This window comes from Pseudomonas sp. WAC2 (assembly GCF_030403525.1).
GTDB classification, from domain to species: Bacteria; Pseudomonadota; Gammaproteobacteria; order Pseudomonadales; family Pseudomonadaceae; genus Chryseomonas; species Chryseomonas luteola.
Window position 1 is genome coordinate 171646 of the sequence record NZ_JAUEPD010000004.1, and the last position, 115343, is coordinate 286988.

96 protein-coding genes (1 of these 96 running past the window's edge) are annotated in these 115343 nt (G+C 53.0%); 41 read left to right on the plus strand and 55 right to left on the minus strand.

Features of this window, described 5'->3' with window-relative positions; translation table 11 throughout:
- Nucleotides 1–645: 645 nt before the first annotated feature.
- The gene (locus tag QWJ10_RS10385) at nt 646–1785 is read left to right on the plus strand and encodes a hypothetical protein (RefSeq protein WP_289926134.1); all 1140 of its coding nucleotides are present in this window, start codon (nt 646–648) and stop codon (nt 1783–1785) included.
- A gap of 213 nt (nt 1786–1998) precedes the next feature.
- Here QWJ10_RS10385 and QWJ10_RS10390 read toward each other — a convergent pair whose 3' ends face one another.
- The 6 genes from QWJ10_RS10390 to QWJ10_RS10415 all read right to left on the minus strand — a co-directional run bounded on the left by QWJ10_RS10390 (nt 1999) and on the right by QWJ10_RS10415 (nt 8531).
- On the minus strand, nt 1999–2991 hold the full coding sequence (locus tag QWJ10_RS10390) for a DctP family TRAP transporter solute-binding subunit (RefSeq protein ID WP_289926136.1): 993 nt from the start codon (nt 2989–2991) through the stop codon (nt 1999–2001).
- Between the two features lie 98 nt (nt 2992–3089).
- Complete coding sequence (locus QWJ10_RS10395) at nt 3090–3923, minus strand: CoA ester lyase (RefSeq protein ID WP_289926138.1); 834 nt, start codon at nt 3921–3923, stop codon at nt 3090–3092.
- On the minus strand, nt 3920–5122 hold the full coding sequence (locus tag QWJ10_RS10400; RefSeq protein WP_289926514.1) for a CaiB/BaiF CoA-transferase family protein: 1203 nt from the start codon (nt 5120–5122) through the stop codon (nt 3920–3922). Before QWJ10_RS10400 ends, QWJ10_RS10395 begins: the two co-directional genes overlap by 4 nt.
- A complete protein-coding gene (locus QWJ10_RS10405) occupies nt 5122–6477 on the minus strand; it encodes an MmgE/PrpD family protein (RefSeq protein ID WP_289926140.1) in 1356 nt (451 codons plus the stop codon). Before QWJ10_RS10405 ends, QWJ10_RS10400 begins: the two co-directional genes overlap by 1 nt.
- Before the next feature lie 10 nt (nt 6478–6487).
- Nucleotides 6488–7651 (minus strand): acyl-CoA dehydrogenase family protein, encoded by a 1164-nt coding sequence (locus QWJ10_RS10410; RefSeq protein WP_289926141.1) that lies wholly within the window; start codon nt 7649–7651, stop codon nt 6488–6490.
- A gap of 49 nt (nt 7652–7700) precedes the next feature.
- Nucleotides 7701–8531, minus strand: a complete 831-nt coding sequence (locus QWJ10_RS10415; RefSeq protein ID WP_289926143.1) for a MaoC family dehydratase N-terminal domain-containing protein — start codon at nt 8529–8531, stop codon at nt 7701–7703.
- Between the two features lie 155 nt (nt 8532–8686).
- Here QWJ10_RS10415 and QWJ10_RS10420 point away from each other — a divergent pair, with 155 nt between their 5' ends.
- The gene (locus QWJ10_RS10420) at nt 8687–9577 is read left to right on the plus strand and encodes a LysR substrate-binding domain-containing protein (RefSeq protein ID WP_289926145.1); all 891 of its coding nucleotides are present in this window, start codon (nt 8687–8689) and stop codon (nt 9575–9577) included.
- Nucleotides 9578–10348: 771 nt separating this feature from the next.
- On the plus strand, nt 10349–11917 hold the full coding sequence (locus tag QWJ10_RS10425) for a RopAA-2 (RefSeq protein ID WP_289926147.1): 1569 nt from the start codon (nt 10349–10351) through the stop codon (nt 11915–11917).
- 244 nt (nt 11918–12161) lie between these two features.
- On the opposite strand, the gene QWJ10_RS10430 is transcribed toward QWJ10_RS10425, so the two are convergent.
- A complete protein-coding gene (locus QWJ10_RS10430) occupies nt 12162–12695 on the minus strand; it encodes an RNA polymerase sigma factor (RefSeq protein WP_289926150.1) in 534 nt (177 codons plus the stop codon).
- 258 nt (nt 12696–12953) lie between these two features.
- Here QWJ10_RS10430 and QWJ10_RS10435 point away from each other — a divergent pair, with 258 nt between their 5' ends.
- The 12 genes from QWJ10_RS10435 to sctU are packed head-to-tail and all read left to right on the plus strand — an operon-like array spanning nt 12954 to nt 23337.
- Nucleotides 12954–14114, plus strand: coding sequence for a hypothetical protein (locus QWJ10_RS10435; RefSeq protein ID WP_289926152.1), 1161 nt, complete (start codon nt 12954–12956; stop codon nt 14112–14114).
- Complete coding sequence (sctV, locus tag QWJ10_RS10440) at nt 14102–16195, plus strand: type III secretion system export apparatus subunit SctV (protein ID WP_289926153.1); 2094 nt, start codon at nt 14102–14104, stop codon at nt 16193–16195. Before QWJ10_RS10435 ends, sctV begins: the two co-directional genes overlap by 13 nt.
- A 16-nt stretch (nt 16196–16211) precedes the next feature.
- Entirely contained in the window at nt 16212–17162 is a 951-nt protein-coding gene (locus QWJ10_RS10445) for an FHA domain-containing protein (protein ID WP_289926155.1), read from the plus strand.
- Nucleotides 17159–18508, plus strand: coding sequence for a FliI/YscN family ATPase (locus QWJ10_RS10450; protein WP_289926156.1), 1350 nt, complete (start codon nt 17159–17161; stop codon nt 18506–18508). Before QWJ10_RS10445 ends, QWJ10_RS10450 begins: the two co-directional genes overlap by 4 nt.
- A gap of 2 nt (nt 18509–18510) precedes the next feature.
- Nucleotides 18511–18957, plus strand: coding sequence for a type III secretion protein (locus QWJ10_RS10455; RefSeq protein ID WP_289926159.1), 447 nt, complete (start codon nt 18511–18513; stop codon nt 18955–18957).
- Nucleotides 18947–19483 (plus strand): type III secretion system HrpP C-terminal domain-containing protein, encoded by a 537-nt coding sequence (locus QWJ10_RS10460; protein ID WP_289926161.1) that lies wholly within the window; start codon nt 18947–18949, stop codon nt 19481–19483. Before QWJ10_RS10455 ends, QWJ10_RS10460 begins: the two co-directional genes overlap by 11 nt.
- Entirely contained in the window at nt 19480–20193 is a 714-nt protein-coding gene (locus tag QWJ10_RS10465) for a type III secretion protein (protein ID WP_289926163.1), read from the plus strand. Before QWJ10_RS10460 ends, QWJ10_RS10465 begins: the two co-directional genes overlap by 4 nt.
- Nucleotides 20186–20539: a FliM/FliN family flagellar motor switch protein gene (locus tag QWJ10_RS10470; RefSeq protein WP_289926167.1), complete on the plus strand. Its 354-nt coding sequence runs from the start codon at nt 20186–20188 to the stop codon at nt 20537–20539. The genes QWJ10_RS10465 and QWJ10_RS10470 overlap by 8 nt, the downstream gene beginning before the upstream one ends.
- Nucleotides 20536–21189 carry a type III secretion system export apparatus subunit SctR gene (sctR, locus tag QWJ10_RS10475; RefSeq protein WP_074825803.1) on the plus strand — a complete coding sequence of 218 codons (654 nt, stop codon included), beginning with the start codon at nt 20536–20538 and terminating at the stop codon, nt 21187–21189. The genes QWJ10_RS10470 and sctR overlap by 4 nt, the downstream gene beginning before the upstream one ends.
- 7 nt (nt 21190–21196) lie before the next feature.
- Nucleotides 21197–21463: a type III secretion system export apparatus subunit SctS gene (gene sctS / locus QWJ10_RS10480; protein WP_289926171.1), complete on the plus strand. Its 267-nt coding sequence runs from the start codon at nt 21197–21199 to the stop codon at nt 21461–21463.
- Complete coding sequence (sctT, locus tag QWJ10_RS10485; protein ID WP_289926172.1) at nt 21463–22254, plus strand: type III secretion system export apparatus subunit SctT; 792 nt, start codon at nt 21463–21465, stop codon at nt 22252–22254. Before sctS ends, sctT begins: the two co-directional genes overlap by 1 nt.
- 3 nt (nt 22255–22257) lie before the next feature.
- Nucleotides 22258–23337: a type III secretion system export apparatus subunit SctU gene (sctU, locus tag QWJ10_RS10490; RefSeq protein WP_112298010.1), complete on the plus strand. Its 1080-nt coding sequence runs from the start codon at nt 22258–22260 to the stop codon at nt 23335–23337.
- Nucleotides 23338–25159: 1822 nt separating this feature from the next.
- Here sctU and QWJ10_RS10495 read toward each other — a convergent pair.
- From QWJ10_RS10495 to QWJ10_RS10550, 12 genes are all read right to left on the minus strand, one after another.
- Nucleotides 25160–27358 carry a hypothetical protein gene (locus tag QWJ10_RS10495; RefSeq protein WP_289926176.1) on the minus strand — a complete coding sequence of 733 codons (2199 nt, stop codon included), beginning with the start codon at nt 27356–27358 and terminating at the stop codon, nt 25160–25162.
- Nucleotides 27359–27372: 14 nt separating this feature from the next.
- The gene (locus QWJ10_RS10500) at nt 27373–27852 is read right to left on the minus strand and encodes a CesT family type III secretion system chaperone (RefSeq protein WP_289926178.1); all 480 of its coding nucleotides are present in this window, start codon (nt 27850–27852) and stop codon (nt 27373–27375) included.
- 230 nt (nt 27853–28082) lie between these two features.
- Entirely contained in the window at nt 28083–28421 is a 339-nt protein-coding gene (locus QWJ10_RS10505) for a type III secretion protein HrpV (protein ID WP_289926181.1), read from the minus strand.
- A gap of 18 nt (nt 28422–28439) precedes the next feature.
- Nucleotides 28440–28646: an HrpT family type III secretion system protein gene (hrpT, locus tag QWJ10_RS10510; protein ID WP_258019806.1), complete on the minus strand. Its 207-nt coding sequence runs from the start codon at nt 28644–28646 to the stop codon at nt 28440–28442.
- On the minus strand, nt 28643–30742 hold the full coding sequence (sctC, locus tag QWJ10_RS10515) for a type III secretion system outer membrane ring subunit SctC (protein ID WP_289926184.1): 2100 nt from the start codon (nt 30740–30742) through the stop codon (nt 28643–28645). The genes hrpT and sctC overlap by 4 nt, the downstream gene beginning before the upstream one ends.
- A gap of 59 nt (nt 30743–30801) precedes the next feature.
- Complete coding sequence (locus tag QWJ10_RS10520) at nt 30802–31026, minus strand: type III secretion protein (protein WP_074825831.1); 225 nt, start codon at nt 31024–31026, stop codon at nt 30802–30804.
- A gap of 75 nt (nt 31027–31101) precedes the next feature.
- Entirely contained in the window at nt 31102–31665 is a 564-nt protein-coding gene (gene sctL / locus QWJ10_RS10525) for a type III secretion system stator protein SctL (RefSeq protein ID WP_289926189.1), read from the minus strand.
- Nucleotides 31655–32230: a type III secretion protein gene (locus QWJ10_RS10530; RefSeq protein ID WP_289926191.1), complete on the minus strand. Its 576-nt coding sequence runs from the start codon at nt 32228–32230 to the stop codon at nt 31655–31657. The genes sctL and QWJ10_RS10530 overlap by 11 nt, the downstream gene beginning before the upstream one ends.
- Nucleotides 32230–33036 carry a type III secretion system inner membrane ring lipoprotein SctJ gene (sctJ, locus tag QWJ10_RS10535; protein ID WP_289926193.1) on the minus strand — a complete coding sequence of 269 codons (807 nt, stop codon included), beginning with the start codon at nt 33034–33036 and terminating at the stop codon, nt 32230–32232. Before sctJ ends, QWJ10_RS10530 begins: the two co-directional genes overlap by 1 nt.
- 10 nt (nt 33037–33046) lie before the next feature.
- Nucleotides 33047–33412, minus strand: a complete 366-nt coding sequence (sctI, locus tag QWJ10_RS10540; RefSeq protein ID WP_074825839.1) for a type III secretion system inner rod subunit SctI — start codon at nt 33410–33412, stop codon at nt 33047–33049.
- A 37-nt stretch (nt 33413–33449) separates the two neighbouring features.
- Nucleotides 33450–34331 carry a type III secretion protein HrpZ gene (locus QWJ10_RS10545; protein WP_289926197.1) on the minus strand — a complete coding sequence of 294 codons (882 nt, stop codon included), beginning with the start codon at nt 34329–34331 and terminating at the stop codon, nt 33450–33452.
- Between the two features lie 62 nt (nt 34332–34393).
- Nucleotides 34394–34738, minus strand: a complete 345-nt coding sequence (locus QWJ10_RS10550) for a hypothetical protein (RefSeq protein ID WP_159435100.1) — start codon at nt 34736–34738, stop codon at nt 34394–34396.
- A 241-nt stretch (nt 34739–34979) separates the two neighbouring features.
- On the opposite strand from QWJ10_RS10550, the gene QWJ10_RS10555 reads away from it, so the two are divergent.
- Nucleotides 34980–37433 carry a type III effector HrpK domain-containing protein gene (locus tag QWJ10_RS10555; protein WP_289926203.1) on the plus strand — a complete coding sequence of 818 codons (2454 nt, stop codon included), beginning with the start codon at nt 34980–34982 and terminating at the stop codon, nt 37431–37433.
- A 68-nt stretch (nt 37434–37501) separates the two neighbouring features.
- Here the strand turns inward: QWJ10_RS10555 and QWJ10_RS10560 are convergent, their stop codons facing one another.
- The 6 genes from QWJ10_RS10560 to QWJ10_RS10585 all read right to left on the minus strand — a co-directional run bounded on the left by QWJ10_RS10560 (nt 37502) and on the right by QWJ10_RS10585 (nt 46119).
- A complete protein-coding gene (locus tag QWJ10_RS10560; RefSeq protein WP_289926205.1) occupies nt 37502–38413 on the minus strand; it encodes a sigma 54-interacting transcriptional regulator in 912 nt (303 codons plus the stop codon).
- A gap of 71 nt (nt 38414–38484) precedes the next feature.
- Nucleotides 38485–39309 carry a sigma-54 dependent transcriptional regulator gene (locus QWJ10_RS10565; protein ID WP_289926516.1) on the minus strand — a complete coding sequence of 275 codons (825 nt, stop codon included), beginning with the start codon at nt 39307–39309 and terminating at the stop codon, nt 38485–38487.
- Nucleotides 39310–40042: 733 nt separating this feature from the next.
- Nucleotides 40043–41128 carry a transglycosylase SLT domain-containing protein gene (locus tag QWJ10_RS10570; RefSeq protein ID WP_289926206.1) on the minus strand — a complete coding sequence of 362 codons (1086 nt, stop codon included), beginning with the start codon at nt 41126–41128 and terminating at the stop codon, nt 40043–40045.
- Nucleotides 41129–41735: 607 nt separating this feature from the next.
- A complete protein-coding gene (locus QWJ10_RS10575) occupies nt 41736–42752 on the minus strand; it encodes a hypothetical protein (RefSeq protein WP_289926208.1) in 1017 nt (338 codons plus the stop codon).
- Nucleotides 42753–43384: 632 nt separating this feature from the next.
- Nucleotides 43385–44428 carry a formylglycine-generating enzyme family protein gene (locus QWJ10_RS10580; RefSeq protein ID WP_289926210.1) on the minus strand — a complete coding sequence of 348 codons (1044 nt, stop codon included), beginning with the start codon at nt 44426–44428 and terminating at the stop codon, nt 43385–43387.
- Nucleotides 44425–46119 (minus strand): arylsulfatase, encoded by a 1695-nt coding sequence (locus QWJ10_RS10585; protein WP_289926212.1) that lies wholly within the window; start codon nt 46117–46119, stop codon nt 44425–44427. The genes QWJ10_RS10580 and QWJ10_RS10585 overlap by 4 nt, the downstream gene beginning before the upstream one ends.
- Before the next feature lie 645 nt (nt 46120–46764).
- Between QWJ10_RS10585 and QWJ10_RS10590 the strand changes: the two genes are divergently transcribed.
- A complete protein-coding gene (locus QWJ10_RS10590) occupies nt 46765–47892 on the plus strand; it encodes a hypothetical protein (RefSeq protein ID WP_289926214.1) in 1128 nt (375 codons plus the stop codon).
- Between the two features lie 762 nt (nt 47893–48654).
- Here QWJ10_RS10590 and QWJ10_RS10595 read toward each other — a convergent pair.
- Entirely contained in the window at nt 48655–49809 is a 1155-nt protein-coding gene (locus tag QWJ10_RS10595) for a hypothetical protein (RefSeq protein WP_289926216.1), read from the minus strand.
- A gap of 954 nt (nt 49810–50763) precedes the next feature.
- On the opposite strand from QWJ10_RS10595, the gene QWJ10_RS10600 reads away from it, so the two are divergent.
- Nucleotides 50764–51663, plus strand: coding sequence for a LysR family transcriptional regulator (locus QWJ10_RS10600; protein WP_019364079.1), 900 nt, complete (start codon nt 50764–50766; stop codon nt 51661–51663).
- Nucleotides 51664–51674: 11 nt separating this feature from the next.
- On the opposite strand, the gene QWJ10_RS10605 is transcribed toward QWJ10_RS10600, so the two are convergent.
- The 4 genes from QWJ10_RS10605 to QWJ10_RS10620 all read right to left on the minus strand — a co-directional run bounded on the left by QWJ10_RS10605 (nt 51675) and on the right by QWJ10_RS10620 (nt 55798).
- Nucleotides 51675–52451: a substrate-binding domain-containing protein gene (locus QWJ10_RS10605; RefSeq protein WP_019364080.1), complete on the minus strand. Its 777-nt coding sequence runs from the start codon at nt 52449–52451 to the stop codon at nt 51675–51677.
- Nucleotides 52452–52485: 34 nt separating this feature from the next.
- Entirely contained in the window at nt 52486–53781 is a 1296-nt protein-coding gene (locus QWJ10_RS10610; protein WP_289926223.1) for an MFS transporter, read from the minus strand.
- Nucleotides 53782–54077: 296 nt separating this feature from the next.
- Nucleotides 54078–55373 carry a sorbosone dehydrogenase family protein gene (locus tag QWJ10_RS10615; RefSeq protein ID WP_289926225.1) on the minus strand — a complete coding sequence of 432 codons (1296 nt, stop codon included), beginning with the start codon at nt 55371–55373 and terminating at the stop codon, nt 54078–54080.
- Nucleotides 55370–55798, minus strand: a complete 429-nt coding sequence (locus QWJ10_RS10620; RefSeq protein ID WP_289926226.1) for a DUF2231 domain-containing protein — start codon at nt 55796–55798, stop codon at nt 55370–55372. The genes QWJ10_RS10615 and QWJ10_RS10620 overlap by 4 nt, the downstream gene beginning before the upstream one ends.
- A 525-nt stretch (nt 55799–56323) precedes the next feature.
- On the opposite strand from QWJ10_RS10620, the gene QWJ10_RS10625 reads away from it, so the two are divergent.
- The 4 genes from QWJ10_RS10625 (at nt 56324) to QWJ10_RS10640 (ending at nt 61143) form a co-directional block, all read left to right on the plus strand.
- Complete coding sequence (locus QWJ10_RS10625; protein WP_289926228.1) at nt 56324–56950, plus strand: (2Fe-2S)-binding protein; 627 nt, start codon at nt 56324–56326, stop codon at nt 56948–56950.
- Entirely contained in the window at nt 56943–57932 is a 990-nt protein-coding gene (locus QWJ10_RS10630; protein ID WP_289926229.1) for a xanthine dehydrogenase family protein subunit M, read from the plus strand. Before QWJ10_RS10625 ends, QWJ10_RS10630 begins: the two co-directional genes overlap by 8 nt.
- Nucleotides 57929–60154: a xanthine dehydrogenase family protein molybdopterin-binding subunit gene (locus QWJ10_RS10635; protein ID WP_289926231.1), complete on the plus strand. Its 2226-nt coding sequence runs from the start codon at nt 57929–57931 to the stop codon at nt 60152–60154. The genes QWJ10_RS10630 and QWJ10_RS10635 overlap by 4 nt, the downstream gene beginning before the upstream one ends.
- Nucleotides 60155–60774: 620 nt before the next feature.
- Nucleotides 60775–61143, plus strand: a complete 369-nt coding sequence (locus QWJ10_RS10640; protein WP_010799111.1) for a histone-like nucleoid-structuring protein, MvaT/MvaU family — start codon at nt 60775–60777, stop codon at nt 61141–61143.
- Nucleotides 61144–61220: 77 nt separating this feature from the next.
- Here the strand turns inward: QWJ10_RS10640 and QWJ10_RS10645 are convergent, their stop codons facing one another.
- The 3 genes from QWJ10_RS10645 to QWJ10_RS10655 form a co-directional block, all read right to left on the minus strand.
- Nucleotides 61221–61847, minus strand: coding sequence for a pyridoxamine 5'-phosphate oxidase family protein (locus QWJ10_RS10645; protein ID WP_289926233.1), 627 nt, complete (start codon nt 61845–61847; stop codon nt 61221–61223).
- Between the two features lie 145 nt (nt 61848–61992).
- A complete protein-coding gene (locus QWJ10_RS10650; protein WP_289926234.1) occupies nt 61993–62598 on the minus strand; it encodes a DJ-1/PfpI family protein in 606 nt (201 codons plus the stop codon).
- Between the two features lie 531 nt (nt 62599–63129).
- A complete protein-coding gene (locus QWJ10_RS10655; protein ID WP_162997661.1) occupies nt 63130–63270 on the minus strand; it encodes a hypothetical protein in 141 nt (46 codons plus the stop codon).
- A 619-nt stretch (nt 63271–63889) separates the two neighbouring features.
- Between QWJ10_RS10655 and QWJ10_RS10660 the strand changes: the two genes are divergently transcribed.
- Nucleotides 63890–65047 carry an SDR family oxidoreductase gene (locus QWJ10_RS10660; protein ID WP_289926235.1) on the plus strand — a complete coding sequence of 386 codons (1158 nt, stop codon included), beginning with the start codon at nt 63890–63892 and terminating at the stop codon, nt 65045–65047.
- 288 nt (nt 65048–65335) lie between these two features.
- The gene (locus QWJ10_RS10665) at nt 65336–65782 is read left to right on the plus strand and encodes a PA2169 family four-helix-bundle protein (protein ID WP_289926236.1); all 447 of its coding nucleotides are present in this window, start codon (nt 65336–65338) and stop codon (nt 65780–65782) included.
- A 155-nt stretch (nt 65783–65937) separates the two neighbouring features.
- On the opposite strand, the gene QWJ10_RS10670 is transcribed toward QWJ10_RS10665, so the two are convergent.
- From QWJ10_RS10670 to QWJ10_RS10680, 3 genes are all read right to left on the minus strand, one after another.
- Nucleotides 65938–66201 (minus strand): PapB/FocB family fimbrial expression transcriptional regulator, encoded by a 264-nt coding sequence (locus QWJ10_RS10670; protein ID WP_010799106.1) that lies wholly within the window; start codon nt 66199–66201, stop codon nt 65938–65940.
- A 407-nt stretch (nt 66202–66608) separates the two neighbouring features.
- Nucleotides 66609–68318: a YbaL family putative K(+) efflux transporter gene (gene ybaL / locus QWJ10_RS10675; protein ID WP_289926237.1), complete on the minus strand. Its 1710-nt coding sequence runs from the start codon at nt 68316–68318 to the stop codon at nt 66609–66611.
- Nucleotides 68319–68727: 409 nt separating this feature from the next.
- The gene (locus QWJ10_RS10680) at nt 68728–69951 is read right to left on the minus strand and encodes an MFS transporter (RefSeq protein ID WP_289926238.1); all 1224 of its coding nucleotides are present in this window, start codon (nt 69949–69951) and stop codon (nt 68728–68730) included.
- Nucleotides 69952–71346: 1395 nt separating this feature from the next.
- Between QWJ10_RS10680 and QWJ10_RS10685 the strand changes: the two genes are divergently transcribed.
- Nucleotides 71347–71583 carry a hypothetical protein gene (locus tag QWJ10_RS10685; RefSeq protein ID WP_010799101.1) on the plus strand — a complete coding sequence of 79 codons (237 nt, stop codon included), beginning with the start codon at nt 71347–71349 and terminating at the stop codon, nt 71581–71583.
- A gap of 88 nt (nt 71584–71671) precedes the next feature.
- Here the strand turns inward: QWJ10_RS10685 and QWJ10_RS10690 are convergent, their stop codons facing one another.
- Nucleotides 71672–72091, minus strand: coding sequence for a hypothetical protein (locus QWJ10_RS10690; RefSeq protein WP_289926239.1), 420 nt, complete (start codon nt 72089–72091; stop codon nt 71672–71674).
- A gap of 410 nt (nt 72092–72501) precedes the next feature.
- Between QWJ10_RS10690 and QWJ10_RS10695 the strand changes: the two genes are divergently transcribed.
- Nucleotides 72502–72684, plus strand: a complete 183-nt coding sequence (locus tag QWJ10_RS10695) for a hypothetical protein (RefSeq protein ID WP_289926240.1) — start codon at nt 72502–72504, stop codon at nt 72682–72684.
- 155 nt (nt 72685–72839) lie between these two features.
- Here QWJ10_RS10695 and QWJ10_RS10700 read toward each other — a convergent pair whose 3' ends face one another.
- The 3 genes from QWJ10_RS10700 to QWJ10_RS10710 all read right to left on the minus strand — a co-directional run bounded on the left by QWJ10_RS10700 (nt 72840) and on the right by QWJ10_RS10710 (nt 75623).
- The gene (locus QWJ10_RS10700; protein ID WP_289926241.1) at nt 72840–74225 is read right to left on the minus strand and encodes a PepSY-associated TM helix domain-containing protein; all 1386 of its coding nucleotides are present in this window, start codon (nt 74223–74225) and stop codon (nt 72840–72842) included.
- Between the two features lie 82 nt (nt 74226–74307).
- A complete protein-coding gene (locus QWJ10_RS10705) occupies nt 74308–74727 on the minus strand; it encodes a hypothetical protein (protein WP_289926242.1) in 420 nt (139 codons plus the stop codon).
- 131 nt (nt 74728–74858) lie between these two features.
- Entirely contained in the window at nt 74859–75623 is a 765-nt protein-coding gene (locus QWJ10_RS10710; protein WP_289926243.1) for an SDR family oxidoreductase, read from the minus strand.
- 688 nt (nt 75624–76311) lie between these two features.
- On the opposite strand from QWJ10_RS10710, the gene QWJ10_RS10715 reads away from it, so the two are divergent.
- The 3 genes from QWJ10_RS10715 to QWJ10_RS10725 all read left to right on the plus strand — a co-directional run bounded on the left by QWJ10_RS10715 (nt 76312) and on the right by QWJ10_RS10725 (nt 81208).
- Nucleotides 76312–77457, plus strand: a complete 1146-nt coding sequence (locus QWJ10_RS10715; protein WP_289926244.1) for an aldose epimerase family protein — start codon at nt 76312–76314, stop codon at nt 77455–77457.
- A gap of 56 nt (nt 77458–77513) precedes the next feature.
- Nucleotides 77514–79916, plus strand: a complete 2403-nt coding sequence (locus QWJ10_RS10720; RefSeq protein WP_219652198.1) for a glucose/quinate/shikimate family membrane-bound PQQ-dependent dehydrogenase — start codon at nt 77514–77516, stop codon at nt 79914–79916.
- A 212-nt stretch (nt 79917–80128) separates the two neighbouring features.
- Nucleotides 80129–81208 carry a nucleoside hydrolase gene (locus QWJ10_RS10725; protein ID WP_289926246.1) on the plus strand — a complete coding sequence of 360 codons (1080 nt, stop codon included), beginning with the start codon at nt 80129–80131 and terminating at the stop codon, nt 81206–81208.
- A gap of 185 nt (nt 81209–81393) precedes the next feature.
- On the opposite strand, the gene QWJ10_RS10730 is transcribed toward QWJ10_RS10725, so the two are convergent.
- On the minus strand, nt 81394–84669 hold the full coding sequence (locus tag QWJ10_RS10730) for an EAL domain-containing protein (protein WP_197871726.1): 3276 nt from the start codon (nt 84667–84669) through the stop codon (nt 81394–81396).
- A 175-nt stretch (nt 84670–84844) separates the two neighbouring features.
- Between QWJ10_RS10730 and QWJ10_RS10735 the strand changes: the two genes are divergently transcribed.
- The 3 genes from QWJ10_RS10735 to QWJ10_RS10745 all read left to right on the plus strand — a co-directional run bounded on the left by QWJ10_RS10735 (nt 84845) and on the right by QWJ10_RS10745 (nt 87930).
- Nucleotides 84845–85579, plus strand: a complete 735-nt coding sequence (locus QWJ10_RS10735) for an SDR family oxidoreductase (protein ID WP_125889865.1) — start codon at nt 84845–84847, stop codon at nt 85577–85579.
- Nucleotides 85580–85825: 246 nt separating this feature from the next.
- Nucleotides 85826–86359, plus strand: a complete 534-nt coding sequence (locus QWJ10_RS10740) for a gluconokinase (protein WP_122043707.1) — start codon at nt 85826–85828, stop codon at nt 86357–86359.
- 197 nt (nt 86360–86556) lie between these two features.
- Entirely contained in the window at nt 86557–87930 is a 1374-nt protein-coding gene (locus QWJ10_RS10745; RefSeq protein ID WP_074825918.1) for a GntP family permease, read from the plus strand.
- A 68-nt stretch (nt 87931–87998) separates the two neighbouring features.
- On the opposite strand, the gene QWJ10_RS10750 is transcribed toward QWJ10_RS10745, so the two are convergent.
- From QWJ10_RS10750 to QWJ10_RS10780, 7 genes are all read right to left on the minus strand, one after another.
- Complete coding sequence (locus QWJ10_RS10750) at nt 87999–89063, minus strand: serine hydrolase (RefSeq protein ID WP_289926247.1); 1065 nt, start codon at nt 89061–89063, stop codon at nt 87999–88001.
- Nucleotides 89064–89164: 101 nt separating this feature from the next.
- Nucleotides 89165–89890, minus strand: a complete 726-nt coding sequence (locus QWJ10_RS10755; protein WP_354669626.1) for a methyl-accepting chemotaxis protein — start codon at nt 89888–89890, stop codon at nt 89165–89167.
- Nucleotides 89891–90093: 203 nt separating this feature from the next.
- Nucleotides 90094–91041: an alpha/beta hydrolase gene (locus QWJ10_RS10760; protein ID WP_289926248.1), complete on the minus strand. Its 948-nt coding sequence runs from the start codon at nt 91039–91041 to the stop codon at nt 90094–90096.
- 79 nt (nt 91042–91120) lie between these two features.
- Complete coding sequence (locus QWJ10_RS10765) at nt 91121–92140, minus strand: transketolase family protein (RefSeq protein WP_125889861.1); 1020 nt, start codon at nt 92138–92140, stop codon at nt 91121–91123.
- Nucleotides 92140–92985: a transketolase gene (locus QWJ10_RS10770; protein ID WP_019364258.1), complete on the minus strand. Its 846-nt coding sequence runs from the start codon at nt 92983–92985 to the stop codon at nt 92140–92142. The genes QWJ10_RS10765 and QWJ10_RS10770 overlap by 1 nt, the downstream gene beginning before the upstream one ends.
- Nucleotides 92986–93006: 21 nt before the next feature.
- Nucleotides 93007–94305 (minus strand): MFS transporter, encoded by a 1299-nt coding sequence (locus QWJ10_RS10775; RefSeq protein ID WP_010799083.1) that lies wholly within the window; start codon nt 94303–94305, stop codon nt 93007–93009.
- A gap of 108 nt (nt 94306–94413) precedes the next feature.
- A complete protein-coding gene (locus tag QWJ10_RS10780) occupies nt 94414–95163 on the minus strand; it encodes an SDR family NAD(P)-dependent oxidoreductase (RefSeq protein ID WP_197871722.1) in 750 nt (249 codons plus the stop codon).
- Nucleotides 95164–95330: 167 nt separating this feature from the next.
- Here QWJ10_RS10780 and QWJ10_RS10785 point away from each other — a divergent pair, with 167 nt between their 5' ends.
- Nucleotides 95331–96248, plus strand: a complete 918-nt coding sequence (locus tag QWJ10_RS10785) for a LysR substrate-binding domain-containing protein (protein WP_026003744.1) — start codon at nt 95331–95333, stop codon at nt 96246–96248.
- 92 nt (nt 96249–96340) lie between these two features.
- Here the strand turns inward: QWJ10_RS10785 and QWJ10_RS10790 are convergent, their stop codons facing one another.
- The gene (locus tag QWJ10_RS10790) at nt 96341–97171 is read right to left on the minus strand and encodes a formyltransferase family protein (RefSeq protein WP_162997664.1); all 831 of its coding nucleotides are present in this window, start codon (nt 97169–97171) and stop codon (nt 96341–96343) included.
- A gap of 605 nt (nt 97172–97776) precedes the next feature.
- On the opposite strand from QWJ10_RS10790, the gene QWJ10_RS10795 reads away from it, so the two are divergent.
- From QWJ10_RS10795 to QWJ10_RS10810, 4 genes are all read left to right on the plus strand, one after another.
- The gene (locus QWJ10_RS10795; RefSeq protein WP_197871718.1) at nt 97777–98967 is read left to right on the plus strand and encodes a DegT/DnrJ/EryC1/StrS family aminotransferase; all 1191 of its coding nucleotides are present in this window, start codon (nt 97777–97779) and stop codon (nt 98965–98967) included.
- A 20-nt stretch (nt 98968–98987) separates the two neighbouring features.
- On the plus strand, nt 98988–100487 hold the full coding sequence (locus QWJ10_RS10800; protein ID WP_289926519.1) for an oligosaccharide flippase family protein: 1500 nt from the start codon (nt 98988–98990) through the stop codon (nt 100485–100487).
- Nucleotides 100488–100489: 2 nt separating this feature from the next.
- Entirely contained in the window at nt 100490–101422 is a 933-nt protein-coding gene (locus QWJ10_RS10805; protein WP_010799077.1) for a glycosyltransferase, read from the plus strand.
- A 111-nt stretch (nt 101423–101533) separates the two neighbouring features.
- Nucleotides 101534–102310, plus strand: a complete 777-nt coding sequence (locus QWJ10_RS10810; RefSeq protein WP_019366277.1) for a WbqC family protein — start codon at nt 101534–101536, stop codon at nt 102308–102310.
- A 127-nt stretch (nt 102311–102437) separates the two neighbouring features.
- Here QWJ10_RS10810 and QWJ10_RS10815 read toward each other — a convergent pair whose 3' ends face one another.
- Complete coding sequence (locus QWJ10_RS10815) at nt 102438–102677, minus strand: TIGR02647 family protein (RefSeq protein WP_019366276.1); 240 nt, start codon at nt 102675–102677, stop codon at nt 102438–102440.
- Nucleotides 102678–102931: 254 nt separating this feature from the next.
- On the opposite strand from QWJ10_RS10815, the gene QWJ10_RS10820 reads away from it, so the two are divergent.
- Entirely contained in the window at nt 102932–103840 is a 909-nt protein-coding gene (locus tag QWJ10_RS10820; protein ID WP_197871714.1) for a LysR family transcriptional regulator, read from the plus strand.
- Between the two features lie 24 nt (nt 103841–103864).
- On the opposite strand, the gene QWJ10_RS10825 is transcribed toward QWJ10_RS10820, so the two are convergent.
- Together QWJ10_RS10825 and fusA are read right to left on the minus strand one after the other, a co-directional pair.
- Nucleotides 103865–104347, minus strand: a complete 483-nt coding sequence (locus tag QWJ10_RS10825; protein WP_289926249.1) for a helix-turn-helix transcriptional regulator — start codon at nt 104345–104347, stop codon at nt 103865–103867.
- A 320-nt stretch (nt 104348–104667) separates the two neighbouring features.
- Entirely contained in the window at nt 104668–106767 is a 2100-nt protein-coding gene (gene fusA, locus QWJ10_RS10830) for an elongation factor G (protein ID WP_019366274.1), read from the minus strand.
- Between the two features lie 281 nt (nt 106768–107048).
- On the opposite strand from fusA, the gene QWJ10_RS10835 reads away from it, so the two are divergent.
- Nucleotides 107049–107771: a pirin family protein gene (locus tag QWJ10_RS10835; protein ID WP_289926250.1), complete on the plus strand. Its 723-nt coding sequence runs from the start codon at nt 107049–107051 to the stop codon at nt 107769–107771.
- Between the two features lie 324 nt (nt 107772–108095).
- On the opposite strand, the gene QWJ10_RS10840 is transcribed toward QWJ10_RS10835, so the two are convergent.
- From QWJ10_RS10840 to QWJ10_RS10850, 3 genes are read right to left on the minus strand one after another with little or no spacing between them, the layout of a single operon-like run.
- On the minus strand, nt 108096–109523 hold the full coding sequence (locus tag QWJ10_RS10840; RefSeq protein WP_289926251.1) for an efflux transporter outer membrane subunit: 1428 nt from the start codon (nt 109521–109523) through the stop codon (nt 108096–108098).
- The gene (locus tag QWJ10_RS10845) at nt 109516–112638 is read right to left on the minus strand and encodes an efflux RND transporter permease subunit (protein WP_289926252.1); all 3123 of its coding nucleotides are present in this window, start codon (nt 112636–112638) and stop codon (nt 109516–109518) included. The genes QWJ10_RS10840 and QWJ10_RS10845 overlap by 8 nt, the downstream gene beginning before the upstream one ends.
- Nucleotides 112638–113810 carry an efflux RND transporter periplasmic adaptor subunit gene (locus QWJ10_RS10850; protein WP_289926253.1) on the minus strand — a complete coding sequence of 391 codons (1173 nt, stop codon included), beginning with the start codon at nt 113808–113810 and terminating at the stop codon, nt 112638–112640. Before QWJ10_RS10850 ends, QWJ10_RS10845 begins: the two co-directional genes overlap by 1 nt.
- 151 nt (nt 113811–113961) lie before the next feature.
- Here QWJ10_RS10850 and QWJ10_RS10855 point away from each other — a divergent pair, with 151 nt between their 5' ends.
- A complete protein-coding gene (locus QWJ10_RS10855; RefSeq protein ID WP_289926254.1) occupies nt 113962–114663 on the plus strand; it encodes a response regulator transcription factor in 702 nt (233 codons plus the stop codon).
- 12 nt (nt 114664–114675) lie between these two features.
- Nucleotides 114676–115343, plus strand: partial view of an ATP-binding protein gene (locus QWJ10_RS10860; protein ID WP_289926255.1) — the 5' portion only. It continues 637 nt past the right edge of the window; the window shows 668 of its 1305 coding nt (coding positions 1–668); it begins with the start codon at nt 114676–114678; the stop codon falls past the right edge of the window.

Consider the following 115343-nt stretch of genomic DNA (forward strand, 5'->3'; position numbering starts at 1 on the left):
ATGAAGATAAGTCTGGCCGGGTCAGACATTGCCGAGATCTAGTTGCCTGATCACCGAGGCATTAAATCCTCATACATGGGGGTAACCAGAATAGCTGCAAGAAGTGACGAGGTTTTATTTCATCTCCCGGGCTGGATAGGTATTTGTGACGGCGGTAAAGCTGACCGCACCCAGCATGCTGCCCCAGGGAATAAAAAACCTTATAGCCACCAATCAGGCAGCTCGTGGCGTTCGATCCCGCCAGGATGATGCTCTGGTTTGTGAATGTACAGCCTGAACGGCAAAGTCCAGCACAATGATGCTCCATACAGCCACAGGGTCGGTGCTCCAAGGCAGGCCATCGGTCTCCATGACAGCAGAAGCTGTGCTATCACCGCTCCGGTTATCTACTGTCCCCTTGCTCCCTTTTGATCTGCTCGCCTACTGGCTTGCGATGTAGGAAGCGCTGCTGTGATACCAGGTCCGGTGACAACCGCGATCTATGCAGAAACGCAGCATTGAACCCATACGGAGATTGAAATCAGCTTGCAGTAACAAATCTTTACGCTCTGCTCTGTTCGTCTATCGGAGATTGGCTAGTCTCTACTGGACTCCAAAATTGATTTCTTATTGTTGAGGCTTATGTATATGGTAAGGAAAAGTTTTTTGGTTGTACCGCTTTTAATGATGACGGCGATGAGCTACGCCTCTGTCAACACATCTGAAATTGAGCAAAGCGGTAAGTTAAATACCCTTGAGATGACTCAGGAAGGTTTTAATAACTTTGCTTCAGCCAATCAGAGTGGCAACGGCAACCAGGCGGCTATAAGTATTCAGAGTGATGGCTCCTATAACGGAACGGGCCAGCTAGGTAAGGGTAACGATGTGGTCGTGCACCTCACCCAGGGAGCAGACCAAAAGGTTGTCACCTATCAGGAGGGGGACGACAACCGGGTGATTATGGAGCAGTGGAACAGTGTGTCAGTGAGCGCTACGGCCTATCAGGTAGGCCATGGAAACGAGCTTGGATTTAGCCTTCCGCAAAACCAATCTGTTGCCTTGTGGGCGGATCAGTTAGGCAACAACAACTATGCATTTCTTTATCAATTTAACTCTGACGGTTCTGGCGTTGTTTTAAATCAGGGAGGCTACTCCAATAGCGGCACGGTAGAAAACTTCAGCAGTGCTTCAAGTGCCAATAATATCTGGCAAAGTGGTAACGAGAATCGAACAAGTACCTATCAAGATCAGTCTGCTTCATCCATAACCGTGTCCTTCCAGGAAGGAGATGAGAACGAAGCTGATATCCGTCAGGTTAATACGGTTGATTCGCTTGGGTCTGTCTATCAGACGGGAGCCCGAAATTATGTTTCAACTGATCAGAATGATGGCAGTCAGAACACCTTGACTGCTACCCAGGTGGATACTGATAACTCTATCTATGCTAGGCAAGCCGGCACTTCCAATGACGCGGTTATCTATCAGAACGGAAGTGATAATAAGTTTGGAGCTGATCCGGACAGTGCTTTTACAATTCAGCAAGGAGACGCCAATGTAATTGCCTCTTCACAAGAAGGCGCTTCGAATGACATAACCATCATTCAGGCCGGTAACGATAATAGACTTGATGCACGTCAGGATGGCACTGATATGTCCCTTGCGAGTGTAAGCCAGGGCAACAGCAATATCATGCAAGCAATTCAAACCGGTGGGCAGCACTCCGCGACGATCACCCAAAGAGGCAATATAAACAGCCTGACCCTAACACAGGTAGGTTCAAGCAATCTTGCATCTGTTAACCAATAAGGTCACTTGCTGCCTAAATCCTAGCGAATTAATGGATCATTGCCGTTCAGGCGCTCGTATTTTACTAGCGGGGCACTTGTCGCCACTCATGGCAGCTGCTGTTATGGCCTTTATGCACCTGCTTCTAAGTATTTTGAGAACTGCCCTCTAGCCTACCGGTGTAAGCGCTCAGTTAGAAGGACACCGTCCGGCAGAGCCGGACATGCGTCAGGGTTATTGAGCCTGTTCGTTTGAGGCCTGGGCAGCATCAATCAGGTCTGTACCAATTTCGCCTTCAAACTTCTTCCAGACCGGCTTCATGGTTTCACGCCATTTTTCGCGCTGCTCACGCGTTAATGAGACCACCTGGCTGGTTTTGGAGTCGATGATTTTCTGCTTGGCACTCTGGTTTAACGCTTCGGCCTGCCGGTTTACCTCAAGCGTAACTTCAGCCACAATCTTTTCCAGCTCATTGCGCACCTCCGGCGTCAGCCCCTTCCAAAATGAGGTGTTGGTGATGACCATGTAGTCGATCAAACCATGGTTTGATTCTGTAAAGAATGGCTGGACCTCATTGACCTTTTGGCTCTCATAGTTGGACCAGGTGTTTTCAGTGCCATTGACCACACCGGTCTGAAGTCCCTGATACACCTCGGCAAAGCTCATCTTTCGGGGGTTGGCGCGCAACACCTTGAATTGCTCTTCAAGCACACTGGAGGCCTGCACACGAAATTTAAGGCCACGCGCATCTTTAGGTTCAACCATCTTCTTATTGGCCGAGAGCTGCTTAAGTCCATTATGCCAATAGGCTAGCCCCAGGATATTCTTGTCCTGCATCGCTAAAAGCAACTCCTTCCCCTTTCCGGCCTGGAAGTGATCGACAGCCTCCAAATTGTCGAACAGAAAAGGTAAGTCGTAGATCTGGATCTTCTTGTTGTATTGCTCGAACTTGGCAAGCGACGGCGCAAGCATCTGTACGTCCCCCAGCAGTAACGCCTCCATCTCCTTGCCATCGCCAAACAGGGAGGAATTCGGATAAACATCCACTCGTACCTTGCCGGCCAGACGCTCCTCGGCCAGCTTCTTGAACAGCAAGGCGCCCTGTCCCTTCGGCGTATTGTCAGCAACTACGTGGGCAAACTTGATCGTGATGGGCTCGGCGGCCTGAGCCAGACCAGCCGTTGCAAGCAGAGTGGCGCAGAGAAGTACCCGGGTAAATGTGAGCATAGCCATTTTCCTTTTGTTGTTGTCATAGGTCCGCAGAATGCGAACGGCCTTTTTTCAGGAGAATCTGCTTGTCGCCAGGCGCATTGGAGAGTTGAACGCTAATCTGCCTGTCGGAGGCCTTGAAGCAGACGTCGAGCTTTCTTGATTACAGGCGCATCAATCATCTTGCCCTCCAGGCGTATGGCGCCTTCGCCGGAACGCGCCGCTTCCATTACCCGTCTTGCCCATTCGATCTCATCGGCACTGGGCTGAAATATCTGATGCACAGTGTCCACCTGGGTGGGATGGATACACAGCAAACCGCCAAACCCCATGTCCCGGGCGTTTATTGCAGCACTCGCAAGCCCCTCGGTATTGCCAATATCAGCAAATACCGTATCCAACGGAGGCGCCAGCGCCCTGCCTACTGAATGAACCAGCAGCGAGTAACGGACCTGATCAAACACCTTTTCCATGCCTTTCCCCGCCTCCCTTAACCCCAGATCAACGGCCAGGTCCAGAGCACCAAACGTCAATCGTTCAACGCCTGCGCTTGCGGCAATTTCAGGGAGCGCCAGAAGGCCACGGGCAGTCTCAATAAGGGGCCAGACGGGTTTACCGGTGGTGGCCAGTGCCTGGACCTGGGCTGCGCTTTCGGTCTTGGGAAGAACAATTGCTGCCACTGCAGCGTGAGCAGAGCAAAACCTGATATCCGCTTCCTGTTCAATATGACCCGGTGCATTGATGCGCACCGCTATCCTGACGTCCTGGTTTTCGAGCAGAAATATTTCCAGGTTGTGGCGAGCCTGGACCTTGTGGTGCTCCTCTACCGCATCCTCGAAATCGACGATTACGCAATCTGCACCCGCTGCCAAGGCCTTGCTATAGCGCTCAGGACGGCTGCCAGGAACAAACAGGGCGCTTCTTACCGGACCTGTCGAGAAGGGATTCATAGTGTCCCTGCCTGCTTGAGCTGGTCGATGGCCTGGCTCGTGAAGCCAAGTTCGGCAAGAATCGCCTCGCTGTGCTCTCCCAGGGCCGGTATGGGATCCATACGTGCGGTGAATGCGCTGTTGGTAGCAGGAGGCAATAGTGCAGGCAGTTTCCCTCTGGGGCTGTCTACCTCCACCCAGCGATGGCGTGCACGCAACTGTGGGTGAGCCCATACACCATGCATGTCATTAACCTTGGCATTGGCAATCTGCGCATCTTCCAGGCGCTCAAGAATCTGCTCAGCACTAAGCTGTGCAAAGGTCCCAACAATAATGTCTCGTAGCGATTGCCGATTGGCTGTGCGCCGGTAGTTGGCGGAAAATCGCTCGTCGGCCTGAAGCTCTGGCTGGCGCAGTACCTTTTCACAAAACGCCGCCCATTCTCGCTCGTTTTGTAGACCCAGCATAACGGTCCCACCGTCTGCGCAGGGAAAAGGGCCATAGGGGTAAATGGTGGAGTGAGACGCGCCCGCGCGTGGCGGTGGTTCGGCGCCCTTGTACGCGTAGTACATGGGGTACCCCATCCACTCCACGAGACTTTCCAGCATGCTGACATCCACCTGGCTGCCTTTGCCTGTACGCCCACGGAGCAGCAGCGCCGAGAGAATCCCGCTGAACGCATACATGCCAGCCGCGATATCAGCGATGGAACAGCCTGCCTTGGCAATTTCGTCCTCTCCAGGTCCGCCTGTTACCGACAGAAAGCCGCCTTCGCCCTGGATCAAAAGATCATAGGCCTTCTTGCTCTCATAAGGCCCGCCGGCGCCATAGCCAGAGATATCGCACACGATGAGCCGTGGATATTGCTCATGCAGCGCCTCAAAACTTAATCCAGCACGCGCCGCTGCGCCTGGCGCAAGGTTTTGTACCAGTATGTCTGCCCTTGCCAGTAGAGCCTCGAGCACCTGACTTGCGCCCTCCGCCTTGAGGTCAAGACTCAAGCTCTCCTTGGAGCGATTGGTCCATACAAAGTGCGAGGCAAGACCATTAGTACGGGTGTCATAGCCGCGGGCAAAATCTCCTACACCGGGCCGCTCGACCTTTATTACGCGTGCGCCCATGTCCGCGAGTTGCCGGGTGCAGAAGGGGGCTGCGATGGCGTGCTCCAGACTCACCACAGTAACGCCATCCAGGGGACGCTCTTGGTTGGTAGCCATGATCAGTACCTCGTCAGCACAGAGAGATCGGAGCGGTCGCGTATCGACCATACGGCCTGGATCAAAGCCTCCGCCTGATCTGGCGTCCGTGCGCCAGAGAACCTGACCAGGCGACGAAACTTCTCCTCAAGCTCTGGACGTGAAAGCGTATTGCCGGGATCCCCCTTGGGATCATCGACAGCCGCGTGCAAGACGCGCCCATCGGTCGTGCTAACCGTTACCCTTCCCAACCAACGCGCAGGATAGGCATCGTCGACCTCGGGGCTTAAAACCATGTCTACCTTTTCACCAAAGGCTTTTACGGCGGGGTCTGCCAGGGCATAGGAGTGAAACTCGGTAAGTCCGGCCTTGCCATGCACGGCAATCAACCCTAATACCGTACCCATATGGAATTTCGCCTGGTGCACTGTTTGCGGTCTTACGACACGTCCCAGGACATCGATAGCCCCCTGATGAACATGTGCTACCACCCCGGATATGTGGTTATGAGCAAGGCTTTCGCGCTGCATTAACGCCAGCAGGGCATCCGCGGCAGGATGCGTATGACGGCAAGAGGCGTGGAACTTGAAGGAAGTTTCTGCAATAGCCCAACGGCTGCCGAGCCGGTCTGACAGCCTGGCTGGGCTGGCATCCGTAGACATTCCGGCTGCCAGACCTTGTGGCCCCTCAAGAATGTTACGCGCCCCCGTCAGGCCTTCGCGGGTCATATAGGCAGCCAGTAGCCCATCAGCGGCCGCCTTGGCCGTATGAAGCTGCTTGGAATCGGCAGCGTCCCGCAAGAATTCCCACAAACCGGCTGCCTGTGTGCCAGCATTACCGAGCAGGTGGAGGAACTGCTCCTGATCGAACCTAAACAGCTTGCCTACCGCAATGGCTGCAGCCAAGGTGCCTACCGTTGCAGTAGTGTGAAAAATCCTATAATGCGAACGACCCAGGAATTCTCCGATCCGAATACCGGCCTCATACCCAGCAATCGACGCCAGCAGCAGTTCACGCCCCGTATATCCACCCTCTTGGGCAGCTGCCAGTGCGGCCGGAAACACGACGGTAGCAGGATGCAGTACCGAGCTGTTGTGCAAGTCGTCCTGCTCCACCAGATGGGAAGACGCGGCGTTGACCAGAGCGGCAAAATAAGCCGATGTGCCCTTACCGTTAACCAGTATTCTCGCTGCTCCTTCGCCTGGGCCCATCATTTCAGCATATCGCTCAAACAGCGGAATCGGGTGAGCCCCCTGGCTTGCCAGGGCGGAACCCAGCCAGTCCAGCAGTAACTCCTCGGTGCGCTCAAGGACTGGCTCAGGAATGTGCTCATAGGCAAGGTCGGCAAGAAAACTGGCCAGTGCTTGGGTATGGCTCATGGTCAGTTCCTCAAAAACTACGCGGTAGCTCAAGCAAGTGCTCGGCTACGTAGGAAAGAATGAGGTTTGTCGAGATAGGTGCAACCTGATAGAGCCGTGTCTCGCGAAATTTACGCTCTATATCGTACTCAGAGGCAAACCCGAAACCGCCATGGGTTTGCAGGCAGGCATTGGCTGCCTCCCAGGAAGCCTTGGCTGCCAGATATTTGGCCATATTGGCGCTTGCACCGGCATTAAGGCCGCGGTCATATTGCTTGCAGGCACGCCAGCGCATCAGGTCGGCTGCTTCGATTTCGATATGCGCCTCTGCAATAGGAAACTGCACACCCTGGTTTTGGCCGATAGGCCGGCCAAATACCACCCGATCCCGGGCGTAAGCGCATGCTTTCTCGATAAACCAGCGACCATCACCAATGCATTCCGCAGCAATAAATGTACGTTCGGCGTTGAGCCCATCAAGGATGTACCTGAACCCCTTGCCCTCCTCGCCGATAAGGTTTTCAGCGGGTATCTCAAGATTGTCGAAAAACAGCTCGTTGGTCTCATGGTTAACCATGTTGGGAATTGGCCGGACAGTCAGGCCTCTGCCAATGGCCTCTCGCAGGTCAACGATGAAAATGGACATCCCTTCTGACTTCTTCGTGACGTCAGCCAACGCGGTGGTACGTGCCAGCAGGATCATGAGATCCGAGTGCTGGATGCGGGAGATCCAGACCTTCTGGCCATTGATCACATATTTATCGCCCCGCCTGACGGCGGTGGTCTTGATCTTGGTGGTATCCGTACCTGTAGTGGGCTCGGTCACGCCCATGGACTGAAGGCGCAGCTCACCACTGGCAAGCTTGGGCAGGTATCGTTGCTTTTGCTCTTCACTGCCATGCTTAAGCAAGGTAAACATGTTGTACATCTGCCCATGTACAGTCCCGGAGTTACCACCGCAGTGATTGACCTCCTCAAGAATCACAGAAGCCTCTGAAAGCCCAAGGCCAGAGCCCCCGTATTCAACTGGAATCATCGCTGCCAGCCAGCCAGCCTCCGTCAGGGTTCTGACAAAGGCCTCGGGAAACCCCTTTTCCGCGTCGATTCTGCGCCAGTACGCAGCGTCGAACTTAGCACATAGCGTGCGAACGCCCTCGCGAATGGCATTGAGTTCTTCATTTCGGTTCGGGTTCATGACCTCACCTTGTTCTAATGGGACGGGTGTGTTTGCATGCCCAATCAACTCAGTCGTCGAATTCGACCTCGGCCTGTTGGACTACGCCTTGTTCATTACCTGCCCAGAGCTGCGCCTTGCCGGCAGTCTGAATGCAACCTGTCAACTCAAGAGGAGATGGCGAAACCAACGGCCTCACCCCCCGGTAAGCAAAGCGGCGAATACGCGCCTCGGGATGGGCTCGAGCAAAGGCGCGCAATGTGAGGGTGGCTATCAAGGGGCCGTGAACCACCAGGCCTGCGTAGCCTTCCGTCTCGGTAGCATAGGGATGATCATAGTGAATTCGATGACCGTTAAAGGTTACTGCTGAATAACGAAAGAGTAGGGTTGGTGTAGGGGTAACCGTCTCGCCCCACTGTCCCTTGGGTGACGGCTCGGAGCCACCTGCCTTTGGAGGATTTGGTTCGCGATACACAATGTCCTGTTCCTCGCAAATACATACCTGGCCGTTCTGAACGTACTTATGTTGCACGGTCACAAACAACAATTTGCCAGTACGCCCTGCCTTCTCCTCTATTTGCTTGATCGTGGAAATTCGGGACGCCTCACCGCCTACCCTAAGTGGCTCACGAAACTCTAGCCGTCCGCCCGCCCACATTCGATTGCGATTATCGGCAGGAGGGAGAAATCCACCTCGTGCGGGATGGCCGTCTTTTCCCAGGGCTGGCTCAGGAAGCGGTTCCTGGAAAAAGCACCACTGCCAGAGAAGCGGGAGGGCCTCACCATGAGCAGGAGTTTCTTCGCCAAAAGTCGCGGCGATTCGCTTGAGAAGGTTAGAGCTGAGCTGGTCACAGGTCTCTTCTACCCTGCCTACCCATCGGTTTAAATCTAGATCGCCCATGGCAACTCTCTCCCGCTCCGACTATGAGGTCATCATCGGAGGAGGTCTGCCGTTCTGGGAATCTACTTTTACAGAACCCTGCGTTAAGGCAGGATGAACGCTTCATGACAGCAGCGCTACTAGGGTCTCCCGTTCCGCCACATGAGTAGAAAGATATGCACTTTGATCTTACTGATTTGCGCCTGTTTATCCATATTGCCGAAGCGCCCAGCCTGACCCAGGGTGCCCGTAAGGCCTTTATTTCGCCTGCAGCCGCCAGCATGCGAATCAAGGCGTTAGAAGCTCAACTCAACAGTCACTTATTCTACAGGGACAGCAAAGGCGTAGAGCTTACTGAGGCAGGGCAGCGGCTGCTCAAGCATGCGCGCCTGATCATGCGTCAGGTCGGCTATCTAAAAGCTGAATTCACCGAGTACGGTACAGACTCGGCGGGTCATATCAGGATCTTTGCTAACACCACAGCCGTCACCGAGTTCCTACCGGAAGTGCTGGCCGGTTTTCTGGCGCAAAGACCGGGCGTAACCATTGATCTGCAAGAGAGGCTTTCCCGCGATATCGTACGAGGTGTTCTGGATGGCTCAAGTGATATGGGGATCATTGCCGGGCCGGTAACGGCTACTGGATTGGAAGTTTTACATTTCAGTACGGATAAGCTAGTGCTTGTATCACCTAAGGACCACGAGCTGTCCCAGTATACCTCGCTTACACTTCGTCAAACCTTGGGTTTTCATCATGTCGGTTTACATGAAGGCAGTACACTACAGGCCTTCATGCGTGAACAGGCCGAGAAGCTAGGTGTAAATCTGCTCTGGCGCATTCAGCTCTCAAGCTTTGAATCAATCTGCCGGATGGTGGAGGCAGGAGTTGGAATCGGCGTTATCCCCGAGTCGGCTGCATTGCGTCATAGTCGCACGATGAATCTTACGATTATCCCATTGGATGAGCCCTGGGCCATACGCGAGCGCAGCATTCTAATTCGGCAACTGGATGCATTGCCTGGGTGTATACGCGCTCTTATTGCAGCCATGACCCAGAGTGGCTTCTGACGCGCATTAGAAACCCTGCAGTACTCGGTTTGAGCCGGTGTTCTGTTTTGGCGTCTAGCCTAATGGTTCCAGGTATATGTTGTTCTTTGAACGAACCCCATAAAAGACAAGACGCGGCTCCCCTTTTTTAGATAAGGGATAGGCAAACGGGTAGCTCATGGCTGACACCAACCTTAGGGCCGCCTATCCCAAGGCTACGGCTTTTCCTCCGAGCAATACGGTGTTGCCGTCTTGGATGTGTGCAGCTACCGCTCTAGTAATAGCTTTTAGAAAGCTTTCGTATGGTCCCTCTTTACATTAGTGAGGGCGTGTCACGCTGATAGTGGGTGCATACATGTATGCCTTTTCTGATACCCACCAACTTGGGCAGCTTGCTAGAGATCTCTGCCATCCAGAGAATTCCTTAGAGGCGTAAAACAGATGAGCCTTTTTGTGACCGCTGGAATGCAAGCTCCTTCTTGCACTTAACTTGTATTGGTCAGTTGTGTTCGGCATACGACTTAGGGAGTCGCCGAGATCAGTAGCTTTACCCCTTTACAGGTCTCTTCCCAGGTTTGGAAATCACCTCTTCCCACCACTTAGCTCATCTAAAAGTATCTTCAAAGTTATGGAACACTTAAGGCGCAGCGTTCACTAAGGTCGCAGGGTGCTACCGCTTAAAGTATCCGGATCGAGACACAATAGCGGTGGCAGCGATTGGCGGGAGTTTCTATAAGACCACCCGATTCACCCCTATTAAAACCTGCCGATCACGATGAGGATACTTCCCCTATGGATACTCAGCGTATCGCCACGACGCACCAAATTATTCACCATGCCGATGAGATCGAACTCACTACACCTGTTGGTTCTGCACGAAGCGCTCGGAATATGGATCGCTTCCATCAGGAAATATATGACAGGCTTGATGCCCATTTCCTTCCCTATCGCCGCAACGTCCCTGACGTTCAGCAGACCGCCGCTGCCACAGCACAGGGGCATAACGATGAACTGTATGCTATTCGAGATGATCGGGCTCAACGATTATTTAACGCAGGCTATACCGTAAGCGATATGGACATAGTTGAAAGAAACGCAAATATCGCCGATAGAATCTTTGCCACTTTCAAGTCTGGTATTGGGGGATCTCCATTTGCCGCCGTCACGATGGCGACCAATACCTGGCCATCCATGCTTGAGGTTTTTAACCGTCGAGATACGCCCGAAGGCGAGGCGGCCCTCCAAAATGCCTTGGCCTCCTGGTACGCCGGAGCTGCGGATGCAAGTGTTAACGATATGCTGTCTGGATTAAAGCCTGAGTATTATCAAAAACCACCAGATGAGAAATTGCACGGATCGTTTCAAGCATCGCTGTCAAAGAAGCGCGAGAAACATGACAAAAACTCATTCGGCAATGCCATGGATGAATGCAACAAATGGCTAGTCGGGTTTGCCATTCGCAATGCCGCTCTGTATCCGATTCGCGTAGGTCTAGAGAGCCAAGGGAAACAAGAGCTGGCTGCAGCCCTTGAAGCTTATATGCGGCCAATCACTGCCGTTATCGTAGGCATGGCTATCGAGCATTATAACCTTAGCCGTGATAAAAGCCGCAGCCTGCTAGGTCCCGCCATGCTCTATGGCCGCCGCGATACCGTCCCGGAAGGCCAAGCACCAACGCCGATTGCCGAGGAGCACGAATGGTTAGATGAATTTATTGTACTGAGGAACCTGGATTCTACTGCGCTGTTGAAAATGGTTCCTGCACGGCTCGGCGCAGGTACCGCCTCGGCAATCAAATCGATTGTATCCGGTAATGCCGTCAAAACCGTGTTCTCCCCCACAAGTATCGTAGGCAACATGAGCCTGGCCGGCGGATTTGCTGCCATGGGAGGCGCTACGACGGCAACAAGGACGCTGGCTACAGAGCATGGTCTTAGCGATGGCAAAGTAGCCGCTGCTGCCGAGGCGGTAAAAAATATCCTAGGCGCAGTTGCGTTTGGCTTATGGGCAGCAGGCGCAAGCCTGGGGGAGTCAGAGTCTAAAAAAGCGGTTGAGGCAACGGACGCACATGTGGCCAAAGGCGTGGAAGGCGCTATTAATTCCGTAGCGAGAGGTATAGTCGACGGAGCGGCATATACGAAGGACAAGGCTGTCGGAATAGGCAACTCGACAGTCAGTACATTCTCTAGTGGAGTTCAAAGGTCTCAAGATCTCTATCATCGTGGTCAACGTGGCTTAAGTCAGAGATATGCAAACCTGATGAATTCCCCCTTACCAACTGCCGCAACATCCACCCCAGCACCAGTAGCTACCTCGACGTTGGCACCACCTGCTCCTCCGAGGACAGAGGACATGGTGTGACACAACTCGGTGGTTCGCCACCCGGTGGTTCGCTGAGCGCCGCTAGCGGTCATGAGTAGCGCATGGAGTTTGAGCGCAGGCTGGATACTTTCGTACAACAGTATCTGCCTGCGCTCATTTTTCAGGGTCGTGTTAGGGCCTTAAAGGGTAACACTTCTGAATGAGCGAAACGGTACAACAGTTTCAGCCTCTTCTAATCTGGCATATCAATATAGAAGCGTCTTACAGCGTTACCACATCTAGATCAGGTGGCTGACTCAACGTGCCGTTTTAGTTGTTCTCGCGCTCTGGATAACCGCGACCGAACCGTACCGATTGGCACCCCCAGCGACAAGGCGGTGTCTTGATAATTACCATCCATTTCCAGACTAACTTTGATTACACGTTGCATATTGATAGGCAATCGGTCGATCGCATGGACGACTCTGACCAGTTGGCGATGTCCGTCTACCTGATGACCGATATCGCTCCCCTGTCCAACTTCAGAATGCAAATGGTCCTCCCAGCTCTCTTGATAAGGCTGCTTGTAAAGCCGACGGAAATGGTTACGGATAAGATTCAATGCAATACCGCAAAGCCAGGTTTGCGGCTTACTGGTTCCCTGGAACTTGTGTTCACTACGCAGGGCCTCGAGAAAAGTGCATTGAAGAATATCGTCGACATCGTCCTGATTCATAACCCGCTTCTGAATAAAGGCTCTCAGCATCTGGATCTGATCACTTGAAAGCTGGCGAATACCGGTAGATGCGCAAGGGACGGTGGAGGTTCTTGTATGCATTGGACTTACCTTCCATTGGATTTGGCAAGTTCTCTATTGCGATACCCGTGCCACGCGAAGAATTCTCTTTAAGCTACTGATTTATTTATATTTTTTAAATTTTAAAATTATCACCTAACGCAACTTCTTGCATAACTCACCGCTAGGCATTGCGAAATATTGCACAACGCCAGCATGCAGAAGAACCTCTTCTGTAACGTTGGAACTGTTCCTTTCGGCATACCACTCATGGCCCATGACTCTACCCAGAAGTACGCCATGAAAATTGCCCAGCCGATTCTGCCTACCCCTTCTCATGTGCACCCCGAGGTGCAGACACCGCCGCATGCTCCTCATTCCGGACCTACTCAGACACGCCCGGGTGTTGCTTCATCCGACGAGAAAGGTACGCATGCACTGGCCAAAGAAGACGCTGCGCTGGCCCAGGAGGGTCAGACAGCAAGCCGACGCGATCAGAGTGCGTTGTCTACGGGCCTGCAGTCACAGGCATATAGACTCCAATTGTCTGCTCAACAGCTACACGCCACCTACCTCAAGGGGCTGGATAAAGCACTGGGCGAGGCGGCGCAGTCGTTGCGAAAGCAGCTCAAAGATCGCCAACTGCAGAACTCGAAGGAGACGCTCAAGCATATTCTTGAAAGCTGTGGTGGCAATGCCGTCCTGGCTCACCAGATGTTGCGAGTGGCCGCAAGACAGGCCAGGAACGAAGGTGAAGATAGCGAACAGCTCCTGTTCAGACGTCAGTTCAAGCTCTTGTATAAGGAATATGGCAAACCGGCTCGGCCCTCTACCAGTGCTCTGACAAAAGCACGCGGTCGCTTTCGTGCCGAGACGCAGCGGCGTACCCGATCCCGGACACTCCATAGCGTAACGGCTAATGGCCCTCTTAATGTCATCGCTCTGGTGGACGCGCTCCTGAATGAGCTGCGAGAGCAAGGTCAATACGAATTATCGCTCAGTGAAATACGCTCCGAGATGGCTGAGGACATTGCAAACGCAGCCTCAACTCATGCGCTTCATCAGGCACGCCCCCTGATAAGCAATCTCACCATCGCAAAGCATGTAGCCGCCCTGCTACATGAGTGTGAACATGTACTGGGTCGTATGCGCGAAAAAAATCCGCAGATTCAGGTTGAAGCGATTGCCCTGCTCAGGCATCTCCTCACGTTGATGAACAAGCTCATGGAGCCTGAGCAGACACTAACCCTGGTACAGCTTATTGGCGGTGAGCAGCTCAAACACCAACTGTCCTTTCTCAATGAGCTGATGCGTATCCTGACTCAGCGACTCTCGTTTCTATTCTGGCGTAACAAGAGTGACTTCCATAACGTCAAGGAGAACCTTCTTATTCTCAGTACGAAACTGACCGATGAAGAGCAACAACGCGCCCAGGAGACCGATATCGTATGGAACCTTTGATTAATGTTCTGAATGCTATCGCTCTGGCCGCGATGCGCCGCTCAGAGGTAGTCGGTGCCTTTGTTGTCATAGCCATCGTATTCATGATGATTACCCCAATGCCTACGGTATTGGTAGACGTCCTGATCGCAATCAATATTTGTATTTCCTGCCTACTGATCATGCTGGCCATGCACTTGCCGCGCCCCTTGGCGTTCTCCACTTTTCCTGCCGTATTACTGCTTACAACGATGTTCCGCCTGGCCCTCTCGATCTCGACCACCCGCCTGATCCTGCTGAATCAGGATGCCGGTCATATCGTGGAGGCGTTCGGACAATTTGTGGTAGGCGGTAACCTTGCGGTGGGCATGGTGATTTTCCTCATTCTTACCGTCGTAAACTTTCTGGTGATCACCAAAGGATCGGAGCGGGTGGCTGAAGTGGGTGCCCGCTTTACTCTGGATGCGATGCCAGGCAAGCAGATGTCCATTGACAGTGACCTACGAGCCAACCTGATCACTGTTCAGGAAGCCCGTAACCGCCGGGCCGAGCTAGGTAAGGAAAGCCAGCTGTTCGGTGCCATGGACGGTGCGATGAAGTTCGTGAACGGCGATGCTATCGCAAGCCTGATCATCGTCGCCATCAACATGATTGGGGGGATCGCGATCGGGGTAGTACAACATGGCATGACAGCCGGTGATGCGCTGCAGCTGTACACGGTACTGACCATCGGTGACGGACTGATTGCGCAAATACCGGCACTACTGATTTCGGTCACTTGCGGGATCGTCATTACGCGTGTACCCAACGGTGATCCAGGAGCCCAGAGCAATATCGGTCGTGAAATTGCAGAGCAGATTACCAGCCAACCCAAAGCATGGGTCATTGCCTCTGTAGCAATGCTTGGGTTCGCCGCGCTTCCCGGCATGCCTACGACCGTATTCATTGTTATCGCCATCGTTTGCGGCTGTGGCGGCTTCCTGCAACTGAGGCGGGCCCGTCCGGTTGCCCAGGATCAGTCTGAAGCGCTAGCACCGGAGCTGAACGGTAACGAAGACCTGCGTACGTTCTTGCCGAGTCGCCAGTTTGTCCTGCAGTTCCATCCCGCGCAGGATGTTGCCCTGATCGAGTCCCTGGTGAGTGAAATTCGCCAGCGACGTAACCGGCTCGTAGTGCATTATGGGCTGACCCTACCCTCGTTCATCATTGAGCTATCGCCTCTGCTGGCACCTGATGAGTTCAGGTTTACCGTTTATGAAGTGCCCGTTCTGAGGGCCACTTTTACACATAGCCATGTGGCAGTAGAGGCGCGTCTCTTTGATCAGGCGCCTCAACAGGCAGTTCAAGGCAGTACGGATCGACAGGAGGCCGAATGGGTCTGGCTGCCGGCTGATACGCCTGACCTGCAACATGAGGAGGTTGAGAGAGTCACGGCCAGCACGCTTATTGTAGAACGCATGGAGCGTGCATTACAGGCGTGCGGGCCTCAGTTTATTGGCCTACAAGAGGCCAAGGCCATCCTGGGCTGGTTGGAGTCGGAACAGCCGGAGCTGGCTCAGGAGATGCAGCGGGCAGTGCCGCTGGCACGTTTCGCTGCGGTCCTTCAGCGTCTGGCATCCGAATGCGTGCCATTGCGTTCTATTCGCGTGATTGCCGAAACGCTGATCGAATACGGGCAGTACGAGCGTGAGCCTACAGCCCTGACGGACTACGTCAGGATCGCCCTGAAATCTCAGCTCTACCACCAATATGCCGGTGCGGAAGGCCTGCTGGTCTGGCTGTTGACGCCTGAAAGCGAAGGCATTTTGAGAGATGGCCTGCGCCAGACCCAAACCGAAACCTTTTTTGTTTTGAGCAATGAGACCAGTCAGTTACTGGTGCAGCAACTTCACCTCGCGTTCCCCCTTCGAGTACGCGAACAGGCTGTTCTGCTGGTGGCTCAGGACCTGCGAAGCCCGTTACGGACGTTGTTACAGGAGGAGTTCTACCACGTGCCTGTCATGTCATTCGCGGAAATCGGAACCACCGCTCAGGTAAAGGTCATGGGTCGCTTCGAACTCGAAGACGATACCGCGGCCATGGATAACGATTACGCTGCCTGAACCAAGGAGAGCAGATATGTTCGAGTTGCGTGTGCTGAATGGCCTTCACCAGGGAGCCGCCCTCCCCCTGATAGGTGAGCAATGGCTGATCGGTGCGAACGATGAGCTTGATCTCGCGCTGCATGACGCTGGGGTCGAGCAAAGACATGGCTGCCTGAAACGAGAAGGCGAGCGATGGGTTCTGAACGCTGAAGAAGGTGTGGTACTTGATGAGGAGGGCCATCCCCTATCACCGGACGCTCTTTATCCTAATCGACTCTTTGTCATAGGCTCGGTTTGGCTGACCATTTCCGCCGCACAGGATGCCTGGCCCGTTGTGGCAACTTCTATTCCAGATTCTGGCCGCTCGCAAACCAGTAACCAGCCTACAGAGCCAACGTCAAACGGATCCAGTTCAAAACCTAAAACGTTTCTGTTCAACCGTATGACCACCATAGCCCTGGGTATTTTACTGGGTGTGGTAGGAAGCGCCTGGAGTATTTCCTCCAGTGGTCCGGCATCTGCCGTGGCCGATAACCAAGCGATTAAGCAGAACAGCTCTGCTCAAGCTACGTCTTCACATGCCGCACCTCAGCGCCTTCAATTGAGTAATGAGGAGGCCATGTCAAAGCTCAAGACGATGCTAAGTGATCGGTTGCTAACTGACATCGCAATCGAGTCGACACCTGACGGATTAGTGCTGCGTGGCAGCCTTGAGCAGGAAGCCCATCTGGTCTACGCGCGGATGTTGCAACGTTTCAAAGACCGTTATGAAACCAAGGCAGCGCTGGTCGACGAGGTATCGGTAGGCGGCGCTTCCCTTCCCTTCGCTATTGTCCAGATCATGTCGGGCCCCCACGCCCATATCGTGACGGCAGAAGGAAAGCGTTTGTACGTGGGCGATGAGCTCGATGGCATTCGGCTGACCCGGATTGACGATGGCCGACTGGAGTTCCAGGGGGAGCGGCGCTACGAGGTGGTCTGGTGAATAGTGCTTTACAGGGCTGGGTATCCAGCCAAACGTCGCGGCTTGCCTGTTACTCTGCCGTGCGTGTGAGCGGCTGGGTGAGTGCCGTGAGCGGAATTCTATTGGAATGTCAGATTCCTGCAGCCAAGGTAGGTGATCTGTGCGAGGTAAGCAAAGCAGACGGCAGCGCGATTCTGGCTGAAATTGTCGGCTTTACCGATGACCGGACCCTGCTTAGCGCGTTGGGCTCACCAGAGGGTATTCAGGTTGGAGCTCCCATCTGGCCGTTGGGTATGGCCCATCGAATAGGTGTCGACGAGCAATTGCTGGGCAGCGTCCTCGATGGCTTCGGTCGCCCTTTGTTAGAGGGCCACAGAGGAGCCTTTGCAGGGCCTCATGATAATCGCCAGACGCTACCGGTCATTGCTGACGCCCTGCCCCCGACCCAGCGACCACGCATTACCAACGCCTTGCCTACAGGCGTGCGCGCAATCGACAGCGCCATACTGCTAGGGGAAGGTCAGCGAGTTGGCTTATTTGCTGGCGCCGGCTGTGGCAAGACGACATTGCTCGCGGAGCTGGCGCGCAATATGGCCTGCGATGTCATCGTCTTTGGCCTGATTGGAGAACGAGGTCGGGAACTGCGCGAGTTTCTCGACCACGAATTGGACGATGACCTACGGCAGCGCTCGGTACTGGTCTGTGCCACCTCGGATCGCTCGAGCATGGAACGCGCCCGCGCCGCCTTTACTGCCACGGCTATTGCCGAGGCTTATCGCGCCAGAGGGCTGAAAGTATTGTTGCTCATCGATTCCTTGACCCGATTCGCCCGTGCTCAGCGCGAAATCGGCATTGCCTCTGGCGAGCCATTAGGCCGTGGTGGCTTACCACCCTCGGTGTACACCTTGCTTCCCAAGCTCGTAGAGCGTGCCGGGATGAGCGAGGTGGGCTCTATCACTGCGCTGTACACGGTACTCATCGAGCAGGACTCTATGAATGATCCTGTTGCGGATGAGGTCAGGTCACTACTGGATGGCCATATCGTGCTGTCTCGCAAACTGGCCGAGCGAGGGCATTATCCAGCCATCGACGTTCAGGCCAGCATCAGCCGAATCCTGACCAATGTCACCGACCGTGAGCATCAGCAGGCCAACAACCGGTTGCGCCAGCTCCTGGCCGCATACCGGCAGGTTGAAATGTTGCTGCGTCTGGGCGAGTACCAACCCGGGAGTGATCCGGTTACCGATTGCGCGGTGAGATTGCACGGAACGATCAATAGCTTTTTACAGCAAGACTTGCGCGAGCCTGTGCCTTTGAACGAGACCCTTGCAGGTCTACTGCAAATCACTGAGCAGCTGCCGGAGTAATCATGGACGACGAGCCGGAGATCGACCCACAACGCGCTGCACTAGAGGAGGTGATTCGTATTTTGGCCCCCTTGCGCCAACATCGACAAGCCAAAGCCGAACGCTTGCGCCTGCAGGCTGAAAAAGACCTACAGAATAGCCGTGATCACCTGAGCGAATTGCGTAGCAGCTTTACGACCGAACAAGCCCAGCAGCGTGAACAACGTCAGGCGTTATCGGCGGAGCATCTTAATCAGCGGCATACGTTAAACGAAGTGGATCGCTGGCATGAACAGGAGCGCAGCATGCTTGATCACCTCTCACGGCTCCGCCAGGGCATTCAGCTTCAGACTCAGGCCGTCGAACAACAGCAAGAGACACTGGAACACGCGCAAGACGAGGCGCGCAATGCTCAGCGTGCCGTTGAAAAGCTGTTCTGCCTGACGGAGGCCATGCACGATGAAAACTGAAGCGCGACCCCCCGTCCCGTCCCGGCCGGTTTCCTCTCCAGTGGGTGCGCCTAGCAAGGAGAGTTCTACGCCGTTACTGATCGGCCGCCGAGGTGAAAATGAGCGGCTGCGAAGCTTGAGGCCTGAGCATGAGACAGACCATGTTCTAAATGCAGATGGGTTGTTTTTCTCTCAGCTCATTCAGCCAGTCAGCAGCGATGCCGGACAGCAGGATCTCGGTGGCAGCGCAGGCGTGGCGCTGCCTATCCACACAGAAGAGGCTCCTGCAGCGCTAATTGATGAATTGGTACAGCAACTGACCCGAAATTCAGTCGCTCCGCTAGCCGTCACCGTATTGATGCCCAACCTTGGGAAGGTTCAAGTCAAGGTCACCAGACACAACGACCATTGGGGGATCGAGTTGGGTTTTAGTCGTCGTGAAATGTTAAGTCGGCTAAGACCTCATCAACGCGCCTGCGAATCGGCTCTGACCAACGCACTTGGTGACCCAGTAGAGCTGTCAATGCTAGAAGAGGCGTATACATGAAAATGCTTGCGCTGCGTTCCATCCAGAGTGAGTTCGCCACTGCCACAAGAGCCCTGGGGGCCGGTGTTTCTCTGCACTTTAGTGCCCGCGGCATAACGGGCGAACTCGCGTTAGAGTTCATTTCCCAGTATGAGCCGCTCGACTCGGGAAGCTGGTTCAATACCGCCGCCGGGCCCGTTTACCTGGATGATGCCAGCGCAGTGTTAAATCTGGTTGGCGAGATGCCTGTATCCACTAGTGGTGAGCTTCAATCCTGGTACTGGCAGCTGATCAGCCAGCACCTGAGTTCAGCGGTCGCGCAGGGCCTGGCGCCTATCAGTCCTCTGGGTGAATACGTACCTGAAGGGCTGCTTGTACATTGCCGTCTGAGCATAAGACATGGAGACGAAGCGCTTTATACCTTCCTCAGTGGTACGCCCAAAACTTTTTTACGTTGGCTCGATACCCCCGGCTGGACCTCTCACCGGGCAGCGCTTCCCGAGACCTTGCAAATTCCGTTTCCCCTGATACTTGGGCAAGTGATGCTTTCTGCCAGTCAGCTCGACTCGCTGCGTATCGGCGACGTACTGCTGCCCTCCCTCTGCCTGTTCAACAGTGAAGGTTATGGTCGCCTGGAGCTGGCGGATCGTCGCTGGATTGGACATGCCGAGCATCACGAACAGCAGCTTTTCCTGACTTTGATTGACGAGGACAACGGCGCTCATGAGTAGCATTGACCATTACCCAGAAGCAGAACTGGACACGCAAGCAGACCCTGCTATTCAAGAAGACTACGGCCAGGAGCATTATGAAGACCGGGATGAGCCCCTGGCTGACACCAACGCGCTTCAACCTAGCGCATACTTGCCGCTGGCGCTTACCGTACGCTGCGGGCACCTCACGTTGAGCCTGGATGAATTGCATCGGCTGGGCCACGGTACCGTGCTGGAAGTTCAGGGTATCGCTCCCGGCTACGCTACCCTTTGTCATGGCGACCATATAGTAGCTGAAGGTGAGTTGGTCGATGTTGATGGACGCCTGGGTCTGCAACTTATCCGTATGGCGTCGCGCTCATGATCATGGAGGGGATGAACCCCGTTCTGCTGGCCCTATTCCTTGGTGGGCTGTCGCTGATTCCCTTTTTGCTGATTGTCTGTACGGCTTTTCTTAAGATTGCCATGACCCTACTGATTACCCGCAATGCTATTGGTGTACAGCAGGTTCCACCCAATATGGCCATGTATGGAATCGCACTCGCGGCAACGATGTTTGTCATGGCACCGGTGGCACATGAAATTCAGCAAAGGGTCAAGGCCCAGCCACTGGACATGTCATCCATTGAGAAGCTACAAGCCAGCGCTAGCGGTGTGATTGATCCGCTCCAACGCTTCATGACACGCAATACTGACCCGGACGTCTCCGCTCACCTCCTTGAGAATACCCAACGGATGTGGCCCAAGGAGATGGCTGATCAGGCCACGAAAAATGACCTTTTACTGGCTATCCCGGCGTTTGTTCTGTCCGAGCTTCAGGCAGGGTTTCAGATCGGGTTTCTTATCTATCTCCCCTTCATCGTCATCGATCTGATCGTCTCTAACTTGCTCTTGGCGTTGGGCATGCAGATGGTTTCTCCCATGACCATTTCTCTGCCGCTCAAGCTCTTGCTGTTTGTACTGGTCAACGGCTGGACCCGCTTGCTCGACAGTCTCTTTTATTCCTACATGTGAGGCAGCCATGGAAGCGTTGGCATTGTTCAAACAGGGCATGATCCTAGTCGTTATCCTCACGGCCCCGCCCCTAGCGGTGGCGGTACTTGTAGGGGTCATCATCTCACTACTCCAAGCCCTTATGCAGATCCAGGACCAGACGCTGCCCTTCGGTATCAAGCTGGCCTCAGTGGGTCTGACACTGGCGATGACCGGCCGCTGGATCGGTGTGGAGCTGATCCAGTTCATGAACATGGCGTTCGACCTGATCTCCCGCTCCGGCGGCGCACACTGATGCCGTTCGATGCCCAACATGTCTTCGACCTTATGCTCGGCCTCGGCTTAGGTATGGCGCGGCTCTTGCCCTGCATGATCCTAGTGCCCGCCTTTTGCTTCAAATACCTCAAGGGCCCCCTGCGCTATGCCGTAGTCATTGTGGTAGCCATGATTCCGGCGCCCTCCATCAGTCAGGCGCTAAGTGGGCAAGAGGACCTTATTGCAATGTCAGGACTACTGATCAAGGAAGCAGTCCTCGGTACGCTGCTTGGCATTTTGCTCTATATGCCGTTCTGGTTATTCGCGTCGGTAGGCGCTCTGCTCGACAGTCAGCGAGGCGCGCTCAGTGGCGGCCAGATCAACCCGGCGCTAGGCCCGGATGCGACCCCGCTTGGAGAGCTGTTTCAGGAAGCGCTGATCCTGCTGGTGATCCTTTCGGGAGGCTTATCACTGATCACACAAGTGATTTGGGACAGCTATCTGGTATGGCCTCCAACCGCCTGGCTGCCTGGCATGACGGCGGATGGGCTAAACATCTTTCTCGAACAGCTCAATCAAACCTTACAGCACATGATGTTGTATGCCGCCCCGTTTATCGGCCTTCTACTGCTTATCGAGGCGGCGCTCGCCATTATTGGTTTATACGCTCAGCAGCTGAATGTCTCCATCCTTTCCATGCCCGCCAAAAGCATGGCGGGTATCGCCTTTCTGATCATTTACCTGCCTACCTTGCTGGAGCTGGGTAACGGGCAGATTCAACACTTCAAAGACCTTAAATTCCTGTTCAATCACCTCATACAGGTCCCCTGAGTCATGGGCGAGAAAACAGAAAAAGCCACGCCTAAACAGTTACGTGACGCACGCGAAAAAGGTCAGGTTGCCCAAAGCCAGGATCTCGGTAAATTACTGGTCCTGATGGTAGTGAGCGAAATCACCTTGGGGCTGGCCGATGACAGCATGGGCCGTTTGCAGCACCTGTTGGACCTTGCGCTTGTGGCGACAGGTCGCCCCTTTCTTGCCACAGTAGGTCAGGTGGCCAGCGAAGGTGCCACGGTACTGATTGGCTTTATCCTCTGTAGTGTCGGGGCGGCGATGCTGATGCGGCTGGCAAGCAGCTGGATGCAGATTGGTTTTCTATTTGCACCAAAGGCGCTCGAATTCGATATAAAGAAAATTGATCCCTTCTCCCATGCCAAGCAGATGTTTTCAGGCCAGAATCTGACTAATCTGCTCTTGAGCATACTCAAGGCAGCCGCTATTGCGATAACGCTGTATATGGTTGTAAAGCCCGAATTAGGCGCTCTGATACTGCTTGCGAACTCAGACCTGACGACCTATTGGCATGCACTACTGGACCTGTTTCGCCACATCCTTCGGACCACGCTGGGTTTATTGTTGGTCATTGGTGCTTTGGATTTCGCTCTACAAAAATACTTTCATGCCAAGAAACTGCGTATGAGCCATGAAGACATCAAGAATGAGTACAAGCAGTCCGAGGGCGACCCACACGTTAAGGGACATCGTAAGCAGTTGGCTCATGAGCTCTTGAACAAAGCGCCTTCTGCGCCACCCAAACCGGTTGAGGATGCTGACATGCTGGTCGTCAATCCAACCCACTATGCGGTTGCGCTGTTCTACCGCCCCGGTGAAACGCCGCTGCCACGCATCCTTTGCAAGGGAGAGGATGATGGCGCACTGGATCTTATTGCCCGTGCCAAGCACGCACGGGTTCCAGTCGTACAAAGCATCTGGCTTGCCCGAACGCTTTACAAGGTGAACACAGGGCACTACATCCCACGACCTACCTTAACGGCGGTGGCTCATCTTTATCAGGTCATAAAACAGCTGGATGAGGTAACGGACGAAGTCATTCGTGTGGAGGATGAACTGTAGGGGCGCACCACGCTCATCCGCATCTACCTGTTGCTATAGAAACCGCAGAGCCTTAAGTATCCTTTTACGGCTACTAAAATCTTAATGCGGATTGGCATCATAATCATGACGGCTTAGTGCCTAGAATCATGAGCTGGCGGCTACAGTCACTGAAATAGGCTCACATACGTATAAAGGCTTGCACCGCAGAATGATATGCCTGAACGACTGAAACGCTGACACTCCTTTGATTAAAAGGATACTGCTTTCAGAGAGAGATGTTATCGGGATTCCATAAACGGCTTCAGTCTATGGCCTATCTCACTATGCTCACTAGGCTCTCATCAAGCACCGGGTAGCTAATATCTGGATGAGACATTGGCAGCCTACCACTGTGCATCATGATCAGCGATTTCCAGTCGCCCAGCCTAGTATGGTTGGCTGATAAGTATTCTGCTTAATAGATCGGCCTAAGAGATCTCACTCCTAAAGTGTACTCCTGGTCGCAAGCATTCGATCAGGAGTACTACTTGCCTATCTTAACGCTTTAGCGACGCTCTCATTTATTAAAGTTCTGCACATTCGCAACATAGGCGTTAGTCAACGCCTGTGCAGGATTCCGTGAGCCGCCCGTAACGATACCCTCTACACTAGTCGCTGCAGTTTTCGTAACTCCTCCAAGCCCACCGAATAGTGTGTTGAGAGCCCCTTCGTCACTATTCCCAATACCCTCTAAAACGTTACCAAGCCCCGGGACATACTTTAGGTGTTCTCCAGCATTGGCCATAGCGTCCTTAACTGTTCGATTACCCTTGGGCTCCTTCCCAAAGGTAACAGGCTCCTGCGTCTGCGTGCAGTTAAAGGCGATGACATCCTCCTTGTTTATCTCTGATTGGGAAGCCCTGGAAGAGCCGGGAGATTCTGGTGATACGCTATCAGATGGTCCTGTTGAATCTATACGCATAAACGGTGCCTCGATCAAATCGACAGGGAGTGCTTCTCAAATGGTTGCCGAACTAAGTGGCAGCAGGACATTGTTGGTTCCAAACGAGGTGTTTGATATCACCTGGAAAAAGCTCGTGCCATACATACCGGTCTGCTCCCATAGACTGCTCCAGTAGCCCCTTGGCCTAGAGTCTGGATTAATCTTCCTAAGAAACTGATACGCAGAAAAACTCATGCCATTAAGAGAGCGTTCATTATCCAATCAGATAAACAAAGGCGGCCATCTTTCATCTAGAGCTAATACTTGATGCTTGTAATTTATCATGCCCCTATAGCTCTTTGCTATGTCTCACACCCTTATTAGGGACACAGCCAAACTGAGATATAGCGATATTTTTTGGATAAGACAGAACTCTAGCAATTATAATGGCTTCTTTATATCTGTATTGCTATTGCCTTAGTTAAGCTGATTTCGCTATCACTGCACTTTAGGGGTTCGTGTATGGCAGTATCGCTCGAGTGATTAGCGACTTCTGACTATTCGCAGTTTACTACGCCGTAATGCTTACAGATACGGAAAATTATCCATAGGTTTGTAGAGCATAATCTTATGATTGTCTGGTAGGGTCGTACATAATAATGATTGGCTCCCGGCAAAGCGTAGGCCAATTGTTGGCGGAGCTGGTACAAAGCCATCCGTGGGTCGCTCTGCTAACTTCAAGATGCATGTTTAACGTCGGCAATATATGCAACCGTCATATGTCGAGGAAGTGCTGAATCTGCATGTAGATTAGGCACTCACTGAGTACCGGGCATTGATGTCAATGCCCGGCCTCTTGCTTGCTACTAAAGAGAAAAATTCACAGCCAAATGGAGCGTTTAACTCAAGCGTCCGTGTCTAACGTTGTGGTTGCTGATTTGACTCACCACGTTCAAGATCAGGCTCACGACTAGAGCTAAGATTCTGTAACTCGTGTTCGCCAGCGGTAGTGCTGCCTTGCGCCGCGGCGTTAGTTTGTGCTGGCCGGCGGCGAAGCGTGGGAGTTGGCATATTATTAACAGCGCTACTTATACCGCTTGCGGTTGAACTTATACCGCTAGCAACATGCCTCGCTGCATTTCTTGGCTCAACAAATGCCTGGGGAATAACCTGAGATAAGCCTCGAGTACGGTCAAATGTGTTTTCTAGTACACGTCTTTTGGTTCCTGCTGGGGTACCATGTGGCAGAGATGAACGTCCCGGATTAGTCGTATTTTCCAAGCCGATTTGCGTGCGGTCCATTTTGGCTTTGGTAGCCTCTGCACCGGCCTGATTATTAGCGAAAAAGGGCTGTAACACGGCGGGTGATTGAAGGAAGGTAATTATAGCCTTGCCAATACGATCCCCTATCTCCTTACTACTAAGCTCTTGAAGAGAAATTTGTTTTTCTAAATCATCCTTTCCAGGAATGGCATCTGAAGCTAAACCAAGAAGATTACTCAGTAAAATACCTTCGGTAGCACCACCAATTTTGCTGATCAGATCGTCCCTTGAGGCTCCCTTCCAAAACTTTGCAGATTCCAACATTTTTGCACCCATAGCTTTAACTTGCTCATCTAAAGGTTGCTGAACCCGAAAGGTTCTATGCGTTGGGATTTTCTCTGCCCCGTAAGTGGCTGTCGCCTGAGCTACTGCCTGACCGCCAGCCATCGCCATACCCGCTACAGCTGAGGCTACAGCTTTTGCATGGATACTTTGCAAATTTGCCTGCCCAAACTCGTGCGCGATTACACGCAGCATATGAGTCGTACCAAACGAAAGGAAACCCGAGAAGTCTCCCGACAATGTCCCAAACTTGCTTGCTGATTGAACATCAGTAAAGCCTTGGCGATGCTGCTTGGCAACGTTATTCAAGGCATCAAGTTCGTCTGAAGAGCGCTGATACATTTCGCCGTTACGGCTTATTACGGCTGGCGCATTAGGAAACACCTCCATTGCCGAAACCGGCTTCAACCCTAAACCTATTGTATTATCCATAGCAAGTTGAGCCAGGGCACGAGGGAAGTCAGTAACAGCTTTGTGGGCTACACCAAGTGCGGCGCCTGTCCCGAAGCTTTGAGCTGCAAAGTTTTGGTCTTCAAGGCCATTTTCGGCTGCATTACGTGCGTATCCAAAATGAAGGAGCGAGGCTAATCCCTGGGGGATTCCATAATCGGCAAAAATACGAGCCAACTCTAAAACACCAGGCTTTTGCTCATTCAGCTCTGCTACAAAGTTATCACGTCGGATATGTGCTAATCCATTCTTCCAGTTCGCTTTGTCTTCCGGAATAGAGCTATTTTCGGTTTTTTTATTAAAATTATTTTTTACACCTGTCCATTCAGCCAACTGAGCTTCTAAACCGGCTTTCGCTTCTTTAGCAAGCCCAGGAGCTGCTAAGTCAGCGTTCAGCTTATCAACCCTGCTGCCAATTACTTCTTCGCACAGGCTGATACGGCTGTTGAAATCAGATTCAGCATTTTTATATACAGAATCTGCAAAGAGAGAAAATGCTTTCTTTGCAGATTCCACATGACGCCGTTCTTCCGTAGAAAGGGTGCCGCTTAAAACCTCGTCATAAAGAGAATGATAAGCAGTCATCTGATTGACCACTTTAGTCATGCAGCCATTATGCAATTGCTGCAGATCTTCAGCGCTGAATTTTCCTTTAGACAGCTCATTGAATCCCTTTTGAAAATCTTCTTGGTTTACCTTAAAATCAGTCCATGCATGTCGATGTTTTCCCATCGTCTCCAATGTGTTTTGGGCAGAAATAAAATCGTGATCGGTATTACTATTTAGTAGCCGACCCTCCATAATCATATGATGTTTAGCTAAGGCAACTTTATCCTCTTGCGAGACCTTACCTAATCTCGCCATATCGCTTTGCAATTTGCTTGTTAATTCCTGTCCAAGCGCTTTTGGCTGCTTATTATGCGTTTTCAGCAATATCGGCGGATTTGAGGATAGCGAAACGTCTGCAACCGCTTGGTGACTATCTCGGGAATGACTTTCAATAGGTTGAATGTCAAGACTGGAGACTGAGTGTGAGCGCCCAATGCCTGAAGGACCGGCCATATCGATTTCACTCCTTAGCGAATAGTAGTTCTAGAAAAAGAAGCAGAGCGGTGTGTTTTTTCAGCGCTACGCTGTGTAGGCTTTTTTTCCTCATCTAAAAAATAGGTTTCCTGCCACTTCTGGGCCATGGCAGCAAGATATCCGAGCATATCGAGTAACCGCCGAGCAGTGAGTGCATCTAGTAGAAGAACACTCACCAATACAACCTGACCTGTTTCCGGGTTATATGAGAGGGAGGGGCTATTTTGACCATTGAAAAGATAAAGGTTAGTTTCCAGCAAACGCTGCATTATAGTTTCACGCTGCTGTTGTGGGAGCGGGCCAAACCCGCAATAAATCAATACTTCTCCAGCGCTTGGGCCATCCTTATAAAGCAATGAGAAGTCGATTCCTCTTATTCTTAGGCTAGCCATTTCATAAAGCGTTTCCGGATTAGGAATAACTGTGAGTTCACATAGATCATTGATCAGCGCCTGATAATTTTCAATGGACATGATGAGCCTATAATCACAAGTGGATGGATGGCCTTTAAAGCAGCCATGTGACTATGTGGGCGTTAAGGGAATACGGTTCCAAGACTTTATATCTAAAAATTAATCTGCTCTTTCAACTAGTCCCTATAGGGTCCTGATGCACCACCAGGCTAGTTATTTGAGCGCAGGCCTTTCAGTATTAAGGGTAGGCTGACTATAGATTCGAGTGTTGGGCTGTCTATATAGTTAACTTATAGTGACAGATGCTCCAGTCCTGCAAGAAAAAGCTGCATGTCCCTAATTTTATCTAAAATTAAATATTCCTGTATGGCCCTAGGAAGCGCGTACCAAATAGTAAGTTTGCTTTGTGAGTTTAGAGACAATAGATATCCGTGGTAACGTTTAGCATCGCTGAAGCGGCGAGCGAATGTCTGCTTTAATTGCTCAGATGTTAATACGCCACGTTCCACATTTAACGCCACTCCCCATGCATGATGTTCGCGGCAACTGGCGAAGCAGACCCCCTCTGCTATCGACCAGGTTGCCGCCTGCCCTGCCAACAGCTGGGTGTAAAAGGCATGCTTTTCCATTACCCGAATCATCCATCTTCAATCTCTTAGCGGCACTACCGTGAAGTCCACGTCAGGGTCCCGGTCATTCAAACCCTGCCGCATATCCTGAGGCCACCAGATGACCAGTTGGCGATCTGTCGAATCGGGACGCTCACACGCATAGCCCACACAGCCGGAGCGGCTTGCGCAACCGCCTAATAAGGCGAGTGCGATAAGAGTAATTGCATACCGGCCACGCATCATGGGATAGCTCTCCGTAGCAGTGAGGGACGGCTTTGGGCGGCATTTTTCAAGGACTGCTGAGGCTGGCGTAAGGCAATGAATATTTCGCTCTCCTCACCGGGCTCCAGCCATGCATGAGGCCAGGCCGCTACCGCCATGACCCACCGGCCACCACAGCGGCTTTCATCAATACGCAAGGGCTTTTCGGTCTGATTACGGGCTACCACGACTGCTACGCCCCACTCCTTTCGGGTAAACCATTGGGAGCGCTGCCGATCCAGAACCAGACCATTGGCCGGATCGCACAGGCTGTCAGGCTCAAAAGGCAAGGCGGAGGACAAGGAAAGCCCGGTGGGCGAAACACCGTCTACCAATTGCGTAAAGACCCGTTCGATGTCCCCACGCGTAGGCTGGACAAAGCCATCCCGCCGGGTATCAATTCGTTTCATCTGATCATCCACATCATGAGGGTTACCATTTTGCACATAGCGCGCCGGGTCTACCTGATCGCCTATAAGCCGAGGCGTGAGAATAAACAGTCGCTCACGTTGGCTTAGTTCGCGGCTGCGTGATTGGAAAAGCAGCTTACCAAGGACCGGTATATCTCCCAGAAGCGGTACCTTTCTGACCCGATCATTGGCTTCCAGCCCGTGAAATCCTCCGATGACCAGCGACCCATGCTCCGCAATCACTGCTTGAGTACTGACGTTTCCCTTGCGAACAGCCGGTTGCTCATCATTGATCTGAGAAACATCGATCTGCCCGTCCTCTATATCAACAATAAGCTGCACTTGGGATTTATCTCCATGATCAAGCGAACGTGGAATCACCTGCAGACTGGTTCCGGCGGTAATAGGCTGGATGTTGGCGACCCGCTCGGCTAACGCGGTGAGGTATTCCGTTCGGCTGAAGTCGATAACGGCAGGCTGGTTTTCCAATGTCAGAATCGACGGGTTGCCGATAATAGAGGCCGCCCCATTACCTTCCAGCGCGCGCAGATCAGCAGAAAATTTGCCGGCGTCCTGAATAAACAACGTGGATGTCGTTCCAGGCTCAAACAGGTTTGCACCTCCGCTTACACTACCGGCGTTAAAGTTCCAGCGGCTGGACAGCTGCGCTAGCTCGTTACGGTCAATATCAAGAATTACTGCATCAATTTCGATAACATTCCGTGGAACATCCAGCTGCTTGACGACCTGTTCATACATTGCCTTGCGCTTGGGCAAGTCATAGATAAGGACGGCGTTGTTACGAACATCTGCGCTTACACGGATTCGACTACGAGACGAGCTTTCTTCGCCCTTTGATTTGCGCCCTGATCGACCCAGGACTTGATCCAGTCCCTGCTCTATCGCACCAAAATCCATGTCGTTTCCCATGCCGCTATAGCTCAACCCAAGAGGGTTCGCGGCCCCTAATCCACTCGAGGTACCGCTTGGGCGTTGCGCGAGGTTAATGCCATTGATCGACTCGCCTCGAGAGCGACTCTCCAACAGTTCTTGAAGAATGCTGGCTACCCCCGCCACGTTCAGCTGCTGATCGCGGTAGCGAATGGTTCGGTCAGCGGCATTGGCATACTTCAGCGGCAACACCACGATATCCTGTTTCTCTGCCTTTTCCGGTGCCTCGACTTTCTGGCTGTAGTCACGAATGAATTGCACGTACTTAGCCGGGCCACGAACCAATACCACCCCCTCATCCGGCAGGATGCCCCACCCAAAGCGTGGATCCAAAAGGCCTACATCCGTAAGCGCCTGCTGCAGATCATCAACTGCATCTGGAGACACCTCGATACGTGTGGAGGTCTGCTCCCGTGTCGGGCTGACATACAGCGTTTCGTTGTAAACAAACCATTGAAAATGGTTTTCCTGCCCCAGACGATCTAGAAAAGCCTGGGGGCTGGCGGCTCGAATACGTCCATCCAGGACAGCATCCATTGAAGGCATGTCCAGACTCATGCCGAACTCTTTGGCAAAATCAACAAGCGCCCTATTGAGATCCGTTTGCCGGGCGTCATAGGCATAGGCCGTATGTTTCCAGCTTTCAGGTACTGCAGCCCATCCAAGAGGGCTGATGACACACAACAACCAAGGCAACCACATCAAGGCCTTTCGCATTTCACGCTCCCTGGTCAAAAAAGAAGGCGGCGCGGTGCAGGAGCCGCGCCGTCGAACGGTCACTGGATTCCGTCGATGATCGCTTTGGTCATGCTGTGCTTGGCCCGTAGCGACTCACCCAGGACCGTGCTGGCAACCGCGCTTTTCCGGCTAGCTTCGTTAAACAGGCGCATGTCTTCAACATCGCACGTATCGGTGGCGATCATGCTGGCCTCATCCATCTCGGACTGTGCGCTCTTGTAGGCATGATCGAGACGGTTCTGCAGGGTTTTCAAATTGAGCATGATGGGACTCCATCTTAGGGGTTCGGCCCTGAGTGGATCCTGTATGGTAGGTGGTTCCATCTCGTTTGGAGATGGCTACAGCAGTAGGCCGTTGCGCAGGCTTTCCCAGTCGACGTCAAACGAGCCATTTGTATGAGTAAGTCTCAACGACCCCACAGGCAAAGCACTGTTACTTTCCAGCCGCCACAGCTTGGCAAAGCGGCTGTGTGACAGCCACTCGCCTACTATTTCGGTAAGATCAGGATGACAGCTCAGGGTTGCAGCGACCGCAACGGGTTGGCTGTCAGCCAGGTTGCGTAATAGTGCCCGGATTCGCTCCGGAAGCTGGGTCTCATCCAGCAATCTGGATAGACTCAGATTAAGCAGCTCCTCTACCGAAATCAGTGCCTCTCGCCGAAAGGCCTCCCGCTCTTCGTAGAGCTCCTGAAGAAAGTCATTGGCAACCGACCAGAACTCGCCAACGGCCTGATCGATCAGCTGTTGTCCTTCTACCAGAGCCTGCGTTCGAATCGCTTCAGCCTGCTGTTGGGCATGCTCGAGAATGTCCTGTGCACGTAATGCATCAACAAGATCTTCTCTGCGTAGCACAGGCTCGCTAATGACAGCCGCACCGAGGGACAGAGAGCGCCTAGCCAGCATGTTGCATCTCCATACCTTCTGTTACCTGCCAAAAGACAGCGGGCCAGAGTGTCTGTAGTCTGGAGCAGGCCATGGTGTTGGCGGCTATCACCTTTAGAGGGCTCTCTTCCACGGCGTTTGGCGACCAGTAGAGGCGAACCCTCGACCAGTAACTGACGCCCAACCAGACACCTAGCAATAGGCGCGGATCCAGTGACTTGCTATCTAGCCAAAGACCCGGGCGCAGCGCCTTTGCTACGCTACGACACCACGGCGTGTACTCGTCGTTTACCGATGAATCAGGATGTTCAGGTGAGCAGATGCGGCCTACCAACGATAAGGCGAGTTGACTCTGTGAGTCATCCAGCGACAGCCACTTCAGCGTGTGGGACTCAGGCTCAGGAGGCTGCAGGAAAACAACACCTGCAAATTTTAGGAAGACATCAACACGCTGTATGGCCAGTGTCTCGCAAATAGCTGGCGGAAGCCCTGACTGGTCAATGAAACGGGCCCTCCACTCAGGGTGCGCGTCGCGCCAGGCGCAACACCACCATTGGACCCAGCGTTCGCTGACGTTTGTAGACATCAGATCCGGCTCGGCAAATTAGAGCCGCCTCCGTGCCGCGAGGTGACACGTTGCAACAAGGCCGATCGCCAGTCGGATCGAACCAGCAACATCAGTACGAGTACAAGTAGAACCATTCCTGCCGGGGCTACCCACACCATGCGACTCCAGAAAGCCGCCTTTTCGCTATCCACGAGGAACGGGCCGAGGCTGACCAGCTGCTGAGTATCGCGAAACTCGGCGGCCGGGACGAACACAATGGAAAACTTTTTTGAATCCATCGTCGTAGTACCTGACATTCCCGGAATACTGCTTGCAACCATTTGCTGTATACGGCCCCGTACACTGTCTGGATCAAGGGTTACAGCGTGCTTGATAAACACCGCCGCCGAGGCGGGTTGCACAGGCTCGCCAGGGGCAACACGCTCTGGCAGTACCACATGGACGCGGGCCACGATCACGCCGTCAATTTGGGACAACGTAGCTTCCAGCTCTTGTGACAATGCGTAGATATAGCGGGCGCGCTCCTCCAGGGGGGTGGATATGACACCTTCTTTCTTGAAGATCTCACCCAGACTGGCATGAGTACGCCGCGGTAACCCTGCCGCATCAAGTATCCTTACCGCGCGGTTAATATGGGCGCTGTCCACGGAGACGACGATACCTGTCTTCTCCGTGCGTTTATGCGCCTCGATGTGCTGGTCAGCCAGCGACGCAATGACATCATTGGAGTCCTGCTCGGAAAGTCCGCTGAACAGATCGGTTTCCTGACTGCATCCTGCAAGCAGCAGAATACTTAGCAATAGCGTCGCGACAGACCCTTTCACAATGGCTTACCTACTGCAGGTTGGTCAGTTTATCGAGCGTTTGTGCAGTCTTGTTGACCACCTTGGTAGTGACGGCCATCTGCAAGGAATATGCTGACAGCGCGCGGCTCATCATGGTCATGTCCATAGGGTCATCAGCGCTTGCAGCCGCTTTCATATTGCGCATGGCCTGCTGTGAGAGCTTGTCCGTGCTCTGGACGCGATCCACCAGTGCTCCAGCTACCAGGGCAGGTAATTGCCCTGGCACCGCGGCGGCGGCCCCAGCACTCATCGCTGCGGAAAACAGATCGACGTCCGCCTGTGAAGGCTCCTGAATCAGCCCCTGGTCTATATCAGCGCTTGGCTGCTTTGCTTTGCTAACGGATGTAATCGTCATTTGAAGACTCCAACAGACGGTGTCGATAAAAGGTGGGTCAGCTCGATGCCTGTGTTTGTAAGCCGCCGCCCTGTAACAAGGCCTGCACCAACGCATTCGCAGTTTCCGCTGCACTGCTATTCAAGGTGTGTTGACCAGCGCCCTGTCGCTGACCACCACCGTTTCCACCTTCGGCGAGGGTCGCCTCTAGCCCTTTCTCGATCAATGCACTTAAGAGTTTGGCAAGCTCATCGACGCTGCCGCCTTGTACGCCACCAGGTGAGCTCTGGTTGCCCAAACCTGCCGGATCACCCAGGCCACCCCCTTGCCCTAGCCCCTGGCTACCTTCCGAAGCATTAGCCTGCAACTGCGAGCCAAGCTTATCGAGCGCTGCACGAAAATCGCCCGTTTCTTTCTCGCTCAGGTAATTATCTTCCTTGAGCTCATTTTTCCATGAGCCTGAATCTGGGGGTGGAAAGTCTTTGGGAAACTTGTCCATGAACTCGGCAATCTTTTCCAGCATGGGCATATCGCTTTGGGAAAAGGTAGTGCCCTCTCCTTGCTTGGAAAGCAGATCATCCAGGTAAGACTTGCCCAATCCGTTGAGCACTTTGGACATGAGGTCTTGCTGGCTGCCACCGTTAAGGCCTGCGGAATCTGCAGCGCCGAAGTTCGGGCCCAGCTTGTCGCTGATCAGACTCTCCAGACCTTTTTTAAGATCCTCCGGCCCTGATCCCTGTATTCCTTTTTCTTGCATGTGCTGGGCGAGCATTTTTCCCAATGGGGATGACTCATCCAGCGAGCCGCTTTTGGTCAATTCCTGCAAGAGCTGCTTGATCACATCTTCCAGTGACGGCTTACTCTGGGTTTCCTTGGATCCGGTCAGCATTAGCGACTCAATATCCATCCTTGGCAGTTGATTGGGGATCATACTGTTCATTACGGTTGACATAGTTCCTGCTCCTTAAGGCCTGCGCCCCTCAAACCGAGGGGCAGCACGTGTTAGTAGCTGATGCCCTTGGCGTTTTGCGCTGCGGAACTGATCTTCTTGTTAGAGGCATCATCTCGCGCCGACTGGATGGAGTTGAGCGTGTTCTGGATAGCGATCTGGCGGTTTTCCTGGCCTTGCAAGCCAATTAATGCTGCGTTGTTTTCATCGTTTTTCTTCATCTCAGCACGTTGGGCCTCAACCGAGCTGCTAGTACCCGTCATTTCATTCATGGCTTGTTGAGTACTGAAATTAGCCTCGGCCTGATTAGCGCCTTGTACAAACTGGCCACCGGCATTGGTCACGTCACCAACGAAACCCGTAAAACCGGTATTAGGATTATTGACAGGATTAACCATGGCATATGCACCTTTGTAGTGATTCGAGGAATACCAGCATCGTTGCTTGGTGCACATGCGTGGCACCGCCTTGGGGATCGGTTCCATGTCACTTCAAGAAATTCTTCTGGCTGCTCTTACTACCGGCCCCGTATTCACTCTGGCGCTCATGTATAGGAACACAGCGCTACCTGAATGGAACTGCGCAGCGATACCTGCCACTCAGCCCCCACACTCCGGCTTCCTACACAGGTAAGTATCCATGCGCGTATCCAACCCCACGCCAGGAATGGGAACTATTGCCAATCCAGACGTCAGTCTTGAACTCTCTCCAATGGACGCAAAATCCAGTGCTGCGCCAGCTGAGCGCAGAGGCAATACCGGTAACATTATTCAGTTCGGCACCAACGCTCCATCCACGCGGCAGACGCTGCCTGGTAACGCGTCGCTTACGCGTGACGGATTAATTTCCCGCCTTGTACAGTTGCTGAAGAATCTGGAACAACCCACCACCCCGTCTACCCAGCCCCCATCAGGGCAGCTCCGGCCAGACTGTCCGGATATGAGTCGTACACGACCTCCTGTTGAGCAGCCAACGCAGGTAAGAGAAACCGGTACTGTAGGTACAGTCAGCGGTACTGAGACCAGCGATACATCCACTACGCCTAAAGCCGCCGATGCGGAATTTCTGGATAACTCCAAGTACTCCTCTCCGGAGGAGCTGAAGAAATACGATGCGCTGGTGGCTCATCTGCCACCGGCGGAACGAGAACAGGCAGCAAAAGAACTTAATCGCCCGATTGCCGCCGCCAAGATGGCGGCTGAAGGTAAAGAGGGCTCAGCCCAGGCCGAGGACTTCATCAAGGCCAATCCCGCGCTCGAGAAAGCGTTGGATACCAGCAAGCACGGCGGAAAGTGCGACGGCATCATTTCTAAAAACGATTACAAGTCCTTTATCAAGAACATGGAGAACGCTGCAAAGGCTGCATCCAAGGATATCGAGGCGTATCAAAAGGAAAACCCGGGTGCGGATCCACAATCATTAGCCATGGTCCGTTCCGCTGCGATGCTGCGTGCTAACGAACCGCTAGCCAAAGCAGGCAATCCAGACAAAGAAAAAAGTGTTGGTAAATACATTACTGATGATGCCTTGAAGGGGCTTCAAACAGGGAACCCAGGGCTTTCTCCAAAGCTTGCTCAAACAGCCCAGACCTTTTCACAGCCTGGTTTTCTGCACATGCTTGATCAAGGCGGCTTCGAGGGGGAAGGTCTTGCACTACACAATGCAGACAAAAAGATCAGCACCAAAAACATAGACGATTGGATCAAGAAACAAGCTCCCAAGAATGGTGGCGAGTTCGCATCCATGATGAGCGACGCCGCTACCCGTAATGCAGTGGCTAATGTGGACATCAGTAAACTCAATGAAGATGTCTTCAACCACCCCGACAATTACACGGGTGAGCAAAAAGCCGCCGTCATGATCAAGTTGCAGGAAACGCTCGAGCAAGTCCAGGGAGGAAGCAAGCTAAGAAAAGTAGACAAGACCTCCGAGGCGCTACAGCAAAAAATTGCTCAGTTGCAGACCGATGAAAGCGTTAAAACCTATCTGGACAAGGCAGTTCCTGCGCAGGAAGAGACCTTGATTGCCAGCGACCCCGCCCTGAAAGAGGCAGTCAACGAACGCCACGAGGATCTGATATCTGGTAAGGCACTTGAGCAAGACATGCAAGCCGCCCGGGACCAGGCCGCCAAGGATAACAAAGGCAAGAAGCCTGAAGACTGCAAGCCTGTGGATTATAGCCAGGCTATTGGGCATATGACGGCAGAACTCCAGTTACAAGGAGACCTGAAGGGTAAAGATAACGTACCCACTACCAGTCAGGTCTTGGACCGCCGTCCGGACCTTAAACAGGAAATTGATCGCTCCTATCAGGAGAACTTTGTTCAAGGTAAAGCAGCCGAGAGTGCACTTAAACAGGACCAGAAATCAGACCCTAAAGATGTCCTGTCCCAGGTAGATGCGAAGAAGTTGGCGTATGAAGACGCTATTCCGCAAAGCGCTACGACTGCAGCGCAGAGCGGCTACGCCGAAGCCACCATGAAAGCCTTAACTACCACAGCCAAGGGGGCAAGCGTAATCAAGGACTTGAAGGATGCGGGTACGCTTCCAAAAGATGCTGACGAGAAGAAAATGACAGGTCAGCAGCTGTATTCTCAACTAAGAGACAATGTGGAGAAACAGACATCTGCGTCAGACCTCGGTAAGGGCGGTAAGACCCTGTTAGCCGGCAGTGGCGCTGTTAGCGTAGCTAGCCTTTTATCTGTCTCAGAGCGCTTGAATAACGGAGACACCGCTGGCGCAGCCAAGGCTATTTATGATGGAGCCAAAGGCTCAGCTGAGTTAGGTAAGCTGGGTTATAACGCCGTGGCACAAAGCCTGGGCAAGGATGCCTCTGCCGGACTTGGACGCATGGCGGGTGCCGTCGCAGGACGTGTAGTCGGAATGGTTGCGGGCGAAGCAGCGGGATTGGCAGCCGCCAGTGCCATTGGCGCCGCGGCCGGACCGATTGGCTGGGCAATTGATGCCGTTCTAGCCATCGGCTTTGGTATCAAAGCCATTATCGATGCGGTAAACAAACACAAGAAACAGGAAACATTCGACCACAACGTTGACCCTACACTGGAACAGTTCGGCATACCCAAGGCGCATTAATGTAGAAAGTTGCGCCTTCCTTGGACCGCTCAGCCTGCATAAGTCAGGCTGAGCGGTTCAGATATAACTCAAACATCCAGTTCTTTCATGCGGTGGTAAAGCGTCCGCCGAGGAATATCCAGCTCACGGCTAACTGCATCGATAGAGTGCTGGTTTCGCTTGAGCGATTCCTGAATCAGCACCCTTTCGATAAGCCGTAACTGGAACTTGAGTGCTGTAGGTGACTCCCCCTCGCTTACCAACTCGCTGTCGAACAGCGGCAAACCGAGCACGAAACGCTTGGCAGTAGACTTTAGTTCGCGAATATTCCCAGGCCAGTCGTGGTTCAACAGGATCTGGGACACAACCGGATCAACTTTACCGGCTTCGAGTTCAAGCTTTCTCGCCGCACTTTTTAAGAAACGGTAAAACAGAGGAAGAATGCGCTCACGCTGGAGCCGCAGTGGTAACAACTTCACCGTTAGCACATTAAGTCGAAAATACAGGTCACGCCGAAACTCACCCCGCTCGACCAATTCGTCCAGCGGGCGCTGGGCAGACGCGATCACACAGATATCAAGCGGAATCGGTGTGGTCGACCCCAACCGCTCCAGCACACGCGTTTCCAATACACGCAACAGTTTAGGCTGCAAGGCCAGCGGCATGCTGTCCAGTTCGTCCAGGTAAAGAGTTCCTCCTTGTGCGGCTTCGATGTATCCGACACGAGAACGATCAGCACCGGTATAGGCACCACTCACCACGCCAAACAGTTCGCTTTCACAAAGTGATTCCGGGATCGCAGCACAATTCATTGCGACAAAGGGCCCTTTACGCCCTGAAAGCAAATGTATGTGTTGAGCCAATGTATCTTTACCAGAGCCAGTCTCGCCCGCCAGCAACAGATCGACAGCGAATTCGGAGAGGCTCTGTGCAATGACATCTAGATCAGGCAGGTCAGGTGAGACCGCCAATGCTTCATCAAGCAAATCATACTCGCTCATTCTTGACCTCGAATACTTCAAGAGCGCGGGGACATCCCGATGCGAGATTCCTTTCGCCTTTGGGAAGAAAACTAAAGGCCTAACTCCTTTATTCGGTGATACAGCGTACGTTTAGGTATATCCAGCTCTTGAATAACCGCATCGAGCTGATGTTTATGTCGCTTAAGCGCATCTTGAATCAGCAGCCGCTCGACAACTTTCAGCTGTGATTTGAGCCCAGCTGGCTCTTCAGAAAAACCAGCATCACAGCCCTCCGCCCCCAACAGCGGAAACCCCAGGACGAAACGCTTGGCCGCTGATTTAAGCTCACGAATATTGCCTGGCCATGAATGGCTGAGAAGCAACTGGACATAATGGTTGCCCAGGGTTGGCGCTGGCTTGTTAAGCTCATTTTTCATGGCTGTAACGAACTGGTCGAACAAAGGCAATATCTTTTCACGCTGCTGACGTAGCGCGGGTAATCGGATGGTTACCATGTTGAGTCGAAAAAGCAGATCGCGCCGAAATAACCCTTGTTCCACAAGTTCATCCAACGGGCGTTGCGCAGAGGCGATAACACGAAGATCAACAGGAATAAACTCTGTGGATCCCAATCGCTCAACTCCTCTTATCTCCAGGACACGTAGCAGCTTGGCCTGTAGCGCCAAAGGCATACTGTCGATTTCGTCCAGATAAAGAGTCCCGCCGTCTGACGCTTCTATATACCCCTGACGGGAACGTGTGGCGCCCGTATAGGCTCCGTTTACAGTACCAAATAACTGACTTTCGGCAAGTGCCTCTGGTATAGCGGCACAGTTAAGCGCAACAAAGGAGCCGGACCGCTCCGAGAGATCATGAATTTGTTTTGCTAGCGTGTCTTTTCCTGTACCCGTCTCGCCATAAAGCAGAAGGTCCATTTTAAGATGGTTAAAATCCAGGCCAGCCCCAAGAATGTTGTGCGCGTTATTATTATTACAGTCCGCACGATCTTGTATAGCGGTTTCTGTTTGCATCGACAACTCTCACCTTGAAGGTCGAGAATAGTAATATCTTTGTAACCAAAATCGTCAATATGTGAATTGAGTTGTGTGAATAGGTTAACAAATAGCAAACTATCTTTTTCTTGCTTTTATTAATCAATACATAGGATTAAAACAGTTATTTGAAACAATAGAAGGTGCAGAAATGAAGGTCAGATGCACCGAGCCTTACGAAATTAAATAGGGTCTTAAAAATTGGTAGAAGGTAATAAAAGCTTCATATTACCGACATCTCTCTAGACAAAACCTGTACATCATCCAAGGTGTTTTGAATAGATCAGAAGGCCAAGAGTCAGGCAGTAGCTGGGCTATTATCTTTAACAGTGCGGTTTGCTTAGTTTATCAACCATAGCTCCATTTTACATTTTGTAAAAGATTAGAATAATTTTCTTGGTTGGCTTTTATCAGCGTTTTTTTGGATGGCTGCAGTATTTCGTTGAGGTGGTACGACTCGACATATCATCCTTTTGCTAAAAAGCCGAGCCAGTTCTTGGCGATAGGTTACCTTATAAATTATTCCGCCTAACAGTTATGAGTATGGAAATAAAATTCCGAATTCACAAATAATTGAATATTAAATTTCAATGGTATTATGTTACACATCATTCGATTAAGGCGTGGCGGCAATAGTCGACTGCCCGGTCGGTATTTCCGACGTATGAACGGAACCGTCAGAGCGCGCAAGCGTATCAAGATTAGCTGTCAATAGCCTCTCTTTAGCGATGGGAATGACGAGATGCCCCGGCCCGCCTATGGTATTGCCGTTAACATAGGCAGGGTTTAGCCTCTGTAGTTCCTTTTTGGGGATACCTGATATAAGCGCCAACTGCGCCAGCTCTACAGGACGGGCCAAGCGAACCGTAATAAAGTATGGCTCATCCGCTACAGGCTTCAGCTCTATGGCATGTCCATGAGGCGATTTGACAAGAATGGATAGGGCCAGGAGCCGTGGGACATAATTTTGCGTTTCACGGGGTAAATCCAGATGCCAATAATCGGTAGGAAGCCCTTTCTTGCGATTGGCCTCTATTAAGCGCGATACGGTCCCCTCACCAGCATTATAGGCGGCTAAAGCCAATAGCCAATCACCTCCAAACTGCTGATGTAGACGTGTCAGGTATCTCATGGCAGCATGTGTTGACGCGATAACGTCGCGCCGCGCGTCATAAAGCGACGTCTGGCGCAAGCCGAAATCTGTACCAGTACGGGGCATGAATTGCCATAGTCCGACCGCCTTTTGACTTGAGATGGCCATCGGGTCATAGGCACTTTCGATCATAGGCAACAAAGCCAGTTCGGCCGGAAGGTCCTTTTGTTCGAGACCTTCAACGATAAAATGCAAATAAGGTGCGGCCTTGCCACTGGCGTTGGTTATGAAACGCCGATTCTGGATTAACCAGTTAAGCTGCTGATTAATCCGATCGTTACGCCCAATCTGGTCCACCAGAACAAACCGACTGCTTACCCTTCCCCAGATATCAGACCGTTTCTCGCGTAGCATAGGTGGCCGGGAATAGTCAGATACCATGACCGGCTCCTGCCCCTCACGAATGACTAAGCGTGGCGCGCGTGCCTCAGGTAGTTGGACTGAGTCAGTAAGTTGACAACCTGCACATAGAGTAATAGAGAAAATAAAACCAGCCCGTAGGGAGGCAAAAGGCATACGAAAAAAAGACCGTTCCATGACAATAAGCACCTCAAACCAAACAGTCCTATGTGGCTTGAAGTGAATATTGGTTCCTACATAATTCAGGTTTAGAATTTCAAAAATGGTTTTATTGATTATTTTAAATTTACACTGATATTCTAATAACCGATTTTAAAAAATCTTTCCGATTCAAACAGAACGCAGCAGCAGTTCCTAGCTCCTATTTTTAGATTTTCAAATGCCTCACTCCTTAAACTTGGAAAAGCATTTTCTCCAATCATCATTTTCAGCCAACCCGATGTACTTCTGTTGAGATTTCGACTGCTTTTAAAGTACTGCCAAGCCGCGCAGCCACTCACCTCAGGGCAAATCCAAAGGTAAGTTTCTATTGATCTGGTGAGTGTTCAATAAAAGTCCCCAAAATAAAAGATCCGGATAATTTTTCAAGAGAATTTTTGAGGTTAGCGCAGCCATGATCCTGAATTATAGATAACTGTACCTTTTGCCTATTATGCAAGAGGTGTATCTCTTTCATAATAAATTGAGAGCAAGCACACTTCGGCTTGGCAAGTACATATCAACAATTAATGCTTACGCCCGTAGCATTAGTAATAAAACAATAATTGGAGGACCAATTAAGCCCTCCATGTTTCGCTTATGCTACGCTGCCGCGCAACTCATCCGCGGTCGCTATTACTTTCTGCGCATAACCCTGAGGGTCGGTGGTTCGCTGGAAAGAATCGACTGAGCCTGGCTGCCAGTTAGGCCCGCCGTTGTATTTCTCCAACTGACTCCGAGTGTCGCCACCCAGATTGCTCATGATCATGGCGGCCATCTCTACCTGGTCGGCTTGACTGGAATGGTCGTATTCATGACCTGCCTGCTGACGGAACATGCCGGTGTTTTCGCTACGTGTAGCGGCTTCTACCTGCATCACACCGTCGCCATTAGCCATGTTCTGTCCCCAATTGCTCTCCTGCTTAGCTTGAGCTGCAAGCACAAAGGGATCAACTCCATACTTTTCTCCCGCTTTGACGCAGTTCTGCCAAAGACCCTGCGGCATGCCCTTCGGTGCGTTGCCAGCATTGACTGAAGTGATGCCATTGCCGGGCTTCACTGTCTGACCATCACCTGCGTCGTTCGCCCTAGCCTCCCCCTCCTTGCCGCTAGGGCTTTGTGCTGCAAATGAAACATCTCTGGGTTGGCCTTCATTACCAAAAGTGACCGGAGCATTGTCCTTCCCCCCGCTGCCTTTTTCATTCCCGGCGGAGTTGTTGGAAAGGGCATGTTGCTGCCCACCTTGCAACAGCATCAGCAGTTGTTGAATTAGGGGCTTGAGCATTTCAAGGATATCTTTTAGAGATTGCTCCCCATTATTGGCACCGCTCGGATCCTGTATAGATTTGTTGCTGAAACTGTGGTTCAAAGAATTGCTGTCGGCGCCATATAGGCTGCCGAAATTGACGGGACTGCTATCGCCCAAGCCAAATGAGACTTGCCCATTTTGTCCATAACTACCTTGAGAAAAGCCCATGTTCTGGGAATCCAAGGGCAGTAAGTTCTGAGGAACTGGTCGTTGTATGGATACACTCATGTTTACCTTGCCTCGAAAATGATGGCGCCGCTTAAAACCAATCGGTGAATAGCGCCGGGTTTGTGCATAGGTTTCCATCCTGACCAAGGCCATCCAGCCCATCTGGATTTGTTACCTATTTTAGCAACAGAGCTTGCCGGCCTTTAGTAGCCTAGTTCAGGTGGAGCGTTTGAATGAGTGGTTTATGGTCAGTGCCGGTTCCAAATGTGAGGCGGGCTGCCGAGGCGCTTTGAACAAGCCAAGCTGCGTCCCACACACCACGAGCTCAGCGCGTACAGACGAAACGTTTAACGGTAATTACGGATAGGGCGATTGCCGTCTTCTTGCTCTACCATAAGAATAGCTACATCTTGTGACCTAGACAGACATCGAGACGCTTTCAGATAGTTGAATCAATGCACTCCAGCACCCTCTTTTCATGAGCAGAGAGCTGAATTAGGCATAGCACTCAAAGACTAGATGGTTCCTTAATGAGAATACAGGACGCCCGATGGCAGAAGTTAATCACGTGATTGTTGGGTGCGGCGTCGAAATTCGAGGCCATGTCTCTCTGGCCTGCCTAAGGAAATCATTTTGAGACAACGCCTAGATAGGCAAATACCATTACCGCAGGAGCGGGGCCGCCCTAGACGGCCCATCTTCATTCAAGACATGGATGCCTTTTGCATCTAAAACGGCCAGGTGTAATCCAAGCTTGGAAATACAGCTGCCTAGCGGGTCGGCGCCTTTGTCGAGACCGTTCTAAATCCGATATGCGAGGTGCCTAAATAACTGACCTGGGGTTGCCTGGCGGAAGGTCGATAACGAAGACAGTAATCTTCGGCGCACAGGTGGGAGCCACCTTTTATAACCTTCACCGGAACGCCAGGCTCCCGCGGGTCCAGCCCCGTATCAGGCCCTTCAGGATTGTTGGTCTCGACACCCTCATGGCCCGGGCGATACCAGGTACGGGTAAGCTCCCAGACATTACCTCCCATGTCAAAAAGGTTGAATCCGTTGGGTGGAAAGCAGCCCACGGGAGATGTCCCCCGGTATCCATCAATTCCTCGATCCGCAAGGGGAAAGTCGCCCTGCCAAGTGTTAGCTTGTGGATGTTCATGATCCAGCGGTTTGTCACCCCAAGCGTAGTCCGCTTCTACTAGGCCGCCGCGGGCGGCGTACTCCAACTGCGCCTCGCTTGGCAGCTCTCGCCCCAGCCAGGTGGCATAGGCCAGAGCATCATCAAAGCTGACATGAACCACCGGATGATTGAGTCGAGTTTCGATGCCCGAGCCAGGGCCCTCCGGGTGCCGCCAGTTTGCTCCAGCAATAAACTGCCATCCTGGATGTTCTTTTGAACGGACAAATACCAGCGAGCCGGGCAGACGCACCGCCGGAGGAAGTCCTCTGGCCGCTTCGCCACTGAGCCCGCGCTCCGCCTGCGTCTGATAGCCGGTTGCCCTTACAAATGCTGCATACTGCGCATTGGTGACAGGGTGACGGTCTATCCAGAAACCTTTGATGCCAACGGGGACCGCTGGTCGCTCTTCGGGATAGAAGCGCTCGGACCCTATCGTAAACCGGCCTGCGCTTAGCTGGATCATTCCATGCTGCTCTCTGCCCTGCCGCGTCAGGGGCAGCCCGTCGTAGGTTTCACACAAATAGCCTGGCAATGGCGATGAATCCGCCACGGCCAGGTAGCGCAAAAGCCCTCCGGTCAGGATCGCGAGCAAAAGAGCGCCGATAGCGATCAGGTGATTACGCCGTACGCTCACAGGTCTGGTGCGCTGTCGGCCGGGCGCTGCAGTGCAGGAAAGCGCGGCACTCCTGCCTCGTCTATAGAGATGTTGTTACTGCCTGCATACTGCCGCCAGTCTATCAGGAGGTCCTTAACCTGCTCAGGATGTTGCCCAGCCAGGTCCTGTTGCTCGGCGGGATCGGTGGCCAAGTCATATAGACGCCAGGTTGCGCCTGTTATCTTGGGCGCATAGACCAGCTTCAGGTTGCCTCGACGAAGCGCTGCTGCACCGTCCTGCTCCCACCCTATCGGCTGCGCGGCGGCATGAATCCGCGGCTCCTCTCCACTAAGAAACGGCAACATCGTGCTGCCCTGTGACGGGATGACTACCCTACCCTTATAGCGAATACCGGGATGTTCTATACCGGCTACCTGAAGAAAGGTCGGCATGACGTCACGGACACTGGCAAACTCCGTTGTCTGGCCCTTGAGGACCCTGGCCGGAAAATGTACAAACGCAGGTACCCGTATTCCACCTTCAAAAATGGTCTGCTTATAGCGCCGTCCCGGCTGAGCACTAACTTGCGCCCAGGCCGGACCGTAGGTCACAAACGAGTTGGCTCGCCCCAAATTGTCCAGACGATTATCAAAGTGTTCGGCTACCCACTCTTTGATTGAATCCCCTCGGTTCACCGACTCCGGGCCGTTGTCGGACATGAACAGTATAAGTGTATTGTCATACTCGCTCAGGTTTTTAAGATGAGTGACGAGGCGGCCAATCTCCTGATCCAGAGACTCAACCATTGCCGCATAGGCCTCCATTGAGCGTGCTGAGCGCATTTTTTCTTCCGCGCTTAAGGAATTCCACTCAGGCACGCCTTCCAGTACCGCCCGCGTCTGGAAATCGGCTGGAAGCAGGCCTAGCTCTTTTTGGCGAACCAGGCGTTGATCGGCAATCACCTGATACCCCCTGTCATAGAACCCACGGTACTTGGCAAGATAGCTATCCGGCGCCTGGAGCGGCCAGTGAGGCGCCGTGAAGGCTGCAAATGCAAAGAAAGGCTTGTTTTGCTCATGCGCCGCCCGGGTCGTCTCGATCAGCCGATCGGTAAAATAGGTGGTCGAGAAGTAGTTTTCGGGCAGAGCAAGCGGTTCCCCATTATGGACAAAGGTTGCCGAGTAGTTGGCCTGGATAGACATTTCCTTTTGCTTGAAATGAGCTGCCCCTCCCTCCAACACCACATAGGACTCAGCAAACCCTCTATTCTGAGGCTGTTGTTCCGGCAGCTTGCCCAGATGCCACTTCCCTGCAATGGAAGTCTCATAGCCGGCGTCTCGCAGTAGTTCAGCCAGCGTAACAGCCTCACCTTGTAATACGCCCTCATAGCCAGGACGGATGGCTTGGTGAGCAAACAGCCGATTACGTGTCTCGGCCATCATGCCAATACCTGACAGGTGCTGGTCGTTGCCAGTAAGCAACATGGCACGGGTAGGAGAACAGCTCGGCGCGCTATGAAAGTCCAGCAAGAGTTTTCCACCAGCAATCAACTGATCGAGGTTAGGTGTGCTGATTTCACTGCCCATTGCGCCAAGGTCTGCATAGCCCAGGTCATCAGCAACCAGCAGGAGAATATTAGGCTGATGAGGTGTTTGGGCGTTTTCAGCGAACGACGTTGTGCTCGATAAGAGACAAAGACAGGTGGCAAATACACCTGGTAGAAGTTTCATGGGTTTTCCTTGTTGTTGTATGCCCATTTTTGAGCTTGACCTCGGTATCGGCCAGCATCTAAATAATTATGATAGTTAACTTTGTTTGTCAAATCTGCCTGCGTTTTGACGCAATGTCCTGACCGGCACCTAACAGGCTCGGCTGCAGCTTTTCAGTCAGGTGCGCTGTAGAGCGATGGGTCACGGACCTTCTCGATTTAAACGTTGAATGCGTGAGGCAAGGCGAGGCTCCACGCTTGCATTCGGGTCAAGACAGGCATCCGTAGATGGCAAGCTTTGGTCCAACTTCTGGTTGTGGAGCAATATGGCTTACATAACATGTCACGACGCTGCGTCATGCCGCCACTCGACGCTTTTTAACCGCGCCAATTCCGAGCTGTATTGCCAGGGGTCCTTCATAGTAGAAAAGTGCTGCATCGTTATCTTCGCTCTTGCATCACTACCGCTTGGACTAGCAATTGAAGGTTTAAGCCCTATGGATTAGAGGCTCAAGCAAAAACCGCCTCGTTAATGAAGCCAACGGATCGGCGTCCGGCGTAGGTAAAGGATCTGATCACAGCAGATTCAGTCCAGGCCATAGGTGGGAACTTTTGTTAGTAGAAAACCACGCAGGAACTTTCTCTATATCCAACAGGCCTGTCCATCATGTATCCGATTGGTACTCCTTCTGTTGTTACCATTCACTCTCCAACACCTGAAGAGGATGTTCGGAAGAGTGAAACTGCTCCGCTGCCTCCCCAGAAATTGCCAGTAAAACCGCCTCGGCCAGATGCTCCACCATCAAGTCCGCGTGCCTCTTCGCTGCAAGTAGCACGATTTTCAGGTGCTTGGAAAAAGGCCAATAAGGATATTGTCAGCGAGGTGGCAAAGCACTTGGCTTTCCCTGATCGCTTGGCATTGTCACAATCTAACGATGCATTATGTCAAGCCATGATTGAGCACAATGACATCAAGGTTCCTGACAACGTTGTAGAGGCTTGGACGACCTTACAAAAAGCTCCAAATATCAGGGCGATGGATACGTTACTTCAACATCTACCCAACGCAAATAATTTAGACAAATCGTCTATAGCAATGGAATTTGTTAAATATCTAATTAATTTTCAATCAGAGTCTGAATCCAAACTTGAGCAGTTGGATCATTTATATAACGCACTACCAGATATAAATGTCGAAAATCCAAGCATCGCGATGACGCTTAGTGAAGCTCTTTTCGCTTATGGAATCGCTCGGTTACCGCAGGAGAAACATACTGCAGGTTTAGAGCGCATAACGAACACTCTTTATGAGATGGCAGCAAGGCCAGATGAACTTACTACCTTTGGTGATTTAGCAGCAAAGCGCGAAAAATCTAAAGCGCTAACAAACTTGATAACTATTGCATCGAATAAGTTTAGTGTCATGCCGCTCACTGGCAACGATAGAGAGGCTATTGGCAAAAAAATAGTCGAGACGTTTCATCTTGTTCAGGGTGGTGACTGGCTGCATGATTTTTCACTCGTCAATAAGCGGCCTGATTTAAAATTACCAAACCAGCAGGCTGAAAGCGTTTTGAATACTATACGTGCTTTAGAAGATGTTCAAACCAAGTTGGGGCTAGCGAGGGAATGCATCGCTCACTTTAATAGCTTCGAGTTAAAAGACGCCCCAAAATTCATCTCCGACTTAGAGGAACAAGTAAGCTCCTTACAAAGCTGCGAAGAGCAGCATAGTGCCGTAGGCAACCTTTTAAATGAGCTCAAGAAATTAAGTTCTGTCTTAAAAACAAGCTAATAGACTGGCATCTTGTATGCTCTCTAGCAGAAATCAGAGATGAACAAAGGCGGCGTAGTATCCTACGAAAGATCGACTGTAGAGAATAAATCAACCATCGAAATGATTTATTTAATAAGGTTGATTCAGCTATCAAGATGTCAGGACCAAATATACCTTTTGCCTTACTCTGCAAAGCTTCCTGACAGGAATCCTTGACAAGGACTAGGATAGTGAAAATTTACGTCATTAACACAACCGCTGTAGTATGCGATCGGTAATCACTCAGCGCATCATGTGTCTAGGCGTGCCTCGACGGTTTGACATACACGTAAACGAGTTGCTATTCAGCTAGTTGAAGAAAAACACCTGCTTTGACAAACTGGCCAGTAGCTTCGAAGCTGTGGTTATTCTGGCTTGTATCGAGCGATGCATGTGGGCGGACTGTTCAGAACACAATTTAAGACAGCATTATAAAAAACTATTTGCAGCTAGGCAATGAACATCAAAGGGGCCTTATAACCAATGGACTCTATTAGCGCTTCGGCTGGGTTATCCAAAGCAATACTACTCGTGTATTGGTTCATCCGCACATATCTTCCAAGACGAGGCAAATGAAAACAAACTATTTTCCATATTCCTGGGCATAAGCAAACCTTATGACTAGACCACACAGATACCTGTGTTGACCAAGTATCTGGAAACGCGACATGCCTCTTATGACAGGCTTAAAGCTCAGAGAGGCCATGAGAACTCAAGGTTCTCATGGCCTACTTTGTTGGCTTACTGCTGAATAATGGCCGCTGTATTCAGCATGCCGGTTTGAGATACCGTAGCCTGATTACCCTGGCCGGTACGCTCAAGTGTTACAGACAAACCTGAGCCTTCCTGAGTGAGCTTAAAGACATCGTTGACAGTCTGGCGCTGAGTAATACTCATGTAGTTATCGTCACCCAGCTGAGCGACTTCCAGTGAGCTATCGATCGTTCTATCCTGCACAAGATCCATGGTATTGCCATTACCTTCCTGATTGGTAGTGATCTCATTAGATCCCTGCGCAGCCCTCTGGTCTACATTCAGAGTATTGTTATCCCCTGTTTGGGTTGCATCCAGATAAACCCGTGCTGAAGCAAACATTCCGGCGTTACCTTCTTGCCTGGAAGTTATAGTGTTGTTATTACCATTTTGTGTGAATCCGGCTGATGTATTCAGGATTTGAGTGGCGTTTACGCTATTACCGTCACCGGTCTGGTTAAAGCTCAAGCTATTCCCGCCGTCCTCAGGATACTTAGGGTTACTGCCGTCTTGGTCAACGACTACAACGTTCGCATTTCCAAGTTGGTCGCCTACGACCGAATTATTCATATAGCGTTGAGTAGAGGTAATAGCGTTGTTATCACCATTCTGGGTTACTGAAAAGCCGCTTCCCACACCTCCCGTGTCCTGTTCTACAGTGATGTTGTTTGAGTTGCCAGTGGTATAGGCAAAAACGGGAGCATAGTACAGCCCGGTCTGGACAATATTATGTACGTTGTTATTACCAATTTGCTCGCTGGACGCTACGCCTATTAAGCCACCTGTACCGTCATAGTTATAAACGTTTGCATTACCATTTTGCGTTAAATCAGCATAGCTACCGCCCTCCTGGTAGATGGTCGCAAGGTTATTGTCACCCGTCTGGTAAACCCTTGATTCAGCGTCGTTGGTATTTTCTGCCTGAAAAACGGTAGCCGAGTTTGTGTTCCCATTCTGCTCGACGATCTGCCTACTATTGATGCCCAGTTGATTCTGTACTGCCTTATTAGAGCTTCCGGTTTGGGTAAGCTCAGCAGTATTGCCATCCCCAGCCTGGTTAATCTCAGACTCATTCATTTCAGCCATTGCAGTAGCAGTTGCAAGGGTTAGGGCTGTGGCAGTGAAAAGGTGGTGAAGACGCATATCGATTTCCTTGTCGTTATACCTAATATATGGCCTTAAAGATGGCAGTAGGCCAGTTAACCAGAGAGACCGCATCCTTCTTCTGATCTTGATAGTTACCAGTTGCACTGGTAACAACAGCGTAGATTCAGAAAAACTGATTGCCATCAAATCCGACAAATGGACAGGTACGTTTATTACGTCATGAAACCCTTAGTTTATTTTTAGAAACAGATCAGCCACGACTAACCTTTTAATAACTATCAATACTGCAACAAGATCCTTATGAGTCTGCAAGACAAGTTAGGAAAATGCGGATTTAATCGGTATCTCAAAAGCAATAACGTTATGACCCGCCAATGCCATAATGTCTTTCCCTGATATTGCAAGGAAATATAAAAGAACTGGCAAGTCGAATCATTTAGTCCGTTATGCGCTATTAATTAAAGCCAAACGCTTAATCTTCAGGTTATTATCCAACACGTTAGACGCTATAAAAATGGAAGTATTCCTCCTTCCTATGAATGTTTAAGTTATTTTTTATATAGCGGTAGCGAGGAACCCTAAATGTTGGACATCTAGCCGGACCCTGTTAACTCTTTAGTCCAAAATATGGTCAAACTTACACCAAGTAGTTTTTCAATCACCTCAACAAAAGCTACTCCTTGCTATAGACCTACAAATTTAGGCGATTTGATCCTGCTCTTATAGCCGATCCGCATGTTGCGAATGTTCTAAGTTGTATAGCTCTCGACAAATGTATTCAATCGTGAACAGTCAGAACTGATGTACTCCAGCATTCTCACTCACAGTTACGGATCATATGGGAGGAACGCGTTAACTAACCTAAGGGCGAGAGGGTTAGCACATAACGGCGCGATTAAGGGCTGCATCAAATTATGCCCATAAAAGCGGTTTGCCATATCTATATCCGATAATATATGTCTATTATTCAACACAAGTTATGTGAGTACGATGGCCGTCAACTTCGACCTAAATGATCTTCAGGCATTTTGTGCTCTGGTTGAGCATAAGAGTTTTCGTGCTGCTGCCGATGCGATCTACATCTCTCAACCGGCTTTGAGCCGTCGCATCGATAAACTGGAGGGCGCGCTCGGGGTAAAGCTGTTCGAGCGAACCACACGACGAGTAAGCCTTACCATGGTAGGTCGGGCATTTGCACCGCGGGCCGAACGCCTCCTCAATGACCTGGATGATGCGCTGCTAGGAATAAGCGAAGTGGCTTCCAACCGTACGGGGCGGGTAACCGTGGCCTGCGTTCCTTCTGCGGCGTATTACTTCATGCCAAGTGTTATCGCCCGCTACCATGCTATCTATCCCAAGGTACGCATAAAGCTGATTGATACCAGCGCCAACAAGGTATCTGCGGCTGTTATCAGCGGTGAGGCTGATCTGGGCCTAAGCTTTTCCGGCAATCTCGATCAGGACGTAGAGTTTGAATGGCTGGTACAGGAGTCTTATGTCGCGGCCTGTCGGTGTGATCATGCGCTGGCAGGTAAAAAAGCGGTACGTTGGGATGAGTTCTACCGCTACGACTACATTGTGGTCGACAAGACATCAGGTAATCGTTTTCTGCTGGACCAAGCACTTGCTCATATTGCACCGGAGCGTCTTAGTATTTGTGAGACCCGTCATGTGACGACCATGCTGGGTATGGTTGAAGCAGGACTTGGCATCGCAGCGGTCCCTGCCATGGCTCTGCCGGCTGGCCATCATCCGGTTCTCACCAGTGTGCCGCTTATTGATCCGGTTGTGGAACGTCACGTAGGTATTATCAAACGGCGCGGCCGCGCCCTTTCTCCAGCCGCAGCCGCTTTGGAAAAGCTGCTTATCGATATGAAAGCGCAGCCGTAAAACAGGCCGGCCTAAGGTACTGAATCCAACCCCGTCGAGCGAACCTGCTGCTGAACCTCCTTGGATGAAAGGTATTGCAGCAATGCTCTAGCCTCCTCTGGATGCGCTGCACCTTTGGGAATAGCACCTGCAAAACGGGTAACCGACTGAACCGATTCAGGGATTTTCCCTATAAAGGTTACGCCAGGCACAGGCAATAGCTCACTCACCTGTTGAAACCCCAATTGGTAATCTCCCCTGGCAACCATGGAACCTACCGGATCCTTTTCAATCATCTTTGCCTTCGGTTTTACCTGGGTTTCAATACCGAGTTTCTTGAACAGCTGATTTTGAATGTATACACCACTGGCGCTATCAGAATACGCGATAGAGTCGGCCTTCAGCAGTGAGGCTTTCAGCTTTTCCACGGTATCGACCTCAAGCTTGGGGGAGCCCTTTCGAACCACTGCACCTATACGGGAATCGGCCAGCTCAATTCGAGAGTCCTCCTGAATCTTGCCCTGTTTGATCAGCTCATCAAGAGCATATCCGACCATGATGACTACATCGGCCTGTTCACCTCTTGCCAGGCGATTTGGAATAGCCTCGGGAGCCTTGCCCATCGAAGGACCGCGGCTCGTTTGTAAAGTATCCCCGCGCTGGGCGGCAAATTCTGGTGCCAACTGTTGATAGGCGGCAGTAAACCCACCGGATATCATTACCTTTAGATCTGCTGCCTGAGCCGTTCCCACCAGGCTATATCCCAGCAGAGCTACTGCGAACACACTTCTCTTGATAAATGCCGTCATGATTATTCTCGCTTATAGACGATACAGGGGTGTTTCAGGCGGTCTGCAGCTGCAGGGAGCTGCGGCGATACAGGTAGCACGTCGCCAACAGTGCGCAGATAGCTGCAAAACTCATCCAGTAACCAGGCGCGGCCCTATCGCCCGTCGCTTGGATCAGAGCAGTTGAAATGGCTGGGGTAAATCCTCCAAACACAGCGGTAGCCAAGCTATATGCCAGCGAAAAGCCTGCCACCCTGACCTCAACCGGCATAATTTCGGTTAACGCAGGAATCATGGCGCCGTTATATAAGCCATAAAGAAACGACAGCCACAGCAGAACGCCTAACATAAGCCCAAAGCTGGGCGCATCCGCCAGATATGATAGGGCTGGATACGTGGTCACGATAGCAAGTGCAGTCATCGCAATGAGTAATGGCTTGCGCCCGAACCTATCGGATAGCGCCCCGCCAATAGGCAGCCAGATAAAATTTGAGACGGCGACGAGCAGCGTTACCAGCAAGCTGTCCGAGGCACTTAGCTTGAGTACCGTCTTGCCAAACGTAGGCGCATAAACGGTAATCAGATAGAAAGCCGTGGTGGTCATGGCGACCATCAGCATGCCAGCTACTACCACCGTCCAGTTGTCCAGCAGAGTCCTTAAGACTTCGCGCATTGCAGGATGATGACGGCGAGTGTTGAACTCCTGAGTTTCCTCAAGCTTGCGTCGTAACACGAAGATAAACGGAACGATCAAGCAGCCCAGCAGAAACGGGATGCGCCAGCCCCAATCGGCAATTGCAGTCTCAGAAAGCCAGTGGTTGAGTCCAAAACCCAAAGCCGCGGCCACTACGATGGCAACCTGCTGGCTGCCTGACTGCCAACTTGTATAGAACCCCTTTTTACTTGGAGTCGCAATCTCGGCCAGATAGACCGATACACCACCGAGTTCGGCACCTGCGGAAAAGCCCTGGAGTAGACGGCCCGCTAGCACGAGCAGGGGGGCCCAAAACCCTATGCTGTCATAACCCGGCACCAAGACGATCAAGAAGGTCCCGGCAGCCATAATCGAAAGGGTTACGATCAAGCCCTTGCGATGCCCTACCTGATCGATGTATGCGCCCAAAACTACAGCCCCCAGAGGGCGCATTAGAAAGCCAGCGCCAAAAACTGCAAAGGTCATCATCAGGGAGGCAAATTCGCTGCTAGCTGGAAAGAAGGCCTTGGCGATATAAGTGGCGTAGAAGCCAAACAGGAAGAAATCAAATTGCTCAAGAAAGTTGCCCGACGTCACGCGGAATATTGCACCAATCTTTGAGCCAGAAGCGGCACGGTGGCCATGAGCAGGAACCATAGAACACTCCACGTCTTGTCTCATATGCAGAAGGCATATGTCTTTTTGTAACAAGAAGAGTGGAGAAAAATTATTGATTTGATAAGTGCATATTAGTGATCGACTAATGCATGCATCGCATTAATTACATTGCACTGGAGCACACATCTTTAACAGCGCATTACCTGCTAAGCGATGCGCCAGAGGATCAGAGTGGTAGATAAAGGATAAATAGACGAGACGTATCCGCTGACTGCCCCTGATATTTCCCTGGTGGGTACGGACGGCCCTGATAGGACCGTCCTGCGCAGAACCAACTACTGCGTCCGCGTCACCCGCCATACAGTATTTGATAGGTCATCAGCGATGATGAGCGCACCGCGCGGATCGACCGTTACACCCACCGGACGGCCATAGGTTTTTCCGTCATCCCCACGGAATCCTGTCGCGAAGTCGACAGGATCACCGGACGGGCGTCCGTTGCTGAACGGTACGAAGACCACTTTGTAACCGACCGGATTCTTTCGGTTCCAGCTGCCGTGCTCGCCAACAAATACGCCATTGGCAAACTTGTCACCCATTTCCGGTATTGAGAAATCCACACCCAGCGCGGCGACATGGGAGCCCAGCGCGTAATCTGGCGCGATGGCAGAAGCAACCTTTTGCGGATTCTCTGGCTTCACGCGAGGATCGACGTTCTTACCCCAATAACTGTAGGGCCAGCCATAGAATTGGCCTTCACGGACCGAGGTCAGATAATCCGGAACCAGATCAGGGCCCAGCTCATCCCGTTCGTTCACCACGGCCCACAATTGCCCCGTCTCCGGCTGAATGGTCAATGCTGTGGGGTTACGCAGACCGGTCGCATAGGGTTTGTGAGCGCCTGTTTCAGCGTTGACTTGCCAGACCATTGCGCGATCTACCTCGGCTTCCATGCCGCGCTCGGTAATATTGCTGTTGGAGCCGATGCCCACGTAGAGAAAACGACCATCGGGACTGACCGTCAGCGATTTAGTCCAGTGATGGTTAATTTCCGCAGGCAGATCGGTAATCTTGGTCGGTGGACCGCTGGCCTTGGTTTGACCATCCACATAGTCGAAGCGCACCAGCGCATCCTGATTGGCCACGTACAGCTTGCCCTCAAATAAAGCCAGACCGTACGGTGCGTTCAGGTTCTCGGCAAAAACCTCTTGAATCTCGTAGGTACCGTCACCGTTTGCATCGCGCAGTAATGTAAGGCGATTGCCCCCTTTTACCTTAGTATTGCCCTCCGCTTTGATGACGCTGGCAATAACATCTTTCGGCTTGAGTTTCGCTGCGTTACCGCCCCGGCCTTCCGCCACCAAGATGTCCCCGTTGGGTAGTACAAGGGTTTGCCGCGGGATTTTAAGATCCGTTGCGATCGCTCTGACGTCGTAACCCTCAGGCACTTTTGGCTTTTCGTCGCCCCAGGGTGCTGGATCAGCAATCTTCATACTCGGTAGCAGGCCGCGCTCAGGATTAGGTAGTTTTGGATCACCACCATGTGATTGGGTGGCTTCGCCCTCGCCACTGCCGCACGCGCTTAGCATTACCGCCATGCTCAGTATCGTCAGTGCACTCGAATACCTCATCTTGCACCTCCTGAGCGCAGGTTGGTCAGTCCGATCCAGGCTGCAACAACGCTGAGCAGCGTTACGACTACCGAGAGGGTCAGCCCCATGGGCATCGACGCCCAGGCATCCTTTGCATGTTCGAAGGCATTAACCAGCCCCAGTATCCAGGTGATCAGCAGGAGCAGAAAATACATCACTGGCCGCCCGCCCTTATGATCAGCGCGGATCAGATTGACCAGCGCGAACAATAGCGCCAGCCCGCAGAAGAGCTCACCTCCGGCAATCAGCCAGGACGAAAAGTTGTTCCACTGGATCTGATATGTCTTGGAATAGGCAATATCGCTGAGCAGCGCGCCAAGAAACAGCGGCACGGTTCCGGCAAGCAGTATCGCATGCAGCGGACCGGGTGTGACTCTATAGGTCGGATGAAGTGCAGTGGTCACGGGAGCTCCTTTTCTCTGTTGTGTGTCGCAGAGGCCGTATGCAGGTGCACCGGTTGTCAGGTACCTGCTGGCGCTGCCACAGCAAAGGAACGCAGCGCTTATGTGTTAGTTCACGGCTGCCCATTGAATGAAACATATTGAAACCTCTGGAGGCGCTCTACACCGCGGCCTCTGCCGATCCGACCCTTCGACATGCTCCAGCAGAAGGAAGCGACCTATAGGACAAGAGGGATGTTCTGCACGGCCTACTTCATCGCAAGTTTCGAAACACACATCCTGTAATCAATGGTCGGAAAACGTATGACTATTGCCGGACCTTTCTGTCCTGAAGGCGGTCCGTCTAAAGCGGCCTTGCTGACGCAGAAGCGGTGAGCCGTCTGTGACCACTCCTGAATGGGCGTGCCCGTGATCGCTGCGAGCCAGCCCCGTCGGCAAATGGATAACGCATGTATCAGGCATGCGCGGCCGTTTTCGAGCGGGTCAAGTCTTGTGGCGAGACGGAACGTCCCAACGATGAGGACTTCCATGAGCGAGTCGATATCCCCCAACCGCCGCAGCTTTCTTAAGTCTGTGGGTGTATCCAGCCTAGCCGTCGCCTCGGCTCCAGTTTGGGTTCAGGCCATTCAGGCCGCACCTGTCGACGATACCCAACAACCTCTGCAACCTGGCGAGCAAAGGATCACCCTGAAGGTGAACGGCCAGGCTCACACACTCAATGTTCCTGCTAACGCCATACTGCTTGATGTACTGCGTGACCGTCTGCAGCTAACCGGAACTAAGAAAGGATGCGACCACGGTCAATGTGGTGCCTGTACCCTGCATGTGAACGGGACGGCAGTGAATTCCTGCCTGTCGCTGGCTGTCAGCCATGACGGTGATGAGATCACCACTATTGAAGGCCTAGAAAAAGACGGCAAACTGCATCCAGTCCAGGAAGCTTTCTGGGAACACGACGCTTATCAGTGTGGCTATTGCACTTCCGGGCAGATCATGAGCGCCGTGGCGATCCTGAATGACCCCTCCATTGGCAGCGACGATTCCAGCGTCCGCGAAGCCATGAGCGGCAATATCTGCCGCTGCGGTGCCTACAAAAACATTCTTGCGGCCATACAGTCGGCCCGCGGCAAGGTGAAGGGGCCAGCTGATGCGTAGCTTTCAATTTGATCGTGCAACCAGCACCGAGCAAGCTCTAAAGGCTGGCCAGTCAGACCAGGCGATGTACCTGGCTGGCGGCACCACGCTCCTTGATCTCGTGAAGCTTGACGTTATGCAGCCCGAACGGCTGGTGGACATCAACCGTGTAGGCCTCAACAGACTGGAGCGCCAGGATGATGGCAGCGTGCGTATCGGTGCCCTGGTCACCAATACAACGTTGGCTCAAGACAATTACATTGTCCAGGCCTATCCCGTGCTGTCTCAGGCACTGTTAGCAGGCGCTACGACACAATTACGTAACAAAGCCACCACCGCTGGTAACGTCATGCAACGGGTGCGCTGCCACTACTTTCGCGACAACGTTTCGCCCTGCAACAAGCGCAAGCCCGGCAGCGGTTGCTCGGCGATCGAGGGTGACCATCGCTCAGTCCATGCTGTCCTGGGCACCAGCCAGCACTGCATCGCCATGCACCCATCTGACATGTGCGTGGCGATGGCGGCTATTGGTGCGACTGTTCATGTACAAGGCCCCAAGGGGGAGAGGACGATTGACTTCCTCGATTTCCATCTGCTGCCCGGTGACACCCCCGAACGTGAACACGCCTTGGCGCCCGGCGAGCTGATTACTCACATCACGCTTGCACCGCCACTGGCCAGCAGCCGTTCGGGCTACCTGAAGCTGCGCGATCGCGCCTCTTATCAGTTCGCGCTGGCGTCGAGCGCCGTCATCGTGCAGATGCGGGGTGATCGCATCACCGACGCGCGTATTGCGCTGGGAGGCGTCGGCACCAAACCCTGGCGAGCCCATGAAGCGGAACAGTCATTACGCGGTCAGCCCGCCAATGACGAGACCTTCCGCCGTGCTGCGCAACTAGCGCTACAGGGTGCCACGCCTTATCGGCACAACGCCTACAAAATTCCCCTGGCCCAGCAGGCCATCGTACGTAACCTGCAGACACTTACCGGAGGTGTGGCATGAACGACATCATCGGCGCGGGTCCCAGGCGAGTCGACGGGCGACTCAAGGTCACCGGCCATGCCCAATACACTGCCGATCATGGACTTAAACGCATGGCGTATGCCTATGGCGTCTACAGTACCATCGCCAGCGGCCGTGTCACCCGTATCGATACCGATGAGGCTCAGCGCATGCCGGGCGTACTCGGGATCTTCCACCACGGCCATTTCACTGAACTCTATCGCCCCCCCAAGATGAAGCTGAACCCAGCTAAGATTGACCGGCTTGTGAAGGTTGATGAAAGCCGTCTGCCGTTCGAGGACGACCGCGTTTATTACGCCGGTCAGTTCGTGGCCATGGTGGTAGCCGACTCCTTTGAACAAGCCCGCGCAGCGGCCTACAGGGTCAAGATTGAGTATAAGGAAGAGCCTACCTTAGCCACGCTCGCGCAAGCAAAAAAGGTACAGTCACCCAAAACCGCGGGCTCGGATTACTCACGTGGAGACCCGCAAGCCGGTTTTGACAAGGCAGCCCATCGTATCGATGCAACTTATACCACGCCTGTCGAAACCCATAACCCGATGGAGATGCACGCCACGACCGCCTATTGGGAAGGTGATCGGCTGTTCGTGTATGAATCTACACAGTCGGTAATCGTGCACCGCAACACCTTGGCCCGTATCTTTGGTTTGAGCCCGGACAAGGTCGAACTGCAATCGCCCTTTATAGGTTCAGGCTTTGGTAGCAAGCTCTGGGCGTGGCCGCACTCCCCTGCTACTTGCGCTGTCGCGCGGCTTGTAGGTCGTCCCGTACAGTTCGTGGTGCCACGTCCGCAGATGTTTACTACCACAGGCCATCGTCCGGCCACCGAGCAACGACTGCGGCTCGCCACGGACGATCAGGGAAAGCTACTGTCGGTACGACATGAATCGGTCAACAGCACGTCCTTTACTGACCAGAACACCGAGAGCTGCGGTAGCGTGACTAAAAGTCTGTACAGCTGCCCCAACTTGGCCGTTACCCATGCGACCTTGCAGGTCAACCACGGTACGCCTACGTCCATGCGCGCACCGGGCGCTGCGCCGGGCCTGTTCGCACTGGAATCAGCCATGGATGAAATGGCGGAGGCCATTGGCATGGACCCGCTGGCGTTTCGCAAGCTCAATGCCTCAACTCGAGACGAGAGCAAAGACATGCCCTGGTCCAGCAACCACCTGCAGGAAGCCTTCGACAAAGCCGCGGCCAAGTTTGGCTGGGACAAGCGCACCCCAGAGCCCGGCTCGATGCGAGACGGCCATGAGGTAATCGGCTATGGCCTGGCGGCCTGTAACTGGGATGCCATGCGCTGCGCCTGTGAGGCCCGGGTATCACTGCGTGCCGATGGGACGGCTTACGTCACTTGTGGCGCGCAGGATATCGGGACCGGCACCTATACCATCGTTGCCCAGGCCGTGAGCAAGATCACCGGCCTGCCACTGGAAAAGATCACTGTACAGCTGGGTGACTCATCCTTTCCGCCCGGCCCCGTCTCTGGCGGCTCCTGGGCAACCGCTAGCGTACTACCCGCCGTGGCGGAGGCTACCCGGGATGCTATTGAGCAGCTAAAGAGCTTTGCTATAGAGGACGGGCCATTCAAGGGTGCCGACCCCAAAGCACTGGAGTTCGCTAATGGCCAGCTGGTCAAGGATGGCCACGCGCTGGATTTTGCCCACCTGCTTACTACACGGCGTTTGAGCAGTGCTGAAGGCGAAGCCCGAACCGAGACAGCGGATAAAAGTGATGTTTCGATCCGTTCCTTTGGTGCACACTTCGTGGAAGTACGGTGGGACCCGGGTATCTCTCGTCTGCGTGTATCACGGGTGGTCAGCGCGATAGATGTCGGTCAGGTCATTAACGCCAAAGCCGCTGCGAATCAGGTGGAGGGTGCGATTGTAATGGCTATTGGCATGGCAATGTTCGAGGCTACCAGTTACGACGAGCGCAACGCCATGCCCACCAACAATGACTATGCCGAGTACATGGTGCCGGTACATGCCGACCAGCCGCCGGAACTGGACGTGATACTGCTTGATTATCCTGACTATGCCCTCAACGAGTTTGGTGCACGCGGTATCGGTGAGATCGGCATTACAGGGTTGGCGGCTGCTATCGCCAACGCGGTGTATCACGCTACCGGCAAACGCATCCGCGACCTCCCGATTACCCTAGACAAGCTGATGGATGAGATTCCCCAGGCTGTATAAGCCGCCACAGCCCAAGGATGGGCGCCGGGGTTACGAAATTAGGTATTTCCTGCACGCAGTCGGATCAGCTCTCACCATTACTACTCAAAACCTCCTATCTCGAACCCGTTAAGGTAGTAATAAATAGGGCAGAGTTAATCGTCATAAGTGCACACAGCTCTCTGGCGAGACAATCAATCTTTACCGTCTTACTAAAGCCATGAGCAATCATTGCTGAAAGTATGCGATACACCGCGGTTGCTTTTAAGGTATTCTTACACCATAGGCTTTAAATAGACGACTCCGCGCCCTACTTGATGATGTTATTTTTGCCTAAAAATAACTAACCTACCCTGATAACACACCATCGACTTCAAAGCAGCTGGGAAACAGTGGCAGGCGCTATTGAGTAATCAGCTGTCGCCTGAAACGGGTCGCTGATCCGTGCTTTAGTGACTTGCTTCAAAAAGATGTTCATTAATCAGGTGAGCAAGCCGGTTACTTAAGTTTGAACGACTATACTTTTGACCACATTAATCGCGTAGACTAGCACCAGCTTCTTATTATATTTTAAGTCATCCAGACGTGCCGGCTAAGGCGTATCCGGGTGAAACTTTCACATCATAAACGTTAAGGTATTTATGTCCAAGCTTGCAGAATTTCGTGCTGCCGAAGAACAATTAAAGGCCCAGCTACAGCTACTCGAATCTCTCAAAAACGATGAATCTCTACAGCGTGAAATCGAGTTTGAATCCAAGCTTCAAACACTGATGAGCGATTATGGCAAAAACCTGGGCGACATTATTGCCATTATTGATCCGGGTTATTCTCGCAAACCACGTGGCTTGGTTGCGCACCCAGAAAAGGCGCCCCGCCGTGCACGCTCCGTCAAGCGTTACAAGCATCCGGAGACAGGCGAAGTGATCGAGACCAAAGGCGGCAACCACAAGACGCTCAAAGCCTGGAAGGCTGAACATGGTGCTGATGTGGTTGAAGGCTGGCTTCAGTAAGTACCACGCTTATACGGCTGCCTATTCAGCAACATGCAGAGTAGGCGGCCGTAACGCCTTATCGTAGCAAAGAGGGGTTAATACAAGGTATTTGCAAGCCGGCCGGGCAATGCACTGTCATAGACATCGCCATCAATTTCCGACCTGGATAACACTTTTAATATCTGACCTGGCGTTGGTAATGTGGCCCGGTCGATATGGCTGGCATCATCGTCCCAAAGCCCAGAGCGAATACTAGATCTGCTGCACTGAAAGTAGACAGCGTTAACGGTGATCCGGATTACTGTTTTGGGTGCCTGATTGTTTACAGTAAAACGGGAGAGAAGATCAGGCTGAATAGTGATTTGAGCTGTCCCGTTTACGCGAAGCGTCTCGCCTACACCAGGGAGAAGAAAAAGTAGTGCTACACGTGGATCCTTAACGATGTTGCGCAAGCTGTCGATTCGGTTATTCCCTCTTCGATCCGGTAGTAACAGCGTTCGACTATCTTCAATATGTACGAAACCAGCTTTATCTACACGCGGGGAAGCATCAAGTCCCCCAGGCCCGGCGGTAGCAAGAACAACAAAAGACGCACGCTCAATAAAAGGCCTGTATACAGCGTGAATATAGTCCACCTCCTTTACCATCGAAGGGTTGGCAACTACTCCATAAAGCGCCTCCAGGTCTTCTAGGGTTAGAATGCAATTGTTATCAGAACCCATGAGCGTCCTCCTCAGATACTTTTTATTTCTATCCCTTTAGCATAAAGCCAAGCCACTGTGAGCTTGTTAAATTCAATGTAGATAAATTGACTCGACCACCTGACGTATTTTCAGTGCTATTTGCAGCCTGGACTCACCATACGATTTAATCTGGTAAATAAGGGGCTATGTTTTCGAGCGCTTGTTTGACATAGATTTCTTTCTCACCCACCGGAGCAACATAGTGCAGAGCGTCAGCAGCCGCTTCACGCCCGATCAGTCGAGCAATCGTCCATGCCGCAAGATAGCTGGACGCTAAACACCCGCCCGCCGTTGCCAAGTTACCATGCGCAAAAAATGGCTGATCAAGCACATCGATACCAGCGTCTTCTACCCAAGGCTTTGTGGTGAGGTCAGTACATGCCGATATGTTCTTCAACAGGCCAAGCTTTGCCAGCACAAGTGCACCAGAGCATTGAGATCCGATTAACTGATGCGTCGGCCTGATACAGGAAAGTTGCTCAAGTATTTCAACATTGCAGGCAATCTCTCTGGTTCGAATACCGCTACCGACAAGTACAGCCGCGCACGCTTCGATTTCCTCAAGTCCAGCCTGTCGCTCTAGCCGAACACCATTCATCGATGTGACCCAGGACGTAGGCGCAACCAATGACACTTTCCAATCAGGGCGTTTTATTCGATTAAGAATCCCAAGAGCGATAAATGAATCGAGCTCGTTAAATCCGTCGAAAGTGAGAATGGCGATGTGCATGCGTCTCTCCAGCAGGTCCATATGCCACATGGTGGTAGCTGGGACTGATTCCTGAACAGATACAGCAATAGCTTGATTTAACCGTACAGCACATGGACGGACATGCCCCTGGACTGCTCTAGAAAGATTGTTGGGTAGATATAGTGTTTACAGATAGACGTAACTCGTCCTGATGAGCGAAGCGAGCAGTATGAAGACTGTAATGGACTCTCCCCGCACCACATTTCTTCTATAACACAGTGGTGACTGTTCGCTGGGAGAGATGCAATGAAACGCATTGCGGTTGATTTGGTCAAGTCCCTTTACCAGGTTGCCGAAAGTGTTCAGGTCGGTCGGGTGAATCGGCGCAAGCGGCAACGAACTGCTTAGCCATACCTACTCAACGCAATGCCCTAACCTTAACGCACTGATCGTCAGGTTTGTGTCGAAGCGTGGTGCAGGTTATCTGGCTAACCTGCACCAGCATTTCTTGCGATGCGAAACGGACAGTCTTTATCGCATCGCGGCCAGGCTTTTAAACCATGTTGCCTTTTACTTACCCAACACAACGCTACGCGCCGCGAGCCTCGCTTTCCTGAAGTCAAAGTGGATTCCCAAGGCTTTTGCCTTGGCCCGCGACTCATCCATTAGAGCATTCAACTGTTCACGGCGCTGCTGGAGGGTAGTTGTCATTATTCTCACCTCTATTGATGTTATCCATTCCCTTGGCGACTTTTGCTATCCCTACGTTCAATAGATAGGTAATTAGTGACTGGCCGCTAGATGGTAGGACAGAGCCAAATTAAAAAGTTGCCTTGCTGAAAAAATAAGTTACGTAGCCTTTGATCGGAACCTGTACGAGTAAGCAGCTAAGGCTTACCTGCGGCTGACTTTAAAGTTGTCAAATAGGGTCATGACTCTGCTATTAGATTTTCTATTTAGCTTATGGCCAGCGCTTAACGCCACTTTTAAATCCCTTCCGTGACTGATTGTTCCCCCTCTGCATTATCCGTTTGCCGGTTCACAAATGCTGATACGAAGACTTGAGCAAATCAGAGGCTTTCTAAAAAGGTAACTCACTGGCTAAAGCTATTCCTAGCTGTTGTATTTATCAGGCTTAATGAGGCTATGGTGTAAAACCTACACAAGCAGTTCCTGCCGCTCTATCTCAGGCCTTTCATAAAGGCTTCATGCGACGAGTCTAAAGTGTGGATGTGCTGACTTGCGGTCAGGCGCAGGCAGTTCATGTGCTTAAAGCAACATGGTAACTCCTGGCCACTTGTCCTGTAATAAACCCATGTGGAGAACATCAGTGGACAAGGCTTACGAGGGAAAGAATGTACTAATCACCGGCGCTACGGGCTTTATTGGTTCGATGTTGCTCAAGACCCTGTCGGAAAAACTCGAAGGTATAGGCCGGATTTACTGCCTTTATCATACAACGCCTCCTTCTCAAGCTTATGCTCATGACAAACGAGTCGTATGGATAAAGGGCGATATCAGGAAGGAAAATTGGGACATTGCCACCTCTTGGCTGCAGGAAATCAGGAAGGATGTGGACATTGTTTTCCACCTGGCTGCGTATACCCGTTGGGATACCGACATACAGGATCAGGTACACGCCAACACGCTGTCTGCTCTACAGGGTGCAACGCTTGTCGCTACCTTTGAAAAACGTGCACTATTTTTGGTTACATCCAGCTATTGGGCACTATGTAATCGCTCAGCGACGGAGCATATTGAGGAACGAATCTATCAGGACTCAACGGCGGAATCTGAACTGGAAGAGATCGTCACGAAAGGAGGCAGCGCAAGGCTTAGTGAATGGCCTAATGCTTACGCCTATTCAAAGAATCTGATGGAACGCCTATTACACCAGCGCTACCCTCACCTCCCTATTATGGTCGCGCGCATTACTTCAGTCACAGGCGCCTGGGCCTATCCAAGTAAAGGTTATTGCAATTTCTCCATCTCCCTGCCCGCTTTCATCCGATCCATTGCGCTTGGAGGCGTTAAACATTTCCCGGTATCCATGAAAACGGCGATCAACGACATGATCCCCGTGGATATTTGCGTCAATATGCTATTGGCAAATGCCGTAGACCCATCAAATAGCCTGTTTCAGGTTGTCCACTGTTCATCCGCCACACGTAATATTCCTACGTTAGGTCAGGTGGCTGAAATGGCTGGCCATATCAGCTATTTCGAGAATCAGTACGAGTTTGACGAGGCGTTGGCTCACCTGAATGAAAAACAGGCAAAGCTTAATAGAGTCATCGTTGAAGCGTATGGATTCGCGATGGAGAACCGCTTCATTTTCAACGATGCCCAGGTACGTCGGCCGTTGCAGTGGATGTCACAGGACGCTCTCGCCAAGTTTCCTATTGATGTCGAAGAGCTGGAATGGACTGCCATAATTGCAGCGATGAAAAAGGAACTGTCCCTACTGGCGACTGCCAGGGCCGCGTAATCAGGGCTGACGGAACTAAGGCGAGAGGACTGGAGTAATAGCCTCTCGCCTACTTTATTTTCATATTGATCTAAATCGGACCATCTTCTCACATCTGGACCCCATTGAGGGCCCGCTCCGTTGGCTCCTGGTGCAGCTCAAACAACCAAGCGCTTAATGCTTCCCTTTGCATCAAAACCGCTGTTCATCCATCACGAACTGAACGAAGCCACACCGGAACGGGTCAGCTAAATAGCCTCGTCGTAAAGACCAGGCTACACCTATTTGAACTGCCTGGAGGTAATCCTTATGGATAACAAAGCGGTAATTTCTGAGCTGAACGACTTGATTGAAACCTGTCTAGATGGCTACAAAGGGTTTCAGGAATGCGCCGATGACCTGAAGGATCCGAAACTCAAGTCAACCATGGCAGCCCGCGCACAGGATTGCAGCACCGCTGCAACCGAGCTTCAGCAACTCGTAACCAAGCTAGGCGGTGATCCGGAGCAAAAGGCCAGCGTATCGGGCGCCCTCCACCGCAAGTGGGTCGATATCAAATCATCAATTACAGGTAAGAGCGACGAAGCGATTCTTAATGAATGCGAGCGCGGCGAAGATGTCGCTCTCAAGAGCTACAAGCAGGCGCTTGAAAAGGATTTACCTGCGGATGTTCGCGCTGTCGTAGAGCGGCAGCTACAAGGGGTGCAACGAAACCATGACCAGGTCAAGGCACTCAGAGACGCTGCACGAGGCTAAGCCCTTAGGCGCCGCAAAGAGACGCCTTGCAAAAGGCTCTCTTTCGGCTCGGCTTTCAGCGGTGATGAGCACCTTCTACGACGCGTATATCAAGCAAAATTGCCAGCATTAGATCTACGTTCCGCCAGCTCAACAGTAACCTGGGAGGCTGGGTATCAATCACTGGCGTAGTTATAAAACTTGCTCAAGCGTCTCGCTCGTTCACTCTCGCTTTCTAGGGCATAAAGCCTGCGGTAGAACTGGCTGCGGTTTACCCCATTACTCTCACAGGCCTCGGTTACGGGTACGCCTTTTATCAGAAAGTCTTCCAAGGCGCGAATAACCCGTTCTCCCCGAATGGAAGTACCCTCCAGTAACAGGTCAAAGTGCTCACGCTCAAGTGCTCCAGGTTTTAAGAAGGACAATGTACGGGCGCGCATGGCTCTCTCAGCAGTCTAATGACAGGTATATGTAACAGGTAGGCGAGTAATCGTTGGGATAGAGGCAGGTCACCTCTAGATACCACTACACCTGAGTTACCTTAATAGGTTATCAATAGTATAGCTTGTTTTTAGCAGATGGAACCTCCAGTTTCTGCTCTTCTGGTGTATCGAATGTTCAAGCCACAATGCGGGTTAGAGGCCTGGTAAACCGCTTATAGCCTTGCAAGCTGAGATCTATACCTTAAATCACAGCGGCGCTATCCGAGTTGGAATTTGTCTGAGCGCTCATCACTAACAGTGACGTAAGGTTGAAGCAAGGCGTAATTAGCTACGCCTTGCTTCACTAGCCCATAATGGCTATGTACATAATCCTCAAACTTGATTCGTCTGGGATACGCTCTCCGTTACCGATGAGCTATCAACTCCACAAAACGAGTTGAAACATGACTTGCCATGCCCTTCGCCAGTTCCTCTTCCCCGAAGAACACCGTACCGACTCCATCCCGACGCAGGAGCTGTGATTCATCCTCACTGTGAGTACGAACGACGACCTCTACTTCCGGATTTAACGTTTTAGCGGTTTCTACCATTTGGCGCGCGTTGAGTGGATCAGGAGTTGCGATGACCAGCATGGCAGCCTTGGCAATATGGGCCTGGATAAGCACAGCAGGGTCCGCAGCATCGCCGGAGACAGCCGCTTTGCCTTCCTTACGCAACTGATCCACCATTTCCCTGTTCTGCTCAGCAATGACGTAAGGAATCCCCTGTTCGTCCAATACCTTTGCTATCCGCCGCCCAACTCGTCCATAACCAACCAGAACAATTTGGCGCTCCAGGTATTTACGGTCCGTATCCATGGGAAGTTCAGCATAAGGGTCCTGCCTGCTTTCAAGCTCGCGTGCAAACGACGAGCGCGCCAGCACCCACCGGCGTACCGGCTCGATAAGGGTAAACAATAGCGGATTGATCGCAATCGAGACGAGCGCACCGGCCAATACCAAGCTCATCCCCTCCTGCGGTAGCAGTCCCAGCGTCAAACCGAGACCGCCTAATATGAAAGAGAACTCTCCTATCTGGGCAAGGCTCGCAGCTACCGTCATGCCGGTAGTGAGCGGATAGCGTAGCGACAATGTGATAACCAGCGCTGCCAGCGATTTTCCCAGCACAATGATAGTCACAACGGCCAGCACATGGACCGGCTCCTGGACCAGGATCATGGGGTCGAACAGCATCCCTACGGACACAAAGAACAATACCGAGAAGGCGTCACGCAATGGCAAGGACTCTTCGGCAGCCCGATGGCTGAATTTGGACTCCCTCATTACCATACCGGCAAAGAAAGCACCCAACGCAAAAGACACATTAAAGAGCTTGGATGCACCGAAGGCAATACCGATGGCAATCGCGACGACCGCTAGCGTGAAGAGTTCGCGAGAGCCTGTTCGCGCCACTTGCCAGAGCAGCCATGGCAGCGCTCGGCGTCCGGCAATGAGCATTAGTGCGACGAAGGCGACGATCTGTAGAAGGGTTTTCCCAAGCGTTACCCAGAGTGGCCCGCCCTGCGCGGGCAATGCTTCGCTGGTACTACCGAGCATGCCTGCTAGTGGAGGTAACAGCACCAGCACCAGTACGGTTGCCAGATCTTCAACGACCAGCCAGCCGACGGCAATACGGCCGTTCATGCTGTCTAGCACTCCGCGCGCCTCCAATGCTTTAAGCAGCACGACAGTACTGGCACACGACAGGCAAAGACCAAAGATAAGGCCGTTACCCCAGCTCCAGCCCCACCAGTGAGCCAGTACAGCGCCCAGTACCGTGGCGAGACTCATTTGTACGATAGCGCCAGGAATGGCGATGCGCTTGACCGAAAGCAGGTCACCAATGGAAAAGTGCAGCCCTACGCCAAACATCAGCAGCATCACACCAATCTCGGAAAGCTCCGAGGCGATGTGCATGTCAGCAACAAAACCGGGTGTGGACGGGCCAATGAAAATGCCTGCCAACAAATAACCAATCAGTGCGGGTATTCGCATCTTTTCGGCCAAAAAGCCCAGTATCAACGCGACAACAAGTCCCGCAGCAATCGTCGTAATAAGGGGAATGTTGTGCTCCATAGAACTCCTTCTAACGTGTCCAGTATTCAACCGCTAGATATGAGCATAACTGGCCGGACTTTCATTCACCCTTACTGATTGGCTAAAAAAATGTCCTTTCATTACAGGATGTTAATGGCATCCTTTCGGTATGGGTAATAGTTTGATGGACAATGCTAGGCTCCGTGCCCGCATACGGGTTCAGGCTTGAGCGGCCTTTACTTCCTTATAAAGATGAAGATTGGAACAAACTACGCTGCGATGGGTATTTTGAGCGCTGTCATGTTTGCTTTTGGTGGTTATCTTGACTACAGGAATTTCCAAAAGGAAAAGCAATAAAAAGTTAGCCAAGACCTCTAGTTAGGGGCGAACAAACTCAGCGACTCCAAGAGGCAAGCAGATTGCCCCTTGGAGTACGTTAGATGTCGGCTCAATGCGTGCGTTTAGATTGGGTAGAAGGTAGAAAGATCGTAAGAATCCCCAAGAGCGGCATGAATGAGCACAGCGTGTAGACGTACTCGATACCACGCAGGTCCGCCAGATGGCCCAGCGCTGCGGCTGCGATCCCACTAAAGCCGAACATAAGCCCAAAGAATACACCGGCGATCATGCCTACGTTGCCGGGCACCAGCTCCTGGGCGTAGACCACAATGGCAGAAAAGGCCGACGCCAGGATAAATCCAATAATCACGCTCAACACGCTGGTCCAGAAGAGATCAACGTACGGCATGGCCAACGTAAACGGCGCGGCCCCCAGAATGGAAAACCAGATTACCGCCTTGCGCCCGATCCTGTCGCCAATGGGACCACCAAAGAACGTACCTGCTGCCACTGCGCCCAGAAACAGGAACAGATGCAGCTGGGAGCTGGCCACCGACAAGTCAAACTTCTCGATTAGATAAAACGTGAAATAGCTGGTGATGCTGGCCATATAGATATACTTGGAGAAAACCAGCAAGGCCAGGACGACCAAGGCCCCCGTGATCTGGTGCCGAGAAAGCCCATGCGTAGCTTCACGCCCCTTCTTTTTCCCTGCCGTATTCAAGTGCCCTCGATACCAGAGGCTAAGCCGATATTGCACGCCGATGGCAAAGAGTCCGAACAGGCCGAACCACACGATATTGGATTGACCAAAAGGGATGATGATCGCTGCAGCGAGCAATGGCCCTACGGCGGTTCCTGCGTTGCCTCCTACCTGGAAAGTAGACTGAGCCAGACCAAAGCGGCCACCGGAAGCCAGACGGGCAACCCGCGAGGTCTCAGGATGAAAGGTGGATGAGCCAACCCCAATCAGCGCCGAGGCTACCAGTATGGTCGAAAAGGTATCGACAAAACCCAGCATCAGGATGCCTATCAATGTACAGACAGCGCCAGCCGGAAGCAGAAACGGTTTTGGATGGCGATCCGTATAGAAACCAATCCACGGCTGTAGCAAAGAGGCTGTGACCTGAAAGGTCAGCGTAATCAGCCCTACCTGGGTAAAGGTCAGGCCGTAGTTTTCCCTCAGCATGGGATAGATGGATGGGAGGACCGACTGGATAAGGTCATTGATCAGGTGCGCGAGCGCACAAGAGAAAACAATGCTCATCACAAGGGGATTGGTGGCAGAGGCTGAACGGATGGAAGTGTCAGCCTGGGCAGTAGGCACGGACATGAACGGTACTCGTTATACTCATTGTTTGGTACCGTACTGTGCCATTTCGTAAGCATGGTATCTAGATACAATTCGAAACAGTGTGCAGGTCCGGTTGCGGTTTACTTATAAGCAAGGCAAATACGGCACCTTAAAAGCCACATCCTATCTAGTATGAAAGACGACCGGCAGGAAGGCCTCACTGGCACCAGCGAGGCGGATCAATTCAGTGCTCAAGACGCTACCAAGACCAGAGCCGCGACGCTGCTCCATCACAGACACATCAGTTGGGATCGATTGAGGCTACCATCCTACCGTTTTATGAAGGATCACTTTACAAGACGCGGAGCCTCTTTTAGCAGGTCTCACATCAGTGATTTATCGTAAAAAGGGCAAGTAAGGCAAAACTACCCAAGGCCAACATCCCAGCCTGCATCTTCTTTAATATTCTCTGCAACAACCTGCTTTGTATGCGCATGCCACACCTCCTGCAAAGAACGATTACCCATTTCTGAAAGTACTTCTAATAGACAGCCGTAAAACGCTGTATCACGACAGGACCGGCTAAACGGTATAGCTGTTTGTCAGACTGCAACCCTTTTCTGAACCAAGAAATACCGAGCCGATATCAAAGTAGAAGCGTTGCAATAGCACGGGCTATTAGAGGCGAACTGAAAAATAGCCCGGACGGATATCTGTTCTGAGTGGAATAAGACAGTACAACGTCCATCCAGGCTAAAGGCCTAGCTTCAACTTACTAGCAGGACCGCTAGCACGGTAAAGATACTCAATTAGGGGGATAAGAAGTTCATCAGAAACGGTAAAGGTAAGTAAATAATCGATACAAAGGAGTAGGTCAGCATGAGGTTTCCAAGGTTCTTGTAAGACACGCCGCCTTTAATCAACAGCTGAACGGGAAATGACCTCTTGTATAAACCTCAAATCGGCCCTCGTACCAGAATGCCCTGTTCGGCCTTGCGCAGCTCGGATACAAGATTGGTCTCCAGCAGGAGCATCAGGAGCGACCCGCCATCCGTAAGTGAATTATTACTCGCGGAGCCTCAAACTATTACCCTGCTGTATCGGGAACCTGATTTCTCAGATGCCGTTATTGAACGACCTACCTTAAAGACAGAACGTTGTGTCCTGTTTAGGATGAGGGATACGTTTGCTCTAGGGTGCCCTAGCGAGGAAAGACGCCGCTGCGATGCTGTAATGGAATATGGCCGCGTTGCTTCTTCCACTCCAAAGCATTTGTTTAAAGCATCATGTGTCCGCACTGTGCCTGCCGGGCACTAGTTCTATCAGACCGTGGGTCGTAAAGGTAAAACGTACGGCTAGACAGCCTGCGTTAATGCAAATGCTGACTATACTCATGGGAGCCACATTCCGCATTAGTAAAACAGGTAGACACCAATGCGCAGAAACAGGGAAGAAATGATTGCCATGCTTGAATCCCGAGTTCATCACGAAGCTCTCTGGTTCAGCCGCATCCCTTTGCTCATTGGCATCGTAGCGGCGGTCGTTGTTTGCTTGGGCTACGCTTCATCTCATTGGACGTTCATGGCAGTTGGGCTTTTTGTCCTGATTATCGGCTTTAGCACCCAGGCGGTGCTCTGGTTTGGCCTGAGAGATTTGAATCGTCGTCGCTAGCACTGTCTGCAAAAGATTTAACGAAAGCCCTAGGCACCTCGGGCTTTCTGTACTTGTATATCGCCACACGGTGCGTCACCGACTTTATTTATGGCTTCCCAAACGTGACATCCAATGTCATCGAATCAGTATGGCGCATCGGATTCTGGCCAGTGGGCAGACGATCATCATCAGGGTGCATGTAAGTCATGCCTGTACCGAGCTTCTCGGTCATGAACTGGCCGCCTTTATTCATGGTTTCTGTCGAACCATCGTAGAAGCCAGCAATGGTCTTGTTACCAGCAGAATCGACTGTAACGATATTGCTGGGCGCAGCGTCAGCAATACTCTTGTTATCACCAATCTCGAATCCCTTGTTATCCGTGGCATGGATCGAAGCGTTTCGGCCATCGATGTCACTGGTATTGATAAAGCCGTTGAAGAATTCCAGCCGGCTGGCATCAGGGCGGTAATGTCCGTCTGCATCCGCCTGCTTGAGCAGTCCGGTGGTATCGTTCTCGAATCTCATAACGCCTGTCTGCCCTGGTTCAAGCGTTAGCTCAGCGGTCAACTGCTCGTTCTTATCGATTGGCCTATTTTGATCGAATGGTCCTGAGTATTGGTTATATTGAATGCACGCGGACCGCTACCGGCAGTGGGCCCGTCACTACTGGCTGGGTTTGCAGACGTTACCTTTTGCGGGTCAGTTTCGGGAGTTACAGCAGGGCCAGAAGCTACAGAAGGTTGTACCGGACTGCCAGCTGCTGGTGCGGTGGCTTTTCCTACCTCCCTACCCTTACTTTGGCCCTGAGAGGATGCTCCCGTGTCGTTCTGGTTTTGCTGTAACCGTTGCGCAATCATCTGAAGGATTTGCTGCACCAGGTCACGCACCAATGCCATCAAATCCTCTTCGCTAGCTCCCTGGACGCCACCTGGGGAATGACCAGCCCCAGCCTTGCCGAACGTAACTTCCCTTCCCTGGCTGGCAAGCTCAGAAGGCGAACCGAAATTAACCTGTCCGCCGTATGGCTGAGCCAGGCCACCGTTGAACCCAGGCGTTGGGCCATAATCATTGCTGCCAAGGCTAAAACCTGGCTCAGCGGGCCCAAGCACTTTTACTGACATATCAGCCTCCACAGAACAAATAGGGTATTGCCTGTGTGGTCAATTTAAGTTTCGGGTTCCTACTTAATCGTCTTGACAGCTTTGGCAGTACGCGAACTGGAGAGGAGAAACGCTAACCGCTCACGGTGCAGCCAGCGTTTTTCTCCCTTGTACTACAGCTGCCTTTGCTTGAGATCTGAAAACGAAGCCTTGAAGCCCAGAATGAAATCCACCGCTAGAAACACAAGCAGGCTGGCGCCTAATACAGGCAGACAGATCCCCAGTACCGTCGAGATCACAATCGCCAGGATTCGTTGAACCAGGCCCAGATCACGCCATGCATCGATAAGACTCGGTTGAGGAACATCATTAAAGGTCGGACGCCGACGCCACCAGAGCAGGTATCCCCAAACCACCATGACCATAAGGCCACCCGCAAATCCAATCAACAACAGCTGATTGGCAAGGCCGAAAAGTACCCCCATATGCGCATCGATACCCCACCGGGTCAGTTTGGCTGGCAGAGAGTACTGAGCAAACAGGACATGATCCACCACAGTCAAGGAGCCGGGATCGATAGCAACCGCATCCACATGAGTAGGCCAGCGGCGGTCGATTTCATTAACCGTCCAGGCTTTTCCCGGCTGCATGGCAGGTTTGATTTCCACCTTTGCCGCGTCAATGTGCTGGGTACGTGCAGCGGCCATCACCTGATCAAACACGTCGGGATCAACCGCTTCCATCTTCGGCATGTTATCCATGTGCATATGATGTTCGGCATGCTCGTCCATGGGCATCTTCATGGTGGTTGAGCTACCCAGCTCCGTCGAAACAACAGGCGTCGACCATCCATAATATGCACGCAGAATGCCGATATTGCTTCCTGCATACTGTGACCATGTCAGCCCCGTGGCCGAAAAGAACAGCAGCCCTGCTAGCAGCCATACCCCTGTGGACCCATGCAGAGAGCGTAGACCCGCCGGCGTCTTACCACGCGTACGACTCCGGCGTGACGCCCATAACACCAAGCCGCCCAAGGTGGCGACCCATAGCCAGGATGCCGCCAGTTCACTATAGATTCGGCCTACATCACCCAACAGAAGGCCCCTGTGAAACTGATCCAGCCAAGTACGTAATGGCAGGACACCACTCGTCCCGTATACCTTCATATCGCCTTTGACCTCACCGGTCACCGGGTCGATAAAGATGGCACGGCTCTCTGAAGCGCCCAGGCCCGGCGCGTTGAACATCACCCGGGTAGTATCACCGGCTGCAGGCGCAGGGCGTACGGCAGTGATGCGAGAGGACGGATCTACCGCTGCCTGGGCCGCACGCACTTGGGCGGCAAGGCTGAGAGGAGCGCCCTGGCTATCCGTATGCAGGGCATCGGCATAAAGGTAGTCCTCAAGCTGAGGGGTCAACGCGTAGACAATACCGCTCAGCGCCGCCACGAGAAGAAAAGGACTAACAAAAAGCCCGATATAGAAGTGCAATCGTCTGAGTAATTGGGTAAACGCGCCCGGTCTATTCTGGACCGACGCTGGCGAAGAACCTGACATGAGAATTCACCACGGCTAAGCACGACGACAACACATGGCTGCCGCCAACTAAGGGTTAGTAAGTAAATGCCGCCAGTGGCTGTCAGGGCGCGCGGGGATTGAGGCAGGGAAATGCGTCACGGGGAGGTCGTCGACAACCGGCGTCCAGATGATACAGGCGTTGCCGTTTATGACGCAGCAGCCAGCTCAGCGCCGTGAAAACCATGAGCGCCAGTGGAAGCGTACCAGCGAAGGCGCAATCGCTCATGGCAAGCTGCTTGATAGCTGAATCATGAGATGAATCAACCATGGGCATACTGCCCTGGTGCGTATCAGGCGCGGCGGCCATAGCATGGTGATGTACGTGATGGTCCATCTCCACCGTTGTTTCGTGGGGCGACGGGAGACGGTATGTCTGGCCATGCATGATGCCGTGACCAAAACTGCAGGCGAGACCATTGAGCAGGACGGCGGCAACCAGCATCCAGGCAAGAGAAGTAAAATGGGCTCGAACTAACTTCATGCCAACCAATTTAGCACTGATGTCAAACACAGACCAGATGCGGGATTTGTTGTCGAACGGTGCATATCCAGCAATACCGTACGTAAACGCCAGGCTGCGGCCACATGCCGCAACCCCGGGTTTTGAAGAACTCAAGCCTGTCTGGGCTGCCCGTTGGAGGCTGAGAGCCCACCATCGACAGGGAGATTCACGCCGTTTACGAAACGGGCATCATGACTGGCCAGGAACGCAATGACATCAGCGACCTCTTCGGCCTCGGCTGGTCTACCCAGCGGAATCCGCTCACGGAAGCTGGCCATAAGCGATTCATTGCCAGGCATATCTTCCGTCAGCTCGCTTTTAGTGAGGCTGGGGCATACGGCATTGACCCTGACGCCTTCTTCACCAAAGTCCATTGCCAAGGCACGGGTAAAGTTGGTCACTGCCCCTTTGGCCGCGTTGTAAACACTCATCCCCCAGTCACCGCCCAGGCCTGAGACCGAGGAGACATTGACGATGCAGCCCTTCTGCTTGATCAACTCAGGCAAGGCGCTTCGGCTACAATAAAACACACCGTCCAAATCGGTGGACATGACCTTGCGCCAGTCGTCGACATCAGCCTCGGTAATCTTGCCCTGGGCCACCGTACCCGCATTGTTCACCAGCACATCCAGGCGGCCATACTTCTGGATGACATCCGCGATCAGCTGCTTTACTTGAATCCGGTCCGAGACATCAGCGGTCTTGATGTAGCTGCTATCCGCCGGAAGCGTACGCGCCACGTGCTCAAGCTTTTCGGTCGTTCTGCCCACCAGCACGACCTTAGCGCCCTCTTCCGCAAATCGTTTGGCAGTTGCTTCACCAATACCCGATCCTGCCCCTGTCACGAGCACCACCTTGTTAGTAAAACGAGTCATGTCAGCCTCTCTGGATCATGGAAGGTATGCACCAGTAGAACCGCAGCAGCAAACCCAAGTTCATCAGGAGGTGCATTACAGAGCCAAGCGATCGCTAGTTAGAAAGTACATTCTGGCGAGGGCACGTATACCACTTTACAAGCGATGCTTATCGAGAACACAACGAATGAGACACAAGCGGCCCGCTAGTGCTTCGAGAGTCACTTAGACGTCGTCTATGCAAACCTTCATTAATTTGACTGAATATTGGTTTCTCAATGCTATGTCGTTCACTTGATCGCTTGGGCATGTTCAATGCCGCGATTACATGTCGCGCCGACAACGCCTCTACTCGAAACGGCATGCAATAAATTACATAACGAAAACAAATTTTGAATCGCTTTAAAAGCATTTAAATTTTTCACAGAATTCAAGGATTGCTATTCGTTCCGCTTGCTCACGACCCTTAAAACTTTCATTAGGTACAGCCTTGTCTGCATATCGTACGACTGCAGAAAATCTCGGGCAAATCGGCCATATCAGGCTACGTTCAGTTATTAACGCAGAGACGAATAGAAGTCCAAACCGCCTAATTTCCTGAAACTTTGTACATGAGAGATCTAATCCAGTGTTTATCGCACTTTGGCAACGAACGAGTTGTAACATTTTGACTCTGACCTGTATTGCTCAATTAGGTGGACTTATAACAATGCGGGCTTCAGGTTTGTTCGTAGCTGCTTTAGGCATATTCGCCAGCCAATACAGCGCTGCTTCGACGTTGTCTCAGGAATCTTACGGCACCACGCGAGATGGCCATTCTGTAACGCGCTACACCATGACTAACGACAAAGGCATAAGCGTCTCTTTTTTAAGTTTTGGTGGTGTTATTACGGAGATCATTACGCCTGACCGACACGGCAAACGCGCCAACATTGTGCTGGGGTACGATGATCTGCATGGTTACGAAGTCGTGGATGCTCGTGAAGGCATTCACTTTGGCGCTCTGATTGGCCGCTACGCCAATCGCATCGCCAAAGGGCAGTTCACACTTGACGGAAAAAACTATCAGCTCGAACGAAATGATGGTCCTAATACGCTGCACAGCGGTAGCAAGGGCTATGACAAGCGCATCTGGCAGGTCACGCCATTGGTGACTGAAGGCCCTGTGGTCAAGGCTGCCCTGAAGCTAAACAGCCCAGAGGGCGATCAGGGGTTTCCAGGCAACCTCCAGCTAACTGTTACCTACAGCCTTTCTGACGACAACACATTTCGTATCGACTACCAGGCCCAGACGGATAAGAACACGGTCATCAATCTGACCAACCACAGTTACTTCAATCTGGCCGGACCTGACAGCACCCATGGAGTCCTGGATCAGGTGGTGCAGATAAATGCCGATCATTATCTTCCCACCGATGCTCAGTCGATCCCTACCGGTACCCTGCAACCGGTGGAAAACAGTGTTTTTGACTTCCGAACGCCTAAAGCCATTGGCAAAGACATTCGCGCCAACGACCCACAGCTCCTTTATGCCCATGGCTTTGACCACAACTGGGTATTGAACAAAGGCGCTGATCCAAAGGCGTTACAAGATGCGGCCAAGGTCGTTGATCATGGAACGGGTCGCACACTTGAGTGCCTGACTACAGAACCCGGCTTGCAGTTTTATACCAGTAACGCTCTCAAGGGGAACGTAACGGGCGCAGGCGGCAAGGTATATCGGCAGACTGAAGCGTTTGCCTTTGAAACCCAGCATTATCCAAACAGCCCGAACCAACCGGACTTTCCTAGTACGGTATTAAAACCTGGGGAGGTATTTAATAGCACGACCGTATTCCGTTTCGGTATTCAATAACGCCTTTGATAGTTCACTAAAGGATCCGCGCGTTTTTACAAAGAGAGAAACAGTTGATGAGCACTTTATCGACAAGGTCTGGATTGAGAACTTTCACTGCGGTTATCGCCGTTATATTCGCGGTAATTTTAGTGATTGGAGGGGCCTGGCTTGCAGTATTAGGCGGCTCGTATTATTACGTGATCAGCGGTATTGCTCTGCTGATCAGCGCTATTCTGCTCGCGCGTCGCTCTACCGCCGCGATCTGGCTTTATGCGGTACTGATGCTCGTGACGCTCGTATGGGGCCTCTGGGAAGCAGGCACCGATTTCTGGGCTCTCGTACCACGCCTGAATATTCTCGGTCTGTTGGGCATCTGGCTGTTGATTCCTGGAGTAACGCGTGGCATTGGCGCAGGTCTTAGAGCCAGCAAAACCTTTTTATCTGCAACGCTGGTGCTGTCCATTGCCGTACTGGTGTATTCGATCTTCAATGATCCGCAGGAGATCAATGGCAGCCTGGCGTCTACCCAGCCTGCCCAGGCTCAGCCGGTAGAGGGTATCAGCCCGGCGGACTGGCCTGCCTACGGCAGGACCCAAAGCGGTACGCGCTACTCGCCGCTGAATCAGATCAACGAAAACAACGTCAAAGACCTGCAGGTCGCTTGGACATTTCGTAGTGGCGAGTCCAGAACCGAAAACGATTCGGGGGAAACCACTAACGAACTGACCCCAATCAAGATTGGCGATAACATGTATATCTGCACCACGCACCAGATATTGGTAGCGCTGGACCCGGCTACAGGCAAGGAAAAATGGAGGTTCGATCCCAAGCTTAAATCGGAACCCTCCTACCAGCACCTGACCTGCCGTGGGGTATCCTATTACGATCAAGCCAACACCACGGAGTTTGCAGCCAGCCTCGCCGGTAAACCCCAGGCTCAGACCAGCTGCCCACGCAAGGTATTCCTGCCCGTCAATGATGGCCGTCTCTTTGCCATCAACGCAGACAATGGCCAACCATGTAGCGAATTTGCCAACAATGGCGAGCTGGATCTTAAGGAGATGCATCCTTACACCTATCCAGGTGGTTTACAGCCCACCTCACCGCCGGTTGTAACGGGCACTACAGTAATCATTGGTGGCTCAGTTACTGACAACTTCTCTATCCATGAACCATCAGGCGCCATCCGTGGTTATGACGTCAATACCGGCGCGTTGCAGTGGATATTCGATACGGGTGCAGAAGATCCCAATGCGATCCCGACTGACGGCAAGACCCTGGTTAACAACTCACCCAACGCCTGGGCGCCCTTGGCCTATGACGCTGCTGCAGATGTAGTCTATGTACCGACAGGTAACGCCACGCCTGATATCTGGGGCGGCCACCGTACGCCGCTTATGGAGCGCTATGCCAGTGCTATCGTTGCGCTGAACGGCTCGACCGGTAAACTGGTCTGGTCTTATCAGACTACCCACCATGACCTCTGGGACATGGATGTACCTTCCCAGCCTACTCTTGCTGATGTAAAGACAGAATCTGGCGACACGGTTCCTGCTGTTTACGTACCGACTAAGGCGGGTAATCTGTTCGTACTGGATCGTCGTGACGGCAAGCCTATTGTGCCCATTACGGAGGTGCCGGTACCACAGGGTGCCGCAGAGGGCGATTGGGTAAGCCCGACGCAACCTCGCTCCGCCTTGAACCTGACCCCCATCCAGACACTGACTGACAAGAACATGTGGGGCGCCACCATGTTCGACCAGCTGATGTGCCGCGTGATCTTCAAGCGCCTAAGCTATAAGGGTCAATACACGCCACCGTCCGAACAGGGCACGATTGTTTTCCCCGGTAACCTTGGCGTCTTTGAATGGGGTGGAATTTCCGTCAATTCCGACCGCCAGATAGCGTTAATGAACCCGATGGCGCTGCCCTTTGTGTCAAAGCTGATTCCGCGCGGCCCGGGTAATCCCATGTGGCCGGAAGAAGGCGCCAAAGGGACCGGCACCGAAACGGGCATTCAGCCCCAATATGGTGTGCCGTTTGGTGTAGAGATCAATGCGTTCCTGTCACCGCTGGGCCTTCCGTGTAAGCAGCCGGCCTGGGGCTATGTCGCTGGGGTCGATATGAAAACCCACGAAGTAGTTTGGCGTAAGCGAATCGGTACAATTCGGGACAGTCTGCAGGGGCTTCAACTGCCACCGTTGAAAATTGGTGTCCCTATGCTGGGAGGCCCGATCTCGACAGCTGGCAACCTGATGTTTATTGCCGGTACTCAGGACAACTATATCCGCGCCTATAACGTGACCAATGGCGACAAGGTATGGGAGGCACGTCTACCGGCTGGTGGCCAGGCCACACCCATGACCTACGAAGCCAACGGCAAGCAGTACGTTGTCATCATGGCGGGCGGGCACGGCTCCTTTGGCACCAAAATGGGTGATTATCTGATTGCATACGCCCTTCCCGATACGAAGTAAAATTCGTAATCAGAGCTGACCTCTACGCGAAGCCCGGAAATCTCATCCGGGCTTCGCTGTTTCTGCATTATGCCTAGGAATTGGCCTGCCAAAATAAACGTCGTTGTTGGCAGAGTTCATTGCCGCTGCGTTATGCTTGGCAATACAGCTTTCGGGCAGATGAGACCTGTCTCACTTGCTGCATCACTATTACAACAAGAGTCCCCCAACCGATGCGAGCACTCTTCAAATACTGCGCCGCCGTCCTGGCCTTTGGCGTTCTGGCAGGCCCTATACAGGCTGCAGACAAGGTTATTTTCGATACCGACTTCAATGTACTCAATGATGACGGTCAGGCGTTCATCATGCTGGCGCAACTGCATGCGCAAAAACGGATCGAACTGTTGGGCATGACGTTGGTGAGCGGCAATGCCTGGGTGGATCAAGAGCAGGTAGACGCCCTCAAGGCCGTCGAGCGTATGGGCGTGGAAAAGGAGGTCGGCGTTTATTCTGGCGCAGCCTACCCGCTTCTACATGACCTCTCGACGTACCCGCAAGAACAGGCACTGTTTGGCGCGGGCTGGCCTGGCGCCTTTAAAGGTCCACGACCGACCTCAGCCGATGCGCTCATCTCGCCTCCAGATGGCCGCGCCACCCATACGACAGTACGCCCTGAATCAGCGACCCAGTTCATTATCGACAGCATCAAGCAGCACCCCCATGAAGTCACAATTCTGGCTGTCGGCCCGCTGACTAACCTTGCCCTGGCCATCCGCAGCGCACCTGAGATCGTGCCGCTGATCAAGCGGATCGTGTACATGGGCGGCGCCATCGAGATTCCAGGCAATACCACGCCCGCAGCAGAATTCAACTGGTGGTTCGACCCGGAGGCTGCACGAATCGTTTTGCGCTCGCCGATAGAGCATGTGATCTTCCCCAACGACGTCTGCGAAAAGGTCATCTTCAACGCAGAGATCTACAAGCGCATCGTGGCCGCTGAAGGGGTTATCCCTGACCTGTACAAGACAGTCCTGGGCCCTGAGTTCGACAAGGACCCTGCCTACCAGAGTTTTACCTGGGACAGTCTGCCGGCGCTCTTCCTGGTGCACCCGGAACTGGTAACCGAATCGAAAGACCTTTGGGTTGACGTTGATACCCAGTTTGGCCCGAACTACGGCAGGTCACTGGGCTACCACAAGAATCCCCCATTAGGCACCCAGAAAGCCAAGGTGGTGTTTGGTATCGATCAACAAGCCTTTTGGAATGATTATGTAAAACTGGTTACGTTGCCTGCCCCAGTCAAACGACCATGAAGTGGTGCCTAGGGTTGCCAGCTGTATTGTTGCAACCCTGTCCTTGCCTCCACACAGGTCTGCGCTGCTGGCACATCCTCCGCAGCCAGAAATTCTAAATAAAAACTTAGCGGATAGTGTTAGATCCCTTGCTGCTTTAACCAGGCCCCCGTGGTACCAGGGAAGTTGCGTATCTACAAATCATGCTAGTGAGTTATAAGCAGATCACCCTGCGCGGGGCGGCCTAAATAAAACCCTTGTGCCTGATGGCAATTAAGCCGAGTCAATAATTCAAGCTGCTCCTGGGTTTCAACACCTTCAGCCGTAACAGTGAGCGATAAAGCACGACCCAAACCAATGATGGCTTCGATAATCGCCTCGCCACTAGACGAACCATCCAACGCGGCAATAAAGCTACGGTCGATCTTGATGCCGTCGAAGGGATAGGTATGGACGTAGCTTAATGAGGAGTAGCCGGTGCCAAAATCATCCATGGCTAGCCTAACGCCCAGCTCCTTGAGTGCTCGCATAATAGCCAAGGCATCGTTGGTGTTATCAAGCATAACGCTTTCGGTAATCTCAAGCTCCAGGCGCTCAGGCGCAAGCCCGGTTTCCTCTAGAACCGCGTGTATGCGAGCTACCAAGTCGCTGCGCTTGAATTCTATCGGTGAAAGATTAACCGAGACAAAGGCCGAGTCCGTCCACTGCGTAGCCTCTAGGCACGCTCTGCGTAATACCCAGTCACTCAACGGCACGATTAGGCCGGTTTCTTCCGCAATGGAAATAAAATGGTCAGGGCTTAAGTAGCCGCGTAGAGGATGCTGCCACCGTACCAAGGCTTCGGCCCCTGTTAGATGACCGCCTCGTATCTTATAACGGGGCTGAAACTCCAAGCGCAATTCGTCTCGACGTAAGGCCAGCCTAAGATCCGTCTCGAGTTGCCGCCGAACCAGAAGACGACTACTCATCCGTGAGGTGTAAAACTGCCACGTGTTCCGGCCTGACGCTTTGGCTTCGTAAAGCGCTATATCGGCAAAACGCAAGAGATCGTCAGCCTGACAGCTATCCTCCGGCGCCGAAACGATCCCTATGCTGCATCCTACACTCACCTCATGCTTATTGATCAACACAGGCTTTCGCAGGCTATTAAGGAGTCGCTCGCAGAGTTTTTCAATAAAAGCCCGGTTTGGCAGACCGCTGGCCACAATGACGAACTCATCACCCCCAATACGGGAGACAAGATCATCCTCACGCATACATTGTTTCAGCCGGTGAGAAACCTCAACCAACATCTGATCACCAGCCGCGTGCCCAAGGGTATCGTTTATGGGTTTGAAACCATCCAGATCAAGGTACAGGAGCCAAAGCGGATTCTCCGCGGTAGGCTTGGCCTCCAGCCTCGCTTTGAGAAAGCGATACATCATACGCCGGTTGGCCAGGCCCGTCAGAGCGTCCTCCTGAGCATCTCTTAATCGCGCTTTTTCCTGGAGTTTGCGCGGCGTAATATCCTGTACAAAGGCGCTGAAGATCGTACGGTTGTCAATCTGGATCGCCGTGATGCGTGTCTCGACGGGAATCAGCATCCCATCCTTACGCAACGCCGAATGTTCGACAACCTTGCCCACATTGTTGCTTTCTCCTGTGGCGAGGAAGCCTTTCAAATCGTCACGATAAGCCTGACGCATCATCGGCGGAATAATCAGATCCTCTATAGACGCGCCTATTGCTTCTTCTCGACTCCAGAGAAAGATCTCTTCGGCTTTGCGATTCCAGGCGGTAACAGCCCCCCTTTCATCCGTACAGATGTACCCGTCACTGGTATTTTCCAGGATGGCACTAAGTTCGGCCTCACGCTTATGCAGCGTTTGAATGTGCTCTTGCGCCTCTTTGGTTAGCGAGTCTTTCCTGGCAAGGAGAACCTCTTTATCGACCAGCATTTTCTGCAGCTGCCCGTTCAGCCCTTGGAGCATATCTTTCATGCGCATATCAAGAAGCGCCCGGCCAAACTTTCGGGCTGAATCTATTTCAGCCTCTGACCAGGGCTTAGCCTGATAGCGAACCGTTTCTTTCCAGTCTTCAAATGACTTTCGCGGCGTCAACTGCCCAGGAGTAGAACCTGGCTCAATTGGCTTGTGGGGATTACCTGCCCAATTAATGGTTTCAAGATATTCGGCCCTGAACCATAGCAATACAAACGGAGGGGTGTGCGAGATTATAACGGCCAGTAAGCCGCTGGCCTGGGTGGCATACACCTTTGCAGGCTCATAATGATCTACAAGACTTTTGGTCGCAAAGGTAGTCGGCATGGATGGTTCCAGAAGCCACTCTATCAACGCTCGGGTCTGCTCCTCAGATGGCGTACTGCCCAGCAGGGTAAGCTTGCCGTGAAGAAGCAGTGCTGCACCCTCTGCGTGAACAAGATGCTGAACATCCTTCAAATAGCGCCGAATGCTTTCTTCAACAGCAGAAAACCCTGTCAGCCTTTTGAGTAACTCCTCACGAGCAAAGGCCAATTGCTGCGCCTGATTGTTAATCGCTTTTTCTAAATGCGCCTTAATCGATTGGCCCAGCGTCTGCCCTAATAGTTTACAGGTCTCACGCATATCATAAGAGACCCGTTTGGGAGAGGTATGATGGCAGGAGACAAGTCCCCATAGCTGCCCATCCACGACTATCGAGACGGACATAGAGGCTGTAACGTTCAGGTTTTTAAGATATTGAACATGAATGGGCGAAACGCTACGCAAGCTGCATCCGCTCATGTCCAATGGCTGACCTGTAATGGGGTTCAATACCGGAACGAGCGGAGCAGGTATATACCCAGCATCCGCTATTGTTCTGATGGGATTCCGAAGATAAAGCGCTCGCGCCTGCCTGGGAATGTCGGAGGCGGGATAGTGATGGTTGAGGAGCGCATCAAGACTATCGATCTTGTCTTCAGACGCGACAAGCCCTGTCCCATCCTCTAGAAACCGATAAATCATTACCCGATCAAACCCGGTCAGTCGGCGAAACTCCTCACTCGCACTCTTAAGCAGAGCGTGCAGACTGGTTGTGGCACTCCAAATTGTAAGAACCCGATGGATCTCACCGACCCTCTGCGCCGCAGTGATTTGATGCTCTGAGGAAGGCTCCAGCTCTAGAAACAGCACACCATTGTAAATATGTGCTGTCAGATCTACGGGCATACCAAGGTTGCCTGCTGGCGACAACGAGCCTAAATACAAAGGTTCAGTCATATCAGGCTCGAGCGTCAGAAGAGATGTCGCGGCCTCGGCCCCAAAAACCGTATCGACTGGCTGCCCCAGCAAGTCAGTAGGGTTTCGTGTTAAAAACCGCACAGTATCACCGGCAACTTGTTGAATAGTCTGGGTATCAGGGTCGATAGCAAGCAATATACCGTGTGGCTGAATCGATCCGGGAATATGAATCGGTTCCCTGTCACACTGCGCAAGATCAAGAGGCTGGGTCGTTTGATCCATAATTAAAAGGTACGCCTGAAGGTCAGTATGCGGGTAGAGCAACAACCGCTCCACGATAGGCTACGGCTTGGCTTGTTATAGGTCTGAGCCAATACACCGCCATTGGTTCGTTAGAGATTCCCCGCTTTACTTGATTAAGAACAGGCACGCCCTGAAACCACGTAGAGAGCAAACCATGTTTATCGTAACGGGTGGCACCCAGGGCATTGGCGCGGCGGTGGTTGAAAAACTGGTTGCTGAAGGGCATCAGGTCGTTTTTACCGGCCGGGACGAAAGTGCAGGGCAAGCCCTACAGACACGGCTGAAGACAGCAGTTTTTGTGGCAGGCGATGTCTTGAGTGAGCAGGACTGCCAAAAGGTCGTATCGCATGCAATGACATTGGGAGAGGGCCGACTGTCCGGCCTGGTCAACAGTGCCGGCATGTCCAGCCGTGGTGAATTCGGCACGATGACTCAGGACACCTGGGATCATCTTTTCGCGGTAAACACGCGCTCGGTGTTTTTCTACATCAAACATGCGCTTCCGGGCCTGCGGGCAGCCCATGGCGCGGTCGTTACAGTGTCTTCCATTGCAGGCAAGACCGGTGAACAAGGACTTGCAGCATACTGTGCAACCAAGGCCGCCCTGCTGGGACTCACCCAGGCGCTGGCGTTGGAATATGGCTCAGAGGTGCGCTTCAACGCGGTGTGCCCTGGGCAGATCGCTACGCGCATGATGGACAAGGTTATTCAGGATGCTGCTCATCTTGCTGCGCTTACCTCACGGATACCTGCAGGCCGCCTGGGCTCGCCCCAAGAGGTAGCCGAAGCGATCTACTGGTTGCTGTCGCCTGCATCAAGCTATATCAATGGCGCTACGCTCACCGTTGACGGTGCTGAGACCGCTGGCCTTATGAGCCCGAAAGGATAACGGAGAGCTGATCTTTTAACTGGCGTCAGCCTTTACCCCGTCACGTTTTTGGCGGAACCTTGGTATCAAAAGCGCTTGCCAAGTCCGGGCGGTATGCTTAAGTTAGCGCTGTCTCGAAAATTAAAGCAGTCAATCGTCATTGTTTTCGAGATGCATTATCTAGCAAACAAGAGCTACAACATACGAAGCCGCTATCTGTTCAGATTTTTTAATTGAAGATAGCGCTATCTTCGGCTGGAGAATCCTATGAATACGTATATCCCTGCCCTGGTTGTGATGGGCGTGGCTGGTTGTGGCAAGAGTTGCATTGGTGAGGCCATTGCTCAACGCAGCGGTGGTGTCCTGATCGAAGGTGACCAGTTTCATCCTGCTGCGAACATCGCCAAGATGAGTGCTGGCATTCCGCTCACCGATGAAGACCGCGCCGACTGGCTGACTCGCCTGGGTCAGGAAATGGCTAATGCCGTAAACGCAGGTATCAAGCCCGTTCTCACCTGTTCCGCTCTCAAACAGAAGTACCGTGACAAGCTTCGTTCCGCCGTTCCAGGCTTGGGCTTTGTATTTCTGAATCTTACCCGTGAAGACGCAGCCGTGCGTGTTGCCAACCGGCCTGGGCATTTCATGCCCGCAAGCCTGGTGGATAGTCAGTTTGCAGCGCTGGAGCCGCCTCTTCAGGAAGACGCGACCCTTGTTGTGGACGCGACACTGCCCATCGAGGTGATCAGCCAGCAGGCGTCCGACTGGTGGAACGATACGTTTGCGGCTGTTAAAAGCGCCTGACCGGCCGGACTCCCGTTAACGCTTCATCTATAACAATAACATGTGAGGCGACATGTCCGGCATGTATGGCTTTGCTCCTTACCTCACCCTCACTGCATGTTGCAGCGAGGGTGTTGACGTTCTGGTAGTCCTCAGGCGTCAGGCGCGCACATGTATGGCTTTCGCTAACGACCAACAACAATAGAAAGTGGCCCACCATGACTGAACCTACTGCGCTCAGCGCCAGTATATTGCTCCTCATAGCAGCAGGCGCTGTAATTCTGTTGCTCCTCCTGATTATGCGATTCAAGGTCCATGCTTTTCTGGCGCTTGTGCTGGTAAGTATCCTGACGGCACTCGCGACGCAGATCCCTTTTGACAAGGTAGTCCCGACACTATTGACCGGCTTTGGTAATACCCTTGCCTCGGTGGCATTGCTGGTTGGCTTGGGCGCCATGATCGGACGTCTTCTGGAGATTACAGGCGGTGCCCAGGTTCTCTCCGACACCCTGATCAATCGCTTCGGTGAACACCGTGCGCCCTTCGCACTTGGCGTAGCATCGCTGCTTTTCGGCTTTCCCATCTTCTTTGACGCGGGGCTGATCGTAATGCTGCCGATCATCTTCAGTGTGGCCAAGCGTCTGGGCGGCTCTACGCTGAGCTATGCGTTACCGGCGGCCGGTGCATTCGCCGCCATGCACGCGCTGGTTCCGCCGCACCCAGGCCCGGTTGCTGCCGCAGAACTTCTGGGTGCAAACATCGGTTTGCTGGTTATCGTTGGAGCCATCATCGCGCTGCCTACCTGGTATTTTGGCGCTTATCTGTTCGGCCTGTGGTCGGGCAAGAAATTTCATGTTGGTATTCCGGCAAGCTTTTTGACCGATGCTGACCGTGATACTACAGTTACCCCGCCCCGCTTCTCTACCGTACTTGCTATCCTGTTGTTGCCCTTGATCCTGATCTTTCTGGATACCGGCCTGAATACCTTGAGCGTTATGGGTACAGTCGATGGCAAAAGCACATGGGTCCAGTTCCTGCGGATGCTGGGCAAGACGCCAGTGGCCTTGCTGATCACGGTATTTTTTGCGTTGATCGTCTTTAGCGGTAGACACAGCCGTAAGCATCTGGAAAAAGTATGTGACGGCGCACTCGGCCCTATCTGCTCCATCGTACTAGTGACGGGCGCAGGTGGCATGTTTGGTGGTGTGCTGCGTACAAGTGGCATTGGCGACGCACTGTCTCAAATGCTGGCAGATACCGGACTTCCGGTAATCGTTGCGGCCTTTGTGATTTCGGCGGCGCTACGGGTAGCCCAAGGTTCGGCAACCGTTGCCCTCACAACCGCAGCCGCGCTCATGGCACCGACCGTAGCCGCAACCGGAGGACTGAGCCAGTTCGACCTGTGCTTTATCGTCGTGGCGATTGCCGGGGGCGCTACTGTGCTCTCCCATGTAAACGACTCCGGCTTTTGGCTGGTGGGTCGCTTCCTTGATATGGACGAAAAAACCACGCTTAAGACCTGGACCGTGATGGAAACGCTCATTGGTACTATCGCTTTCGTGTTGGCCTGGATAGGCAGCCTGATACTCTGACAGAGCATAAAACCGGACAGGTGAGTAACCACCTGTCCGGACGACTGCCTCACTCTTATCGCAAAACCTTACTGCGCGTAAACCTCGATAATGCTGCCCAACAAGCGGTGCAAGTCGTCCCGATGCCCCGAGCGCGCAGCCGAGGCGCTGCCATCTGAGGTCATGACGACCGTCAGCTTCTGGCGGGGCACGATATACAGCATCTGCCCACCGAATCCCCAGCCGTAATAGACCTCTTGGTTCGCGATTCGCGCAACAAACCAGCCATATCCATAACCATCCCCGGTATAGCGTGAGTAGGTACGAACCTGCCAGGATTCTTCTACCCAACGGGATGAGATCAGACGGCGACCGTCCTGGGTTACACCCTTCCTCCGGTACAGTTCGCCAAATGCCAGCAATGATCGTGGGCTCATGGCCATTTCGTTACCACCGATATAGACACCCTGCGGATCGCGACTCCAGCTGGTAATGGCAAAACTATCAAGAGGTTTCAGCCAGAGTTGGGCCAGCTGCAAGGTCGAGCGCCCGGTTTGTCGGGTCAAAATAGCCGAAAGCAGGTGAGTTGAGCCGGTAGAGTAGATCATGGGACCACCAGGGTCGTTTTCAAAAGGACGCGCCAGGGCAGCTTTCACCCAGTTTCTGCTAGCAACCCAGGCGCCATAGTTCGGCCCTGAGGTAGACGCCAGTCCCGCCTGCATGGACAGGAGATTGCCAATCGTAATGTCCTTCAGCCGCGGATCCGGTTTTGCCGGAAGGTCTTCTGACAACAGCGGAGCGATTGTTTGATCAGTCCCTTTGAGAATCCCCTTGTCAATGGCGATACCGATCAGCGCCGATACCACCAGCTTGGAGGCAGATTTGATATTGGTGGGTGTAGTTGTGCGGTGCCCTCGATAACCGCGCTCAGCCATCACCTGCCCATCGTAACTGACAATCACCGTTTCCAGCGGCCCAAGTGCTTGAGCATCATCCAGCACTTGGGACAAGTTGGGATTGGCAGAGGCGCTGATAGACACCCAGCACAAGACAATAAGCCCCATAGACCTAAAACGTGCCAAACGCCGAACAAGCGGAAGGATCGGATGCATGACCAGGACCACACTGACCTGAATGACAAATCCGACCGTCATTGACGGACAAACATGCCCTTCAACTCGTTACGTAGCATTTCATTCAGGCGTTATATAAGAGTGGAAAACCTTGTGAAGCCTGAACCATCCAGTCACCTAAATTACACTTGGAAGACGCTGACTCGATCCGCTAGCTGACTTGCCAGGCCAGCAAGCTGACGACTGGCATCCGCGATATGTTGTGAGCCTTTTGAGGTTTCCAGGCTTGCCCCGTGAATACGGTTGATATTGGTGCTTACCTCTTCTGCCACCACGCTTTGCTGTGCAGACGCTGAGGCAATCTGAGTGTTCATGCTGTTGATTGCGCCCACCTCACGGCTTATACCTTGAAGCGCGGCAACAGCATCCGTTGTCAGCACCTCGATGTCACGCGCCATGCTTCGGCTTAACTGCATTTCCTTGGCAGCGGTAGCCGTGCCTTCCTGTAGGGTTGCAATCATGCTTTCAATTTCGCGGGTGGATTCCTGAGTGCGCGTGGCGAGTGAGCGTACCTCATCGGCTACCACTGCAAAGCCTCGTCCATGTTCTCCCGCCCGTGCTGCCTCGATTGCCGCATTGAGTGCCAGCAAGTTGGTCTGCTCAGCCACTGACTTAATGACAGCCACGATTTTCTCGATATCTGCACTGTTGGTAGATACCATCTGTACCGTATTGGTGGCTTGCTCCATAGTCCTAACCAATGTTTGAACCGCCTTGCCTGCATTGACGATCAGCGTATTACCCTGCTCTACCTGTTCATCCGCATTGCCTGTTGCCTGGGCTGCGGAGGCTGCATAGTCTGCAACCTCACCCACCTTCGTTGTCATTTCGTTGACCGCAGCGGTCATCTGTTCAGCCTGAGTCGATTGCGTGCTTGGTTTTACGCCCTCGTGGAGACAGGGATAGTAATACTCATCCAGATCTTAAAGATGATGGTGTGCATCAATGATCGGCAAGTCGCTCATTGCTATTCTCCTTCGGAGGCCGGTCCTAGATTCAGACGCAGCTTCTTGATTACCACAGCCGACAGGGTCGGCTGTGGTGACTGTAATTAAAGAGATACCTTCAGCATGCGTTTGAGCGCGGCACTTATGTCGGCACGGCAGGTGTCGGAGCGCTGGCCAGAAAAACGGTCAAACCCATGGAATACGCCCGGGTAAACATGAAGCTCCAGTGGCACACCTGCACGCGAAAGCCGCATACCGTACTGCACATCTTCTTCGAGGAAAAGATCCAGCGCGCCTACTGCCATGAACGTAGTCGGCAGACCAGACAGGTCATCAGCCAATGCGGGCGAGAAATAACCCATCTGGCTGGCGCTTAGTTCATATGCGCCTTGCATGCATTTCCAGGCAAACTGGTTATCTTCTGCCGTCCAGTAGAATTCTCCCGTACTCGAATTCGACAGAGGTGCCTCTGCCGTACCGGTTCGGTAGTCCAACATGGGATAGATCAGCATCTGCCCGGCGAGAGGATAACGGCCCCTGTCGCGTGCCAGGAGCGCCAGTGCAGCGGCAAGTCCTCCGCCAGCACTATGCCCCATCACTAATACCCGATGCCTATCGACCTGGAGTGTATCGGCTTGCTTGAAAAGCCATTCCAGACCGGCATAACAGTCCTCCAGCGGCCCAGGAAACGGCGTTTCAGGCGCAAGGCGATAATCAACGCCAACGACCACTGCACCCAATGCTTGGGCGAGCTCAGTCAGGTAATCGTCAACCATGGCCGTGTCGCCAACGACGAAACCACCTCCATGCAGGTACAAAATGGCCGGTCGGTTAGTGTGCAGCTTGGATTCAGGTCGATAAACACATAGCTGAAGACTGATGCCTAGACTCGGACCTGGAATGGCAACTGGGTCATAACCGAGAAATGCCGGGCTCGGGTAACCGGCTCGCAGGCGATCGCGAATCGCAGGTAGCGCTTCTTGGGTCCACGGCTCACCGGGTGGCTGGGCATAAGCCAGATAGTCAGGATCAACTAAAGCATGAGTCTTCATAAGGGAGCATATCGGTCAGGGATTGCAGGAGGACAGAATGACAAGGTAAGAATCAGTGATCCGCACCTTGTCGCTTCGACTACAGCCAACCCTTGATCTGCGCTGCGACCGCCTGGGTGGAAATCCCGTAGCGATCATGCAGAGTGGGCAGCGCGCCAGCATCGAGAAACGCATCCGGCAGCGCGATCTGCCTGAACGTCGGCGTCACACCGTTGCGTAGGAGCAGGCTGGCGACCGCCTCCCCCAGACCGCCCATGATGGAATGGTTTTCCACTGTTACCACAAGCCGCCCCGGCTTTCGGGCCTCCGCCAGGATAGTCTGTTCATCGAGTGGCTTGATCGTTGGTACATGAAGGATGGACGCGTCGATACCGTCTGCACGGAGCTGATCAGCCGCCTCTACTGCACGCATGGTCATGAGTCCTGTCGAGATGATCAACACATCCTTGCCTGGACAGAGCGTCTTGGCCTTGCCGATTTCAAACTTATAGTCGAATCGATCCAGCACGATCGGTACATTGCCACGCAGCAAACGCATATATACCGGGCCATTATGGGCTGCGATAGCGGGTACAGCCTGCTCAATCTCCAATGCGTCACACGGGTCGATAACCATCAGGTTGGGCATGGCGCGGAAGATCGCCAGGTCATCGGTGGCCTGATGGCTCGGGCCATAACCTGTAGTGAGCCCTGGCAAGGCACATACGATCTTGACGTTGAGATTTTCCTCGGCGATGGCCATGCAGATGAAATCATACGCGCGGCGTGAGGCGAATACGGCATAGGTGGTCGCGAATGGCGTGAACCCCTCACGGGCCATTCCTGCAGCGGCGCTCATCAGAAGCTGCTCGGCCATACCCATTTGATAGAAACGATCTGGATGCGCCTTGGCAAAGATATGCAGATCCGTGTACTTGGCAAGGTCAGCCGAGAGCCCGACGATGTCCTTGCGTTGCTCTGCCAACGCCGCCAATGCATGACCAAAGGGGGCTGGGCGTGTGGGTTGGCCCTCGCTGGCAATGGATGCGATCATCGCCGATGTAGTCAGGCGCTTCTTGGCCGGTGCGGCCGTTACAGTTGCAGAGGTTGGCGTATTCATCAGACTCTCCCGACTTCAAGGGCTTCCAGGGCTTTTTCCCATTCATTCTCGTCCACCCGAATGAAATGGGTCTTGTCACGTGTTTCCAGGAACGGCACGCCCTTACCCATGCGTGTGTCGCAAATGATGACGCGAGGCTGGGGGCCGGTGTTTTGCCTGGCATTATCGAATGCTGTTACCAACGCACCGAGATCGTTACCGTCGATCCGTTGCGTGTACCAGCCGAAGGCCTGCCAGCGATCGACAATCGGCTCGAACGCCAGGATTTCACTGGAACGCCCGTCGGCTTGTTGGTTGTTTACATCGATTACGGCAATCAGGTTATCGAGCTTCCAGTGGGACGCCGACATTGCTGCCTCCCAGGTGGAGCCCTCATTTAGTTCGCCATCAGAAAGCAGGTTGTAAACAAACGCCTCGGAGTGCTTGCGCTTGAGGCCCAGGCATGCCCCTACGGCAATCCCTAAACCATGTCCCAGAGAGCCGCCTGTGATTTCCATACCGGGGGTGTAGGCAGCCATGCCGGACATCGGCAGACGGCTGTCATCGGTACCATAGGTTTCCAGTTCATCAAGGGGAACGATGCCCGCCTCGATCAGTGCGGCGTAAAGCGCAATAGCATAATGACCAATAGACAGGTAGAAACGGTCACGCCCTTCCCACTCGGGGTTTTCGGGCTGATAACGCATTGCATGGAAGTAAGACGCGGCGAGCAGATCGGCTGCCCCCAATGCCTGACCGATATAGCCCTGACCCTGCACCTGCCCCATGCGTAAGGCATGGCGGCGAATGTTGTAGGCGCGCTCCGCGAGATCGGGCGCGCCTGTCGGAACAGATTGTGTTTGCATGGTATGACTCCTTGCTTGAACTCAACGATTGACCAGGGCAGCAGGGATACGGAAGACCAACAGGGCCCCGAATGCCAGCACACCGGTAATGAGGTACATACCAATCGCACTGGAGCCTGTGGACGTGGTGATCCAGCCGATCAGATAAGGTGAGCAGAAGCCCGCCAGGTTGGCGAAGCTATTGACGGCGGCAATGCCGGCAGCAGCCGAAACACCACCCAGCAGATTGGTAGGCAGCATCCAGAACAGTGAGGAGGCAGAGAGAATACCGGCAGCAGCGAGGCAAAGGCTCAGGATAGAGGCGCTGATATGACCACCCAGCAGCGCGGCGAGTGTCAGACCTGTCGCACCGGCCACCATGGGAACAGCCAGATGCCAACGACGCTCACGATGTCGATCCCCGCTTCGGCCGGCCAGCAGCATCGCCACAATGGCGCAGCAGTACGGCAAACTCGTCAGCAGCCCGATATGCAAGGGGTCAGCGATACCGGCGTTGCGTACCAGGGTAGGTAGCCAGAACGTGATTGCATACTGGCCCATCACCACACAAAAGTAGATGGATGCCAACAGCCAGAGCCGACGATCACGGATAAACGCACCTGCCGAGGCATGGGTGACCTTGTGCTGCTCATCTTCAGCCAGTTCGCTGCTGATCAGTTTCTTTTCATCGTCATCCAGCCAATGGGCATCCTTGACGCCATCCTTCAGGTAACTCAGTACCATCAAACCGACCACAACGGTAGGAACGGCTTCGATCAGAAACATCCACTGCCAACCGGCCCAACCGTGCACGCCGGCGAAACGCTCCATGATCCAGCCGGACAGCGGGCCGCCTACCATGCCGGACAATGGGATGGCGATAAACCACAGTACCGTCATCTTGGCGCGGCGGTAGGACGGGAACCAATACGTGAGGTAAAGCAGCAGGCCCGGAGCTAGCCCTGCCTCGGCAATGCCCAGCAAGAAGCGAAGCACATAGAACTGCCATGCCGTTTCGACAAAGGCAAACAGGGCTGAGATGATGCCCCAGGTAATCATGATCCGGGCGATCCAGCGCCGGGCACCCACCCTGTGCAGAATGATGTTGCTTGGGACTTCGCACAGGAAGTAACCGATGAAAAACATCCCAGCGCCCAGCCCATAGACCGCCTCGCTCAAGGCCAGGTCATTCATCATCTGGAGCTTGGCAAACCCGACGTTCACTCGATCCAGGTAAGCGCAGAGATAGCAGAGCATTAGAAAAGGCATCAGCCGCCAGGCTGTCTTGCGATAGGCGTTTGAACGCGCGGTCGCAACCGCGTCGAGGGTAAGTGTCGTCATGGTGTCTGATCTCTTGTTCTTATAGTGGCCGGACGAGTTTTCAGAGACTCGCCGGAACGTCAGAGGCAGCACGAGGGACGAGCCACCCGCAGGCTCGTCCTTGAAACGTCAGTGAATTAGCATCCCGCCATTTACATCCAGTGTGGTGCCGGTCAGGTAGCCGGAGAGATCGCTGGCCAGGAACAACGCAGCATTGGCGACATCCTTGGCTTCGCCCAGACGACCCAGCGGAATGCCTTCGATGATGGCGTGACGGCGCTCGTCATGCATCAGACCACCCGTAATGTCGGTTTGGATAAGCCCGGGCGTAATGGAGTTGACGCGTACGTTGTCTGGTCCTAGTTCACGTGCCATCGCCTTGGCCAGACCCAGCACCCCTGCCTTGGCAGCGCTGTAATGCGGACCGCCAAAAATACCGCCGCCGCGCTGGGCCGAGACGGATGACAGGCACACGATACTGCCAGACTTTTGTTGGCGCATGGCAGGAATAACCGCCTGGGACATCAGGAGCGTACCGCGCAGGCTAACGTCCAGCACCTTGTCGTAGTCCTGACGCTGGATATCCAATGTCTTGAGAGGCTGAGTAATACCGGCATTGTTTATCAGAATATCGATACGACCATACTGCTCCAGCACTTTGGCTACCGCATTCTTGACCTGAGCTTCATTCGCTACGTTAGCGGCAAGCCCCAAGTGTTCGGTACCCAGGGACGCCGCAGCAGCAGCCGAGGCGGCCTCATCCAGATCGAGAATAACGACGCGGGCACCGTGCTCAGCAAAGGTTCTGGAAGTGGCTCTACCGATACCGCGTTCTGAAGCTGCACCGGTGATAATGGCGATCTTGCCTTCGAGTAGCATAGGACTGCTCCTGAATTATTTTTATGGATTCGGCTCAAGGCGGGCCGTTATGTGCAGATTCCTTGGTTCGCAGTGCGCTGGCAATCCTGAAAAAGTCACTCTATGCTGAAAAAAATTCAGCATAGAGCGTTGGCACGCTTCAGCATTCACAGGAGGGAACAGACATAATGCCCAGCGAAGGAAACCGCCTATTATCGCTTCCGCCCTTCAAGGCCATCCAAGCCTTTGAAATGGCAGCGCGCCTGGGTAACGTCGCTAGGGCGGCCGAACAACTGGATCTAACGCCTTCCGCGGTCAGCCATCAGATCGCCAATCTGGAAACGTTAATTGGCCGTCCGTTGTTTCGGCGGACAGCCAAAGGCGTGACGCTAACGCCCTGCGGCGAGCAATACCTGAGGGACGTATCTGGAGTCCTCGATACGCTTGCAACAGCCACCCAACGGGCCAGCAGTGATCTCAGTCAGGATTGCCTGCGCCTGCACTCCTCACCTAGCTTCGGCCTGCTTTGGTTACTGCCTCGCCTCGAAGCCTTTCAAGCCAGCCATCCTGACATACAGATCAACCTGTCATGCTCCTACGAGGCGCTGCATTTCAGCCGGGACAAGGTCGATCTGGATATCCGCCACGGCGTACCCAACTGGAATACGCTCGAAGTACGAACGATTCGCCATGAGCATGTAGCCGTCATGGCTTCTCCAGCACTGCTGCAGAAACAGCCGATAGCGGCTCCTCACGATTTGCTGACATGCAATCTGATTCTGTCTGAGGCAACCCTGGTCCAATGGCCTCAATGGTTTGCCCAACAAGGTCTTTCACTTCCCGAGGCTCCGTTTTCACTAAGCTTTGACCGTTCCTACATGACACTCGAAGCGGCCAGCCATGGATTGGGTTTCGCACTGGAAAGCACCCTGCTGGCACGTGAATATCTGGAACAGGGCAAGCTCGTCTCGGTATTTGGTGCTGAATTCTGTAGCCCGGTCAGCGCACACCATCTGGTATTTCCCCGCAGCCACTCGGACTTTCCTCGTGTTAGGCGCTTTCTCGCCTGGCTGCAGCAGGAGCTTGGTCATGACTTCAGCTACTAGATGAGCAGGGTTATGAAATCCACCTACACCACTGGAGAACGGGCCGCCGGCAGCCACTATAGGCGGCCCAATGCAGGCATGTGCAACAACTGCTATTCGGCAGTGACATCTGCAAATTTAAGACAGTAGGTGTGATCAATCTGCATGCCGATAGGTTGCTGCCCGTTTATAAGCAGACGCCCGAAAACCTCATGATCACCCAGGGAGCTCATCTGGGAAACCGTAATTGTTCGAATCCTGAACCACTGACTGCCGTACGCCAGACGGACACCGGCGTAGCATGCCTGGCTTCTTGAGAGATTAAGGATGTCTGATGCAGACATGCTTTCGTTGATGATGATGGAGGCTGCCGCGAAGGGCGGATAGTAAGAGCCCTCGCTGTTTTGAACGGGCTCCAACTCACCGTTCAGATAACGGACAAGGTCACCCATAAGCACAGGCGTCTTCGCAAAGAGTGCCTGCAACAGATCCTTTTCGCTCATCCAATAATAAAAAGCGACCTTTTCTCTGGAGATGATCGCGCCTTCATCAATGGCCACCGTAACCTTGTGCAGCGATATACCGATCTCCTTCTCTCCCGCCGCGATGGCATGGAAGATTGGATGCTTTCCCTTATAGGTTGGCAGGTAGCTCGTGTGAATATTGAAGAAGGTGAACCTGCTTAACAGGTCGGGCTTGATGATCCGACTGAAATAACAAATAACACAGAAATCAATATCATTAACACCTGCCAGGGCCGTTTCGATGTCCTTATGGGAAGAAGCTACGCTGAGCGGAATATTTCTTAGAACGGTACAGGTTAGAAGGTCGTCATTCAAAAGCTGACTTTCGCAAATGACACCCACAACCTCAAAATCTTGACTGCAACAAAAATAATCTAGAACAGCGGCATTACTGCCCAAAAAAACCATCTTATACGTCATAAGTACTTGCCTGATCGCCATGCCCATACGCTGGCAGTTTAAAAGCAAGTAACTGTACCGATATACAATAAGCGCTGTAAAGGCATTAATACCTAGATAACAAAAGGATTAATTATTTATATAATAAAACGGACGTTTGACTTTTTTCACCCGGAATATTTTCAAGCCATTTCTCATAATTAAAGAATGTATCTTTTTTTGTTTTCCTCCTATGCTCGAAGCATCAAGAGCTCAATGCCGCTCTGCTTCAATACTTTACTTATTTCCAAGGCCGCATCTTACAGACGCCGCCAATACAGGCCTGCAGACGAACGTAAGCCTGAATGCAAGCCTGTTAATGAACCTGTATGTAAAAAGCTTTATATAACCGTCCCTGAGCCACTTACGCAAAACAATAACCAAATATTCTTACCAGCCATTTGAACTTAATTAATCTCAGGCTATTCCTATTACGTGTTTCATAAAAAGACGCACTCCAGGCTACCGCTGTAATGGGATGCTGCTTTTGCTTGGGACCATCCATATAGATAGGCGACATTGAGAAATCTATAAATAGTAATCATTCCCGCTTTAAAGGTTTAACTGCTCATTGGACGAGGAACAAAATGATCAATGTTACGCAGCCTTTCCCTGGTAACAAAGCCAAACTCCAAGCGTATATTGACCAGATATACGCTTCGGGCTGTTTTACCAATCATGGTCCTCTTACCCGTCAACTTGAGCATCGCCTAAAGGAGTACCTAGGTGTACGGAATATCGTGCTTACAAGCAACGGTACCCTGGCTCTTCAGATCGCCTACCGTGCTTTGGGTATTCAAGGTAGCGCAATCACAACACCGTTCAGCTTCATTGCAACCAGTAGCACACTGCAATGGGAGCATATTCGTCCGGTTTTCTCAGATATCGATCCTGTTACCTGGAACCTTGATCCCAGCCAGATCGAAGCCAGGCTGCAAAAGGACACTTCAGCCATCGTTGCAACCCATGTATTCGGTAATCCGTGCGATGTGGAGCGCATCCAGGCAATCGCTGACCGTAACGGTCTGAAAACCATCTACGACGGCGCTCATGCCTTTGGCGTTCGCTATAAGGGAGAATCGATTGCCAACTGGGGCGATATCTGTACCTTGAGTTTTCACGCTACCAAGGTTTTCCATACCATCGAAGGGGGCGCCATCGTCACCAATGATGATGATTTGGCTCAACGTGCCCGTGAACTTGCCAACTTTGGTTTCTCCGAAGGCAATCGATTGAGTGGTCCGGGTATCAACGCCAAGCTCAACGAATTCTCTGCCGCAATGGGGCTCTGTGTTCTTGACGATATTGATCTGATCCTAGAGGAGCGGGCTGAAATCGGTCATCGGTATGAATTAGCCTTGGCAGGCTATCTGGATCTTCAGCATCAGCAGCCGGGTAGCGAACGTAACTACAGCTATTTTCCAATCGCTCTGCAGGAAGAAAGCGAGCTGCTCAGAGTGACAGGTCAGCTTAACGAAAGGCAGATCAATCCACGCCGCTACTTCTACCCTTCTCTCGATACCGTTGAATACCTTCAGCCGCAGCAGCCTCAATGGATTTCCAGAGGCTTGAGTAAACGCGTGCTCTGCCTGCCGATCTTTCCCGGACTTACTTGGGAGTCGCAGCGCACGGTTATCGAAACGGTGCTCAGGGAAGTCGAGACCAGACAGCTCGTACGCTCGCAGCGCGAGACGTCCGGGCCTTACCAGGACGCCTTTACTTTCAACACCATGAGTGCCCTACCTCTGTCCAACATGTGCAAGAAGTTCACTCTGTGAGCACTTCCCTAAAACGTTTTATGCTTAAGAACACCGGGCTCAGTTACCTGGGTCAGATCTATGTAATGCTGGCCGGCATCCTGATCATGCCGTTCTACCTCAGGCATATGGGTGCCGAAGCCTATGGCCTGATCGGTTTTTTTACGGCCATGCAGGCGTGGCTTTATCTGTTGGATGCGGGACTGTCGCCCGCGCTTGCCCGTCAGATCGCTCATTTTCGGGGCACTCAGCAACACAGCCGATACACCTCCGGCCGTCTGCTGCGCTCGTTCGAGTTGCTTATCCTGCCGATAGCCGTGCTGACCGGCCTGGCTATTCATATGGGCAGTAATGCCATAGCCCATGGGTGGCTGCAGGCGAGCCAGCTCGATCCTGTGATGATTGGGCAGTGCATTAGCCTGATGGGGCTGATGATAGTGCTGAAGCTTTACGCCACGCTCTACAAGAGCGGTATTCAAGGCATGGAGCAGCATCATTGGCTCAACGGCATCAATGTCTTTTTTGCAACGCTCCGGTATTTTGGCGCGCTGTTGTTTATTACCTATGTCAGCGCACAGCCCCTGCACTTCTTTCTCTATCAGACACTCGTAGGGCTGCTGGAAACGTTGTCCTTTGCTCACCGAGCCTATGATCTGATGCCCCGTCCTCGTCGCCTGACTGGATTTCACTGGCGGCTGGTCAAGCCTGTTTTACCGTTTGCCCTAGGTATGTCGTCCAGTACCGTACTGTGGATGCTGCAAACCCAGCTGGATAAGGTGCTGCTTTCCAAAGCGCTTACGTTGCAGGAATACGGCTATTTCTCGTTGGTTGCCCTGATCGCGACCGGCATTCTGTCGCTGACCAACCCCCTTGTACAAACGCTGTTGCCACGCCTGACCATGCTGACAGCGGAAGGCCGAATGACTGAGATGCGGGCGTTATACCTGAACGTATCACGTCTGTTTTGCAGTGTGCTGTTTCCTATGGCTGGTGTGATCGCCTTTCATGGACAAGCGCTTCTCCATGCCTGGACAGGCAACGCCGAGGCCGCGCTCTGGAGCGGTCCTGTCCTGGTCTGGTACGTTCTTGGCAGTGCGTTACTCGCCATGAGCGGGTTTCAATTCTATTTGCAATATGCTCATGGTCAACTGCGGATGCATGTCTGGTTTGGTATCTGCTCAACGGCCATCAGCGTGCCGCTCATGGCTTATGCGATTCTGACCCATGGCGCGCTAGGGGCTGCCGGCGTCTGGTTTGCCGTCAGCCTTGCCTCACTGGTCATCTGGCCTCATATCGTTCATGAGCGGTATTCACCGGGCCTCAGCTTCCTTTGGTTGTCGGACCTTTTGCGTATAGCCGCCATGACCGCCCTCGGCCTGGCGGTAGGCGACTGGCTGCTGCCAGCCCTGGATGGCAGCCAACGGATCGAGACCTTTATAGGTCTGGCGGGACGAGGACTGCTCTGTCTGCTGCTGGTGTTTGTGTCTGCCAAAGCCGTATTTTCAAAACCGTATCTCTTGGATCAAACCCCGAGCGTTTAATCATGGAAGCAAGAACCGAACAGGTCATCAGGGAGCACTGGGGTGCTGATGAGAAACCGCTGGTCAGTGTTGTCTGCCTGACCTTCAACCAAGCGGCGTTCATCCGAGAAACGCTAGAGGGCTTCCTGATTCAGGAGACGCGGTTTCCCTTCGAGGTCATCGTGCATGACGACGCTTCGACGGATGGAACACAAGCCATCATCCAGGAATATGCCGCACGCTATCCCTCCATCATCAAGCCTATCTACCAGCAGCAGAACCAATACAGCCTGGGTGTTCCGTTCATTACTAAAATCTTTGCCTCGCTGGACACCCCTTATATTGCCATTTGCGAAGGTGATGATTTTTGGACGGACCCGCACAAGTTACAGCTGCAGGTCGACTTTCTTGAGCGCCATGAAGACTATGTGATGGCGTTCCACGACGCCTATATGTTCAACGAGCAGGGCATTATCCGAAACGTTCAACTGGCCGGACTGCATCGGCGCGATGCAAGTCAGCAGGAACTGCTGCGAGCCCGGTACTTTTCTACGCTCACCGTCTGCTTTCGCAATGTGATCAAGGCCCTTCCGCCCGAGCTGCACGGTGTACGTATGGAGGACATGTGCTGGTGGTCATTGCTGGGCGCTCACGGCAAAGGCAAGTACATGAAAGAAATCCGTCCGGCTGCCTACCGTGTGCACAAGAATGGTGTCTTGTCGATGCGTCCGCAAAAGCACCGCACCGCCATGAGCCTGCACGCCTACTACAGCCTGGCCCGCTACTACCAGCGCATCGGCCAGCAAGACCTATATGAATATTTCATGACTCAGGTATTCAGCCAGTCCCTGATTGTAATGACCCACCGCAACCGCATTCAGGCCTTCCTGCAATTGGCCCGCAAGGTTCTATTCAAACCCTTCACCAACATCATTCCTTCGGTCATTCGAAAATGATCAGGCTTTCCTCAGCAGTATTGCTGCCCTGCGGTGCAGCTTCTGGCCCAAGAACGCTCACGCGAACGCACGCCTACCCGATTCCCGTCATGCCGTGCAAGGAGAAGCACCATGCTTAAAACGATTTCAATGATGCAGCCCTATCTGTTTCCCTACCTGGGCTACTTTCAGCTGATCGCCGCCAGTGACGTCTTTGTGCTGGTCGATGACCTGCAGTTCGTCAAAGGCTCCTGGATGAACCGCAACCGGGTATTGACTCACGATGGTCAGCCCAAGCTGATTACCTTTCCGCTGCGTAAGGGCAGTCGCCGGGCCGCTATCAATGAGCGCTGGCTGTCAGAGACGTTCGACCAGGAAGCAGACGCACTGCTTACCATGCTTGAGCACACCTACAAGAAAGCCCCCTATAAAACAGAAGTCCTAGCGCTGCTCAAAAGCATCTTTGCCAATCCGGATCGTAACCTTGCGCGGTTCACCGAAAACTCGATTCGAGCCCTGTGCCGGTATATGAAAATCGAGACGCCCATCCTGATGCTTTCAGAACTGGCGGATACCCGGGCGATGGATAAGCAGGACCGCATCATTCGGATCGTTCAACAGTTAGAAGGCACCCGCTACCTCAACTCAATCGGCGGCGTCCCGCTCTACTGTCCTGACTATTTCGCCGATCATGGGCTGCAATTGCGCTTCATCAAGATGGATGAAGTGACCTATCCTCAGCTTACCGCTGAGTTCGTCCCTTCCCTTTCCATTATCGACGTGCTGATGTTCAATTCAGCGGAGTCTGTACAAGAACTGCTTACTCGCTATACGTTGATAGAGGGCGTGGCACACTCGGACTCACAGGTTGAGGTTGATACAATCCAGCCTGAGTGTGCCGTCATATAGACGCGATCACTTGACGGGTGTATCAGCATCAACAGGCAGGCTACTGGGTTTTCAGTACGGTACCGTAGCCTGCCATCATAACGATTTACTCAGACGAACCCCGCAACGAAGGACTTCTTTGCAGTCCTTACGCCGTTGGGTTCAAGATCGTCAACAACACCTGAGCGTGTTCTGCTGCATCCCTTCCCAAGCCTGTCAGATAACCACCGTCGACTTGACTGATCAGGCCCTTTTCATGAAGTCGCTTGATAGCGGCCAGGACTTCTTGCGTGGCGTCGTGGTGCACCTTTAAACCGGCCAGACTGTTGCTAAGGTCATATCGAGCCAGAAGGTTCATTTCTTCGATGAGTTCTTGGGTATACGGCATGGCGTGTCCTTATTTAAGTAACCCTCTTTCTGAGTCTAGCTGCCCTGCTTCAAAAAGCCTGCCTGAGAAAATGTTTCACTTTAAATCACATGCAGTATGCCGTTATCCGCTTACGGCCATATACAACACCAGTGCTGAAGCCATAACGTAAACCGCACTATGCAAAAAGGTGTTCATGATGCGCTTCCCTCACGTTTGATGACAGGAAGGAGCCTAATAGTCATCCAGATCTGGAAAAAGCCAGTACACTAGGAATGACTGTCAACCAGGAAGAGACTCAGGTCATGCAATTCGAGGATTTAAGGCTGTTTGTAACTACGATCAACGAGCAGAGCTTTACCGCTGCGGCAGAAAAACTGGGGCTTTCCAAACAGTACGTCAGCCGAAGAACCATGGCGCTGGAAGAGGAACTTGGTGTACGCCTGCTCAACCGGACGACACGTAGCCTGAAACCTACCGACCTGGGTATGACCCTCTACGAACGGGCCGTTCGGATTCTGGATGAAGTCAACGAAACGCAAGAGTTGGTATCCAGCCAGGGCGTGAACGTTCGCGGAACTTTACGTGTTTCAGCCCCAATGACGTTTGGTACGCTGCATGTCAGCCCGCTGTTGCCCAGGTTCATGCAGGAGAATCCGTTGATCAGTCTAGAGCTGGATCTCAATGACCGATCAGTAGATCTGGTGGCTGAGGGGTATGACATGGCGATCCGCGGCGGGATGCTGGAGGATTCTACACTTATCGCCAAGCGTCTGATGGACATTCCAATGACGGCCTGCGCGAGCCCGGCGTACCTGGAGCGCCACTCAACCCCCGAAACGCCAGATGACTTGCGTCACCATGAGTGCTTGCTCTACGGCCATGTGAAAAGCGTAGAGTGGAAATTTCAAACCCAGGGCGAGCTCGTATGCGTACCGGTGAAAGGTAAGCTGCGGACCAACAACGGGGAAGTTGTCCGGGACGCGGCGGTGGCCGGTCTTGGCATTGCCTATCTGCCGGTTTTCATTGTCAGTGACGCGCTCAACGATGGGCGTTTGCAGCCGGTCTTACAAGCGCACCAGCCACCCACTTCAGCCTTCTATGCGGTCTACCCTCAGCATCGTCAGTCATCCCGAGCTGTGCAGACATTCGCCAACTTCCTCAAGGACCATCTGACGATATAGATGTACCTATACTCCGCGCAACCCTCAGGCCTGACGTATGGCCTGCTGATCTCCCGAGCGGCGCCAGCTAAGCGGTGTGCACCCTACTGTCTTCGTAAATACGCGGGTGAAATGGGATTGATCTGAAAAACCACATTCCGCACCGATCTGGCTTATCGGCAAACACGTGTTCAGAAGCATCCGCTTGGCCTTGGCAATTCGTAATTGCTGATACCAGTCACGTGGCGAAACGCCTGTATTTTTCTTGAAGGCTCGGGAAAAATGACTTCTCGACAACGAGCAGGCACTGGCGATTTCGGATACCGATAGGCCATCGTCCAACTGCTCCATCATCAGAAGCTTGGCCAGTTGCTCCTGCCAGCGAGACAAGGCAATCCGATCCTCACTCGGTAAGGTCACGTGCAAAGCGTCTGGCAAAAGGCGGGCTTGCAGTTCATCTTTCAAGGTACGGCTGATCGGACCTTCCACGTCTTGAACGCTATCAATCGTTTCGAGGAGGCGCTGCATAAGTACCTGCGCAGTGTTGGGAACACTCGACCCAGGCTTTTCAGCCGTAATTGCAGGTAAGCGGTAAGATAGCTGGAACCCAGCGTGGCCATTGCAACGCTCCTTGAGGCGGTAAGGTTGGTGTCCAGTATCGGCTCTGGGAACCCTTAAGGTCCTTGTCTTAAGTTGAAGCGTTCTTAAACGAGAATGGGTGCCTGTCATCAAGTATTAATATGTGATCGCAGCGCCTTTTGCCTCAGGTGAAACGAAAAAAGGCCGACTACCTGAAAGTAGTCGGCCTGAAGACACTAGCGTGGCTCAAAAAGAATCTGAAACGATCCTTAAGATTTCTTAATCAGCGCTTCGACTATATTTCTCGGTGCCTCCGCATAGCGTGAGAACTCCATCGAGTAGCTGGCACGACCTTGTGACATCGAACGTACATCAGTCGCATAGCCAAACATTTCGCCCAACGGAACCTCGGCCCGAACTACCTTGCCGGAAAGGGTATCTTCCATGCCTTGAATCAGGCCCCGCCGACGGTTGAGGTCTCCCATTACATCACCCATGTAGTCTTCAGGTGTCACCACCTCGACCTTCATGATGGGCTCGAGCAGTACCGCGCCTCCTTTCTGGGACAGCTGCTTGGTTGCCATCGAGGCGGCGATCTTGAATGCCATCTCGTTGGAGTCCACATCATGGTAAGAGCCGTCGAAGACCGTGGCCTTGAGGCCCAACAGGGGATACCCGGCGAGCACACCATTCTTCATTTGCTCTTCGATACCCTTTTGAATGGCCGGAATATATTCCTTGGGAATCACGCCACCCACGACCTCACTGGTAAACACCAGCCCCTCCTCGCCTTCATCAATGGGTGCAAATCGAATCCAGCAATGACCAAACTGCCCGCGACCACCCGACTGGCGAACAAACTTGCCTTCGATTTCGCAGGTGTTGCGTATGGTCTCGCGATAGGCCACCTGAGGTTTACCAATATTCGCTTCGACGTTGAACTCACGCCGCATGCGGTCGATGAGGATATCGAGGTGCAACTCGCCCATCCCAGAGATGATGGTCTGCCCGGTTTCCTCGTCCGTCTTGACGCGGAAAGAGGGGTCTTCCTGGGCCAGTTTGCCCAGGGCAATCCCCATCTTTTCCTGGTCAGCCTTGGTCTTGGGCTCAACCGCTACGGAGATAACCGGCTCGGGGAAATCCATACGCTCCAGGATGATTGGCTTTTCAACCGAACACAGAGTGTCGCCGGTCGTCACGTCCTTCATGCCGATCAAGGCTGCGATGTCGCCTGCGCGAACTTCCTTGATTTCTTCCCGCGTATTGGCATGCATCTGCACCATACGGCCGACGCGCTCCTTCTTGCCTTTTACCGAGTTGAGTACCGAGTCACCTGATGAAAGCACGCCCGAATACACCCGCGCAAAAGTCAGGGTGCCCACGAAGGGATCCGTAGCGATCTTGAACGCCAGCGCCGAGAAAGGCTCGTTATCGTCGGCATGGCGCTCGTCAGTCCGCTCGGCATCGTCAGGATGCACGCCTTTGATGGCGGGAATCTCGGTAGGTGACGGCAGGTAATCGATGACCGCATCGAGTACCAAGGGTACACCCTTGTTCTTGAAGGATGAGCCACATACAGCCGGAACGACTTCACCCGCCAGTGTCCTCAGCCGCAGACCCGTGCGGATTTCATCGTTGGTCAGGGGCTCCCCTTCCAGGTATTTGCTCATGAAGTCTTCATTGGCTTCGGCAGCAGCTTCGACCATGCGCTCGCGCCACTCCTCGGCCTCAGCCTGCAGCTCGGCAGGAATGTCCTCTTCACGATAGGTCATCCCCTGATCATCATCATTCCAGTAGATGGCCTTCATCTTCAACAGATCGATCTGGCCGACAAAGTTCTCTTCACGGCCAATCGGCAGCTGAATCGGAACCGGAGTATGACCCAGGCGTTTCTTGATCTGGTCAACGACGCGCAGGAAGTCCGCTCCCGCACGGTCCATCTTGTTCACATACGCAATACGAGGCACATGGTATTTGTCTGCCTGACGCCAGACCGTCTCGGATTGAGGTTCCACACCATCCGCGCCGCTGAACACCACGACCGCGCCATCGAGTACCCGCAGCGAGCGCTCCACCTCAATGGTGAAGTCCACGTGTCCAGGCGTATCGATGATGTTGATCCGGTATTTGTCGAACTGCTTGGTCGAGCCAGACCAGAATGCAGTAGTCGCCGCGGACGTAATGGTGATGCCGCGCTCCTGCTCCTGCACCATCCAGTCCATGGTCGCGGCGCCGTCATGCACCTCGCCCATTTTATGGTTCACGCCAGTATAGAAAAGGATTCGCTCGGTTGTAGTGGTTTTACCAGCATCCACGTGAGCGACGATGCCGATGTTGCGATAGCGGTCGATAGAGGTCGTTCGGGCCATAGAAGATTCTCCTAGAAACCAGCATGGGTCAGCCGGCAGACAGGCGATACGGATATCCGCCCGGGTTGCAATAACAATAGACTGACTTACGAGGCTTGTATTGAACGTTGGTGCGTATCGCTAAAGGGAGCCTGTCTGATTGAGCAGACTCGTCTTACTGTCAACCAGATGGAGACTTTTTTACGCATTTCAAGTGGTTTATCACCCCACTCGATCGCTTTACTCTTGGTCGCATACCGATACAGGTAACAACATACTGTTGATTGACCAGGAGACCGAACATGTTAGCCCTTCGCAAAGCAACCGAACGTGGATTTGCCAACCATGGCTGGCTTAAGTCTTTCCACACCTTTTCCTTTGCCAATTACCGCAACCCCCAAGAACAGGGGTTTTCGGATCTGTTGGTCATCAACGATGACCGAGTCGCCCAGGGAAAAGGGTTCGGCACTCACCCTCATCGGGATATGGAGATCTTTTCCTATGTGCTCGAAGGTGCGCTCGAGCACAAGGATACCCTGGGTACAGGGTCCGTCATTCGTCCGGGCGACGTGCAGCTCATGAGCGCCGGCACGGGAGTAGCCCACAGTGAATACAACCACTCTCAGAGGGATCCCGTACACTTTTTGCAGATCTGGATCGTGCCCAACGCTCGAGGTGCTGAGCCTCGCTACCAGCAAACGCACTTCAGCGCGGATAGCAAACGTGGCCAGTTGCGCCTGATTCTTTCACCTACAGGTGAGCAGGGCTCACTGGAAATTCGTCAGGATGCTCGTGTCTACGCCGGTTTGTTCGACGGTGAAGAGCAGGCGACTCTAACGTTGGGATCAGATCGCTACGCCTATGTGCATGTAGCCCAGGGGCAGATCGAACTCAATGGCCAGACATTGACGGAGGGAGATGGTGTGCGTGTGCGTAACGAGCAGGTGCTTACGCTAGCCAACGGCAAGCAGGCCGAGGTTATCGTCTTTGACCTGCGCCCCAATGAGCTGCCCATGATGCCATGATCGACGAGGGCCTCGAGTAGTCGAGGCCCTATCAGCCTCCGCTGTCGCTAACCGTAAACACAGTGTTTACGCCCCGCCTAGACATAAGGCCCACAACCCCACGTAGCCAGACGGAATACCTCCTTCCTTGACGCTAAGCAGATCACACGTTTACGAGGTCCATAGCGTTGCCGTAATAGGACTCCAGCGATGGATACTACTGTTGCTGCACGACAGGAGACAGGATCATCAGCCGATGGTCTGACCTATAAAAAAGGCGCCACGTAGGCGCCTGAGGGCATGTCTTCCATCCAAAGGAGCATCAGAAGACAGGCATTACCTTGATTAAGGCCGGTCTCGGCTCCAACCTCCGCCAAGGCTCTTGAACAGATTGATCTGTGACAAGGCCAGCTGCAGCCTGGCGTCTATGAGGGTATTTTCAGCCTGATACAGCGTGCGCTGACTATCCAGTTGCGTCAGGTACTCATCGAGCCCTTGCTGATACCGTTGCTGTGCAAGGACAAGGCTTCGGGCAGCGCTATCACGAAGCCGCTCCTGAGCGTCGAGCTGACGCTGCAGTGGCTGACGCGCAACCAGCTCATCGGACACCTCTTTGAAAGCGGTCTGTATGGATTTTTCATATTCCGCCACACTGATCTCTTTGCGCAGTGTCGCGACCTCAAGCTGTGCGCGGTTACGACCGCCTGTGAAAATTGGCAGGTTGATCTGAGGCGTAAAACTCCATGAGCGATTACCGCCGTTGAACAGGTCTGAAAGTTCTGCGCTGCTAAAACCGGTATTGCCCGTGAGACTGATGCTTGGAAAGAACGCAGCGCGCGCAGCTCCGATAGTGGCGTAATTGGCTTTCAGCCGGGCTTCGGCAGCCTGTATATCCGGTCGGCGGGTCAGCAGTTCTGCCGGAAGCCCGGCGGGTAAGGGCTTGTCCAACCCTTGCCTTTCCAGCGAAAGGGCGGGCGGCAGATCATGAGGCAATGGTTGACCGAGCAGGAGAGCCATCGCATTATCCGCCTGTCCTATACTACGCTCCAATGCGGCAAGATCACTGGCAGTTGTCTCTAGCAGTGTCTGGGCCTGAGCAATATCCAGTTCAGAACCAATCCCATAGTCGAAACGTTGATGAATCAATTCCAGACTCTGCTGACGGCTCTCATAGGCCTGCCGGGTTATGGCCATTCTCTCGCTCAGGGCACGCTGGTTGGTATAGGCCGTAGCGATTTCAGCGATCAGTGATAGCTCAACCGAACGTCGCGTCTCCTGCAACGCCAGATATTCACCCAAGGCTGCATCTCGAAGATTGCGGACACGGCCAAATAGGTCTACTTCGTACGTGCTCAGCCCTACCCCTACGGTATACAGGTTGGTGACCTGGCTTCCACTGCTTACGGCCTGAGCCGGTAGCCCACCGGTGTTTTCCAGCCCGAGCGCTGGGGAGCGCTGACGGGTTGCCGAGCCGCTTATGCTCACGTTCGGCAACAGGTCCGCCCGCTGGATTCTGTATTGCGCCCGCGCCTCTTCAACGCGAAGCACTGCCATACGCAGGTCACGGTTCTGATCTAGCCCAATCTCGATAAGCCGACGCAGGCGCGGATCTGTAAACAATGCCTGCCAGTCCGGAACCGTTTCAGCTGGGTTCACCGGGGCTGATACCACCGGATAGTCCGCTGGTATGGGTGCAGGGGGCTGCTCGTAGGTAGGCGCCAAAGAGCAGGCACCCAGCAGGCCGGTCAGCAGAAGAACAGGCAACTTACTCATGGCGCTGCCCTCCTCTGGCTTGCGAGCGGGTAAGGCGAGAGACCCAATGCATGACGCTCACAAAAAATACCGGAACAAAGACAACCGCGAAGGTAGCAGTCAGCATGCCACCGATCACGCTTGTACCAATGGCCTGTTGACTGGCGGAACTGGCACCCGTCGCAATGGCCAGGGGAACCACACCCAGGATAAATGCAAGTGAGGTCATTACGATCGGACGCAGACGCAGACGTGCTGCCTCGACGGTGGCCTGGAATAGGGTATGGCCTTGGTCATGAAGACTCCTGGCAAACTCGATGATCAGAATTGCATTTTTTGCCGACAGTCCAATGATGGTGATGAGACCAACCTTGAAGAACACATCGTTTGGCATGCCCCGCAGGACGACTGCGACTACGGCACCCAGGATGCCCAGTGGTACGACCAGCAGAACGGCTGTCGGAATCGACCAACTCTCGTAAAGCGCGGCCAGAACCAAAAAGACAATCAACAAGGACAGTCCCAGCAACAAGGGAGCTTGTGCGCCGGAGGTCTTTTCTTGAAGCGAAAGCCCTGTCCATTCCAGACCAAACCCCTGAGGCAGCTGATCGACCAGACGCTGGATTTCATCCATGGCTTCGCCTGTACTGTGCCCCGCCGAAGGCTCACCCGAAAGGCTGACCGCGGGATAGCCGTTGTAGCGGGTCAGCTGCGCCGGTCCCGTGGTCCATGTTACTTCGCAGAAGGCAGCCAGGGGCACCATCTTGCCGGACGCGTTACGCACCTCAAGCTTGAGGATATCCTCTGCCTGAAGGCGGGAATCGGCCTCGGCCTGAACAATGACCTGCTGCATGCGGCCCAGGTTGGGGAAATCATTCACGTAGGCCGAACCCATGGCAGTCGAAAGCAGGTTGCTGATATCGGCGAACGAGACACCCAGAGCGTTCGCCTGGAGCCGATCGACTTTGACCTCTACCTGTGGCGCTTCGGCCAGCGCGGTCTCCCGTACGTTTGCCAGTAGGGCGCTTTTTGCAGCGGCAGACAGCAATGTATCCCGCGCCTTCTGCAAAGCCTCGTATCCTTTTCCGCTTCTGTCCTGTAGACGTAGCTCAAAACCGCTGGAAGTCCCAAGCCCTTCGATTGGCGGCGGGCTGAGCGAATAGGCAATGGCATCTTGCAGTCCGGCAAATGCCATATTGGCACGCTCGGCAATGGCGTCGGCCGAATCTTCGACACGGCGTTCGGCCCAATCCTTTAATGTGGTGAATGCCAGAGCTGCATTCTGCCCGCTGCCGGAAAAGCTGAAGCCCAGCACCATGGTGGTATTGGCTACGCCAGGTTCCGTAGCATTGTGCGCTTCGATCTGCCGTGCGATTTCAATCGTGCGGTTCTGGCTGGCTCCGGGCGGCAGCTGGATATCGGTAATGGTAAAGCCCTGATCCTCGATAGGCAGAAACGAAGACGACAGGCGAGTAAAGAGCAGCATGAGCCCTGCAAGCAGCACACCGTAGACCAGCATGTAACGACCTGTACGGCGTATGGCATTGGCGACCCAACGCTGGTAGCCGTCCGCGGCATGATCAAACCGTCGGTTGAACCATCCAAAAAATCCTTTCTTCTCGTGATGTACACCGTGCGGTATCGGCTTGAGTAGCGTTGCGCACAGCGCAGGTGTCAAGCTCAGCGCCAGAAACGCCGACAATAGAATCGAAACCGCCATCGAGACAGAAAACTGCTGGTAAATGATTCCGACCGAGCCCGGCATGAATGCCATCGGGATGAACACCGCCGTCAGCACCAGCGTGATTCCGATAATCGCACCGGTAATTTCTGTCATGGCTTTTCGCGTGGCAGCCCGAGGCGTCAGGCCTTCGCTCGCCATGATTCGCTCGACGTTCTCAACGACAACAATAGCGTCGTCCACCAGGATACCGATCGCCAATACCATGCCAAACATGGTGAGCACGTTGATGGAAAATCCTAGGGCCAACATGCAGGCAAATGTCCCCATCAAGGCCACAGGAACCACCAGTGCGGGTATCAGGGTATAACGGAGGTTTTGCAGAAACAGAAACATGACGGCAAAGACCAGCACCATGGCTTCGATCAAGGTATGAACCACCTTTTCGATCGAGACCTTGACGAACGGCGACGTATCGTAAGGAATGTCGTAGTTCACACCGGCCGGGAAGTAGTGTGACAGCTCTTCCATCTTGGCTTTGACCACGGTAGCCGTGCTCATCGCATTACCGCCTGGCGCTAGCTGGATAGCCACAGCGGTGGTCGGCTTGCCATTGAGGCGAGTCCCGAACTGATAGCTTTGGCTGTCCACTTCGACCCGTGCGACATCACCTACGGTAACCGTCGATCCGTCGGCGTTGGCTTTGAGTACGATGGCCGAGAATTCCTCAGGTGTAGACAGCTGCCCTTTCACCTGTACGGCTGCGGTAATTTCCTGCGTGCTGCGGGTAGGCAAGTCGCCGATACTACCGGCGGGCACTTGCACATTCTGATCGCTGATCGCCTGGCTAACATCGGCCGGCGTCAGGTTGAAAGCCACCAGTTTTTGCGGATCAATCCATATTCGCATGGCGCGCTCGGCACCAAACAGCTGGGCCTTGCCTACCCCTTCGATACGCTTGAGCTCATTAACGACGTTACGCGCCATGTAGTCGCTCAGGCCGGTTTCATCCAGGCGTCCATCAGTAGACGTCAATGTGATCAGCATCAGAAACCCGGCCGAGACCTCTTCGATCTCCAGACCTTGCTGCGTAACCGCTCGGGGCAGTCTGGACTCGATCGTTTTCAAGCGGTTCTGTATATCGACCTTGCCCAGCTCCGGATCAGTGCCTGGTTTAAACGTAACCGTAAGCGTCGCCATTCCCTGGCTGCTGCTGGAGGAGAAATAGAGCAGGTGATTGACCCCGTTAAGCTCCTGCTCGATCAGACTGACAACACTTTCATCCAGGGTTTGCGGCGTGGCGCCCGGGTAGGTTGCGGTAATCTCGATCTGGGGGGGCGCAACATTGGGATACTGCGCCACCGGAAGATTGGGAATAGCCAGCACACCTGCCAGCAGAATGAACAGGGCGACGACCCAGGCAAATACCGGGCGCCTGATAAAGAAGTCTGGCATTATCGGGCTTCCTTGTCGGCAGGTGCATCGGTTGTAATTCCTGCCTCTTCTGCCTGGACAGGCATCCCCGGCCTGACGTATTGCAGGCCTGCAACGATTACGCGGTCACCTTCATGCAGTCCTTCGTCGATGATCCAGCGATCATTCTGGGCACCGCCAAGACGGACCGTCCGTTCCTCAACCTGATTCTGAGCGTTGACCAGCAAAACATTAGCCTGCCCTGCCGAGTCGCGCTGAACGGCCCGCTGCGGAACACTGATACCTCGCTCGTTCCTGGCCTGCTCAAGACGCACTCGAACAAAGCTGCCGGGCAGCAAGTCAGCCTGCGGATTGGGAAACTGGCTACGCAGGGTAATCTGCCCTGTGCTTTGATCCACTGTAAGGTCCGAGAACAGCAGTTTTCCGGCTATTGGGTACGCTGTACCGTCATCCTGTACGAGCGTTACGGCGGCCTGATCCTCCCCTACGGTTTGTAACTGCCCCTCCCGCAGCGCACGGCGCAACGCGTTGATCTGCCGGGTGGATTGAGTCACATCGGCATATATAGGCTGGAGCTGCTGAATAATGGCCAGAGGCGTGGCGCTATCCTGCCCTACCAACGCGCCTTCCGTGACCAATGCCTTGCCGATGCGTCCGGAGATGGGTGCTGTGACGGTGGCATACCCCAGATTGAGCCGGGCACGTTTGAGCGTGGCCTGCGCAGCAGAGACTTCGGCTTCTGCCTGCAAAAAGGCAGCGTGCGCATTTTCGAAGTCCTGCTGGCTGACGGCGTGAGTCTTGATCAATGCAGAATAACGCTCGGCCTGCAAATGGGCCTGATAGCGATTGGCCTGGGCTTTTTTCAGGCCTGCCACGGCGCTGTCGACGTCTGCCTGCAGCGGCGCGGGGTCAATCCGAAACAATACGTCGCCTTGCTTGACCTGGCTTCCCTCACGGTAAACCCGTTGCAGCAGAACGCCTGCTACGCGGGCTCTGACTTCCGCCACACGGGGCGCTACCAAACGGCCATTGAGTTCAGTCAACAAGCTGAGCGGCTGAGGTTTGATCGTCTCGACGGTGACAGACGTATCGGGTGCTTGCTGTGCAGAGGGCGCTGGGCGGTCACATCCTGTCAGCGCTAGTAACATCAGTAGGCAAAGGGGACGTAGGGAAAACTTAACGGGCGGCATCATGGTGTGCATCCTTCAGGAACAGCGCCATGCTAAAAGCCCTGCCCTGTCGGCTTTGTAAAAGCTTGTAGGGCATTTGTGAAAAAGTGTAATGACCGCTACAGAAGCTGTCGGGTTTGTTTATGCTCTTTCAAACCCTTCAGCGTGTCCTGCTATGCCTACCATCCTACTGGTCGAAGACGATACCGCCCTGGCTGAACTGATTGCCACCTACCTGACACGCCATGCCTTCGCGGTTTTCATACTATCCCGGGGCGACGAGGTTCAAGCGTATGTCCGGAAAACATACCCGGATCTGGTCATCCTGGATCTTATGCTGCCGGGGCTTGATGGCTTGCAGGTGTGCCGCCAGCTCCGCGCAGATCATGCTGGCCTTCCTATTCTCATGCTCACCGCCCGCGACGATAGTCATGATCAAGTGGTCGGTCTCGAGTTGGGGGCGGATGACTACGTCACCAAACCTTGTGAACCGCGGGTGCTATTAGCCAGGATTCGTACGCTGCTCCGGCGCAGCCAGCCGGAAACAGTTCGCAAGGATGCTTCGCGTGTCACCTTTGGTCGTCTGGAAATCGATTTAACCGAACGGGTTGTTCAGTGGCGGGACCAGCCGATCGAGCTGTCATCAGGCGAATTCGATCTTCTGGTGGCCCTGGCTCGTCATGCCGGTGAAGTACAGAGTCGAGATCAGCTCTTGCAACAGGTACGCGGTATCGAGTTTAACGGTATCGATCGCTCCATTGATGTAGCCATCTCGAAGTTGCGCCGCAAATTCGAAGATACTTCTGGCGAAGCGCGCAGGATCAAAACGGTTTGGGGCAAGGGCTATCTCTTCAGCCGTTCCGAATGGGAAGACTAGGATGCACCGGTCATGCTGAAGGTTCTGATCCGTTTATACCTGGTGGTGCTGATTACCTTCAGCCTCGCCAACTATGTAGTGCCCGAACTTGTCGTTTCATTATCTGAAGATCGTTACGTTGCATGGAATCTGGATCAGTTCAGAGGTCAGATGGCCTTGATCCAGCAACGATTCCTGGAGCGCCCCAAAACAGAATGGGATCAGTTGGAAAGGGAACTCAAGACCTCTTTTGCACCGCTTGAGGTCAGTCTTCGAGAAATGGTAAACGCTCAGTTGAGCCCGGATGAACGTGAACAACTAGAAAAGGGGCTCATGGTCGTACACCTCGGTGAGTATGGCCTGCCTGATACGGTCCTGGCTCCGCTGGACAATGAGCATTTTATAGAAGAGTCCAGCCCACCCCTTCCGCTGGATATCAACCTGCTGTTCTGGGCCATGAACGTCCTGACAGGCGCAGCGCTTCTGGCCTGTCTGCTGCTCTTGCTACGTCCTCATTGGCGGGATCTGGAATCGCTGAGGCGTACCACCTCGGCATTGGGCAAGGGAAACCTGTCTGCCCGAACTCACCTTTCCTCACGGTCCAACATTGCCGAGCTGGGCCATGTATTCGACTCGATGGCCACCGATATCGAGCGCCTGCTCAATCAGCAGCAGGAGCTGCTCAATGCGGTATCCCATGA

Excerpts from the sequence above, each read along its gene's own strand:
- QWJ10_RS10575 (WP_289926208.1), bottom strand. The coding sequence starts at position 42,752 with ATGGAAACCTATGCACAAACCCGGCGCTATTCACCGATTGGTTTTAAG.
- hrpT (WP_258019806.1), bottom strand. The coding sequence starts at position 28,646 with ATGATGCGTGGCCGGTATGCAATTACTCTTATCGCACTCGCCTTATTA.
- QWJ10_RS10720 (WP_219652198.1), top strand. The coding sequence starts at position 77,514 with ATGAGCACTTTATCGACAAGGTCTGGATTGAGAACTTTCACTGCGGTT.
- QWJ10_RS10415 (WP_289926143.1), bottom strand. The coding sequence starts at position 8,531 with ATGGGCGATCTAGATTTAAACCGATGGGTAGGCAGGGTAGAAGAGACC.
- QWJ10_RS10445 (WP_289926155.1), top strand. The coding sequence starts at position 16,212 with ATGTTCGAGTTGCGTGTGCTGAATGGCCTTCACCAGGGAGCCGCCCTC.
- sctR (WP_074825803.1), top strand. The coding sequence starts at position 20,536 with ATGATCATGGAGGGGATGAACCCCGTTCTGCTGGCCCTATTCCTTGGT.
- QWJ10_RS10770 (WP_019364258.1), bottom strand. The coding sequence starts at position 92,985 with ATGCAAACACAATCTGTTCCGACAGGCGCGCCCGATCTCGCGGAGCGC.
- QWJ10_RS10790 (WP_162997664.1), bottom strand. The coding sequence starts at position 97,171 with ATGACGTATAAGATGGTTTTTTTGGGCAGTAATGCCGCTGTTCTAGAT.
- QWJ10_RS10775 (WP_010799083.1), bottom strand. The coding sequence starts at position 94,305 with ATGACGACACTTACCCTCGACGCGGTTGCGACCGCGCGTTCAAACGCC.
- QWJ10_RS10855 (WP_289926254.1), top strand. The coding sequence starts at position 113,962 with ATGCCTACCATCCTACTGGTCGAAGACGATACCGCCCTGGCTGAACTG.
- QWJ10_RS10630 (WP_289926229.1), top strand. The coding sequence starts at position 56,943 with ATGCGTAGCTTTCAATTTGATCGTGCAACCAGCACCGAGCAAGCTCTA.
- QWJ10_RS10760 (WP_289926248.1), bottom strand. The coding sequence starts at position 91,041 with ATGAAGACTCATGCTTTAGTTGATCCTGACTATCTGGCTTATGCCCAG.
- QWJ10_RS10465 (WP_289926163.1), top strand. The coding sequence starts at position 19,480 with ATGAAAATGCTTGCGCTGCGTTCCATCCAGAGTGAGTTCGCCACTGCC.
- QWJ10_RS10550 (WP_159435100.1), bottom strand. The coding sequence starts at position 34,738 with ATGGTTAATCCTGTCAATAATCCTAATACCGGTTTTACGGGTTTCGTT.
- QWJ10_RS10650 (WP_289926234.1), bottom strand. The coding sequence starts at position 62,598 with ATGCACATCGCCATTCTCACTTTCGACGGATTTAACGAGCTCGATTCA.
- QWJ10_RS10455 (WP_289926159.1), top strand. The coding sequence starts at position 18,511 with ATGGACGACGAGCCGGAGATCGACCCACAACGCGCTGCACTAGAGGAG.
- ybaL (WP_289926237.1), bottom strand. The coding sequence starts at position 68,318 with ATGGAGCACAACATTCCCCTTATTACGACGATTGCTGCGGGACTTGTT.
- QWJ10_RS10815 (WP_019366276.1), bottom strand. The coding sequence starts at position 102,677 with ATGCCGTATACCCAAGAACTCATCGAAGAAATGAACCTTCTGGCTCGA.
- QWJ10_RS10715 (WP_289926244.1), top strand. The coding sequence starts at position 76,312 with ATGCGGGCTTCAGGTTTGTTCGTAGCTGCTTTAGGCATATTCGCCAGC.
- QWJ10_RS10725 (WP_289926246.1), top strand. The coding sequence starts at position 80,129 with ATGCGAGCACTCTTCAAATACTGCGCCGCCGTCCTGGCCTTTGGCGTT.
- QWJ10_RS10670 (WP_010799106.1), bottom strand. The coding sequence starts at position 66,201 with ATGCGCGCCCGTACATTGTCCTTCTTAAAACCTGGAGCACTTGAGCGT.
- QWJ10_RS10820 (WP_197871714.1), top strand. The coding sequence starts at position 102,932 with ATGACTGTCAACCAGGAAGAGACTCAGGTCATGCAATTCGAGGATTTA.
- QWJ10_RS10840 (WP_289926251.1), bottom strand. The coding sequence starts at position 109,523 with ATGAGTAAGTTGCCTGTTCTTCTGCTGACCGGCCTGCTGGGTGCCTGC.
- QWJ10_RS10845 (WP_289926252.1), bottom strand. The coding sequence starts at position 112,638 with ATGCCAGACTTCTTTATCAGGCGCCCGGTATTTGCCTGGGTCGTCGCC.
- QWJ10_RS10625 (WP_289926228.1), top strand. The coding sequence starts at position 56,324 with ATGAGCGAGTCGATATCCCCCAACCGCCGCAGCTTTCTTAAGTCTGTG.
- QWJ10_RS10755 (WP_354669626.1), bottom strand. The coding sequence starts at position 89,890 with ATGACCGCTGCGGTCAACGAAATGACAACGAAGGTGGGTGAGGTTGCA.
- QWJ10_RS10435 (WP_289926152.1), top strand. The coding sequence starts at position 12,954 with ATGAAAATTGCCCAGCCGATTCTGCCTACCCCTTCTCATGTGCACCCC.
- QWJ10_RS10600 (WP_019364079.1), top strand. The coding sequence starts at position 50,764 with ATGGCCGTCAACTTCGACCTAAATGATCTTCAGGCATTTTGTGCTCTG.
- sctL (WP_289926189.1), bottom strand. The coding sequence starts at position 31,665 with ATGCTGGCTAGGCGCTCTCTGTCCCTCGGTGCGGCTGTCATTAGCGAG.
- QWJ10_RS10745 (WP_074825918.1), top strand. The coding sequence starts at position 86,557 with ATGACTGAACCTACTGCGCTCAGCGCCAGTATATTGCTCCTCATAGCA.
- fusA (WP_019366274.1), bottom strand. The coding sequence starts at position 106,767 with ATGGCCCGAACGACCTCTATCGACCGCTATCGCAACATCGGCATCGTC.
- sctT (WP_289926172.1), top strand. The coding sequence starts at position 21,463 with ATGCCGTTCGATGCCCAACATGTCTTCGACCTTATGCTCGGCCTCGGC.
- QWJ10_RS10410 (WP_289926141.1), bottom strand. The coding sequence starts at position 7,651 with ATGAACCCGAACCGAAATGAAGAACTCAATGCCATTCGCGAGGGCGTT.
- QWJ10_RS10635 (WP_289926231.1), top strand. The coding sequence starts at position 57,929 with ATGAACGACATCATCGGCGCGGGTCCCAGGCGAGTCGACGGGCGACTC.
- QWJ10_RS10470 (WP_289926167.1), top strand. The coding sequence starts at position 20,186 with ATGAGTAGCATTGACCATTACCCAGAAGCAGAACTGGACACGCAAGCA.
- QWJ10_RS10690 (WP_289926239.1), bottom strand. The coding sequence starts at position 72,091 with ATGAGATTCGAGAACGATACCACCGGACTGCTCAAGCAGGCGGATGCA.
- QWJ10_RS10765 (WP_125889861.1), bottom strand. The coding sequence starts at position 92,140 with ATGAATACGCCAACCTCTGCAACTGTAACGGCCGCACCGGCCAAGAAG.
- QWJ10_RS10680 (WP_289926238.1), bottom strand. The coding sequence starts at position 69,951 with ATGTCCGTGCCTACTGCCCAGGCTGACACTTCCATCCGTTCAGCCTCT.
- QWJ10_RS10705 (WP_289926242.1), bottom strand. The coding sequence starts at position 74,727 with ATGAAGTTAGTTCGAGCCCATTTTACTTCTCTTGCCTGGATGCTGGTT.
- QWJ10_RS10615 (WP_289926225.1), bottom strand. The coding sequence starts at position 55,373 with ATGAGGTATTCGAGTGCACTGACGATACTGAGCATGGCGGTAATGCTA.
- QWJ10_RS10505 (WP_289926181.1), bottom strand. The coding sequence starts at position 28,421 with ATGGAAAAGCATGCCTTTTACACCCAGCTGTTGGCAGGGCAGGCGGCA.
- QWJ10_RS10810 (WP_019366277.1), top strand. The coding sequence starts at position 101,534 with ATGCTTAAAACGATTTCAATGATGCAGCCCTATCTGTTTCCCTACCTG.
- QWJ10_RS10430 (WP_289926150.1), bottom strand. The coding sequence starts at position 12,695 with ATGCATACAAGAACCTCCACCGTCCCTTGCGCATCTACCGGTATTCGC.
- QWJ10_RS10750 (WP_289926247.1), bottom strand. The coding sequence starts at position 89,063 with ATGACGGTCGGATTTGTCATTCAGGTCAGTGTGGTCCTGGTCATGCAT.
- QWJ10_RS10695 (WP_289926240.1), top strand. The coding sequence starts at position 72,502 with ATGACCAGCCCCAGCCTTGCCGAACGTAACTTCCCTTCCCTGGCTGGC.
- QWJ10_RS10420 (WP_289926145.1), top strand. The coding sequence starts at position 8,687 with ATGCACTTTGATCTTACTGATTTGCGCCTGTTTATCCATATTGCCGAA.
- QWJ10_RS10590 (WP_289926214.1), top strand. The coding sequence starts at position 46,765 with ATGTATCCGATTGGTACTCCTTCTGTTGTTACCATTCACTCTCCAACA.
- sctC (WP_289926184.1), bottom strand. The coding sequence starts at position 30,742 with ATGCGAAAGGCCTTGATGTGGTTGCCTTGGTTGTTGTGTGTCATCAGC.
- QWJ10_RS10405 (WP_289926140.1), bottom strand. The coding sequence starts at position 6,477 with ATGAGCCATACCCAAGCACTGGCCAGTTTTCTTGCCGACCTTGCCTAT.
- QWJ10_RS10730 (WP_197871726.1), bottom strand. The coding sequence starts at position 84,669 with ATGGATCAAACGACCCAGCCTCTTGATCTTGCGCAGTGTGACAGGGAA.
- QWJ10_RS10800 (WP_289926519.1), top strand. The coding sequence starts at position 98,988 with ATGCTTAAGAACACCGGGCTCAGTTACCTGGGTCAGATCTATGTAATG.
- QWJ10_RS10500 (WP_289926178.1), bottom strand. The coding sequence starts at position 27,852 with ATGTCCATTGAAAATTATCAGGCGCTGATCAATGATCTATGTGAACTC.
- QWJ10_RS10740 (WP_122043707.1), top strand. The coding sequence starts at position 85,826 with ATGAATACGTATATCCCTGCCCTGGTTGTGATGGGCGTGGCTGGTTGT.
- QWJ10_RS10605 (WP_019364080.1), bottom strand. The coding sequence starts at position 52,451 with ATGACGGCATTTATCAAGAGAAGTGTGTTCGCAGTAGCTCTGCTGGGA.
- QWJ10_RS10700 (WP_289926241.1), bottom strand. The coding sequence starts at position 74,225 with ATGTCAGGTTCTTCGCCAGCGTCGGTCCAGAATAGACCGGGCGCGTTT.
- QWJ10_RS10585 (WP_289926212.1), bottom strand. The coding sequence starts at position 46,119 with ATGAAACTTCTACCAGGTGTATTTGCCACCTGTCTTTGTCTCTTATCG.
- QWJ10_RS10780 (WP_197871722.1), bottom strand. The coding sequence starts at position 95,163 with ATGCTACTCGAAGGCAAGATCGCCATTATCACCGGTGCAGCTTCAGAA.
- QWJ10_RS10645 (WP_289926233.1), bottom strand. The coding sequence starts at position 61,847 with ATGGGTTCTGATAACAATTGCATTCTAACCCTAGAAGACCTGGAGGCG.
- QWJ10_RS10825 (WP_289926249.1), bottom strand. The coding sequence starts at position 104,347 with ATGCAGCGCCTCCTCGAAACGATTGATAGCGTTCAAGACGTGGAAGGT.
- QWJ10_RS10530 (WP_289926191.1), bottom strand. The coding sequence starts at position 32,230 with ATGTCTACAAACGTCAGCGAACGCTGGGTCCAATGGTGGTGTTGCGCC.
- QWJ10_RS10560 (WP_289926205.1), bottom strand. The coding sequence starts at position 38,413 with ATGAGCGAGTATGATTTGCTTGATGAAGCATTGGCGGTCTCACCTGAC.
- QWJ10_RS10495 (WP_289926176.1), bottom strand. The coding sequence starts at position 27,358 with ATGGCCGGTCCTTCAGGCATTGGGCGCTCACACTCAGTCTCCAGTCTT.
- QWJ10_RS10805 (WP_010799077.1), top strand. The coding sequence starts at position 100,490 with ATGGAAGCAAGAACCGAACAGGTCATCAGGGAGCACTGGGGTGCTGAT.
- QWJ10_RS10685 (WP_010799101.1), top strand. The coding sequence starts at position 71,347 with ATGCGCAGAAACAGGGAAGAAATGATTGCCATGCTTGAATCCCGAGTT.
- QWJ10_RS10390 (WP_289926136.1), bottom strand. The coding sequence starts at position 2,991 with ATGCTCACATTTACCCGGGTACTTCTCTGCGCCACTCTGCTTGCAACG.
- QWJ10_RS10610 (WP_289926223.1), bottom strand. The coding sequence starts at position 53,781 with ATGGTTCCTGCTCATGGCCACCGTGCCGCTTCTGGCTCAAAGATTGGT.
- QWJ10_RS10565 (WP_289926516.1), bottom strand. The coding sequence starts at position 39,309 with ATGGACCTTCTGCTTTATGGCGAGACGGGTACAGGAAAAGACACGCTA.
- sctU (WP_112298010.1), top strand. The coding sequence starts at position 22,258 with ATGGGCGAGAAAACAGAAAAAGCCACGCCTAAACAGTTACGTGACGCA.
- QWJ10_RS10785 (WP_026003744.1), top strand. The coding sequence starts at position 95,331 with ATGCCCAGCGAAGGAAACCGCCTATTATCGCTTCCGCCCTTCAAGGCC.
- sctS (WP_289926171.1), top strand. The coding sequence starts at position 21,197 with ATGGAAGCGTTGGCATTGTTCAAACAGGGCATGATCCTAGTCGTTATC.
- QWJ10_RS10425 (WP_289926147.1), top strand. The coding sequence starts at position 10,349 with ATGGATACTCAGCGTATCGCCACGACGCACCAAATTATTCACCATGCC.
- QWJ10_RS10665 (WP_289926236.1), top strand. The coding sequence starts at position 65,336 with ATGGATAACAAAGCGGTAATTTCTGAGCTGAACGACTTGATTGAAACC.
- sctV (WP_289926153.1), top strand. The coding sequence starts at position 14,102 with ATGGAACCTTTGATTAATGTTCTGAATGCTATCGCTCTGGCCGCGATG.
- QWJ10_RS10545 (WP_289926197.1), bottom strand. The coding sequence starts at position 34,331 with ATGAACAGTATGATCCCCAATCAACTGCCAAGGATGGATATTGAGTCG.
- QWJ10_RS10795 (WP_197871718.1), top strand. The coding sequence starts at position 97,777 with ATGATCAATGTTACGCAGCCTTTCCCTGGTAACAAAGCCAAACTCCAA.
- QWJ10_RS10640 (WP_010799111.1), top strand. The coding sequence starts at position 60,775 with ATGTCCAAGCTTGCAGAATTTCGTGCTGCCGAAGAACAATTAAAGGCC.
- QWJ10_RS10555 (WP_289926203.1), top strand. The coding sequence starts at position 34,980 with ATGCGCGTATCCAACCCCACGCCAGGAATGGGAACTATTGCCAATCCA.
- sctI (WP_074825839.1), bottom strand. The coding sequence starts at position 33,412 with ATGACGATTACATCCGTTAGCAAAGCAAAGCAGCCAAGCGCTGATATA.
- QWJ10_RS10850 (WP_289926253.1), bottom strand. The coding sequence starts at position 113,810 with ATGATGCCGCCCGTTAAGTTTTCCCTACGTCCCCTTTGCCTACTGATG.
- QWJ10_RS10710 (WP_289926243.1), bottom strand. The coding sequence starts at position 75,623 with ATGACTCGTTTTACTAACAAGGTGGTGCTCGTGACAGGGGCAGGATCG.
- QWJ10_RS10595 (WP_289926216.1), bottom strand. The coding sequence starts at position 49,809 with ATGCGTCTTCACCACCTTTTCACTGCCACAGCCCTAACCCTTGCAACT.
- QWJ10_RS10460 (WP_289926161.1), top strand. The coding sequence starts at position 18,947 with ATGAAAACTGAAGCGCGACCCCCCGTCCCGTCCCGGCCGGTTTCCTCT.
- QWJ10_RS10655 (WP_162997661.1), bottom strand. The coding sequence starts at position 63,270 with ATGACAACTACCCTCCAGCAGCGCCGTGAACAGTTGAATGCTCTAATG.
- QWJ10_RS10835 (WP_289926250.1), top strand. The coding sequence starts at position 107,049 with ATGTTAGCCCTTCGCAAAGCAACCGAACGTGGATTTGCCAACCATGGC.
- QWJ10_RS10395 (WP_289926138.1), bottom strand. The coding sequence starts at position 3,923 with ATGAATCCCTTCTCGACAGGTCCGGTAAGAAGCGCCCTGTTTGTTCCT.
- QWJ10_RS10735 (WP_125889865.1), top strand. The coding sequence starts at position 84,845 with ATGTTTATCGTAACGGGTGGCACCCAGGGCATTGGCGCGGCGGTGGTT.
- QWJ10_RS10520 (WP_074825831.1), bottom strand. The coding sequence starts at position 31,026 with ATGCTCAATTTGAAAACCCTGCAGAACCGTCTCGATCATGCCTACAAG.